The organism is Streptomyces uncialis, assembly GCF_036250755.1.
GTDB classification, from domain to species: domain Bacteria; phylum Actinomycetota; class Actinomycetes; order Streptomycetales; family Streptomycetaceae; genus Streptomyces; species Streptomyces uncialis.
The window spans coordinates 3,621,347-3,735,316 of record NZ_CP109583.1; the positions used below are offsets into that span (position 1 = coordinate 3,621,347).

Genomic DNA, 113,970 nt, shown 5'->3' on the forward strand with positions numbered 1-113,970 from the left:
GAGGCACCGTGGATCGCGCTGTTGAACAGGCTCGTGCTCGTGTCGTCGTACGTGTCGTCCTCGGCGTCCTCGAAGTCGATGCCCGCCCCCGGCTGCGGCCTGGCGGCGTCGGTGGTCACCGAGAAGAGCCCCGCGCCCTTGCCCGCGAAGCCGAAGATGTTGTCGAACACCATGGTCGTCATCCCTTGTCGTCGTCGCGGCGGCGCCGCGTGTCCGCCCGCCCGGTCAGGGCTGCTTGTGCGGCGCTCGTGGGCTGTCCGTCAGGCTCTCGCCGTCGAACATCGTGTGGTGGACCTCCAGGGCGGACACGACCTCGGCCAGCCCCTTCATCCGGAAGCCGCCGCCCGCCAGTCCGACATCGCCGATGTCGCGGGCGACCAGCCGGTCGAGACCGGGATGGTGGCCGGGCTGCGGAGGGGACAGGACCGCCACCGGCACGTCGTACATCACCGCGAGCAACCCGGAGAAGCTCACCGGGATCTCGTACGAGTACTGCTTGCGGGTACGCCGCTGGGTGACGATGGTCTCCACCCGGGAGCCCGGCGGGACCTCGCCGGAGATCTGCGAGTTCGAGGCCCAGCTGGTGGTCAGGGTGCCGCCGACGGAGGCCGTGATGCCCAGCGCCAGCTGGGCGTTGACCTGTGCGGTGCCGGTGGCGCTGCCCTGGGTCGTGAACGCCACCGAGTTCGCGATCGAGTTCGCCACGGAGTTCGTCGCCGAGTTCTTCACGCCCGTCTCGGTGGCGTTCTCGTTGTTCACCCCCATGTTGTCCTTGCTGTTCAGGTTGGTCACCGTGGTCGTGTTCTTGTTCTCCATGTCGTTCTGGAGCTGCGCCCCGAGCTGCGTCTGGAGGGCCATCTGGAGCTGGCTCTGCAACTGGAGCTGGAGCTCCGCGCTGACGCTGCCGCCGAAGGTGAGCTGGGCCTGCCCCTGGAGCGACCAGGTGACCTCGTTCGACACGGTGAACTCGACCGAGTCGGTGAAGGTCATCGGGGACACCTGGCTGCGGTTGACGTAGGTGCGCGACGAGAAGGTGTCGGGCGGAGGCTGGCTGATGTTGCGCCGCTCCTCGATCAGCGGCTCCCCGAGGTTCATATAGGCGAGCCAGCCGAGTTTGGACGCGGTCCCGGGGAAAGCGCCGAAGCTCGACTTGTTCACAGAGAACCCGACGGGTTTGTGCCGCACACCGTAGTCGTCGACATAGACCAGGTCAGGGTGGTCCAGGACCGACTGCCAGGTCTGCTCGATGTTGAGTTCCCGCAGGTTCCTCTTCGTCAGCGGCTGACGCTTGGACCGTTCCAGGTTGTACGCGTTGGAAGGCATTTCCCCGTCCTCGACTAATTCCGGTCGAACCGCGCTCGGTGAAGCGGAAACAGAAATCTGCGCACGTTCCGAAATCCGAAGCTAGCACGGTGCGCATTGCCCGGACGAGCGCCTGCGGGCATGACGCTCAATCGGGTGACAGAGACCCGGAGGCACCCCAACTACCCTTGGTCACAGGTACTTTGAACCGTCGGCGATCACCCGGTCGAGGATCTTCCGACAGTCGCGTCCGCAAGTGTCGCGACCTCGGCCGTCGCCGTGGACGAAGGTATTCGATCCGGTCATCCATTCGCTTCCCGGCGCCTTTTCGAACGAGCGCGCTCGGGCTTGCGGTGACCCTTGAGGACAATGCAGCCCCGAGCGCCCGGCGCGTTGTTCTCCATATCAAGAATCAGGTGAGGTTTCCGCGATGTACACCCAGGAACGCACGGCGATGGCGAATTTGGTGGTCGGCGGACCGGTGGCGGTGAACAGCTACGACAACGCCATCGTGGCGGCGCTGGTCGAGAGCCGACCGGTCATGCTCGTCCATGCCTTCAACGGCGGCTATCTGCGGCCCGCCGAGCTGAAGGAGGAGAGCCACGACAAGGGGGTCAAGCTGGCCACCGCGCTCGACCCGGCCACCAAGGAGGCGCAGGGCCACCTCTGGTACATCACCCCCGGCGGCTTCTTCGGGCAGCGCCCGCTCTACTACATCGAGAGCGCCGCGGGCCAGGTGTCACCCAAGCCCGCCGTCGCGGGCGAGGCCGAGGCCGGGCGCGGCGACGACGGCGCCCCGAAGCCGCAGCGCCGGCGTGTCAGCGTCCACCAGGACGCGCCCAAGAGCACGGCCGACACCGTCCAGGTCGGCCTCCCCGGCAAGGTCGGCGAGAAGTGGCGCGGGAAGAACGGCGCACCCGAGGACACCCAGCTCTGGGTCGTCACGGTGACGCCGTGGGGCGGGATCACCTTCGTGCCGATCACCCACCCCGACGCCATCCTCGGGTTCAAGGACCACGCGGTGACGGCCGAGAGCGAGGCGCGTCTCACCTACAACTGGGGCGGGGACTTCACCGGGACGGTCATCAACACGTTCTACCCGAGGCTGCCCAGCGAGTGGAACGTCCCGTACCACCACGTCTTCACGTGATCCGCGGCCCCCGCGGCGCCGCACCCGTCCCGAGCCCACGCCCGTACCGCCTGGAAGAGGCACCACGATGCCCGTGCCCACGGAAGAACTGAAGCTGGAGATCGTCAACGCCGCCACGGGGAAGCCCCTCGGCGCCAGGGCCGCGCCGGGCGCGGACGGCGCGCTCGTCGTCCGCGACTTCCCCGACGACGGCCCGCGCCCGGATCAGTGGCGGCTCGCCCCCGCGCAGGACGACCAGGTGTACGTGATCCGCAACGCGGACAGCGGCAAGGTGCTCGACAACCCGGCCGCCGCCGACCGGGGCGTCCGCCAGTGGCAGGCCACCGCGGGCCGGAAGGGCCAGCAGTGGCACATCGTCCCCGTCGAGGGCGAAGCGGGCCTCTACTTCATCGAGGGCGCGGTCGACGGAGCCGTTCTCGACCTCGCCGAGCCCGGCGGGGACGACACCCGGATCGTCCTGCGCGAGCACGACGACAGCGCGGAGAGCCAGTGGTGGCGGTTCGTCCCGGCCGCGCCCGAACGCGTCAGCGACCCCGTGCTGCGCTGGGCTCAGCTGAGCCACTGGAACGGCCGCCGGTCCTGGCGGCTGGCGCGGTCGGCCGCGCTGCGCCCGGCCCCCGACGCGACGCCCTCCTTCAGCGACCTGCTGCTGGTCCTGGAGGGGTTCGGGAGCGACCAGGACGCCGGCGGCTGGAAGAGCGACGCGGCCGGCCACTCCCCCGGCGGGCAGCCGGGCTGGTGGGGCGGGGCCGACACACGGTTCCTCGCCGACACGGGAGCGGGCCGGGCGGACATCGTCGGACTCAAACCCGCGAAGGGGGCGGTGGTTTCGGGTGCCAGGGGCGACGGGACGTTCGACGACGAACGCGTCCTGCACCAGCCGCCGCCCGCCCGCGATCCCGCGGACCTGTGGACCCTCGTGGACACGACGGGCGACGGCAGCCCCGATGTCGTCGTGCTCGCCGCCGACGGTGTCCGGGTGTCCCCCCGGGACGAGGGCGGGGCGTTCGCGGCCCCGGGCGGCGCACCGGCCCTCAAGGCGTTCGGTCATGGTCAGCAGGCGGGCGGCTGGCTCGCGGAGAAGCATCCCCGGTTCCTCGCGGACACCACCGGTGACGGCAGGCTCGACCTCGTCGGCTGCCACGACGACGGCGTCTGGATCTCCCTCCAGGACGAGGAAGGAAAGTTCGCGCCGCTCCCCGAGGAACCCGTTCTGCGGGCGTTCGGCCACCACGAGAAGGCAGGTGGCTGGCTCGCCGACAAGCACCCCCGGTTCCTCGCGGACACCACCGGCGACGGCAGGCTCGACCTCGTCGGCTGCCACGACGACGGCGTCTGGATCTCCCTCCAGGACGAGGAAGGGACGTTCGCGGAACCGCTGTACACCCTCGACGACTTCGGCGTCGACCAGGGATGGAGCTCGGTCCGGGAGCACCCCCGGTTCCTGGTCGGGGCCACCACCGGCGGAGCGCCGGACCTCGTCGGGTTCGGACCGCAGGGCGTCGTCGTGTCACGCGGACTCGGCGACGGTACGTTCGGGCCCGCGCAGCTCGTCCTGAACGACTTCGGGACCGCCCAGGGGTGGAGCGGCGAAAAGCACCTGCGGCTCCTCGCCGACCTCACCGGCGACGGCGTCCCGGACATCGTCGGCTTCGGTGACGAGGGCGTCTGGGTGTCGCACGGCCTCGGCGGCGGCCTGTTCGACCAGGCCCGGCTGGTGTGCCGCGGATTCGGGTACGGCGAGGACGCGGGCAGCTGGCGGGTCGGCCGCCACCCGCGCTTCCTCGCCGACATCACCGGCGACGGACGCCTCGACCTCGTCGGCTTCGGCGGCCCCGGGGTGTACGTGGCCCGGAACCTCTTCCGCCGCTTCAGGACCCGGTGACCCCGGAGGTCCGCCGCGCCCTCTGACGGAGCGGCGGGCCTTCCGCCTGCCGGGGCCCGGCCTACGCGTGCGGGTCGTGGGCGATGCGCTGGCGCGACACCGCCAGCAGGCCGCCGTCCTGGCGGCGCAGCGTCACATCCACCACGTCCGTCCCGGCGGTGTCCCAGTGGGACGTGACCTCGATGTCGAGGACGTCGTCGGCGTTGGCGTTCGCGAGGAAGCACAGCTGTCTGTCCAGCACCCGGCGGCCCAGGAAGCTGCGGGCCGGCCGGCCGAGGCTGCGCCACAGGGAGAGCACGGCCCAGTCGACGATCGAGAAGTACGACGCGAAGTACAGCAGGCCGACCCCGTTCAGGTCGCGGCTCGCGCTCACCTGGTAGTTCAGCACGAGCCCCGCCTGCGGGGCCGGTTCGGCGGGGGTCCGGAAGCCGGACGCCTTGCGCGCGTCGGCCCATACCCGCCGGGGCGAGTGCGCGTCGGGGACCCGCTCCAGATGGTCGGAGCGGAAGTTTGCGGGGGTCGCCCGTCGCAGCCCGTGGTTGGTGTCATGGCCGGAGCGCTGAATCCAGCGGTTGAAGTTCTCCACATGGATGCAGCCGGGGGTGTCGTAGCGGAAGAAGCCGTCCACGCCGGGGGCGGGACCGCGCGCGGCCCCGTCGCCGTCCCGGGTGACCTGATGCATCGTCAGCAGTGAGTCGCCGCCGGAGGAGACCACCTTCGAGCGGACCCGCAGCCGGTCGCCGAAGGTCAGTTCCTCGGCGCTCAGCCCGCTGTCGGCCCGGACGCGGAAGTAGGCGAAGGACAGGTAGACGGGATTGCCCTCGGGGTCGGCCGCCGTGTACGGGTTGATTCCGCAGGAGGCGCCCACCGCGTCCCAGGTCCAGTCCCCGAGCTGACCGATGAACAGCGAGTTCGGTCCGCACATCGCGGGGGTGATCAGCTCGACGCGCTCGAACCAGTCGTCCCGGCTCCTGACGTACGGCGGACGTCCGGCCTGGGCGGGCGGAGCGGCATAGGTGGTCATGACCGCCCCCGGGAGGCCGTCCGGCTCCGCGAGCGCCGGGAACCGCCCGGCATCGGATACATCCGCGCAACGTGCCGTCCCTTGTCCGCCATTCTGCATGCTCCTTTATGGAAACGGTTCTCCCGCAGGGTGACGGGGCCGCCAGCAGGTCCGGTCGAGCACCGGTGGACCTTCAGGGCTGCTTTGCCCGAGTCATGACAGCCGGTCAGGAACGGAGAAGCCAAGTACGGCACTTCGCCCGTAGCGTGAAAGTCCTGGGCAGCGAAGTCCGGCAGCGGCGGGCGCGATGGGCGGCCGTGCGCATCTTCCCCTCGACCTCTAGGGGCACCAGCCAGGATGAAACAGATGATTGAAGCCAAGAACCTGACCAAACGGTACGGCGGGAAGACCGCCGTGGCCGAACTTTCCTTCTCGGTCGAGCCGGGCAGGGTGACCGGGTTCCTGGGCCCCAACGGCGCCGGGAAGTCGACCACCATGCGCCTGCTGCTGGGGCTCGACCGCCCCGACGGCGGCGACGCCACCATCGGCGGCCGGCACTACCAGGACCTGCCGCAGCCGCTCCGGGTGGCCGGCGCGCTGCTGGAGGCCAAGGCCGTGCACACCGGCCGCAGCGCCTACAACCACCTGCTGTGCCTGGCCCAGACGCAGGGCATCGGCAGCAAGCGCGTCGAGCAGGTGCTCGAACTGGTCGGACTGAAGGATGTCGCGCGCAAGCGCGCCGGCGGCTTCTCCCTCGGTATGGGACAGCGGCTCGGTATCGCCGCCGCGCTGCTCGGCGACCCGCAGGTGCTGATCCTGGACGAGCCGGTCAACGGACTCGACCCGGAGGGCATCCTCTGGATCCGCAACCTCATGAAGGACCTGGCCGCCGAGGGCCGGACCGTCTTCGTGTCCAGCCATCTGATGAACGAGATGGCGGTGACCGCCGAACACCTCATCGTCATCGGCCGGGGCCGCCTGGTGGCCGACTGCTCCATGCAGGAGTTCATCGACCGCAACCAGGTCCAGCAGTCGGTGCTGGTGAGCAGCCCCGACGCCGAGCAGCTGCGGGCGGCGATCCTCCGCGAGGGCGGCAAGGTGACCCTGCTCGACTCCGGTGAGCTCAGCGTGGAGGACATGGAGCCGGGCCGGATCGGCGAGATCGCCGCCGCGGGCGGACATGTGCTGCACGAGGTCGTCCGCCAGCGCGGTTCGCTGGAGGAGGCGTTCATGGAACTGACCCGGGACAGCGTGGAGTACGAGGCCACCGGTGGCACCGGTGGCGCCGCCAAGAAGCAGGGAGGTGCCGAATGAGCGCCGTCACCGCCGGAACCGTCGCGGCGCCGGACACCCGGCGCGCCGGCTTCTTCCAGCTGATGCAGTCGGAGTGGACCAAGATCCGGTCGGTCCGGTCCACCATCTGGTCCCTCGCGCTGCTTCTCGTCCTCTTCCCCGGTTTCACCGCGCTGCTCGTCAGCCTGGTGGTCGCCGGATGGGACGACACCAGCGCCGCGGACCGGGCGCTGATCGTGGCCGACCCGGCCGCGGTCATCCTCACCAGCGGTTTCCTGGTGGGCCAGCTCGCGATCTGTGTGCTCGGTGTGCTGGTGATCGCGTCGGAGTACTCCACCGGCATGATCCGGGCCAGTCTGCTGGCCGTGCCGAAGCGGGTGCCGATGCTCACCGCGAAGGCCGCGGTGTTCTCCCTGCTGGTGCTGGGCGTCAGCCTCGTGGCCGCGTTCCTCTCGTTCTTCATCGGCGCCGCGATGCTGAACGGCAAGGTCCCGGTCTCGCTGGGCGACGAGGGCGTGTTCCGCGCCGTCGTGGGCAGTGGGCTCTATCTGTCGGTGCTCGGCCTGTTCGCGCTCACCATCGGCGCGATCTTCCGGCACCCGGCGGCCGGGATCACCGGGGTGATCGCGTTCGTGTTCGTGCTGGCACCGCTGGCGCAGCTGCTCCCCGGGAAGGTCGGCGAGTACGTCAACGCCTACCTCCCCACGGAGGCCGGCCCGCTGATCGGACAGGCCCAGCAGGGCGCGGACGACCTGCTCTCCCCCTGGCAGGGCTTCGGCGTCCTGTGCCTGTGGACAGCGGTCCTCTTCGCCCTCGCGGCCTACCTCCTCAAGCGCCGCGACGCCTGACCCCGCCACCCGCCGCGACCGCCGGTCCACAGCCCCCGCACCGGGGCGCTTGGACCGGCGGTCGCGTCGCGTACGGCACGTCCACCACACCCGTCGGGTACACGTACCTGAACGTTTCCCGTCCGTGCGGGTGGTTCATGGTGCGCAGTTCCCCGCGCCCCTCAGGGTTCCCCACCTGGACGTACTTGTTCCCGTGCGGGTACGGACGTGGGTGCGCAGTTCCCCGCGCCCCTGAGGTCGCGCCCCTTGCGGTTCCCCGTTCGGCTGCGCAACGCCCGTGGTTGCTCGCGCAGTTCCCCGCGCCCCTAGGGTTCCCCACCTGGACGTACCTGTTCCCGTGCGGGTACTCCGGGGGTGTGCAGTTCCCCGCGCCCCTGGCTGCGCCCCTTACGGTTCCCCTTCGGCTGCGCAATACCCCTGGTTGCTCGCGCAGTTCCCCGCGCCCCTAGGGTTCCCCACCTGGACGTACCTGTTCCCGTGCAGGTACGGACGTGGGTGCGCAGTTCCCCGCGCCCCTGAGGTCGCGCCCCTTACGGTTCCCCGTTCGGCTGCGCAATACCCTTGGCCGCTCGCGCAGTTCCCCGCGCCCCTAGGGTTCCCCACCTGGACGTACCTGTTCCCGTGCAGGTACGGACGTGGGTGCGCAGTTCCCCGCGCCCCTGGGGCATCGCCCCTGGCCGTGCCTGTTCCCGTGCGGGTGGTTGCGGGTAGCCGGCCGTGCGACGGTCGGCGGAGCGGGTCATACGGTCCGCCACGTCTTGCTGGGTGAGCCCCCTCGCCCGACGGAGCTCCGCCAGCCGCTCCCCGGTCACCTCCGCGAGCAACTCTTCCCTGCCCTCCCGGACGGCTTCCTCCCCACCGGCCCGTGCAACGTGCACGGCACGAATGTCCCGCCACCGCTTGTAGCCGCCCATGACCGTCCCTTCCTCTGCCAGACCATCACTTCCTCAACATCCAGCGCCCCCAACGCGACACGGCCGACCCGCACCGAAGCAGCCACAGCAACAGGCGCCCCAAAGGGGCGCGGGGAACCGCGCGAAGACGAGGGCGGACCGCACCCGGGGAGCGACCGCAAGGGGGCAGCATCCAGGGGCGCGGGGAACTGCGCACCCACGAAGTACCCGCACGGGAACAAGTACGTCCAGGTGTGGAACCCCAGGGGCGCGAGGAACTGCGCGAGCAACCAAGTGCAACCCGTAGCCGAAGGGGAACCGCAAGGGACGCGGCCCCAGGGGCGCGAGGAACCGCGCACCCCCGGACCACCCCCACCGGAACAAGTGGGCTCAGGTGGGCGAACCCGGCGGCGCGGGCGAAGGCGACCCGCGGCGCACCGAGGCCCCCGTCGGGCGTCCCGGGAGTCCGCGCCGGAGGCGGAAGGGGCGGGTGGGCGGGAGAATCCCCCGTCACCCCATGGCCCGGCGCAGCGTCCCGCAGGACACTTGATCCGCGACCACCACGCATGAGACATGAAGGGGGACATGACATGCGACCCACCCATCGGACCGAAGCCGAACACCTGTTGACCCGAGCCGTCGAGGAGGAGGTCCGCCGCACCGGCGGCCGCGTCGACGGCACGGTCCTGCTGACCCGGGCGAAGACCGCCCTGGACACCCTCGCGGCCACCGCCGACCAGGAGTACACCGCGTACACCCAGTCCCTGGACGAGGCGGGCGCCGGCACCCTCACCTTCGGCGGCCGCTTCCGCGCCGAGGGCGGCGCCACCGGCCTGCTCGTCACCGCCGTGGCCACCGCCGCGACGGTCGCGGCGGACCTCGCACTCGGCACCAGCGCCTCCGTGGCGACCGTCGCGGGGGCGACCGTCGCGGTGGCCTCCGCCACGGCCGTCGTCGCCAGGGTCACCGCCGCCCACCTCCCCGCCGCCAGCCGCCGCAAGGGCGCCCTGAGCCAGCCCGGCGGCCCGCAGCAGCTCCGCCTCCAGTGGCTGACCGCCCTGGAGGTCCGCGGCATCCGCCCGTTCCTCGACCAGCAGCGCGTCCTCGCGTCCGCGACCGGCGGCAGCGGTGACCGGGGGCAGCCCCCGCGGCTGCGCGGCACCGACAAGAGCGCCGCGGCCCGCCGCCGTACCGTGATGGAGCAGTCGTTCGCGCAACTCCCCGCGGTGGAGGGCCCGTTCACCGGCCGCCGTGCCGCGATGAGCCGGATCGCCCAGTGGGTGCACGCCGCCCGCGCGGGCACCGAGACCCGGCCGACGGTCGTCGTCCTGCACGGCGCCCCCGGCTCCGGCCGCACCACCCTCGCGATCCGCGCCGCGCATCACCTCAAGGACCAGTTCCGCGGCGCCTGCGTCGTGGACCTGCGCGGCGACAACCCCGAGGAGTCGCCGCTGCCCACCCGGGACGCCCTGCTGCATCTGCTCAACCGCCTCGGCGCACCCCGCGAACAGCTCCTGTTCCGCGAACGCGCCACCCAGGACAGCCAGTTGAAGCGGCTCGGCGAGCTGTACCACCAGCATCTGACGGGGCTGCCCGTCACCATCGTGCTGGACGACGCGAGCGACGCCGAGCAGGTCCGCACCCTGATACCGGAACGCTCCGACAGCCTCGTCCTGGTCACCTCCCGGGACCCGCTGCGCCTGCCCGACGACCTGCCCGCCCATGTGCACCACCTTCCCGTGGAGGCGCTGGACGAGGCCGCCGCCGAGGAACTGCTCGCCGCCGCCGCGCAGGACAGCTCGGGGCCGTACGACGCGGAGGCCACCGAGCGGATCACCCGGCTGTGCGGCGGGCTCCCGCTGGCGCTGCGGATCGCGGGCTCCGCGCTCGGCCCGCGCACCCGGCCCCGGCTCGCCGGGGACCTCGCCGCGTACGGGCCGGTCGGCCCCGTGGAGCGGGCCCTGTGGCTGCGCTACACCGACCAGTCCGACCAGGCCCGCAGGCTGCTGCGGCGGCTCACCCTGGCCGGCCGCGCCTCGCTCGGCACCGCCGCCGCGGCGGCCCTCCTCGCCACCGATGACACCGAGGCCGCCAAGCATCTGTCGGCGCTGAGCCGCGCCGGACTCATCGACCATGTGCGCGGCAGCCGCTACCGCCTCCACGACCTGGTCCGCGCCTTCGCGCAGGCCCGGCTGCACGACGAGGAGGAGCCCGGGGAGCGGGGCGCCGCGCAGGAACGTCTCATCGTCAACTACGCCGAGCTGGCGGACTCGGTGATCCGGCTGGTCGACGGGAAGATGTCGACCCGGGCCGACCGGTTCGGCCCGCACGGTTTCACCTCGCTGGACCACGCGCTGCGCTGGCTCGACGACGAGTCCAGCTTCATCACCGCGACCCTGCGGCACGCCGAGGGCGTCGACCAGGGCGCGGTGCTGAACCTGCTGGGCGCGCTGTGCGACTACTGCCTGCTGCGCGGCGACCTCTACCGGCTGGGCGAGATCAACGAGCTGACGCAGGCCATCGACCAGGGGCTGCTGATGCGGTCGGTGCAGTGGCGTACGGGTATCGCCGCGCGGCAGCTCGGCGAGCTGGACAAGGCCCGCACCACCCTGACCTCGGTGGTCGACCTGTACCGCGAGGCCCGGCACGAGGCGGGGGTGGCCCGCGCGCTGTGCTCGCTGGGGATCACCCTGCACCACCAGGGCAACCTCACCGAGGCCGCGGCGAAGCTGCGCGAGGCGCTGGCGCTCCAGGCGTCCGACGCGCTCGCCGCCGACCGGGCGTGGACCCTGCACGCGCTGGCCGCCGTCGAGCGCGACCGGGCCCGGCTCGCCGAGGCCCTCGAACTGCTCGGCACGGCACTGGAGCTGCACCGCGAGGGCGAGTCCGTGCACGGCGAGGCGTGGGCGCACTTCCAGCTCGGCCAGTGCGGGCTGCGGATGGGGGACGTACCGCGCGCGGAGACGGAGCTGAAGGCGGCGCTGGAGCTGTACCGGCGGACCCGGGACGCCCGCGGCGAGGCATGGGCACTGACCCAGCTGGCGCGCGCCCGGATCGTGGCCGGGGACGCCGCGCAGGCCGCCGAGGGGCTGCGGCAGGCCGGGGCCCGCCACCGGGACAACGAGGACGCCCGCGGCGAGGCGTGGACGCTGTACTACCTCGGGCAGGCGCTGGAGGAGACCGGCGACCTCGACCAGGCGGTACGGGAGCTGGAGCGCTCCCGCACGATGTTCTCGCGGATGCGGGACGTGTACGGGCTCGCGTGCGCGCGCCACCACAGCGCGCGGGTCACCCGCGACCAGCGGGCCGCGCAGACCGGTTCCCTGCGCAACAGCGGCTTCGCCCGGCAGCTGCTGGTCGACGCGCGGGCCGACTTCCAGCGGATCGGGGTCGCGCACGGCGAGGCGTGGACGTGTCTGGAGCTGGCGGTCGTCGACGCGGGCAACGCCCGCGCGGCGCAGGCGCTGGCCCTGTGCGACGAGGCGGCGGCCCTGTTCGCCGGGTACGGGGACCTCCGCGGGGAGGACTGGGCGCGGTTCCTGCGCTGCACGCTGCTGCCGTACGCGTCACCCGGCGGGGTGGAGATCGGGACGGCGGTCGCCCAGGAGGAACTGACACAGCTCGCGCGCGACGGACATCCGGCGCGGGACGGGAAGCTGGATCAGTACGTGGACACGTACGGGCTGCTGCTGGAGCGCGGGGTCACGCTGGAGCAGGGCTGGCAGGCATGGCGCCTCGGGATGGTCCCGGGCAGGCACGCCCGCGAGGTGATGGGCGTACCCCTGCCCTGACACCTGCGCGGATCGCCCCGGCTCGCGGCCCCAGGGCTTCCCCGGTGGGCGCACTTGTTCCCGCGCGGGTACCGAAGGGGGGCGCGGTTCCCCGCGCCCCCGAGGGGCGACCGCGCATCCCGCACCGGCACCGGCAGCCGCACCCGTACCGGACCCGGTGTCAGGCCTTCGGGTCGGACGCCCGGCCTGCCTCGTCCACCCCCGCCACGGGGGCCTCCTTGAAGTCCACCTTGCCCATGTGCCGGGTCATGGACTTCATCAGCCCCCACACGGCGACGGCCATCACCGCGAAGACGACGAACCCCAGCACCCCGGGGGTGACCTTGTTCTTGTCGAGATCCGCCGCCAGCGGCACGAGGTTCGAGACGGCCTGGGTCACACTCACGCTCACGCTCATGTCAAGCATTGTCCCGGATGCCCGCGAAGAGGTCGTCCTCGGGGAGGGAGGTGTCGACCAGCGACCGCGCGAGCTCGTACTCCTCGGTCGGCCAGACCTCCTTCTGGATGTCCATCGGGACCCGGAACCAGCCGCCGTCGGGGTCGATCTGTGTGGCGTGCGCGATCAGCGCCTTGTCACGGATCTCGTAGAACTCCGCGCACGGGACGTGCGTGGTCAGCGTCCGCTCGACCCGCTCGAACTCGTCCCACCGCTTGAGCCAGTCCCCGTAGGGCGACTCCAGCCCGCGGTCCAGCAGGGCCTGGTGCAGCGCCTCGGTCCGGGGCCGGTTGAAGCCCTGGTTGTAGTAGAGCTTGCGCGGCTGGTACACGGGCCCGAAGTCGTCCTCGGGGTACTTCTCCGGGTCCCCCGCGCCGTCGAAGGCGATCATCGAGATCTTGTGGGTCATGATGTGGTCGGGGTGCGGGTAGCCCCCGTTCTCGTCGTACGTGGTGATCACCTGCGGACGGAACGCGCGGATCTTGCGGACCAGCCGCCCGGCCGCCCCGTCCTCGTCCTCCAGCGCGAAGCAGCCCTCCGGCAGCGGCGGCAGCGGGTCGCCCTCGGGCAGCCCCGAGTCGATGTAGCCGAGCCACTCCTGATCGACGCCGAGGATCTCGCGCGCCTCGTCCATCTCCTTCTTGCGGACCTCGTGGATGTTCTCCTCGATGTAGGGGTCACCCTGGAGCTTGGGGTTGAGGACGGAGCCCCGCTCGCCGCCCGTGCAGGTCACCACCAGCACGTCGACCCCTTCGGACACGTACTTCGCCATGGTGGCCGCGCCCTTGGACGACTCGTCGTCCGGGTGGGCGTGCACGGCCATGAGTCGCAGCTGCTCAGTCAAGACTCGAAACCTCATCGAATTCGGCGCCCGGATGTGGGGGCGCGTTGGGCGGCTTCTATAGTGACCGAAACGGGGGACGAATAATTCCGGGACCCTGTCCCCGTCACCCCTCCCTGGAGGACGATCATGAGCGCGGTCCGTGAGCAACCGCCGGAGGGCCGCTACGGCCGTTCCGCGGAGGAGCGCACCGATCGGCGGCTCAGGGTCACCGGCGCCGTACTGGGTGCCGGTCTGCTCGGGCTGGTCACCTGGATCGGTTACGGATACATCTCCAGCCAGACGCTCAGCGGCGAGATGATCCGGTTCAAGGTGGTCTCGGACCGTGCGATCGAGACGCATCTGGAGGTCCGCAAGGACTCCGAGGCGCGCGGGTTCTGCACCGTCCGCGCCCAGTCCGAGGACGGCGCCGAGGTGGGCCGCGCGGACTTCCGGTTCGACCAGCGCAGCGACCGGGTGGACGAGGTGGTCACCTTGCGGACCACCGCGCGTGCCACCGCGGTCGAACTGGTGGGCTGCGAGTCGGACACGTAGGTGGGCGTACCGGCCCCGCGCTGATCGCGACCGGTCCGTCCACGAGCCCCCGGCTCCGTGGGTCCGTCCCACGTGCACATGTTTGTCATCGCTTCGGCATGCGCATGCTTTTCTCAGGGTCTTTGCGCTCGCATACCGGCGCCGGCCTGCGTTGACGTATGTCTGATGCGATATGTCCTCCCCCTTCCACGCCTGAATTGTTAGGCTCGTGGTTTCGCCCGACCGTGGACGCTCACTGTCCCCGGTAGGGCGATGCTTTGTATTCCCAGTACCGACGAGGAGCACCTTGTGACCCAGACCAGTGAGAGCGTCACCTGGCTTACGCAGGAGGCGTACAACCAGCTCAAGGCCGAGCTGGAGTACCTGTCTGGTCCCGCGCGCACCGAGATCGCCAAGAAGATCGAGGCGGCTCGTGAGGAGGGGGACCTGCGGGAGAACGGCGGGTACCACGCGGCCAAGGAGGAGCAGGGGAAGCAGGAGCTCCGGGTGCGCCAGCTCACCCAGCTCCTGGAGAACGCGAAGATCGGCGAGACCCCGCCGGACGACGGCATCGTCGAGCCCGGCATGGTCGTCACGATCGCCTTCGACGGCGACAAGGACGACACACTCACCTTCCTGATGGCCTCGCGTGAGTACGCCACGTCCGACATCGAGACGTACTCTCCGCAGTCCCCGCTGGGCAAGGGCGTCAACGGCAAGAAGGTCGGCGAGGTGGCGAGCTACGAACTGCCGAACGGCAACCTCGCGTCGGTGACGGTCCTGGCGGCGAAGCCGTACACAGGCTGACCCCACACACGGTACGAGGGCCCCGGGCGACGTTTCCCGGGGCCCTCGCGTTGCCCGGCCACCGCCTCACGCCTCGAAGTCGTACTCCAGGACGTACGCGGCGGAGTCGAGCGTCATCTCGTTCACCTCGACGGCCCGCCCGTCCGCGCCGAACGCGGTCCGGCAGATCAGCACCACGGGTGTGCCGGAGCCGAGCCCGAGCCGGGCGGCCTCGTCCTGGGTCGGCATCCGGGAACGGATCTCCTCCCGGAACCGGGCAGGCCCGTGCCCCAGCTCGGCGAGCCGGGCGTAGCTGCCACCGGGTCCGGTGTCGTCCCGGGTGATCGCGGAACCGGCCACGAGATCGGCCGGAAAGTACGAGGTGGCGAGGAGGACGGGTTTCCCGTCGAGGACGAACCGCCGCCCGCGCGCGAGCACGTCCGCCCCGGCCTCCAGCCCCAGTACCCGCGCCACATGCGCGGGAGCGTGTTCCTCCCGCACGACGAGCTGATCGACGACGAGCTCCCGCTCCCCGACATCCCCGTCCCACACGGACCGCCCGGCCCCCCACCCGTCCCGCGCGAGCCGGGTGATCCCGCGTCGTCGCACAGGTCGAAACTCTCGAACGAAGACACCTGAACCTTTACGTGACTCTGCCAGACCTTCGTTCTGGAGCACGCCGAGTGCCTGGCGCGCGGTCATCCGGGCCACCTGGTGTTCAGCCATGAGGTCGTTCTCGCCTGGCAGGCGATCGCCTGGACCGTATGCACCCGACCGGATGGCTTCCCGCAGCGCATCAGCGATGAGCTGGTACTTAGGTCGGCGACCGCTACCTGTGGACACCCGTTCTCCTCCCTGATCCTGTCTAGAGATCCTAAACGGCCAACAACACACCCACCTCCGGCAGGCCCTGCGACCCATGAGTGCCAATTGACATCTCTAGAGATCCGAGGTTCTCTAGAGATGTCGGACGGTCCTCATGAAAGAAGAGATCGCCATGTCGTCATTCACAAATAGGGTTCATCACCCCAACCTGGTCCCGTACATCACGGCCTGGAGTTCCGAGCGGACGCAGCGGCCGCCCGTGATCGTCCGGGGCGCGGGCATCGGCTACGCGGACGAGTCCCCCTACGACCGGGACGGTGACGGCGTCCTGTGGATGCGGGAGTCCGTCAGTCCCGGACGGGGCAGGCCGGAGTTCGGGCGGGTCCATCTGATGCGGCAGCGCCGGGCGATGCGCAGGCTGCTGTGCCAGGTCTGCGGCCGGGCCGCGGACCGCGACGGCGACGGTGTGCTGTGGCTGCTCGGGGAACACGACGCCGCCGAGCTCACGACCAGCCATCCACCGCTCTGCGTCCCGTGTGCCGCGCAGGCGGCGAGATCCTGCCCGTACCTGCGCGGCGGGTGCACCGCCGTGCGCGCCCGGAGCCGCACACCGATCGGCGTGCACGGCATGGTCTACCGGCCAGGGTTCCCCTTCCCGGTCGCGGAGACGGACGGCGGTGTGCTCTACGGCGACGAACGCATCCGCTGGACACGGGCCGCGCAGCTCATCGTCCGGCTGGCGGAGGTGACCGTGGTGGAGCTGCACACGGGTGTGCCCGCCGCGCGGCGATGAGCCGAGCGACGGGCACAGGGACGAGGAACCCTCCCGTCAGGAAGCCGCGTCGCGGTACTTGCGGACGGCCAGGGTGCGGAAGACGACGATGATCAGGACGGACCAGATCAGGGACGCCCAGACGGGGTGCTGCATGGGCCAGGCCGGGGAGTCGACCACGCCCGGGTTGCCGAAGAGTTCGCGGCAGGCCTGGACGGTCGCGCTGAACGGGTTCCAGTCCGCGACATGCTGGAGCCACGGGGTCATCTGGCTGGAGTCCACGAACGCGTTCGAGATGAACGTGACCGGGAAGAGCCAGATCAGCCCGCCCGAGGTCGCCGCCTCGGGGGTGCGGACGGAGAGGCCGATCAGGGCGCCGATCCAGGAGAAGGCGTAGCCGAGCAGAAGCAGCAGGGCGAACGCCGCCAGCGTCTTCAGGATGCCCTCGTGGGCGCGCCAGCCCACCAGGAGGGCGACGACCACCAGGACGACGACGGTGAGCGCCGTCTGGACCAGGTCCGCGAGGGTGCGGCCGGTGAGGACCGCGCCGCGTGACATGGGCAGCGAGCGGAAGCGGTCGACGAGGCCCTTGTGCATGTCGTCCGCGATCCCGGCGCCCGCGCCGGCCGTCGCGAAGGTCACGGTCTGCGCGAAGATGCCCGCCATCAGGAACTCGCGGTACACCTGCGGGCTGGTGTCGCCCGCGACGCTCACCGAGCCGCCGAAGACATAGCTGAACAGGACGACGAACATCACCGGCTGGATCAGGCCGAACAGCACGATCTCGGGGATCCGGGTCATCCGGATCAGGTTTCTTCGGGCGATCACCAGGGAGTCCCGGACGGACTGGACGACGCCCCCGGAGCCCTTCGGCGCGGCGGGCCGCACCGTTTCGGTCGCTGCGCTCATCGGCCCGTCTCCTCGTCGGTCGTGGCGGTCGGGGTCACCGGTTCCATGGGCAGCCGGGGCCGTTGCCCCTCGCCCGGCCTCGGCGGGGAGTCGGGGCCGCCGCTCTCACCGGCCTCGGCCGCGTGGCCGGTGAGGGAGAGGAACACGTCGTCCAGGGTGGGGCGGCGCAGTCCGATGTCGTCGATCTCGATGCCGCGGGAGTCGAGTTCGCGGATGACCTCGGCGAGCAGCTTGGCACCGCCGTCGACCGGGACGGTGAGCTTGCGGGTGTGCTGCTCGGTGCTCACCTCGCCCTTGCCGAGCGCGGCGAGCACCCCGGACGCGGTGGTCATGTGCTCGCGCTCGTGGACGACGACCTCGACGCGTTCCCCGCCGGTGCGGGCCTTGAGCTGGTCGGAGGTGCCGCGGGCGATGACCTTGCCGTGGTCGACCACGCAGATGTCGTGCGCGAGGTGGTCGGCCTCCTCCAGGTACTGGGTGGTGAGCAGCAGCGTCGTACCGCCCGCGACGAGTTCCTGGATGACCTCCCACAGGGCCAGCCGGTTACGGGGGTCGAGTCCGGTGGTCGGCTCGTCCATGAACATCACGGGCGGGGAGACGACGAGCGCGGCGGCGAGGTCGAGCCGGCGGCGCATACCGCCGGAGTACGTCTTGGCGGTGCGGTCGGCGGCGTCCGCGAGCCCGAAGCGCTCCAGGAGTTCATCGGCGCGGACCTTGGCGGCCTTCGACTTCAGCTGGTAGAGCTGGCCGACCATACGGAGGTTCTCGCGGCCGGTCAGATACTCGTCGACGGCGGCGAACTGGCCGGAGAGGCCGATCGAGCGCCGGACGTCGTTGGGGTTCTTGAGGACGTCGATGCCCGCGACGACCGCGCGGCCGCTGTCCGGGCGGAGCAGGGTGGTCAGACAGCGCACCGCGGTGGTCTTCCCCGCGCCGTTCGGGCCGAGCAGGCCGAGGACGGTGCCTTCGGGGACGTCGAGGTCGACCCCGTCCAGCGCTCTGACATCGCCGAAGGTCTTCACGAGACCTTCCGCGTGGATGGCGGCCGGCATGTGGTTTCTCCCAGTGGTCCGGTCGCCCCCGGGCAGGCGGGCGACTCGTTCAAGACAGTCAAATTTGCCGGATTTGTCGCTATATGTACAGCCGTGCGGAATCCGGGCAGCGACGGCTCGGGCCCGCGCCGGGCGGACCGAAGGCCACACCATAACGCGATGTATCGCGTCTCTCAACGGATTTCACCGAAGTCGGTACGGGGCCTCGGGGCGAGGAGAGGACGGGGTGCGGGCCGGGCGTCCGGGACCGGCGGGGGCGGGCGCGTGGGATGGGCTCGGGCGGGCGCGTGGGATGGGTGCGGGCGGGTGCGGGCGGGCTCCGGGGAGACGCCCGCGCCCGTACCCCCCGGGGTCACTCGATGATCGTGTAGGAGGCCGTCCGCAGGGCGTCACGGACCTCGTCGCAGTGGTCGGGGCCCTTGGTCTCCAGATGCAGCTCCACCTCCGCCTCCGTCAGCCCGAGCCGCGGATCGGTACGCACATGGCTCACGTCCAGGACATTGGCGTCGGCCTCCGAGAGAACGCCCAGCAGCGTGGCGAGCGCCCCCGGCCGGTCGGTGAGCCGCAGCCGGACCGCGAGATAACGGCCCGCCGCGGCCATCCCGTGCCGCAGGATGCGCTGCATCAGCACCGGATCGACGTTCCCCCCGGACAGCACCGCCACCACCGGCCCCGTGAACGCCCCGGGGTCACCGAGCAGCGCGGCCACCGGCGCCGCGCCCGCCGGTTCCACCACCATCTTGGCCCGCTCCAGACACAGCAGCAGCGCGCTCGACAGCTCGTCCTCGGAGACCGTCCGCACCTCGTCCACCAGCTCCGCGACGATCCGGAACGGGACACCGCCCGGCCGCCCCACCTTGATCCCGTCGGCCATCGTCGCCTGGTGCCGGATCGACACCGGCCGTCCCGCCGCCAGCGAGGGCGGATACGCCGCCGCGCCCGCGGCCTGCACCCCCACGATCCGCACATCCGGGCGCAGCGCCTTCACCGCCACCGCGATCCCCGCGGCGAGCCCGCCACCGCCCATCCCGACCACGATGGTCCGCACCTCGGGGCACTGCTCCAGGATCTCCAGCCCGACGGTGCCCTGACCCGCGACGATGTCCCGGTGGTCGAACGGGTGGATGAACACCGCGCCCGTCCGCTCCGCGTGCTCCTGCGCCGCGGCCAGCGCCTCGTCGACGACCTGACCATGGAGCCTCACCTCCGCGCCGTACTCCCGGGTCGCCGCGATCTTCGGGAGCGGTGCCCCCAACGGCATGAACACGGTAGAACGCACCCCGAGGAGCGCCGACGCGTGCGCGACCCCCTGCGCGTGGTTGCCCGCGCTGGCCGCGACGACCCCCGCCGCGCGCTCCTCCGGCAGCAGACCCGCGATCCGCACGTACGCGCCGCGCACCTTGAACGAACCCGTCCGCTGGAGGTTCTCGCACTTGAGCCGGACCGGGGCGCCCACCAGCGCCGACAGATGACGGCTTCCCTCTATCGGGGTCATCCGGGCGACCCCCGCGAGCATCTTCCGGGCACCGCTCACGTCGTCGAGCGTGACGGGCTGGTCGACGGGGAGAAAGGAGTCAGCGGCGGGGTAGCTCATGACGCAAGTCTCGCAGCTCACACCGTCCGCGCCCCGGGGCGCCGCCGGTTTCTCCAGCGCCCGTACGGGGGGCCGTTCTCCCGCGTACTCTGTCCCCCAATTCTTTCCCCACGCATGAAGTGAGCCTCCGGCCATGCCCACAACACCAGAAATGTCGATGGACATGATGACCTCCGGCGACACCGGTCTTCTCGACGCCCTCCAGCACGAAGTGGCGCTCTTCGCCCGCCGTGCCGAACAGACCCGCCTCGGCGGGGTGGGGCAGGTGCGCAACTCGATGGACCGCGCCGCCTATCTGCTGCTCAACCGCCTTGACAAGGAAGGACCGATGGGGGTCAAAGCGCTGGCCGCCAGTATGGGTATCGACTCCTCGACCGTGACCCGCCAGGTCGCGCCGCTCGTCGACACCGGACTGGTGAAACGCACGTCGCACCCCGAGGACGGCCGCGCGGTCGTCCTCCAGCTCTCCCCGCGCGGCCAGGGCCGGTTGGAGGAGGTGCGCTGCTCCCGCCGGGAGCTGATGGCCCAGTTGACCGACGAGTGGGAACCGGTCGAACGCGAACAGTTCTGCGCCCTCCTCACCCGTTTCAACACCGCCCTGTCCGCCCGGATGGCCGCGCCCGCACCCGGCACGGACCCCGTGACCGAATCCTGAACCGCCCCGCCCCCGGACCGGGCAGCGCCCACCGGCGCGCGTGACGCACCGCCGGACAACTCCCGTCCGTACGGGCTGAGTCACCCCCGTCCACCCATCCACCCGCCCCGGGTTCTCGCCGCCCGACCGTCCGGAGCCGACGCCGACTGGACCCGGACATCCGTCGAACAGAACCCGGGCCCCGAACCCCGGGGGCCACGCGGATCCCCGCCCCGCCCCCGGAGCCGTACGCACCCTTGACCCCGGCCCCGTCCCTGCCCCGATAGTGGGAGCGGGGCGCGTACCGGTGCCCCGTACGACATGGCCCCGCCGAGGGCCGCACGCGGGGTCGGGAGGCGCGATGCGCACACGGCACACGAGCCGTGACGCCCGCCGGGAAAGGGAGTTCGCGGCGTTCGTCGCGGGCGCCGCCCCCCGGCTGCTGCACACCGCGGCCCTGCTCACCGCCGAACCCCCCGACACCCCGGTCCCCCGCGCGCGGGCCCTGCTCACGCACGCCCTCGCGCTCACCTACGCCGACTGGGACGGGCTGCGCGGCGACGACCCGTACGACCACGCCCGCGGCCGTCTCGTCACCCGCTACGACCGTGACAGCTGGCATCCCCGCGCACCCCGCCACCACCCGCCGCCCGTCCCGGGCGGCGTCCTCGCCGCGCTCGGCCCGCGCGAGCGGCTCGTGCTCGTGCTGCGGCTGCACGAAGGGGTCGCCGAGGAGCAGATCGCGGCGCTGCTCGGGCTGTCCGCGGAGCGGGTCCGGGTGCTCTGCGCGCGGGCGGTGGCCACGGTGCTGGGCCCTCGGGCCGGGCGGGGCGTGCCGGGGGGTGCCGTCAGGACGGCGGGTGCGGGTTCCGGGGCCGGGGCCGGTGCGGGTGCCGGTGCGGGTGCCGGTGCGGGCGGCCCTCGGTGAGCGGCGACCGCAAGGAGGACGCCGTGCGGCGGCTCCTGGCGGGTGGGGCGCCGGTGGTGCCGGCCGGGCTGTGCGGGGACGCGGTGCGGCGCGGGGGGCGGGTGCGGGGGCGGCGGCGGGTCGTTCGGCGGGTGCTGTGGCTGTTGGTGCTCGGTGTCGCGGTGGCGTTCGTGGTGTGGGCGTCGCTGGTCCGCCCCTGGTCGGTCCCGCCCTCGGTGACGACCCCGCCGCTCACCGGTTGGTGACCCTGGTCGGGGGTCGCCTTCGCCTGCGGCGCCGAGGTCTGTCCGGCGTGGCGCACTTCGTTGCTGTGCCGTCGTTCGTGGGTTTCGCGCAGTTCCCCGCGGGTCGCCTTCGCTTGCGCTTCCCAGGTCTGTCCGGCTGGGCGCACTTCGTTCCTGTGCCGTCGCCCGGTGGTTTCGCGCAGTTCCCCGCGCCCCTTTGGGGCGCCATCTGCTTGTTCTTCGGGTCGGTGCCGGTCGGGATTCTCCGTCCTCGATCCGACACGCTCGGTACGACGTGTCCTTGCCGGACTGAAGAGCATCGGAGTCTGCGAGCAGAGATTCCCGCCCACCCCCTCCCGTAGTCCGGCGAGTCCGCGAGGAGGGTGGTTCCGCAAGCAAAGGCCCGCACCTGACCGACAGCCTGAAGAGGCGCCCCCAAAGGGGCGCGGGGAACTGCGCAAAAGACGAGGGCTGACCCGCACCCGGCGAACGACCGCAAGGGAGCAGCATCCAGGGGCGCGGGGAACTGCGCACCCACGGACGTACCCGCACGGGAACAGGTACGCCCAGGTGGGGAACCCCAGGGGCGCGGGGAACTGCGCGAGCAACCAAGGACCATCCGCACCCGAACGGGAACCGCAAGAGGCGCGATCCAAGGGGCGCGGGGAACTGCGCAAAAACGAGGACCGGCCCGCACCCGAAAAGCGACCGCAAGAGGGCAGCACCCAGGGGCGCGGGGAACTGCGCACCCACGGACGTACCCGCACGGGAACAGGTACGCCCAGGTGGGGAACCCCAGGGGCGCGGGGAACTGCGCGAGCGACCAAGGACCATCCGCACCCGAACGGGTACCGCAAGAGGCGCGATCCAAGGGGCGCGGGGAACTGCGCAAAGACGAGGACGGTCCCGCACCCGAAATGCGACCGTAAGAGGGCAGCACCCAGGGGCGCGAGGAACTGCGCACCCCCGGACGTACCCGCACCCGGACAAGTACGCCCAGCGCAGGAAACCCAGAAGCGCGAGCGAAGGCGACCCGTGGGGAACTGCGCACCCCCGGACGTACCCGTACGGGGACAGGTACGTCCGGCTGCGGGTACTCCGGGGGCGCCGGCGAAGACGGGGACGCCGTCAGCCCAGTGCGCGTTGGAGGTCGGCGAGAAGATCGTCCGCGTTCTCGATGCCGACCGAGAGCCGGACGAGATCCCCGGGCACCTCCAGCGCGGACCCCGCGACCGACGCGTGCGTCATCCGCCCCGGGTGCTCGATCAGCGACTCGACCCCGCCCAGCGACTCCCCGAGGGTGAACAGCTCGGCCCGGTCGCACACCGCGACCGCCGCCTCCTCGCCCCCGGCGACCTGGAAGGACACCATCCCCCCGAACCGCTTCATCTGCTTCGCGGCGATCTCGTGCCCCGGGTGCTCGGGCAGCCCCGGGTACAGCACCTTCGTCACCCGCGGATGCCGCGTCAGCATGTCCGCGACCCGGGTCGCGTTCTCGCTGTGCCGGTCCATCCGCACGGCCAGCGTCTTGATGCCGCGCAGCACGAGCCAGGAGTCGAAGGGCCCGGCGACCGCGCCCATCGCGTTCTGGTGGTACGCCAGCTCCTCCGCGAGCGCGGGATCGGAGGCGATCAGCGCGCCGCCGACGACGTCCGAGTGGCCGCCCATGTACTTGGTCAGCGAGTGGACGACGACATCGGCGCCGAGGGCGAGCGGCTGCTGGAGGTACGGCGTCGCGAACGTGTTGTCGACGACGAGCCGCACCCCGGTCTCCCGGGCGATCTGCGCCAGCACGGGGATGTCGGTGATGCCGAGCAGCGGGTTGGAGGGCGTCTCCACCCAGATCGCCTTGGTGCGCGGGGTGACGGCCGCGCGAACCGCGTCGGGCTCGGAGGTGTGCGCGACGGAGAACTCCACGCCCCAGCGCGCGGCGACCTTCGCGAAGAGCCGGAAGGTGCCGCCGTACGCGTCGTCGGGGATCACGACATGGTCGCCGGGCGCGAGCAGCGTCCGCAGCAGACAGTCCTCGGCGGCGAGCCCGGAGGCGAACGCCAGCCCCCGTACCCCGCCCTCCAGCGCGGCGAGGTTCTCCTCCAGGGCGGTCCGGGTCGGGTTCGCGCTGCGGCTGTACTCGTAGCCGCCGCGCAGCCCCCCGACGCCGTCCTGCTTGAACGTGGAGACCTGGTGGATCGGGGGGACCACCGCGCCGGTGAGGGGATCGGCGGTGTTCCCCGCGTGGATCGCGACGGTCTCGAAGGAATGCGTGGTGTGCGAGTCGCTCATGGACACCGAGCGTAATGCGGACGGGCACCGGGCCGTGCCCCGCCATGTGACAGGTTCGCCAATTGTCGGACCCGTCTGGTTCGCTTGTACTCATGGAGATTCTCTGGTTCCTGATGGCGTCGCTCATGCTCGCGGCGGTGCTCACCCCGTTCCTGCGGCGCCGACGCTCGGGAATACAACTGGTGAGCCCGGACGCGCCCGACGCCGCGGACCCGGCGGACTACGGATTCATGCGCGAGGAGCTGCTGGACATCCGGATGCCCGGCCCCGACGAGGACCTGATCGATGTGCTGGACGTCGTGCAGGGCACCCAGGAGTGGCGGGCCGCGTCCCAGCTCCTCGCGGGTACGGAGGCCGGGGGTGAGCGGCGGTGGCAGCGTGTGCAGGCGTTCGCGGGCGCCGCGTCGCTGGAGCTGAGCCGGCGTCCCGGCGGGACGGCCGGGGCCGGGGCGGGCGGCCAGTGGCTGCGCTCCTGGCGGGCGGAGGCGCCGAAGGACGCGGGCGGCGCGGCCGTGCAGGCCGAGTTCCTGGTGCAGCAGGCGTTCCGCACCGCGACGGCCGGGACGGACGAGTTCCGGATCATCCTGGAGGAGGCCCGCGAGGCGTGCGGCCAGGCCGCGCTGCTGGCCCCGGGGGACCCGGTCCCGTACATCATCGAGCTGTCCATCGCGCGGGGCCTCGGCTACCCGCAGGCGGACTTCGAGCAGGTCTGGCTGAAGATCCTCGACCGCGCGCCCGCGCACATGGGGGCGCATCTGTCCGCGCTGCACTACTGGTGCGAGAAGTGGCACGGTTCACGCGCGCAGGCGTACTCCTTCGCGGAGGCCGCCGCCGCCCGTGCCCCGCAGGGCTCCCTGCTGTCGTCGCTGCCGCTCTTCGCGGTGTACGAGCATCTGCCGGAGATCGCCCTGGTCAACGACTTCTACGGCACCGAGGTCGTCCGCAAGGCGATCGAGGGCGCCCTGTTCGCGGCCCACTCCGCCCGCCCCGGTGACCCGATGCTGGCGCACGTCCGGCATCTGCTGGTGTTCTTCCTGGTCCGCTCCGAGCGCTGGGGCGAGGCCATGAACCAGCTCGTCCGGGTGGACGGCCATGTGGGCGCCCTGCCGTGGACGCTGTCCCGGGAACCGGCGGCGGAGTACGCGGTGTACCGCGCGCTGGCCGTAGCGGGCTACGAGGCCAACGGAGGCACCCCGGCGACGCTCTCCCACTGAGCGTTGTCTTAGGCGCGGCGGACCTTCCAGAGCCATACGGCCGTGCCCGCTATCAGGGCGAGCGAGCCCAGGTTGGCCAGGAGGGCCGGGATCTCCGCCACCGCGTGGCCCGAGACCAGGTTCCAGGTCGTGGCGAGGGCGATCGGCACCACAAGGGTGAGCAGTATGCCGGTGGTCTTCTGGACGGCGGTCCAGTGCACCGAGGTGCAGAGCAGCACCGCGCCGGTGAGGCGGAACGCGAAGACGGGGACCACGCCGGGGGTGCCGGACAGGAGCATGGCGAGGGGCGGCGCGAGGGCGAGCATCAGCAGTGGGACCAGAGGATGCACCTTGCCGCGCCGGACGGGCGCGCCGGGCTCGGCACCGCCCCGGCCCGGCGCCCCGTTCCCCGCCTCGGCCAGCGCCGTCGCCGCGATCGTACGGGGGTCCCCCAGCTCCGCGAGGATCTGGCCGATCGCGGCGTCGGGACGCTCGGCACGTGTCACCTCGATGTGCTCGGCGAGGTCGGCGAGGAGCTCCTGGCGGCGGTCGGCGGGAAGCGCGGTGGCCTCGCGCCCGACGGCGGAGAGGTAGTCGCGTACGGGGTCGGCGGAAGTCTTCATGCGGGGTCTCCGGTGGGGGGGTGCGGGGTGGTCAGGAAGGTGTCGACGGCGTCGCGGAAGCCGGGCCAGACACGGGTGAACTCATCGAGCGCGGCCCGGCCGCTGTCGGTGAGCGCGTAGTAGCGGCGGGGCGGTCCGGAGGCGGACTCCTGCCAGGTGGTGGTGACCAGGTCGTCCCGGCGGAGCCGGGAGAGCAGCGGGTAGACCGTGCCCTGGCTGGTGGCCAGCGCGCCGGAGTCCTCCAGCGCGTGGAGGAGTTCCACGCCGTAGCGCGGACGTTCCCGCATCAGGGCGAGCACGCAGTACTCCAGGACCCCCTTGCGCAGCTGGGTGGCCGCACGGGCCTGCATGGTCGGATCACCTGGTTCCATGCGATGCAAGATACCTGGTCGGGCAAGGCCCGGGGAAGGGCACCCCCCTGGTCGTCACCGGGCCGTGACCGGGCGGGGTGACACGGCCGGACCCGCGCCCGGGGAATCACGCGCCGCGCCCGCACGTTGAGACGGGTACATCAGGTGGCCCTCCGGAGGAGAACCATGTTCCTGCACAGCCGTAACCCGAAGCTGCCGACCCCGGAGCAGGCCCTGAACGGCCGTCCGGAGCCGGTGTTCCAGGTGCCCGCGCGCCACACGGTCCTCGGCAACCCGCTGCTCGGCCCCTACCCCGACGGCCTGGCGACCGCCGATTTCGGGCTGGGCTGTTTCTGGGGCGCGGAGCGCAAGTTCTGGCAGACGGAGGGTGTCTGGACGACCCTCGTCGGCTACCAGGGCGGCTACACCGAGCACCCGACGTACGACGAGGTGTGCTCGGGCATGACCGGCCACACCGAGGCCGTCCGCGTGGTGTACGACCCCTCCGTGGTGTCGTACGAGTCCCTGCTCAAGCTCTTCTGGGAGTCCCACGACCCCACCCAGGGCTTCCGCCAGGGCAATGACGTGGGCACCCAGTACCGCTCCGCGATCTACCCCCACACGCCCGAGCAGGCCGCCGCGGCCGACCGCTCCCGCGACCGCTACCAGGAGGTCCTCACGGCCTCGGGGCTCGGCGGCATCACCACGGAGATCCTGCCCGCGGAGGGCCGGGTCTTCTATCCCGCCGAGGCACCCCACCAGCAGTACCTCGCGAAGAACCCGAACGGCTACTGCGGCATCGGCGGCACCGGCGTCTCCTGCCCGATCGGCGTGGCCTCCGCGGAGTAGCGGGTCGCCTTCGCTTGCGCTTCTGAGGTCTGTCCGGCTGGGCGTACTTGTCCCCGCACAGGTCGCTCGTCGGGTGCGCAGTTCCCCGCGCCCCTGAGGTGCTGCCCCATTGCGGTCGTTCCTCGGGTGCGGGTCCGCCCTCGTCTTTTGCGCAGTTCCCCGCGCCCCTGAAGGGGCGCCCAACTGGGGCTGTCCTCCCTCTGCGGGCTGTCAGCGACCGGGGCCGGGGTTCAAACCCCTCTCCTCGCGCAGTCGCAGGACTCACGTAAGGGGGTGGGCGGGAATCTCTGCCCGCAGACTCCGACGCCACCAGTACATCCACTGGACGTCCGTACCGAGCGCGTTGGAGCGAGGACGGAGAATCCCGACCGGCCCCGACCCGAAGAACAAACAGAACGCGCCCCAAAGGGGCGCGGGGAACTGCGCGAAACCACCGAGCGACGGCACAGGAAACAAGTTCGTCCAACCGGACAGACCTATGAGGCGCAAGCGAAGGCGACCCGCGAGGAACCGCGCACCCACCGAGCGACCCGCACAGGAACAAGTACGTCCCGCCGGACAGACCTCAAAAGCGCAAGCCGAACGCGGTCAACGGCCGTCCGGTGTAGGCCGGTGCTCCACGTACTCCACTATCAGGCCGTCCCGGTGGCGCGCGGTGAACCCCGACCCCGTAGGGACCGACTGCAACGGGCTGACGATCTCCGCCCCCTCCGCTTCGAGCCGCTCCAGAAACGCCCGCGCCGAATCGACCAGGAGGGTTCCCGAGGTGGACCGGAACCGCGCCACCAAATCGTCCGCGCCCTCGATGAGCAGGAAGCCGCCGACGGCCGCAAGCGCGAGCCCCTTCTCCGGGTAGGTGAACCACATGTCGCGGGCGACGCCGAGCAGCCGTTCGTAGGACGCGGTGACCTCCTCCAGCGTGCCCGGCGGGGTGAACACCCGCAGGAACACCCGGGGTTCGACGAGGTCGGAGGAGTCGTTCGAGCGGCGCCGCATGACGCCGCCGGCGGAGGGATGTTGTGTCATGGGCCCAGGTTCCCGGCCACCGCGCCGGACGACCAGTCGTCCGCTCGTACGGTGACCACAGGTCATAGGCAACGGCTCCGCGCGGCCTACCCTCGGCGTATGACGTCCCCCGCGCCAGTCCCCGCGCCGACCCCGGACCGGGATACCGCACCGACCCCGGACCGGGGCCCCGCCGGCACCCCCGCCCTGCGCCGCCGCGAACTGGGCGGCTTCCTGCGGGCCCACCGCGAACAGCTCGCACCCCAAGAGGTCGGACTGCCCAGCGGGCCCCGCCGCCGCACCCCGGGACTGCGCCGCGAGGAGGTCGCCGCGCTCTCGGGGGTCGGGGTCGCCTGGTACACCTGGCTGGAACAGGGGCGGGTGGAGACGTCCCGTGCCGTACTGGAGGCGGTGAGCCGGACGTTGCGGCTCGGCACCGAGGAACGCGGGCACGTCCTGCGGCTCGCCGGATACACCGCACCGCCGCCGGACGGCGAGGACGCCCCGGACCAGGTGCCCGGCGCACTGCGCCGCATGATCGGCGCCTGGCCCCGTTCACCCGCGCTGGTGCTGGACACCGTCCTCGGGATCGCCGCGTGGAACACCGCGTGGACGGAGGTCTGGCCCGATCCGGGGGCGGTCCCCGCGGCGGACCGGAATCTGCTGCTCCTGCTGATCGGGGACCCGGCGCATCAACGCGTGCTGCCCGACTGGGAGCCCGTGGTGATCGATCTGCACCGGCACTTCCGGGGCACCGCCGACACGGGACCCGCCGGACGCGGGGTGCGGGAGCTGGGGGAACGGCTGCGGACCGTCCGGCCCGATCTGGCGCACTGGTGGGGATGCCGGACCGTGGGCAGCTTCGCGCCCCGCACCGTACGGCTCACCGCGCCGGAGACCGGGGCGCCACCGGCGTCGTACGAACTCACCCTGCTGGCGCCCGGGGTGGGAGGCGGAACACACAGCGTCCTCGTCCAGACACCGGTGGAGCACTGAGCACCACCGCAGGAAACGCAGGACACGCACCGCACGGACGGGCGGCGGGGGATGCACCGCCGCCGCCCGTCCGGACACCGTCAGAGGGTGGCCGTGTCGATCACGAAGCGGTAGCGGACGTCCGAGCGGAGCACCCGCTCGTACGCGTCGTTGATCTGGTGCGCCTCGATCAGTTCGATCTCCGAGCCGATGCCGTGCTCCGCGCAGAAGTCCAGCATCTCCTGGGTCTCCCGGATACCGCCGATGTTGGAACCGGCGAGGGTCTTGCGGCCCATCAGCAGGGAGAACAGGTTGAGGCTGACCGGCTCCTCGGGGGCGCCCACGTTCACCAGCGCGCCGTCGGTGCGCAGCAGCGACAGGTACCGGTCGAAGTCCAGCGGCGCGGAGACCGTGGAGACGATCAGGTCGAAGCGGTCGCGCAGTTCCTCGAACGTCGCCGGGTCGCTGGTGGCGTGGTAGTGGGTGGCACCGAGCCGCAGCCCGTCCTCGCGCTTGCCGAGGGTCTGGCTGAGGACGGTGACCTCGGCGCCCAGGGCGTGCGCGATCCGCACGGCCATGTGCCCGAGACCGCCCATACCGACGACGGCGACCTTCTTGCCGGGCCCGGCGTTCCAGTGGCGCAGCGGGGAGTAGGTGGTGATGCCCGCGCACAGCAGCGGCGCGGCCACGTCGAGCGGAAGGGCGTCGGGGATACGGAGGGTGTAGTTCTCGTCCACGACGATCTGCTTGGCGTAGCCGCCGTAGGTGGGCTCGCCGTCCTTGTGGCGGCCGTTGTACGTGGGGACCGCGCCGCCGGAGCAGTGCTGCTCCAGTCCGGCGCGGCAGTTGTCGCACTCACGGCAGGAGTCGACGAGGCAGCCGACGCCGACCCGGTCCCCGACGGCGAAGCGGGTGACGCCCGGTCCGGTCGCGGCGACCGTCCCGGCTATCTCGTGGCCGGGCACCATCGGGTAGATGCCCTCGCCCCAGCCGTCACGGGCCTGATGGATGTCGGAGTGGCAGATTCCGGCGAAGTGGATGTCGATCAGGACGTCGGACTCGCCGATCGCGCGGCGCTCGACGGTGGTGCGCTCCAGCGGGGCCTTCGCGGAGGGTGCGGCGTAGACGGGGATGGTGGGCATGCCGGGGGTCTCCTCGGTGGTTCGGGTGCACCGGTCCTGCTGTGGTGGGGGTACGCGGTGCCGGTCGGCGGCGCACTCCGGTGCTTGCTGTGTGTGACGTCATGGCCAAGCCTGCCCCGTGTTCGGCCGCGCACCCAGACCACCGCTGTACCTACGTCCCGTGGTCCTACCACCGGCGGGGACAGGCAGCGGCCGGCCGGCCCGGCAGGTCCGTGATACTGGGAGCATGGAACACCTGCCCGAACGCGCGCCCGCGTACGCCACCGCCGAGCCCGCGCTGGACCGGCGGGCCGAGCTGAGCGAGTTCCTGCGCAACCGTCGCGCCCGGCTGAAGCCGGACGACGTGGGGCTGCCGGATTTCGGGCGGCACCGCCGGGTGCCGGGGCTGCGGCGGGAGGAGCTGGCGCAGCTCGCGGGGGTGTCGGTGGCGTACTACACCCGCCTCGAACAGGGCAACGGGCGCAATGTGTCGGTGGAGGTGCTGGACTCGATCGCGCGGGCGCTGCGGCTGAGCGACGCGGAGTACTCGCATCTGACGCGTCTCGCGAAGCCGAGGAGCCACAAGAAGCGGCGTGGTGGTACGTGCCCCGACCCGCAGATGCGGCCCGCGCTGCAACGGTTCCTCGACTCGATGGAGGGTGTGCCCGCGTATGTCGCCGGGCGGCGTTCCGATGTCCTCGGCTGGAACGCGCTGGCGGCGGCGCTGTTCACGGACTGGGGCGCGCTGGCTCCACGGGAGCGGAACTGGGCGCGGTGGGTGTTCCTGGAGCCGCGCTCGCGCGAGGTGTTCGTGGAGTGGGAGGGCAAGGCGACCGACGTGGTCAGCTCGCTGCGGATGGACTCGGGGTGCTATCCGGACGATCCGCTGATGGCGGCGCTGGTGGGTGAGCTGGCGCTGAAGAGCGCGGACTTCCGGCGGCTGTGGGCGGCCCACGACGTGAAGGAGAAGGGGCACGGGGTGAAGAGGTTCCGGCATCCGCGGGTGGGCGAGCTGTCGCTGGCGTACGAGGTGTTCCGCCCGGTGGACGATCCGCAGCTGCTGCTGATCACGTACCACCCGGAGCCGGGCTCCCCGTCGGAGGAGGCCCTGCGGGTGCTGGCGGGCATATGACGCCGCCGCGGTCCCGGGGCGGCACCTGAGCCCCCGCGCGCCCGCGCCGGGGCACGCGGAAGGGCCCGCCGTACGGTGTGCACGGCGGACCCCGGGTCACTGCACGGAACTACTTCCCGTAGTACGCGTTGTGGATCGACACCGTCGACCCGTTCCCCGCCCGGTCGGTGATCTTCGCGCGGAGCGAGATCCCCTTCCCCGCCGCCGGGTTCTTCACGGACACCTTGCCGCCGGAGACCGTCAGCTTCTTCCAGACGCGTCCCTGGTCGTACGACACATACACCAGGAGCGACTTGAGCTCCCGGCCCGCCGCGGCCCCCTGCACCTTCACGGGCACCACCTGCGTACGCCCGGCGGGCACCGTACCGTCGGGCCGTACGACCGCCCCGAACCGTGCCGTGGACACGGGAAGGTGGGTGAGCCGCGCCGTCCGCCTGGACCGGAACGTGAAGCTGGTGTCGATCCGGCTGGAGATCCTCGCGACCCCCGCCTCACGGGTGACGGACGACGTCAGCCGGTACGCCGCGTCCCCCGCCGGAAGCGTGAACTCCTCGCCGGTCAGCGGATCACGGTTCCCGGCGAGCTTCCTGCCCTCGCGGTACAGCGTCGTCCGGGCGGACGTGCGGTCGGAGGCCGGGAAGCCCGCGTGACCCTGCCCGTCGGTGAACAGCGGTATGTAGCCGAACAGGGTGTCACCGTCCCGGCCGACCCCGTACTCGCCGCCGACACGGGGTCCGAAGACACCGACGTTGAACGTCTTGGTGTACGTACGGCCCGCCTTGAACAGCTGCGGCTCGCCGAGCAGCGTCACGGTGTCGAGGACGGGTATGCCGCCCGGGCCGGCCCCCCCGAACTGCTGGACGTCGACGGTCCAGCGGACCTGGTTGGAGGTCGACAGATGCAGCGTCCGGGTGCCGGGCACCGGCTTCGGTATGACGACCTCCGACATACTCCACTGCGTGCCGGCCGCGAAACCCCGCACGACCGGTCCCGCGGTCACGCCGCGGGCGGACGCGCCGACGGCGACCTTCACCGTGGACAGCTCACCGGCCTTGTAGTGCTTGGTGAGCCCGGTCGAGAACTGCTGCGGCGACCCGAGCAGGAGGGTGCTGTACTGGCTGTTGCCCTTGCTCCAGTGACCGTCCCACTGCTGGCTGAGCGAGCCGTCGGTGACCTTCGGCCCGAGGTGCGCGGTGCGGACGTTGCGCAGACTCCTGAAGCCCGTGCCGATCGTCAGGTCCATCTCCGCGTTCGCCACGGTGAAGCTGCCGAGGAAGAGTTCGGACCGTGCGGACCGGTCCGGCACCGTGAGGGTCACCGGCTTCGCCTTGCGGGCGTCGACGGTGACCGTGGTGTCCCTGTCCACCCGCAGCTTCGGCTGGACGATCCAGTCGGTGCCCTTGGAGTGGTCGACCGGGTCGGCGGACACCGTGCTGTCGAGCACGTACCCCGACTTGGGCACCCGTACCGTCGCGGTGCCGGACGGATCGGACACGTCGTAGGACAGCCCGTTCGCCGCTCCGGAGATCCCCGTGAGATCGCTCTCGTAGGTCTTCGCGGGCCTGCCGTCCCGGCCGATGGTCCGCACCGTCAGGTCGTACGACTCGACCTCGCGCTCCACCGCCGCGCCGGTACGGACGCTCTGCCCGCCGCCCGTGGCGACCACGTACGCGCTGTACATGCCGTCGGCGGTGCCGCCGAGCCGGGTGTCGGCGGTCAGCGCGACGGACGCCGTGCCGCCCGCCGGGACGGTGACCTGGGGCTGGGCGAGGGTGAAGAACCCGGCGGGCGCCGGGCGCCCCGCGGGGTCGCGGGTGGTGAGCGCCAGATCGAGGGTGACGTCCTGCCCGCCGAGGTTGCGGTACGTCAGCTGCCGGGTGAGCGGGGTGTCGTCGGTGTGCGGCCAGCGGGCCGTCCCGAAGCCGAGGGACACCGGGTCCGCGACCACCGTCTGGTCGAGCGCCTTGTCGGCCCGCACCCGCCCGCTGCCCTGCTCGAACGGCGAGTACGCGCCGCCCTTCGCGGACGAGGTGAGCGCGGCCTTCAGCTCCGCGTACGACCAGCCCGGGTGCTTCTGCTTCAGCAGCGCGGCGGCGCCCGCCACATGCGGGGTGGCCATCGAGGTGCCGTCGATCGTCAGATAGCCCGCCGGGTCCTGCCCGACGCTCCCGTCGAGGAGGCTGTCGTCCGCCGCGGCGGCCGTGATGCCCACGCCCGGGGCGGTCAGATCCGGCTTGACGGCGCCGTCGCCGGTCCTCGGGCCGGTGCCGGAGAAGTCGGCGAGCGCGTCGCCGCCGTCGACCGCGCCGACGGTGAGGGCGTGGTCGGCGCTGCCCGGTGAATCGATGTTGCGCGGGCCCGCGTTGCCCGCGGCGACGGCGAAGAGGATGCCCTTCTCCGCCGACAGCTTGTTGATCTGCGCCTCCATCGGGTCGACACCCGGGCTGTCGGGGCCGCCGAGGCTGAGATTGACGATGTCGGCGCCCTGCTCGGCCGCCCACTCCATACCGGCGACGACCCCCGAGTCGTCACCGAATCCGTTGTCGCCGAGGACCTTGCCGTTCAGCAGCTTCGCGTCGGGGGCGACCCCCTTGTGCTTGCCGCCCGACTTGGCACCCGTACCGGCCGCGATGGACGCGACATGGGTGCCGTGGCCGTAGCGGTCCTTGGTGTCGGGGGACGGGGTGAAGTTCTTCTCGGCGACGACCTGGGTGCGCAGATCGTCGTGGGTGGTGTCGACGCCGGTGTCCAGCACCGCGATCCGCACGCCCTTGCCGGTCCAGCCCGCGGTCCAGGCCTTCGGTGCGCCGATCTGCGGCACGCTCTTGTCGAGGACGGCCTCACGGACCCCGTCGAGCCAGATCCGGCTCACCCCGGAGGCCGTGTCACGGCTGCCGTCCCGGCCGCTGGTGACGGCCTCCCACAACCGCGCGGTGTCCTGCTCCGGCGTGGTCAGCGCCTCGGCGTTCAGCGTCTTCAGCGAACGCCGCAGCCGGGTGTCACCGGCCGAACGGACCTCGGCGCGGGCCTGCGCGGCGGCGCCCCGGTAGCCGACGATCACCTTGAGAGCCTGTCCTTGGGCCCGGCGGGTGGCGACCCGGGTGAGTTCGGTGATGTCGAACAACCGGCGGTCCAGACGGCCCGATTCCACCAGCCGGACCGCGTCGAGCGGTATGACATGGGTCCGGCCCGCCATGGTCCGGCGCCGCACGGGTATCCCCTCGCGCCCCTCGGCCGCCTCGAACCGGACGACCCGGCCCTCGCCGTCGACGAACACCCGGTCACCGGTGATGAGGGTGACGCGCTGGTCGGGCGCGGACCCGGCGGCCCGCGAGTGGGCCGGGTCCGGGGCGGGCCGCGGGGACGCGGACCGGTCGGTGTCGCCCGGACCCGCCGACGCCGGGGTGGTCAGCCCCGCCGTCAGAACCACCGCCACCGCGGTGGCGAGCGTGGTCACGCGCGCTCTGTTCCATTTTCTGCGCAAGTCTCCCCCTGGAGATGAAGAGCAGCGGACGAACGTCGGTTCATCCGGACGGGGGTGGTCTCGCACACATGGACGTGCCCCCCGGTCGACGCAGTATGCCGAGGGGCCGTCAGCGGCTCAACCGTCCGGAAGAAACAGGAGGGAGGAAAGTGGCGGGGAAACACCTGTGCGCGGACGGCACACGGACGGACGGCCGCCCTCCCCATGGCGGGGAGGGCGGCCGTCCGATGACCGGGTGAGGGCCCGGGGCCGGTCAGACCTGCGAACCGGCCTTCCACTGGGCCCAGTTCATGTTCCAGCCGTTGAGACCGTTGTCCGGCTTGATGGTGGTGTCGCCGGTGTTCTTGACGACGACCACGTCACCGATCAGCGAGTTGGTGAAGAACCAGGAACCCGGGGTGCCGTCGTCGGCGGCGCCCTTGGTGTCGGGCAGCCCGATGCAGCCATGGCTCGTGTTGGCGCTGCCGAAGATGGACTTCGCGCCCCAGTAGTTGCCGTGGATGAACGTGCCCGAGGTGGACAGCCGCATGGCGTGCGGGACATCCGAGATGTCGTACTCGCCCTTGCCGTCGTCGTCGGTGAACCCGACCGTCGCGCCGTTCATCCGGGTCTCCTCGAACTTCTCGGAGATCACCATCTGGCCCTCGTACGTCTTGGTCTCGGGAGCCCCCGCCGAGATCGGGATGGTCTTGACGACCTTGCCGTTGCGGGTGATCTTCATCTGCTTCGTCTTGGCGTCGACGACGGAGACCTGGTTGCGGCCGACGGTGAAGGTGACCGTCTTCTGCTGGACACCGAAGACGCCCTCGGAACCCTCCACACCGTCGAGCGCGAGCTTCAGCGTGACCTTCGAGTTCTCCGCCCAGTACTGCTCGGGGCGGAAGTCGAGGCGCTTCGGGCTGAACCAGTGGCCGACGACCTCCTGCCCGCTGGACGTATCCACCGTCACGGCCTTCTGGACCTCGGCCTTGTTGACGATGTCCTTGTCGAAGTTCAGCGAGACCGGCATCCCCACGCCGACCGTCGAGCCGTCCTCCGGGGTGAAGTTGCCGATGAAGCTGTTGGACTTCGAGACCGTGGTGAACGAGGCGTTCTCGTGGGCCTTGCGGCCGTCCTTGTCCGTGGCGGCGGCGACGACCTTGTAGAGGGTGGCCCGCTCCAGCTGCGCGGCGGGCTTCCAGCTCTTCTTGTCGGCCGATATCGCACCGCTGACCGCGGTGCCCTCACCGGTCGTCATGGTGACCTTGGTCAGCGTGCCGTCGGTCACGGAGACCTTCGCGGCGTTGTTGATGCTCGCGTTGCCGGAGCCGTCCTTGGGGAGGATGCTGATCCGCGCCTCGGACGCCTTCTCGGCCGCGGCCTCGTCGACCTCGGCCTGCGGCTGCTTCGACTGCCCCCCGCCACCGCCGTCGGACTTCGCCCCGCCCCCGTCGCTGCACGCTGAGAGCACCAGCACCCCACCGAGCAGTACGGACGCGGCCCTGAGTCCCCTGCGCCGCACACTGTCCGTCATCACACGCCTCTCCCTCGCACCGATACCCCGCACACACGGCTGCCCTGCCGCCGTTACAACGCGCTGACCACACCGTCCGGTTCCATGTCGCGAACCTGTGTGGGACACACCACGTCCACTGGTACGAACCGTACGGTGCGCTCCTCCCCGGGTGCCCCCCGGGTACGGGACCACTCCCCCCGGAGCCGGTGGGGCCCCGGCGGCGGATGCCGTCCGGGGCCCGGTGCGCCGTGTGCCGACCGGTCGGCCGTGAGGCCCGGTCGTGGATGTCAGGTACCGGCGAGGTGCTACCGGAGAGCGCTGCCGACGCCCTCGGGCACATCATCCTCGTCGTCGTCCCAATCCGACGAATCGGGGTCGTACGCGACTTCCTCGCTGCTCCAGGACGCCTGGGTCAGGTCGATCCCCGGAACCTTCCTGACCAGGTCGAACGGGTCGACGAGATACGCGAGCGCCTCCGCTGTGTCCTGTTTCACAGCTTCTTCCGCTTGCGCCGCTTCGACGGGGGAGATCCGGGCGTCCTCGGCGATCTGCCGCAGAGCGCCGCCGGTCAGCGCGCCGCTGTCCCGGACTTCCAGTACGAGATCCACTCGGAGACGTACATAGCGGGATGTTTCTGGATTGGTCATGGGCTGGAGCGTACGGGTCCCGGGGACCGCGACTTTCCCGCGACCCGCGGCTTTCACTAGCATCGGTGCACACGGCCAATTCGTCAGCGTCACAAGGGGATCGATATTCCGTGTCCGCCGCACGCCGTTCGTTGTTGACCGCCACCGCCGCGGGGACCCTGCTGGGTGCGCTGTGGTTCGTTCCTTCCGCCAATGCGACGGGCGTGGAGCCGCCCGGCGCGGAGCGGCGGCCGCCGGCCGTCACGGAGCTCCGCACGGATGACGGGAGCCGGGTGGCTTCCGCCTCTTACGGAGGGGTTCGGGCCGAGGGGGGCACGCCGGCCCGGCTCGCCGACACCGGGAGCTTCAACACGGGGCCCTATGTGTTCGGGGGCACGGTGTTCCTCTGCGTCGGCGCGGGCTTCGTCGCCTTCTCGGTCCACCGAGCCCGCACCCTCACCTGACCGGCGGGTCGCCTTCGCTCACGCCCCCGGGTTTCCTGTGCTGGGCGCAATTGTCCCGGCACAGGTCGTCCGGGGGTGCGCAGTTCCCCGCGGGTCGCCTTCGCTTGCGCTTCCCAGGTCTGTCCGAGTGGACGCACTTGTCCCCGCACAGGTCGCTCGGTGGGTGCGCAGTTCCCCGCGCCCCTGGATGCTGCCCTCTTGCGGTCGCTCTTCGGGTGCGGGGCCGTCCTCGTCTTCGCGCAGTTCCCCGCGCCCCTGAAGGGGCGCCTACCTGGGGATGCCCCTCGGGTGCGGGTCCTTATGCTTGCGGAACCCCCCTCCGCGCGGACTCGCGCTGCTGCGGGAGGGGGTGGGCGGGAATCTCTGCCCGCAGACTCCGATGCTCTTCAGTCGGGCAAGGGAGACGTCGTGCCGAGCGCGTTGGAGCGAGGACGGAGAATCCCGACCGGCACCGACCCGAAGAACCGGCCGGATGCGCCCCGATAGGGGCGCGGGGAACTGCGCGAAAACGAGGGCCGACCCTCACCCGACGAACAAACCCGAAGGGGCAGCATCCAGGGGCGCGGGGAACTGCGCACCCCACGAACGACGGCACGGGGACGGAGTCCGCTCAGCCGGACGGACCTGGGAAGCGCAAGCGAAGGCGACCCGCGGGGAACTGCGCGAAACCACCGGGCGACGGCACGGGAACGGAGTACGCCCAGCACAAGCAACCGCAGGGGCCGCAGGGCGGACCGGGCCTCAGGACAGGGGGCCCGTGACTGATTCCGCCGCCGCGACCAGGCGGCCGTCCCGGACGAAGGACTCCGCCGCCGCGAGGTCGGGCGCGAGGTACCGGTCAGGACCGGGCCCCCCGACCCCCGCCCCCCGCACCGCCGAGATCACCGCACGGGAAGCCCCCGCCGGCACCAGCCCGTCCCGCAGCTCGACGCCCCGCGTCGCCGCGTACAGCTCGATGGCGAGCACCTGCGTCAGATGCCCGACGGCAGTCCTCAGCTTCCGCGCCGCCGACCACCCCATCGACACATGGTCCTCCTGCATCGCGGAGGACGGGATCGAGTCGGCCGACGCGGGCACCGCGAGCCGCTTCAGCTCGCTGACCAGCGCGGCCTGGGTGTACTGGGCGATCATCAGCCCGGAGTCCACCCCGGCGTCGTCCGCGAGGAACGGCGGCAGCCCGTGCGAACGGTTCTTGTCGAGGAGCCGGTCGGTACGGCGTTCCGCGATGGACGCCAGGTCGGCGACGGCGATCGCGAGGAAGTCGAGGACGTAACCGACCGGCGCACCGTGGAAGTTGCCGTTGGACTCGACCCGTCCGTCGGGCAGCACGACGGGGTTGTCCACGGCGGCGGCGAGTTCCCGCTCGGCGACGAGCCGCGCGTGCGCGAGGGTGTCCCGCCCCGCGCCCGCGACCTGCGGGGCGCACCGCACGGAGTACGCGTCCTGGACGCGCGGCGCGTCGTCCTGGTGGTGTCCCGTCAGCTCCGAGCCCTGGAGCACGGCGAGCATGTTGGCGGCGGAGGCGGCCTGCCCGGGATGCGGCCGGATGGCGTGGAGTTCGGGGGCGAGGACCTTGTCGGTGCCGAGCAGGGCCTCCAGGCTGAGCGCGGCGGTGATGTCGGCCGAGGTGTACAGCCGGTCGAGGTCGGCGAGGGCCATGACGAGCATGCCGAGCATCCCGTCGGTGCCGTTGAGAAGGGCGAGCCCTTCCTTCTCCCGGAGTTCGACGGGCTCGATGCCGTGCGCGGCGAGCAGTTCGGCGGCGGGCCTCAGCACCCCGTCGGGCCCTTCGGCGTCGCCCTCGCCGATCAGGGTCAGCGCGCAGTGGCTGAGCGGCGCGAGATCGCCGGAACAGCCGAGCGAACCGTGTTCGTGGACGACGGGGGTGATGCCCGCGTTGAGCACATCGGCCATGGTGCGGGCGACCTCGGGACGGACGCCGGTGCGGCCCGAGCACAGGGTCTTCAGCCGCAGGAACATCAGCGCGCGCACGACCTCGCGTTCGACCCGGGGGCCGATCCCGGCGGCGTGCGAGCGGACGATGTTGCGCTGCAACTGTGCGCGCAGGGCGGGACCGATGTGCCGGGTGGCGAGGGCGCCGAACCCGGTGGAGACGCCGTACACCGGCTCGGGTCTGGCCGCGAGGGCGTCCACGACCGCGCGGGCGGCGGCGAGCGCCGTCTCCGCTTCCCCGGACAGCTCGACCCGCGCGTTGTCCCGGGCCACGGCGATGACATCGGCCGCGGTGGTCCCGGAGGTCCCCACCACCACAGTGTGCATATCCATATTCAGGAGCGTACGCAGTGAATTCCGGCTTGTCACGACGCCGGCAGGACGGGACTCCTCACACCCGGAAGGGCCCCGCAAGGGGCCTCCCACGCGTCACTTGCCGCCCGCGCGGACGTGGGCGACCAGCGCGTTGGCGTGGCCGTGACCCAGTCCGTGCGCGGACTTGAGCCAGGCGACCAGTTCCATGTGCTTGGTGAGCGGCGAGGCATGGATGAGTTCCAGCCACTCCGCGATCGGGCGTCCGTGCTTCTTCTCGATCGCGGGGAAGTAACTCGCGGGGCCCTTCACGGCGGCCGTCATGGCAATGGCGTCCCTTCGCTGCACACCCGCCGACGACTGCCGACGGGCTCTTCACAGGGAAGACAGCACAGCACGGACGTTCTCATCCACCACGGCAAGTGATCCACGCCACATCCGACACGCTTCACACACCCCCGCCGCCGCTACCCCTGACGGTCCCGCCAGCGGCGGAAGCGGCGGCGTTCCCCGACAGGCGGGGCGGGCTCCCCGGCGGGCGGGGCGGTGGCGTCCGCGAGCCGGACGACCGGGTCGTCGGGCCCGGACCGGCCCGCGACCACCGGCAGCGGCGACCGCGCGGCCTTGGCCCGGTACTGGGCGGCGTCCGCGAGCCGGAACAGCCGCCGGGCGGACCGCACCGCGCCGATCGGGTCGCCCGTGGAGGCGACCCCGCACGCGACACCGTCCCCGAGCCCGAGCGCGGCGGCCCGGCGGCACAGCTCCTCCGCGACCCGCACCACCTCGTCCGCCGGGGGACCGACCGCGAGCAGGCAGAACTCGTCACCGCCGAGCCGCGCGGCGAGGGTGCCCGGCAGCATGGCCCCGCACAGCGACAGCACCGAGCCGAACCGTTCCAGCAGTTGATCGCCGACGGCGTGTCCCTGGGTGTCGTTGACCCGCTTGAGCCCGTTGAGGTCGCACACCACCAGACTCACGACGACTCCCTCGGAGCGGTGCCGGTCGACCGCGTCGTCCAGGTTCGCGTCGACCGCACGGCGGTTGGCGAGCCCGGTGAGCGAATCGGTGAACGCGAGCCTGCGGGCCTCCTCAAGCCGCTCGGTCTGCGCCAGCCCGGCGGCGACGACGGACGCGAGCACGGTGGCGAAGTCGGCGTCCACCTGGCCGAAGACCCGGGCCCCCGCGGCGCGCGCCACGTACAGCTCGCCCCACGCCCGGCCGTGCAGCACGATCGGCGCGACGACACAGCAGCCCCGGCCGCGGCGGCGCAGCGCGGCGACCCGCTGATGGCAGTAGCCGGGGGTGCCCCCGGCGGGGCCCTCGGCGGTCTCGACCCAGGCGTCGGGCTCGCCGCCGCCCACCCAGCGCTCGTGCAGGAACTCGGTGATCTCGGGGAACTCGTGCACGGGGTACACCTCGCGCTCCGGGAACTCCTCCTCGCCCGCGACCCGCTCACCCGCGTTGACGAGGACCCTCAGCAGGCCCAGTTCCCGCTCCCACACCGACAGCGCGGCGAAGTCCCCCGCGAGGGCGCGGCAGGCGCCTTCCGCGGCGGCACGCCAGGACTCCCGGGGGGTGCGGGCCGCCGCCATGCCCTGCGCCAGTTCCACGACACCCCGCAGCCGCACATCGTCACCCATCATGACAGGTTAGGGATGTTTGGCTGGTTTTGGCGCATTGATGGGGCAGGCGGTACGGACGGGTCCCGCCCGTACCGCCGCTCGTCACTCCCCGGGCCAGTCGGGCGTCCGCTTCTCGTTGAACGCGGCCACACCCTCGGCGCGGTCACCGGAGAAGGCGACCGACCGCCATGCCGCGTCCTCGACCTCCAGGCCGGCGCGCAGGTCGAGACCGTGGCCCAGCCGCAGCGCGCGCTTGGCGGCGCGCAGGCCGACCGGGGAGTTCGCGGCGATACGGGCGGCGAGGGCCAGGGCCTGCTCGCGGTCCTCGCCCTCCTCCGCCAGGACGTCCACGAGGCCCAGCGCGTGGGCCTCCACGGCGGGGACCCGGCGGGCGGTGAAGATCAGCTCGGCCGCGCGGGCGGCGCCGATCCTGCGGGGCAGCAGCTGGGTGCCGCCGCCGCCCGGGATCACCCCGACGGAGACCTCGGGCAGCCCCACCACCGCGGTGGGGTCCGCGACGATCAGGTCGCAGGAGAGCGCGATCTCGAAGCCGCCGCCGAGGGCGAAGCCGTGGACCGCGGCGAGGGTGGGGACGGGCAGGTCGAGCACCGCGGTGTACGCGGCGCGGGTCACGGGGCGCTGGCGCAGGAGGTCCTGGTCGGTGAAGCTGTTGCGTTCCTTGAGGTCCGCGCCCACGCAGAAGGCTTTCGGGTGGGTGGAGGTCAGGACCACCACGCGGGTCGCGGGGTCCGCGGTGAGGTCGGCGCAGGCCGCTGTCAGCGCGCGGGCCATGTCCGTCGAGACGGCGTTCATCGCTTTCGGGCGGTCCAGCACCAGCTCTGTGACGCTGCCGTGCCGCCGTACGACCACGAAGTCCCCGAACCGGAGTTCGTCCACACCCGCCTCCTCGTTAACGACCGTTACCCAATCATTCCACCGTCCGCCCCCGCCAGTGCCCCCGGGTTCCCTGTACTGATCGCACTTGCCCCTGTGCGGGCCGTTCATGGGGTGCGCAGTTCCCCGCGGGTCGCCTTCGCTTGCGCGTCCCAGGTCTGTCCGGCTGGACGTACTTGTCCCTGTGCGAGCCGTTCGGGGGTGCGCAGTTCCCCGCGCCCCTGGATGCTGCCCCGTTCGGTCGCTGTTCGGGTGCGGGCCGGTTCTCGTCTTTTGCGCAGTTCCCCGCGCCCCTGAAGGGGCACTCCTCTCCTCGTGCAGTCGCGCTGCTGCGGGAGGGGGTGGGCGGGAATCTCTGCTCGCAGACTCCGATGCTCTTCAGTAGGACCACAGGGACGTCGTACCGAGCGTGTCGGATCGAGGACGGAGAATCCCGACCGGCACCGACCCGAAGAACAAGCAGAACGCGCCCCAAAGGGGCGCGGGGAACTGCGCGAAACCACCGAACGACGGCACAGGAACGAAGTACGCAAGGCCGGACAGACCTGGGAAGCGCAAGCGAAGGCGACCCGCACGGGAAACCCACGGACCCCGTCTAGGTGTTGCGTGTCAGCAGCCAGGGCTCGACCACGCCCAGTCCCCGCACGGGGCGCTGCCACATCGGCTGGAGGGCGAAACGGTGGGCCGGGGCGCCCCCGTCGCCGGGGTCCTTCGGGTCGCCCTCCGACCCGGCCTTCGGCGCGTCCCCGGTACGCGTCAGCTCCTCGGCGAACGCCCCGTCCACCAGGACGGCGTCCCGCGGAGCTATCGACGTCAGCCTGCTGGCGAGGTTCACCGTCGTACCGAAGACATCGCCCATACGTGTGGTGACCGTGCCGAAGGCCATACCGACGCGCAGCTCGGGCATGGTCTCGTCACCGGCCATCGTCTCGATGAGCCGCAGCGCGATCTCCGCCGCGACCCCCGCGTCGTCCGCCGCGTACAGCACCTCGTCCCCGAGGGTCTTGACGAGGCGCCCGCCGTGCGCGGCGACGAGGTCCGCGGAGGTGGTCTCGAACGCCTCCACCAGCTCGCCCAGCTCCTCCTCCTCCATCCGGCGGGTCAGCCGGGTGAAGCCCACGAGGTCCGCGAAGCCGACGGCGAGCCGGCGGTCGACCATCTCCTCGTCGTCAGCGGCCTGCACGACCCGGCCGGTGGCCGCGGCGAGCTGGCGGCGCCAGACGTAGACGAGGAACTCCTCCAGCTCCGGCAGCAGCAGCTCCATCAGCGGATAGGTGACCTCGGTCCGGGTCATCCCCGGCTCCGGGGGTTCGGTGAGGCCCTCCAGGAACGAGTCGATCTGCCACTCCGCGAGCCGCGCCGTGGTCTGCCCGGTGGACCGGGCGACCTGCACGGCCATGGCCTCGCTGAGCAGCCCGGCCTCGACGAGTCCGGCGAGCCGCCGCAGCGCGAGGACGTCCGCCTCGGTGAGGGCGCGTGCCTGGCCGATGTCGGCGAAGCCCATCGCCCGCCAGAAGCGGGACGCCAGCTCCATGGAGACACCCGCGCTGCGGGCCGCCTGGAAGGGGGTGTAGCGGCGCTCGGCGCCGAGGATCAGCTGTTCGAGCCGGAGCGCGAGGGGGTCGTCCCCCTCCTCCTCGTCCGGTCCGCCCGCGCCGCCCGGCAGGTCCGGTCCGTCGGGACCACCCGGGCCGCCGGACGCGTCCGTGCCGCCGGGGTCGCCGTCGGGGACGCCGCCCCTCTCGGCTCCCGGGCCCGTGTCGTCGACGGTCACGCCTGCTGCCTTCCGATCTGCCACGCGGTCAGGGACGCCTCCGAAGAGGCCCCCGAAGAGACACAGTACGGCAGGTGTGCCGTGGCTCACTCCCGACCGGACGGTCCGGCGACGGGAACCACCTCGAACGACGGGGGGTCAGTCCGCCGCCGGACGCAGATGGACGATGTCGCCCGCGCCGACGGCCTGCCGGGTGCCGCCGGCGGTGGCGATGACCAGCCGCCCGTCCCCGTCCACGGCGACCGCCTCACCCACCAGCTCCCGGTCCCCGGGCAGCAGCGCCCGCACCGTGCGGCCGAGGGTGGAGCAGCCCGCGGCGTACGTGCTCTGGAGCCGGGAGACCATCGGGTCGCCGCCGCTCGCGCGCCAGTCGCCGTACCACTGCTCCAGGGAGCGCAGCACGGCCCGCAGCAGCGGGTCGCGGTCGGTGGTGACGGCGCCCGCGAGCGCGAGGGAGCCCGCGCCGGGTACGGGCAGCTCGTCGGCGCGCAGGGTGACGTTGAGGCCGATGCCGAGGACGACGGCGTCCGCGCCCGCGCGTTCGGCGAGGATGCCGCCCGCCTTGCGCTCCTCGCCGTCGACCGTGACCAGGAGGTCGTTGGGCCACTTGAGTGCCGTGTCGACCCCGGCCGCCCGGGACAGGGCGGTGGCGACGGCCACCCCGGCGAGCAGCGGCAGCCAGCCCCACCGTTCGGTGGGGACGGGGCCGCGGTCCGGGTCGCCGGGCTTCAGGAGGACGGAGACGAAGATCCCCGAGCGGGCCGGCGCGTTCCAGCGGCGGTCGAGACGGCCCCGGCCGGTGTCCTGGGCCTCCGCGACGAGCACCGCGCCCTCGGGCAGGGTGTCCGCGCGGGCGGCGAGGTCGGTGTTGGTGGAGCCGGTCGCGGCGACGACGTCCAGCGAGGTCCACAGGGACCCGGGCCGGACCAGGGCGCGCCGCAGCGCCGTCGCGTTCAGCGGCGGTCGGTCGAGGTCGGACCAGCGATTGTCAGCAGCATCCGGTGACGTCATGCAAGCCACCCTAGGTGTGGCAAACGCCGCACTGCCGAACGGTATCGCCGCCGATACGCTACGAAACGTAGCCCCCGGTCACCGCGCCGAGGCCGCCCGTAGCGGCTTCCCCGCCGGCCGGTTCCCCCCGTCCCCGTCCAGCCGTCCGCCACGTGATCCAGGGAGCCGCACGCCGATGTCCAAGCCGGAAGAGTCCCCTACCTCCGAGCCCGGGGCCGCCGTGGGCGGTCCGGCGATCGACGTCCGCACCACGGCGGGGAAGATCGCCGATCTGCGGCGGCGTGTCGACGAGGCGACCCACGCCGGTTCGGCGCGGGCGGTCGGGAAGCAGCACGCGAAGGGCAAGCTGACGGCCCGTGAGCGGATCGGTCTGCTGCTGGACGAGGACTCGTTCGTGGAGCTGGACGAGTTCGCGCGGCACCGTTCGACCGCCTTCGGGCTGGCGGACAACCGCCCCTACGGCGACGGGGTGGTGACCGGGTACGGCACGGTCGACGGGCGTCCGGTGGCGGTGTTCTCGCAGGACTTCACGGTCTTCGGCGGCGCGCTCGGCGAGGTCTACGGCCAGAAGATCGTCAAGGTGATGGACTTCGCGCTGCGCACGGGCTGTCCGGTGATCGGGATCAACGACTCCGGCGGCGCCCGTATCCAGGAGGGCGTGATGGCCCTCGGGATGTACGGGGAGATCTTCCGCCGCAACACCCACGCGTCCGGGGTGATCCCGCAGATCTCGCTGGTCGTCGGCCCGTGCGCGGGCGGCGCGGTGTACTCGCCCGCGATCACCGACTTCACGGTGATGGTCGACGAGACGTCGCACATGTTCATCACCGGCCCCGATGTCATCAAGACGGTGACCGGTGAGGACGTCGGCTTCGAGGAGCTGGGCGGGGCGCGCACCCACAACACGACGTCCGGTGTCGCGCATCACATGGCGGGTGACGAGAAGGACGCCGTCGAGTACGTCAAGTCGCTGCTGTCGTACCTGCCGTCGAACAATCTCAGCGAGCCGCCCGCGTTCACCGAGGAGGCGGAGCTGGAGCTCACGGACGAGGACCGTGAGCTGGACACCCTGATCCCGGACAGCGCCAACCAGCCGTACGACATGCACACGATCGTCGAGCATGTGCTGGACGACGGTGAGTTCCTGGAGACGCAGGCGATGTTCGCGCCGAACATCCTCACCGGCTTCGGCCGGGTCGAGGGGCGTCCGGTGGGGATCGTCGCGAACCAGCCGATGCGGTTCGCGGGCTGTCTGGACATCGACGCCTCCGAGAAGGCGGCCCGCTTCGTCCGTACCTGCGACGCGTTCAATGTCCCCGTCCTCACCTTCGTGGACGTCCCCGGGTTCCTGCCGGGTGTCGGCCAGGAGCACGAGGGCATCATCCGCCGGGGCGCCAAACTGATCTACGCGTACGCGGAGGCGACCGTCCCGCTGATCACCGTGATCACCCGCAAGGCGTTCGGCGGCGCGTACGACGTGATGGGCTCCAAGCATCTGGGCGCGGACCTCAACCTGGCCTGGCCGACGGCGCAGATCGCCGTGATGGGCGCACAGGGCGCCGTCAACATCCTGCACCGCAGGACCATCGCCGGGGTGCCCGAGGACGAGCGCGAGGAGCTCCGCGCCCGTCTCGTCCAGGAGTACGAGGACACCCTGCTGAACCCGTACACGGCCGCCGAGCGCGGCTATGTCGACGCGGTGGTCGTCCCCTCGGAGACCCGCCGCCATGTCGTGCGGGGGCTGCGCCAGCTCCGTACCAAGCGGGAGAACCTGCCGCCCAAGAAGCACGGGAACATCCCGCTGTAGGGACCTGTTCCCCGTACCCCCGTCCCGGCCGTCGCTGAGGAGTCGCCGCCATGATCAAGGTAGTGAGGGGCAACCCCACCCCGGAGGAGCTGGCCGCCGCCCTGGCGGTGGTCCGGGTGCGGGCCGCCGCCGCGCTCGCGGCCCGGGACGGGTCGTCCGGGCGGCTCCCGGACGCCTGGTCCCATCCGTCCCGGGTGGCCCGCCACCGCACGCCCACGCCGGGCCCGTCGTCCTGGACCCGCACGTACTGGCCGTCGTAGCCGGGACGCCCCGCACGTACCGGCCGTAGCGGCCCGGCCGTCGCAGCCGTGGGGCGGGTGCCGGGGCAAGTTAGGTACCCGTACTCAGGCGCCGCGCGGCGGTCCGTTCCACCATCGAAGACATGCTGTGGTCCGACCCCGAGAACAAGCCGCCCGAGGAACTGCGCGACATGCAGGGCATGCTGCGCAGAGCGGGCATCGTGCTGGCCCTCGCCATGATCCTGGCGATGGTCACCCTGGGTCTGCGCTGACCCGTCCCAGCCGGGCCCGTCCGCTGCCGGGCGCCCCGTCCGGCTGCCCTACGCTCTGTCCATGAGCGAAGCACGTCACCTCGTCCTGGCCTCCCAGTCCCCCGCCCGGCTCGGGCTCCTGCGTCAGGCGGGCCTCGACCCCGAGGTCATCGTCAGCGGGGTCGACGAGGACGCCGTGAGCGCCCCGACCCCCGCCGAACTGGCCCTCGCGCTCGCGGTGGCCAAGGCGTCGGTGGTCGCCGCCCGGCCGGAGGTCGTCCGCGCCGGGTCGCTGGTCGTCGGCTGCGACTCGGTCCTCGACCTCGACGGCGAGGCGCTCGGCAAGCCCGCCGACGCCGAGGAGGCCACCGCCCGCTGGAAGTCCATGCGGGGCCGCGCGGGCACCCTCCAGACCGGGCACTGCGTGTACGACGCCCGCACCGGACGACATGTCTCCGCGACCGCGTCGACCGTGGTGCGCTTCGGGGAGCCCACGGACGCCGAGATCGCCGCGTACGTCGCCTCCGGCGAGCCCCTGCACGTCGCGGGCGCCTTCACCCTGGACGGCCGCTCGGCCCCGTTCGTGGACGGCATCGACGGCGACCACGGCAACGTCATCGGGATCTCGCTGCCGCTGCTGCGCCGGCTGCTCGCGGAGCTCGGCGTGGGCATCACCGACCTGTGGACGCCGCGTCCTTGACCTGCCGCGCCGCCCCACCCGCGCCTACTCACGGGTAGGGCGGCCGGAGGCGGCCCGCGCGACGCAAAGAACCGTTGGGCCATTCGTAGGGATTCCACAAAGAAACCCGATCTCCGGCAGCGCTCTCTCATAGAGACCTTGGCCACACGGCGGGGCTAGGGTTCTCCACAGGATTCCTGCGCACCGGGTATGACGAGGGATTTCACCGCGCACGGGACCTGTTCTCACGCTCTGTGTGGGCAAGCTCACCAGGGGGAACAGGTCGTAAGGCCGTGTCGGCAGTCCCTAAACTCGGCGTGTTCCGGGGAAGTCTTTCGAAGTGAGCGGCACGGGGACCCGTGGACCGCGTCGGCCCGTGGGCCGCGGGCCGGAGTCCGGGGTTCGGCCCCCCGGTCGAAAACTGCAAGGAGGGAGCCATCGTGCGGAAGGTGCTCATCGCCAATCGCGGCGAGATCGCGGTTCGGGTGGCACGGGCGTGCCGGGACGCGGGGATCGCGAGTGTGGCGGTCTACGCGGAGCCGGACCGTGACGCGTTGCATGTCCGGGTGGCGGATGAGGCGTTCGCGCTGGGTGGGGACACCCCCGCCGCCAGCTATCTCGACATCACCAAGGTACTCAAGGCGGCGGCGGACTCGGGCGCGGACGCCGTGCACCCGGGCTACGGCTTCCTGTCGGAGAACGCGGAGTTCGCCCAGGCCGTGACCGACGCGGGCCTGACCTGGATCGGTCCGCCGCCCCAGGCCATCCGCGACCTCGGCGACAAGGTCGCCGCCCGGCACATCGCCCAGCGCGCGGGCGCGCCGCTGGTCGCCGGGACGCCGGACCCGGTGTCCGGCGCGGACGAGGTCGTGGCCTTCGCGAAGGAGCACGGACTGCCCATCGCGATCAAGGCCGCGTTCGGCGGTGGCGGGCGCGGGCTGAAGGTGGCCCGCACCCTGGAGGAGGTCCCCGAGCTGTACGACTCGGCGGTCCGTGAGGCCGTCGCCGCGTTCGGCCGCGGCGAGTGCTTCGTCGAGCGCTATCTCGACAAGCCCCGGCATGTCGAGACCCAGTGCCTCGCCGACACCCACGGCAATGTCGTGGTCGTGTCCACCCGTGACTGCTCGCTCCAGCGGCGCCACCAGAAGCTGGTCGAGGAGGCCCCCGCGCCGTTCCTCTCCGACGAGCAGAACGCCCAGCTCTACGCGTCGTCCAAGGCGATCCTCAAGGAGGCCGGGTACGTCGGCGCGGGGACCGTCGAGTTCCTGGTCGGCGCCGACGGCACGATCTCCTTCCTGGAGGTCAACACCCGGCTCCAGGTCGAGCACCCCGTGACCGAGGAGGTCACCGGGATCGACCTCGTGCGCGAGATGTTCCGTATCGCCGACGGTGAGGCCCTCGGCTACGACGACCCGCCGGTGCGCGGCCACTCCTTCGAGTTCCGGATCAACGGCGAGGACCCGGGACGCGGCTTCCTGCCCGCGCCGGGCACCGTCACCGTGTTCGCCCCGCCGTCCGGGCCCGGTGTCCGGCTCGACGCGGGTGTCGAGTCCGGCAGCGTCATCGGTCCCGCGTGGGACTCGCTGCTCGCCAAGCTGATCGTGACCGGTGCGACGCGGGAGCAGGCCCTTCAGCGGGCCGCGCGGGCACTGGACGAGTTCCGGGTCGAGGGGATGGCCACGGCGATCCCCTTCCACCGCAAGGTCGTCGCCGACCCCGCGTTCACGTCCTCGCCGTTCCGGATCTTCACCCGGTGGATCGAGACCGAGTTCGTCAACGACATCCCCGCGTTCTCCGCTGTCGCGGACGCGGAGGCGGAGGACGAGACCGGCCGCGAGACGGTGGTCGTCGAGGTCGGCGGCAAGCGGCTGGAGGTGTCGCTGCCGTCCTCGCTCGGGATGTCGCTCGCGCGCACCGGTCTCGCGGCGGGCGCGCGGCCCAAGCGGCGGGCCGTGAAGAAGTCCGGGCCGGCCGCCTCGGGTGACGCGCTGGCCTCGCCGATGCAGGGCACGATCGTGAAGGTCGCCGTCGAGGAGGGCCAGGTCGTCGCGGAAGGGGACCTCGTGGTCGTGCTGGAGGCGATGAAGATGGAGCAGCCGCTCAACGCGCATCGTTCCGGGACGGTCAAGGGGTTGGGGGCGGAGGTCGGTGCCTCCGTCACCTCCGGCGCGGTGATCTGCGAGATCAAGGACTGACCCCCTCCGGGGGTGCGGGATTTCGTCTGCGGGGGGCGTTTTTGGTTGCGCCCCCCGCGGGTCGCCTTCGCTTGCGCTTCCTAGGTCTGTCCGGCTGGCCGTACTTCGTTCCTGTGCCGTCGTTCGTCGTTTTCGCGCAGTTCCCCGCGCCCCTTTGGGGCGCAACCGGCTTGTTCTTCGGGTCGGTGCCGGTCGGGATTCTCCGTCCTCGCTCCAACGCGCTCGGTACGACGTTTCCTTACCCGGCTGAAGAGCATCGGAGTCTGCGAGCAGAGATTCCCGCCCACCCCCTCCCGTAGCGGGGCGAGTCCGCGAGGAGGATGGTTCAACCCCGCCCCGGGCTGATGCCGGCCCGCAGGCAGACGGCAGCCCCAGGAGGGCGCCCCCAAAGGGGCGCGGGGAACTGCGCAAAAGACGAGAACCGGCCCGCACCCGAACAGCGACCGCAAGAAGGCAGCACCTCAGGGGCGCGGGGAACTGCGCAAAAGACGAGGGCGGACCCGCACCCGAGGAACGACCGCAATGGGGCAGCATCAGGGGCGCGGGGAACTGCGCACCCACGAACGGCCCGCACAGGAACAAGTACGCCGAGCCGGACAGACCTCAGAAGCGCAAGCGAAGGCGACCTGCGGGGGAACTGCGCACCCACGAACGGCCCGCACGGGAACAAGTACGTCCCGCCGGACGGACCTCGGAAGCGCGAACGAAGGTGACATGCTGGGGGGACCCTGGTAGACGTGAGGACGGAGGAACCGGGATGAGCGCCAGCACCTCGCAGCCCCCGGCCCGCCCCCGGCCGATGAGGTCGGACGCCCGCCGCAACCGCGAACGCCTGCTCGCGGCAGCCCGCGAGGTCTTCGCGGACCACGGCACGGACGCGTCCCTGGAGGACGTGGCCCGCCGCGCGGGCGTCGGGATCGGCACGCTGTACCGCCACTTCCCCACCCGCCACGCGGTGATGTGCGCGGTCTTCGAGGACGCCGTGAGCGACCTCCTGTCCCGCTCCCGCGCCCTCCTCGACGCCCCGCAGTCCTGCACCGCCCTGGTCGACTGGCTCCGCGCGATCATCACCCACGCGAGCGAGTACCGGGGTCTGTCGCACGCGCTCATGTCGGCGTGCCACGACGACAGTTCCGCACTGGCGCGGTGCAGCACCCCGATGCGCGAGGCGGGCACCGCCCTGCTGACCCGCGCCCAGCGCTCGGGCGCGGTCCGCGCCGATGTGTCCGTCTCGGACCTGATGCAGCTCACGAACGCGATCGCGCTGGCCGCCGAGGAGACCCCCGACGACCCCGGGCTGGCGGACCGGCTGCTGAACCTGACGCTCCGCGGCATCCGCGCGTAGCGCCGCGGCGGCTCAGCGGCGCCGCATGTCCGCGACCCGCGCCGCCGCGCTCCGCTCCCCCGCCGTGCTCTCCCCGAGCATCGAAGCGGCGGCACTGCGCAGTTGCGGGCCCCGGCGCGGCCCCGGCAGGGGCATGTCCCGGCGCTGCTGGCGCCCCGTCGGGACCGGGTCGGGGCCCACTGTGCCGCTCTGGCCACCGGCGACCGTGATCTGTACGCCCTGATCGGCGAGGGCCTGGAGTTCGGTGGCGGCGCGGTCGTCGTGGAGTGGCGGATCGTCGGTGACGAGCCGGGTGATCACATCGGTCGGCACCGTCTGGAACATCGTGTCGGTGCCGAGCTTGGTGTGGTCGGCGAGGACGACGACCTCGGCCGCGGCCTGCACCAGCGCCCGGTCGACACTGGCCGACAGCATGTTGGAGGTGGACAGCCCGCGTTCGGCGGTCAGGCCGCTGCCGGAGAGGAAGGCACGGGACACCCGCAGCCCCTGGAGGGACTGTTCGGCGCCGCTGCCCACGAGGGCGTAGTTGGAACCCCGCAGGGTGCCGCCGGTCATGACGACCTCGACACGGTTGGCGTGGGCCAGCGCCTGGGCCACGAGGAGGGAGTTGGTGACCACGGTGAGGCCGGGGACCCGTGCGAGACGGCGGGCGAGTTCCTGGGTGGTGGTACCGGCCCCCACCACGATGGCCTCGCCTTCTTCGACGAGTCCCGCCGCGAGATCGGCGATGGCCGTCTTCTCGGCGGTCGCGAGATGAGACTTCTGCGGAAAGCCGGATTCTCGCGTGAACCCGCCCGGCAATACCGCACCGCCGTGCCGGCGGTCGAGGAGTCCTTCTGCCTCCAGCGCCCGCACGTCCCGCCGTACGGTCACTTCGGAGGTCTGGACGACGCGGGCGAGCTCACGGAGCGACACGGCTCCGTTGGCACGCACCATTTCGAGGATCAACTGACGACGTTCTGCAGCGAACACGAAACTGACAGTAACCCCAACGACCGACTGCTTTCAGCAGTTTCCGCCGAATAGCAGAAGTTGTTCGCACCGGACCGCACCGAGTGGTATAGCCCCCCGAAGGGGGCACGGGAGGGTCGTACCGTACCGGGTCCGGGGCGCCGCGGCTACGCCTCGTCCGCGGCCTTCCGCGTCTGCAACTGCCGTGCCACCTCCGCGATGGACCCGGACAGCGACGGGTACACGGTGAACGCGTTGGCGATCTGCTCGACCGTGAGGTTGTTGTCGACCGCGAGCGAGATGGGGTGGATCAGCTCGGAGGCCCGCGGCGCGACCACGACGCCCCCGACCACGATGCCCGTGCCCGGACGGCAGAAGATCTTCACGAAGCCGTCCCGGATGCCCTGCATCTTCGCGCGGGCGTTGCGCAGCAGCGGCAGCTTGACGACGCGGGCGTCGATCTTGCCGGAGTCGACATCGGCCTGGCTGTAGCCGACGGTCGCGATCTCCGGGTCGGTGAACACGTTCGACGACACGGTCTTCAGGTTGAGCGGGGCGACCGCGTCACCGAGGAAGTGGTACATCGCGATGCGTCCCTGCATCGCCGCGACGGACGCCAGCGCGAAGACGCCGGTCACGTCACCGGCGGCGTACACCCCGGGGGCCGTCGTACGGGAGACCCTGTCGGTCCAGATGTGGCCGGAGTCGCGGACGCGGACGCCCGCCTCCTCCAGGCCCATCCCGCTGGAGTTCGGGATCGCGCCGACCGCCATCAGGCAGTGCGTACCGCTGATGACCCGGCCGTCGGACAGGACGACCTCCACCCGGTCCCCCACCCGCTTCGCGGACTCCGCGCGGCAGCGGGACATGACGTTCATGCCGCGGCGCCGGAACACGTCCTCCAGGACGGCCGCGGCGTCCGGGTCCTCACCGGGCAGCACCCGGTCCCGGCTGGAGACGAGGGTGACCCGGGAACCGAGGGCCTGGTAGGCGCCCGCGAACTCGGCTCCGGTGACACCGGAGCCGACGACGATGAGTTCCTCGGGGAGCTCGGTGAGGTCGTAGACCTGGGTCCAGTTGAGGATGCGCTCGCCGTCGGGCAGCGCGTCGCCCAGCTCACGCGGGTGGCCGCCGGTGGCGATCAGCACGGCGTCGGCGGTCAGCCGCTCCTCCGTGCCGTCGGCCGCCCGGACCACCACGGTCCTGCTGCCGTCCGCCGCCTGCTGCCCCTCCAGGCTGCCCCGGCCGCGCACCACGCGGGCGCCCGAGCGGGTGACGGAGGCGGTGATGTCGTGCGACTGGGCGAGCGCCAGCCGTTTCACCCGCCGGTTGACCTTCCCGAGGTCCACACCGACGACGCGGGCGGGCGCGTCGATGTGGGGGGTGTCGTCGGCGACGATGATCCCCAGTTCCTCGTACGACGAGTCGAAGGTGGTCATCACCTCGGCCGTCGCGATCAACGTCTTCGACGGCACGCAGTCGGTGAGTACCGACGCTCCGCCCAGACCGTCGCAGTCCACGACGGTCACCTCCGCGCCTAGCTGGGCGGCCACCAACGCCGCCTCGTAGCCGCCGGGCCCTCCACCGATGATCACGATCCGAGTCACGTACCCCATTGTCCCGCACGCTTCAAGCCGCGCGCCTCCGGGGTGGCCACCGCGTGTCCCGGGGCATGACCTCCCTCTTCAGAGGGGTACTTCCGGTACGGGAGGGGCACACGGCGCCGCTGCCGTACCCTCGACTCCATGTCGCTCTACGCCGCGTACGCCGGCAATCTCGACGCGCGGCTCATGTCACGCCGCGCTCCGCACTCGCCGCTGCGTGCCACCGGCTGGCTGAACGGCTGGCGGCTGACCTTCGGTGGGGAGCACATGGGCTGGGAGGGTGCGCTCTCGACGATCGTCGAGGCGCCCAGGTCACAGGTGTTCGTGGCCCTCTATGACATCGCGCCCATGGACGAGGACTCCATGGACCGGTGGGAGGGGGTCGGGCTGGACATCTACCGCCGGATGCGGGTGCGGGTCCATACGCTGGACGCGGAGGAGCCCGCCTGGGTGTACGTGCTCAACGGGTACGAGGGCGGGCTGCCGTCCGCGCGGTACCTCGGGGAGCTGGCCGACGCGGCCGAGTCCGCGGGGGCGCCCCACGACTACGTCATGGAGCTGCGCAAACGCCCCTGCTGACCGCCTTCGCTTGCGCTTCCCAGGTCTGTCCGGCCTTGCGCACTTGTTTCTGTGCGGTCGCTCGGTGGTTTCGCGGTTCCCCGCGGGTCGCCTTCGCTTGCGCTTCCCAGGTCCGTCCGGGGTGGGCGCACTCGTTCCTGTGCCGTCGCTCGGTGGCTTCGCGCAGTTCCCCGCGCCCCTGGGTGCTGCCCCTGTCCGTCGTTCTTCGGGTGCGGCCCGGTCCTCGTCCTGCGCAGTTCCCCGCGCCCCTTTGGGGCGCATCCGGTCGGTTCTTCGGGTCGGTGCCGGTCGGGATTCTCCGTCCTCGCTCCAACGCGCTCGGTCGGACGTTCCTGTGGTCGGACTGAAGAGCATCGGAGTCTGCGGGCAGAGATTCCCGCCCACCCCCTCCCGCAGCAGCGCGAGTCCGCGAGGAGGATGGTTCAACCCCGCCCCGGGCTGACGCCAGCGCGCAGCCTGACCCCACCCGCAGCCTGAGAACAGCCCCAGGTGGGCGCCCCCAAAGGGGCGCGGGGAACTGCGCAAAGACGAGGGCAGGCCCGCACCCGAAGAGCGACCGCCAGAGGGCAGCACCCAGGGGCGCGAGGAACTGCGCACCCACGAACGACCTGTGCGGGAACAGGTACGCCCAGGTGGGGAACCCTAGGGGCGCGGGGAACTGCGCGAAGACGAGGACCGGCCCGCACCCGAAGAGCGACCGCCAGAGGGCAGCATCCAGGGGCGCGGGGAACTGCGCACCCACGAACGACCTGTGCGGGAACAAGTACGCCCAGCCGGACAGACCTCAGAAGCGCGAGCCACCGAACGACCTGTGCGGGGACAAGTACGTCCAGCACAGGAAACCTCGGAAGCGCGAGCGAAGGCGACCCGCTGGTCCGGGATCTGAGACCCAGGGAAACGACCAGGCAACGATCCTCGTAACCGTTCCCTCTCTATCTACGCGCGTAGGCGAATTAGGGCTACGCTCATCCGCGTGAACGAATCTCTTCTTCCGGACGACATCCAGGGCGACCCCCACGCCGCGGCCGACGCCGCCGCGTCCCGCCTCCGTGAGCTGACGGGCGCCGGGACCCACGACGTCGCCCTCGTGATGGGCTCCGGCTGGGCCCCCGCCGCCCGCGCGCTCGGCGAGCCCGAGCACGAGTTCTCCGTGACGGAACTGCCCGGCTTCCCGCCGCCCGCCGTCGAGGGCCACGGCGGCACCGTCCGCTCGTACCGGATCGGCGACAAGCGGGCGCTGGTGTTCCTGGGCCGTACGCACTACTACGAGGGCCGGGGCGTCGCACCCGTCGCGCACGGCGTGCGCACGGCCGTCGCGGCCGGCTGCAAGACCATCGTCCTGACGAACGGCTGCGGCGGTCTGCGCGACGGCATGCGCCCCGGTCAGCCGGTCCTCATCAGCGACCACCTGAACCTCACCGCGACCTCGCCGATCGTGGGCGCGAACTTCGTGGACCTCACCGATCTGTACTCGCCCCGGCTGCGCGCCCTGTGCAAGGAGATCGACCCCACCCTTGAGGAGGGCGTCTACGCGCAGTTCCCCGGCCCGCACTACGAGACGCCCGCCGAGATCCGGATGGCCCGGACGATCGGCGCCGACCTGGTCGGGATGTCCACCGTGCTGGAGGCCATCGCCGCCCGTGAGGCGGGCGCCGAGGTGCTCGGGATCTCGCTGGTCACCAATCTCGCCGCCGGCATGACCGGGGAACCCCTCAACCACGAGGAGGTCCTCCAGGCGGGCCGCGACTCCGCCACGCACATGGGCGACCTGCTCACCCAGGTGCTGGGCCGCATCTGACGGCACCCGCGCGCCCGTGGCGGGTCCACACCCCGGCCACGGGCGGCCGTACGCGTCCGCGTTCCCGGTGGGCGCGCCCCGTCACCGGGTAGAGCGAGGGAAGACCGCGCCCACCCGGACACCACCCGAGAGGCAGAACCGTGCAGGACGACGAGCTGATCACCCGCGCCCGTGCCTGGCTGGCCGAGGACCCCGACCCCGGGACCAGGGACGAGCTGGCCCGCCTGCTGGAGCGGCTGCACCCGGGCACCGCCGACAAGGAGGCCGCCGCCGAGCTGGCCGACCGGTTCGCGGGCACCCTCCAGTTCGGCACCGCCGGGCTCCGCGGTGAGCTGGGCGCGGGCCCGATGCGGATGAACCGCGTGGTGGTCGTACGGGCCGCCGCGGGACTCGCCGCGTACCTCAAGGACGAGGGCCACACGGGTGGCCTGGTGGTGATCGGTTACGACGCCCGGCACATGTCGGCCCGGTTCGCACAGGACACGGCGGCCGTGCTGACCGGCGCGGGCCTGCGGGCCGCGCTGCTGCCGCGCCCGCTGCCCACCCCCGTCCTCGCGTTCGCGATCCGCCATCTGGGCGCGGTCGCGGGCGTCGAGGTCACCGCGAGCCACAACCCGCCCCGGGACAACGGCTACAAGGTGTACCTGGGTGACGGCTCGCAGATCGTGCCCCCGGCCGACAGCGGGATCGCCGAGCGGATCGCCGCGGTCGGCGCGCTGGCGGACGTACCCCGTCCGGACGGCGGCTGGGACACCCTCGGCGAGGAGGTCACCGAGGCGTATCTGGCGCGGACCGACGCCGTCCTCTCGACGGGCTCCCCGCGCACCGCGCGCACCGTCTACACAGCGATGCACGGGGTCGGCAAGGACGTGCTGCTCGCCGCGTTCGCCCGCGCGGGCTTCCCCGCCCCGGTGCTGGTGACCGAGCAGGCCGAGCCGGACCCCGACTTCCCGACGGTCGCGTTCCCGAACCCGGAGGAGCCCGGGGCGATGGACCTCGCGTTCGCGACGGCCCGCGCCGCCCGCCCCGACCTGATCGTCGCCAACGACCCCGACGCCGACCGCTGCGCGGTGGTCGTACCGGTCGTGGACGCCGTCGACCCGGACGGCGGGTGGCGGATGCTGCGCGGGGACGAGGTCGGCGCCCTGCTCGCCGCGCATCTGGTCCGCCGGGGCGTCAGCGGCACGTTCGCGGAGTCGATCGTGTCGTCGTCGCTGCTGGGCCGGATCGCCGCGAAGGCCGGGCTCGGGTACGAGGAGACCCTGACCGGTTTCAAGTGGATCGCCCGGGTGGACGGTCTGCGGTACGGCTACGAGGAGGCGCTGGGTTACTGCGTCGACCCGGAGGGCGTCCGCGACAAGGACGGCATCACGGCCGCGCTGCTGATCACCGAGCTGGCGTCGGAGCTGAAGGAGGAGGGCCGTACCCTCCTGGACCTGCTGGACGACCTCGCGGTCGAGCACGGGCTGCACGCCACCGACCAGCTCTCGGTACGGGTGGAGGACCTGTCGGTGATCGCCGACGCCATGCGCGCGCTGCGTGAGCGCCCGCCCGCCGCGCTCGCGGGCCGTCCCGTGACCCGGGCCGAGGACCTGACCCTGGGGAGCGGTGAGCTGCCCCCCACGGACGGTCTGCGGTACTTCCTGGACGGCGCCCGGGTCATCGTCCGCCCGAGCGGCACCGAGCCCAAGCTGAAGTGCTATCTGGAGGCCGTCGTGCCCGTCGGGGCCCGCGAGGAGCTGCCCCGGGCCCGTACCGAGGCCCTGGACCTGCTGGCGGCCCTGAAGCGGGATCTGGCCGCCGCCGCGGGCATCTGACGTCCCGGCCGTTCCCGGAGGGCGTGCGTCCTTCCGGGAACGGTCAGCTCTCCCGGACGGCCGCCCTGAGCTGCCGGACACCCAGCGGCGCGCTCCAGGTGTCGTGGCCCCCGGCGGACAGCGCCCGCAGCCGGGCCGGCGACAGATCGAGCCACTCGGTGTCGACTCCCGCGTCCCGGGCCGTCGCCACCATGTTCAGCATCCCGGCGGTCTGCACGTCGAGGCCCTGGGTGAGCCGCGGCGGGGTGCCGTCGGCGGCCTCGGCGTCGATCTCCGCCGCGAAGGCCGGCATCAGCGCCCCCATGCTGCCCAGCCAGGGCACGAGCAGTTCCGTCACCCCGGCCGCGCTGCCGCCGGGACGGGAGGTCGCCATGGCGACGGCCAGGTTGAAGCCGTGGAACATCAGGTCCATCGCGCTCAGCAGGGCGATGTCGTGGAGCGACGCGAGCCCGGTGTCCTCGCCGAGCCAGTGCGCGGTGCCGAGCACCTCCAGGTCCGTCCGCCAGCGGGCGAACGCCTCCTGGGGCCCGCTGTACAGCACGAACGCCCCGGGTGAGGCGATGGTCCCCGGGACGGCCATGATCCCTCCGTCCAGACAGGTGATGCCCGCCCCGGCGGCCCACCCGGCCAGTTCGGCGGCCTGGGCGGGCGAGCCGTTCGTCAGATCGACGACCGTCCGGCCGCGCAGCTCCCGCGCGAGGGGTTCCAGCACCTCGCGGACCGCGGCGGGGTCGAGCAGACAGACCACCACGAGCCGGGCGTCCCGTACGGCTTCCCCGGCGTCGGCGGCCCGTTCCGCTCCCCGCTCGACCAGGGCGTCGACGCGGGACGCTGTCCGGTTCCACACCACGGTCCGCCGCCCGGCGTCCAGGAACGCTCCCGCCAGCGCCCGCCCCATGTCGCCCAGCCCGAGCACACTCACATCACCGCGCACCGCGGCCCCGCCTCTTCCCTCACCCCGGCAACGGGCCCGGCCGGACCCGCCCTTCCACCCTGGAGGCGGCCGGACCCGCGGACAAGAAGGCACATGAGAGTGCCGAACTCACCAAAAGGTGCGCACCAAATGGTTCGGGGTCGGCCGAGAAGGAACTCCTGACGGCTTTCGGACGTCATCGGGTGCATGGAGGCGGACGAGCAGAACGGGCAGAACACCGGTATCAAGACACGGCCCGGCCAGGCCGGGGAGGAGCCCGGCCCACCGGCGGACGGACCCTCGGGGGCGCTCGCCGGATGCCTGGTCGCGATCCTGGCGGGCGCGGTCGGGCTCACGGTGTGGCTGCACGGGGCGCGGCCCGGGATACGCGGCGGCTTCGAGGGCGAGCGGGACCTGAGCCTCGTCTACGGCGAGCTGCCCCTGATGCTGTTCGGCGTGCCCGCCCTGACGCTGACCGTCTGGTCGGTGAGCCGCGCCGCGCTGCGCGACCGGCTGGCCCCGTTCCCCCGGGCGGCCGTCCTCGTCGCGGTGGTCGGCGCGACCCTGGCCCTGCTGGGCTGGCTGTGCCTGCTCTGGCTGGAGTCCCGCGTGTCCTTCTTCGTCCATCCCTCCTGGTGAGCCGGCCCGCCCGCACCCCTGGCCCCGGCGGCCCGTCCCTGTTCCTCGACGGCTGAGGGCGGCTGGGGGCGGCCGGGAAGGGGCGTCGGGCGAGGGCTCCGGGGACCCGTTCCGGCCAGGTGGGGCAGAATCGTTCGTATGACGAGTTCCGATCGCCGCACGCCGTCCCCGCCCCCTTCGGGGAACCCGGAGGAGCCCGTGTACCAGGACCGGGTCTTCCGGTCCTCCGCCGCGATCGCGGGCGGTGTACTGCTGCTCGCGCTGGGCGGCTGGCTCGGGGTGGACGCGCTGGTCCGCGGTGAGGGCACCGCGCCATGGCTGGCGCTCGCCACGCTGCTGTTCCTGGTGCCGCTCGTCGTGGCGTACACGCTCCGTCCGGCCGTCTTCGTCAACGAGGACCGCCTGCGGATCCGCAACCCGTTCCGGACGATCACCCTGCCCTGGAGCTGTGTGGGCAATCTCCGCGCGGGCTACTCCAACGAGGTCTTCGACGACACCGGGGTGAAGTACCAACTCTGGGCGGTGCCGGTGTCGCTGCGGGCCCGCAAGAAGGCGGCCCGTCAGCAGAGCCGGGCCGCCGTGGACGATCTGTCCGGCCGCACCACCCTGACGGCGGCATCCGTCCGCTCGCCCTCCGACCAGACCGTGGAGGACCTGCGGGAGCTCGCGGAGCGCCGCGGCGGCGCGGAGTCCGCGCAGGGCCGCCCGCAGATCCGCTGGGCGTACGAGATCCTCGGCCCGTCGGCCGCGGGCGCGGTGCTGCTCGCGGTGGTCCTCGCGCTCACCTGAGTTCTCTGGCGGGGCCCGGCGGGGCCCCGTCCGGTCCGGGCCGCCGGGACAGCGCGCGGATCAGCGGGCGCAGCGCCGGGCCGGGCACCCCGGGCGGTACGGCCAGCGAGGTGGGCGCCCCGGGGGCGGCCAGCGGGCGGACGGCGACCCCGGTCAGGGTCGGCAGGGTCCCGGTGACGTCGTAGAAGACGGTCCAGGACGGCGGGTCGGCGGCGATCGCGCCCAGGGTGTCCTGGAGGTCGGTGAACGGCGGTCCGGGCACCGGTTCGGCCCCGGTGGCGCGTACGAGGTCCGTGACCAGGTCGTGGAACGGCGGGTTCCGTGCCCGTGGGGCGAGCCGCAGCGGGAGTCCCGCCAGCTGCTCCGGGCGTGGTTCGGGGCAGTCCGCCAGGGGGTGCGCGGCGGGAAGTGCCACGTACAGCGGTTCGGTCCACAGGGGCAGGAGTTCCAGTCCGGGCGCGGCGGGCATGGCCCGGACGAGCGCGGCGTCCAGCTCACCGGCGCGGACGGCCGCCAGCCGCTCGGTGACGGGCATCCTCGATGTGCGGACCCGCAGCCCGGGGGCCTGGGCCGCGAGCTCGTCGAGCAGCCGGTACACCCGGTCCCCCGGGCCCCTGATCACCCCCAGCCGCAGCAGCCCGCCGGTGCCGGAGGCGATGTCGGCGGCCACCCGGCGGACGCGGTCGGCGGCGGCGAGTGCCGTGCGCGCCTCCGGGAGCAGCCGTTCCCCGGCCCCGGTCAGCCGCACCCGGCGTGCGGAACGGTCGAACAGGGTGACGCCCAGTGCGCGTTCCAGTCGCCGTATCTGCTGGCTGACCGCCGACTGGACGATGCCGAGGTGTTCGGCGGCCCGCCCGAAGCCGCCGGTCTCGGCGACCGCCACGAAGTACTGGAGCTGCCGCAGTTCCATGGTCCCGCCCCGTCCGCCCTCGCATCACGATCGGTGATCCCCACGATCGGCAACCGCTGCTGGTTCAGGTTCTGTTCCCGGGGTCGAATGGTCACGCGGGCAGGCACCCGGCAGGACCGCCGGGGCCGCCCGGACGGACAGGAGCCGAGCCGATGGACCGAGACCTCTCCCCGACCGGGACGGGCGCCCCGCGCGCGCTGGTCGTACGCGCCGAGGACGCCGAGCGGGTGCCGCTGCCGTCCGGCGGGGGCTTCGGCCTGCTGGTCGACGGCGGGTCGACGGGCGGTGCGCTGGGCGCCAACCGGCTCGACCTCGCCGAGGGCGCGGACGGCGGTCTGCCGCATCTGCACACCCGGTCGACCGAGCTGTTCCACGTCCTCACCGGCACGGTCGAGTTCCTGCTGGACGGGACGCTGACCCCGGTGGCGGCGGGCGGAACGGTGGTCGTCCCGCCGGGGCTGCCGCACGCCTTCGGCGCGGCGCCCGGGTCCGCCGCGCGGCTGTTCGTGGTGCTGACCCCGGGGCTCGACCGGTTCGGCTACTTCCGCGCGCTGGGCCGGGTCCAGCACGGGCTGGAGCCGTTCACGAGCCTGCTGCCCGAACAGGACCGTTACGACGTGCATTTCCTCGACCCGGAGCCTTGGCGGGCCGCCCGGAACCGGTCCTGACGGGACGGGTTCCGGGGCCGGGAGGTCACTTCCACTCCGGGAACATCACCTAAAGTGATGAACCAACCGCACAAAGTCGCCTTCGTGCGCATATGCGGGCTACCCCCGGGCAGAACTCCCCGGACACCCCGTCCCGGGGAGGAGTGACATGCTCACCGAAGGACTGGCCCGGCTCCGCGGGCGGCTCCGGCGCCTCGTCGGCAGACCGCGGCCCCCTATCGACACCACCGCCGGCACACCCGTGTTCACGGCCGACTTCACCTCCACCTCGCAGTGGGTGGCGGGCCGCACCTGGGCGTATCCCGGGGGCGGTCCGACGAACCTCGGCGACAACAAGCTGGACCATCTGGTCGCGGACCCCGGCTACAGCCGTTCCGGGGTCTTCCGCGCGACGCGCCGCCCGGACGGCAAGTGGGACGCGGGGCTGCTGACCACCGAGGGCAGCGACGAGGGCTTCATGGTGCGCGCGGGGGACACCCTGGAGGCCCGGGTGCGGCTGCCGGAGGAGATGGGCGCCTGGCCCGCGATCTGGACCTGGCTCGACGGGGACCAGGAGATCGACGCGTTCGAGTACCACCCCGACAACCCGGACCTGCTGGAGCTGTCCAACCGGGTCCGCGGCGGTCAGTCCTACTACCGGGACCCGGCGATCGCCCCCGGCGGATGGCTCGACCTGAAGGTCGAGTTCGGGGTGCGTTCGGTGGTGTGGTGGGTGAACGGCACGCGGGTGTACGCGGACCGGCGCGGGGTGGGACGCAGATGGCAGGCGTACCTCATCGTCAACCTCTCCGTCTGCGCGGGCCGCTACCACCCGCGCCCCGACCCGTCCGTCTCGGAGATGTCCTTCGAGGTGGCCCGCCTCCTCATCCACCGACCTTGAGCCCCGCTACACGGGTCGCCTTCGCTTGCGCGTCTGAGGTCTGTCCGGGTGGGCGCACTCCGTTCCGGTGCCGTCGCTCGGTGGGTTCGCGCAGTTCCCCGCGGGTCGCCTTCGCTTGCGCGTCTGAGGTCTGTCCGGCTGGACGCACTCCGTTCCGGTGCCGTCGCTCGGTGGGTGCGCAGTTCCCCGCGCCCCTTTGGGGCGCGTTCTGCTTGTTCTTCGGGTCGGTGCCGGTCGGGATTCTCCGTCCTCGATCCGACACGCTCGGTACGACGTACGTGTGGTCCTACTGAAGAGCATCGGAGTCTGCGAGCAGAGATTCCCGCCCACCCCCTCCCGTAGCCATGCGCCTGCGGGAGGAAGGGGGTTTGAACCCCGGCCGGGCTGACGCCAGCCCGCTGTCTGACCCCACCCGCAGACTCAGAGCAGCCCCAGGTGGGCGCCCCAAAGCGGCGCGGGGAACTGCGCAAAAACGAGGGCAGACCCGCCCCCGAAGAGCGACCGCAAGAGGGCAGCACCTCAGGGGCGCGGGGAACTGCGCAAAGACGAGGACCGGCCCGCACCCGAAGAACAAACCCGAAGGGGCAGCATCCAGGGGCGCGGGGAACTGCGCACCCACCGAGCGACGGCACAGGAACGAAGTGCGCCACGCCGGACAGACCTCGGAAGCGCAAGCGAAGGCGACCTGCGGGGAACTGCGCACCCACGAACGGCCCGCACAGGGACAAGTACGCCCAGCACAGGAAACCCAGGGGCGCGGGGAACTGCGCACCCCACGAGCGACGGCACAGGGACAAGTGCGCCCACCCGGACAGACCTGACAAGCGCGAGCGAAGGCGACCCGCACGGGGAACAGGTACGCCCAGCACAGGAAACCCAGGGGCGCGGGCGACGGCGAGGTCCGGACCTGGGTACGGTCGACGTGTGGCTGCGGGGCGCGAGCGAAGGCGACCTGTACAGCTGCTACGCGCGTAGATATGCTCAGCTCGTGACCATGTCCAGTACCTCGCCCCCAGAGCAGGAACCCACCCTCATGGACCCCACCACCACCGGGGCCCCGGCCCCGGGCCCCCGCGCGGCGGACGATCACGGCCTCGCCGACGTGACCTCGTCGGAGACGACCCTGCGCCGGTTCCTGCACGGACTGCCCGGCGTGGACACGGTCGGCCTCGAAGCCCGTGCGTCGGCGCTCGGTACCCGTTCGATCAAGACGACGGCGAAGGCGTACGCCATCGACCTGGCGATCTCGATGATCGACCTGACGACCCTGGAAGGCGCCGACACCCCCGGCAAGGTCCGCTCCCTCGGTGCCAAGGCCGTGTACCCGGACCCCACCGACCGGTCCACCCCCCGGGTGGCCGCGGTGTGCGTGTACCCGGACATGGTGGCCACGGCGAAGGCCGCGGTCACCGGCAGCGGCGTCAAGGTCGCGTCCGTGGCGACCGCCTTCCCGGCGGGCCGCGCCGCGCTCGACGTGAAGCTCGCCGATGTGCGGGACGCGGTCGCCGCCGGGGCCGACGAGATCGACATGGTCATCGACCGGGGCGCGTTCCTCTCCGGCCGGTACATGAAGGTGTACGAGGAGATCCGCGCCGTGAAGGAGGCGTCCGGCGCGGCCCGGCTCAAGGTCATCTTCGAGACGGGCGAGCTGTCGACGTACGACAACATCCGCCGCGCGTCCTGGCTCGGGATGCTCGGCGGCGCCGACTTCATCAAGACCTCGACCGGCAAGGTCGCCGTGAACGCCACCCCGCCGAACACCCTGCTGATGCTGGAGGCGGTCCGGGACTTCCGCGCCCAGACCGGCGTCCAGGTCGGGGTGAAGCCGGCCGGGGGCATCCGTACCACCAAGGACGCGGTCAAGTTCCTGGTGCTGGTGAACGAGACGGCGGGCGAGGACTGGCTGGACAACCACTGGTTCCGGTTCGGCGCCTCGTCCCTGCTGAACGATCTGCTGATGCAGCGCCAGAAGCTGGCGACCGGCCGCTACTCCGGCCCCGACTACGTGACGGTGGACTGATCACCATGGCAAGCATCTTCGAGTACGCGCCCGCGCCCGAGTCGCGCGCGGTCGTCGACATCGCGCCCTCGTACGGGCTGTTCATCGACGGCGAGTTCACCGAGGCCGCCGACGGCCAGGTCTTCAAGACGGTGTCGCCCGCCACGGAGGAAGTGCTCTCCGAGGTCGCGCGGGCCGGTGAGGCCGATGTGGAGCGGGCGGTGAAGGCGGCCCGCAAGGCGTTCGTGGGCTGGTCGGCGCTGCCGGGCGCCGAACGCGCGAAGTACCTGTTCCGGATCGCCCGGATCATCCAGGAGCGCAGCCGTGAGCTCGCGGTCCTGGAGACGCTCGACAACGGCAAGCCGATCCGGGAGACCCGGGACGCGGACCTGCCGCTGGTCGCCGCGCACTTCTTCTACTACGCGGGCTGGGCCGACAAGCTCTCCCACGCGGGCTACGGCACCGACCCGAGGCCGCTGGGTGTGGCCGGCCAGGTCATCCCGTGGAACTTCCCGCTGCTGATGCTGGCGTGGAAGATCGCCCCGGCGCTCGCGACCGGCAACACGGTCGTGCTGAAGCCCGCCGAGACGACTCCGCTGTCGGCCCTGTTCTTCGCGGACATCTGCCGTCAGGCCGGTCTGCCGAAGGGTGTCGTCAACATCCTGCCCGGTTACGGTGACGCGGGTGCCGCGCTGGTCGCGCACCCGGACGTGAACAAGGTCGCGTTCACCGGTTCCACGGCCGTCGGCAAGCAGATCGCCCGGACCGTCGCGGGCACGGACAAGAAGCTGACCCTGGAGCTGGGCGGCAAGGGCGCCAACATCGTCTTCGACGACGCGCCCGTCGACCAGGCCGTCGAGGGCATCGTCACGGGCATCTTCTTCAACCAGGGCCAGGTCTGCTGCGCGGGCTCCCGGCTGCTGGTGCAGGAGTCGGTGGCGGACGAGCTGATCGCGTCGCTGAAGCGTCGCCTCGCCACCCTGCGCCTCGGGGACCCGCTCGACAAGAACACCGACATCGGCGCGATCAACTCCGCCGAGCAGCTGGCCCGGATCACGGCGCTGACCGAGCAGGGTGAGCAGGAGGGCGCCGAACGCTGGTCCGCCCCCTGCGAGCTGCCGTCGTCGGGGTACTGGTTCGCGCCGACGCTGTTCACCGGTGTCACCCAGGCGCACACGGTCGCCCGGGACGAGATCTTCGGCCCGGTCCTGTCGGTGCTGACGTTCCGCACCCCCGACGAGGCCGTCGCCAAGGCGAACAACACCCAGTACGGCCTGTCCGCGGGCATCTGGACCGAGAAGGGCTCCCGCATCCTCGCCGTGGCGAACAAGCTGCGCGCGGGAGTCGTCTGGTCCAACACGTTCAACAAGTTCGACCCTGCCTCGCCGTTCGGCGGGTACAAGGAGTCGGGCTTCGGCCGCGAGGGCGGCCGACACGGCCTGGAGGCGTACCTCGATGTCTGACAACAGCCGGCTGAGCGTCTTCAAGACCTACAAGCTGTTCGTGGGGGGCAAGTTCCCCCGCAGCGAGAGCGGACGGGTGTACGAGGTGACGTCGAAGGCATCAGGCGCTGCCGCGCCGGGCAAGGGCGGCTGGCTGGCCAACGCGCCGCTGTCGTCGCGCAAGGACGCCCGGGACGCGGTGGTCGCCGCCCGCAAGGCGTTCGGTCCGTGGTCGGGGGCGACCGCGTACAACCGCGGCCAGGTCCTGTACCGGGTCGCGGAGATGCTGGAGGGCCGCCGGGAGCAGTTCGTCCGCGAGGTCGCGGACGCGGAGGGCCTGTCGAAGTCGAAGGCGGGCGCCCGGGTGGACGCGGCGGTCGACCGCTGGGTCTGGTACGCGGGCTGGACCGACAAGGTCGCCCAGGTCGTCGGCGGGGGCAACCCGGTCGCGGGCCCGTTCTTCAATCTGTCGACCCCGGAGCCGACGGGTGTGGTGGCCGTACTGGCACCCCAGGAGTCGTCGTTCCTCGGTCTGGTCTCGGTGCTCGCCCCGGTGCTCGCGACCGGCAACACGGCCGTGGTCGTGGCGAGCGAGCGGGCGCCGCTGCCCGCGCTGTCCCTCGGCGAGGTCCTGGCGACCTCCGACGTCCCCGGCGGGACGGTCAACATCCTGTCCGGCCGGACGAAGGAGATCGCGGCCCCGCTCGCCGCGCACAGCGACGTCAACGCGATCGACCTCACCGGCGCGGACGAGGCGCTGGCCACGGAGCTGGAGATCGCGGCGGCGGACAACCTCAAGCGGGTGCTGCGGCCGGGCGCGGAGGACTGGTCGGCCGACCCGGGGATGCGGCGGCTGACCGCGTTCCTGGAGACCAAGACGGTGTGGCACCCGACCGGTTCACTGGGCGCCTCGGGCTCCTCGTACTGAACCGGGCCGAACCGGCCTGAACAGACCTGAACCGGGCCTCGCGCCCGTAGCAGGGTGGACGTTCCACCGAGCGCGCCGTGCGGACCCCGACCGGGGTCCCGTACGGCGCGCTCGGCCGTTCCCCGGGCGAGCGGCCCCGGCGCGGGCCGTTACGGCAGGCCCAGGCGGGCGGCCAGGCCGTCGAGGACGCAGTCGAGTCCCGTCGCGAACTCCCACGCGGGGTCGTCGCGGCGCCGCAGTGCCCGCAGGGTTTGGCCGTAGACGGGGTAGCGGTCCGTCCCCATCAACCACTTCATGGTCGGGGCGAGCCCGAGCCGGATGTCGTCGCCGCTGGCCCAGCCCTGCTCGTCCATGTATGCGCGCAACGCCACCTCGGCCTGCACCGCGCCCTGGACGTACGCGTTGACGGTCCGGAAGGCGACCATCAGCGTGTCGGCGTCCAGCCCGTGGCCGTCGAGGGCGGCGATCTGGCGTTCGGCCGCCGCGATCCGGTGCGGGGTGAGCAGCGAGAGCGGCGCGGGCACGGTGGTGAGCCAGGGGTGGGCGAGGGTCGTCCCGCGGGTCCGCAGGGCCATCTCCCGCAGCACCTCGCGCCAGCCGGTGACCTCGTCGGGCACGACCAGCTCGACGGCGACCCGGTCGACCATCAGCGCCCAGAGGTCGTCCTTGCCGGAGACATGGCGGTACGCGGCCATGGGCGCGACCCGGAGTTCGGTGGCGAGGCGGCGCATGGTGACCGCCTGCATCCCCTCGGCGTCGGCGATCCGGACGGCGGCCTCGGCGAGGGTGGCGGGGGTGAGGGTGTTCCGGGGAGTGGGGGCGGGCCGCTCCAGCCGCTCCCACAGGGAGGCCTCGGGCTGCCGCCCGCCGGGGCCGCCCGGGTCGGCCCTCTTGTTCTGCGCGGCCATCGCCACACGCTCCTCTCCGGCGGTCCGCGGTGACCTCCGATCATGTACAGCGTATGCCCTGTGGACGGCGTACACATTGAGGGATACCTTGTACACACCAGATACGCCGTACACATCGGCCTGATCCTCCGGGGGAAACCCATGCCCGACGACCTGTCCCCGCGCACCTCCGCGCCCACCGACCGCGCCCCCCTGCATGTCGCGGTCATCACCGGCAGCACCCGCGACGGCCGCTTCGGCCCCCTGGTCAGCGACTGGATCGCGGACCGTGTCAGGGCCCGCGCCGATATGAGCCTCGATGTGATCGACCTCGTCGCGACCCCGCTGCCCACGGTGATGCCCGCCTTCGGCACCCCGCCACCGGCGGAGACCATCGCCCTGCTGGCCGATGTCTCCCCCCGGCTCACCGTCGCCGACGCCTTCGTGATCGTGACGCCGGAGTACAACCACAGCTATCCCGCGTCCCTGAAGAACGCCGTGGACTGGCACGGACCGGAATGGCAGGCCAAGCCGGTCGGATTCGTGTCCTACGGCGGACTGTCCGGCGGACTGCGGGCCGTCGAGCATCTGCGGCCCGTCCTCGCCGAACTGCACGCCGTGACCATCCGCGACACGGTCAGCTTCCACAACGCGTGGGGCTCCTTCGGTGAGGGCGCCTCCGTCGACCCGGCCGCCGAAGCCGCCGCGAAGGGGTTCCTCGACCAGCTCACCTGGTGGGGCCGCGCCCTGCGCAGCGCCAAGTCCGTCCACCCGTACGTGGCCTGAGGACGGCGACCGTGTCCGACCCCTCCCCCACCGCCGGGCGCACCGGCACCTCACCCTCCCGGCTCACCCTGCTGGGACTGCTGCTGGGTGTGGTGCTCGCGACCCTGGACGGGACGATCACCGCGACCGCGCTGCCCGTGATCGTCGGCGACCTCGGCGGTGTCGACCAGCTCTCCTGGGTGGTCACCGCCTATCTGCTCGCCTCCTCGGTCGCCACCCCCCTGTGGGGCAAGGCCGGGGACCTGTACGGGCGCAAGGGCGCCTATCTGGTGTCCATCGGCGTGTTCCTCGCCGGTTCCGTGCTCTGCGGACTCGCGCGGGACATGGGCCAGCTGATCGCGTTCCGCACCCTCCAGGGCCTCGGCGCCGGCGGGATGTTCGTCGGCTCGCTGGCCCTGATCGGGACACTGCTGCCGCCACGCGAGAGCGGACGTGCCCAGGCCATGATCGGCGCGGTGCTGCCCGCCGCGTTCCTGGGCGGCCCGCTGGTCGGCGGCTTCCTCACCGACCAGCTGAGCTGGCGCTGGACGTTCTACGTCAATGTGCCGCTCGGCGCGCTCGCCGTGCTGATCGTCGTCACCCGGGTCCGGCTGCGCCAGCCCCGGATCAAGGCGCCGGTGGACCTCCTCGGGGCGGCGCTGCTCACCACCGGCATCCTCGCCGTGACCCTGCTCGCGACCTGGGCCGGGACGGCGTACCCCTGGTGGTCGGCGCCCGTCGCCGGACTCGCGCTGCTCTCGGCGGGCTCGCTGTACTGGTTCCTGCGGGTGGAGCGCCGCGTCCCCGAACCGGTGCTGCCCGTGCGGCTGTTCCGCGACCGGGGGTTCGCCACCGCCCAGGCCATCAGTCTGCTGGTCGGCGCCGCGATGCTCGCGCTCAGCAGCTATCTGCCGCAGTACCTCCAGTACGCGCGGGGCGCCTCGTCCACCGGGAGCGGGCTGCTGCTGCTCCCGCTGTCGATGGGCATGATCGTGGTGCAGCTCGTGACCGGACGGCTCATCAGCGCCACCGGCCGCTACCGGATCTACCCGATCCTCGGCGGTGCCGTCGTCGCGGCGGGGGCGCTCGGGCTGTTCGTCCTGGTCGGCACGGGGACCTCGACCTGGGTGGTCACGGCCCTGTCCCTGGTGATCGGCGCGGGCCTGGGGCTGCTCCTCCAGTCCACGATGGTCATCACCATGAACAGCACCGGGCCGCGCGACCTGGGCGCCGCCAGCGGGACGGTGACACTGCTGCGCGGCATCGGCGGCTCGCTGGGCGTCGCCGTCCTCGGCTCCGCTTACGCGGCGCGGGTGGACGGCACCCTGGAGGAGCGGCTGGGCGCGGCGGGCGGCCGGCTCACCGACAGCTCCGGACAGCTCGCACCGGACGCCCTGGCCGAGCTGCCCGCGGCGCAGGCCGACGCGCTGCGCGAGGCGGTCACGGGCGGGCTGCACGCCGTCGCCCTCGGGGCGCTGCTGCTGGGCGCCCTGTCGTTCGCGCTGGCCTGGCTCATCCGCGAGGTACCGCTGCGGACCCGCTCGGCCGAGGAGGAACTGGCCGGGGACGCTACGGGGGGCGGCCCCGACGGGGCGGGTGACGGAGCCGGGGACGACGACGGGGACGGTACGGGGGTGAGCCCGGGGGTCAGCCCGTCACCAGCTGGGTCACGGGACCGACCAGCGGGAGTTCCGCCAGCGAGTCGCCCCGGGCCAGCGGCGCCGTAGCGGCGGTGGTCGACAGCGGCTTGAAGTCGGCGATCTGGGTACCGAGGCCGTTGGCCAGCGGGTCCACGCCGGTGTTGGCGAGCGGGTTGATCTGGAGGGCGGTGACGGGGGCGATCGCGTACCCCACGATGCCGGGCACGGAACCGGCGGCGGCCTGCGCGTCGAGCTCGCCCGCGGTGGCGGGGGCGTCGACCCCGGCCGCCGATGCCGGGGTGGCGCCGAACGCCATCCCTGCGGCGGTCAGCGCGAGTCCGGCGCGCAGCAGGACGCGGTGTGCGGTGGTGGTCGGACGGGCCTGGTGACGTGCCATGGGTGCCGCCTGGGGTGAGTGGAGGGTAATCATGGACTCACGAAGAGTAGTTGAGCGGGGCGGTGGCCGCCAATGCCGACCCGCGGGGTCGGCAACCGCGCGGACATGCCCCACACTGGTCTCTCGTGACTTCTCATCCCGCCATACCGGTGTCACCGGCCCGTGTCGTGCTGCTCACCGGACCCTCCGGTTCCGGCAAGTCCTCGTTCGCGGCGCGCAGCGGACTGCCCGTGCTGTGTCTCGACGACTTCTACAAGGAGTGGGACGACCCCTCGCTGCCCCGGGTCGCGGGCTCGTCCGACATCGACTGGGACTCACCGCTGTCCTGGGACGCGGACACGGCGGTGGCCGCGCTGGCACGTCTGTGCGGGGAGGGACGGACCGAGGTCCCCGTGTACGACATCTCCACGAGTTCCCGTACGGGGGCGGGGGTGCTGGACCTCCGGGGGGCGCCGCTGTTCGTGGCGGAGGGGATCTTCGCGGCGGATGTCGTGGCGCGGTGCCGGGAGCTGGGGATACTCGCGGACGCGATCTGCCTGCGCGGGCGGCCGGTGACGACGTTCCGGCGGCGGCTGCTGCGGGATCTTCGCGAGGCGCGTAAGCCGGTGGGGTTCCTGCTGCGCAGGGGGTGGCGGCTGATGCGGGCCGAGCGGGGGATCGTGGGGCGGCAGGTGGCGCTCGGGGCGGTGGCCTGTGACGGGGACGAGGCCGTGGCCCGTCTGTCACGGGCCACAGCGGCGCAACGCCTTCGCTCGCGCTTCTCAGGCCTGTCCGGCTGAGCGCACTTGTCCCTGCGCGGGCCGTCCGTGGGTGCGCAGTTCCCCGCGGGTCGCCTTCGCTCGCGCTTCCCAGGTCTCTCCGGCGGGACGTACTTGCCCCTGTGCGGGCCGTTCGTGGGTGCGCAGTTCCCCGCGGGTCGCCTTCGCTTGCGCTTGTGAGGTCTGTCCGGCTGGACGTACTTCGTTCCTGTACGGGCCGAACGGGGGTGCGCAGTTCCCCGCGCCCCTGGATGCTGCCCCCTTGCGGTCGCTGCTCGGGTGCGGGGCCGCCCTCGTCTTCGCGCAGTTCCCCGCGCCCCCGGATGCTGCCCCTTCGGGATTGTTCGTCGGGTGCGGGGCCGTCCTCGTTCTTGCGCAGTTCCCCGCGCCCCTTCGGGGGCGCCCCCTGAGGTTGTTCTTCACCCTCCTCCTCGCGCAGTCGCATGGCTGCGGGAGGGGGTGGGCGGGAATCTCTGCCCGCAGACTCCGACGCCACCAGTACGACCACTGAACGTCCGTACCGAGCGCGTTGGAGCGAGGACGGAGAATCCCGACCGGCACCGACCCGAAGAACCGGCCGGGAGCGCCCCAAAGGGGCGCGGGGAACTGCGCGAAGACGAGAACCGGCCCGCACCCGAAGAGCGACGAACAGGGGCAGCATCCAGGGGCGCGGGGAACTGCGCAAACCCACGGGCGACGGCACAGGGACAAGTGCGTCCACCCGGACGGACCTGGGAAGCGCAAGCGAAGGCGACCCGCGGACTGTCAGGACTTCTGGGGTTCCGGGTCGAGAGGGGCCGACGGGACCGGAGGGCGGGGTGGGGCGGGGCGGCGGGAGACCGCTACGCCCAGCAGGCACAGGGCACCGCCCGCGAGCGCGACCGCACCGGGGATCTCCCCGAGGAAGATCCACGACAGCGCGACGACGAGCGCGGGCACCACGTACGTCGTGGCCCCCAGCTTCCCCGCCGTGGTCCGCGACAACGCGTACGCCCAGGTCCAGAACGCCAGCGCCGTGGGCAGCAGCCCGAGGTAGACGACCGAGAGGGTGACCCCCGTCGGCGCGGTCCGCACATCGGACACCAGCTGCCCCGCGAACGGCAGGCACGCCACCGCGGCGACCAGGCAGGCGAACGTCGTGACCTGGAGCGCCGAGGCATGCCCCAGGGACGACTTCTGCGCGACGACCCCGATCGCGTACCCGACCGCCGCGACCAGCAGGAGCAGCACACCCCAGACGGAGCTGCTGCCCTCCCCGCCGAGGACCCCGGCGATCACCGTGCCGACGAAGGAGATCCCGAGGCCCAGCAGCAGCGGCCGGGGATAGCCCTCGCCCAGCACCCGTCCGCCGAGCAGCGCGACGAGGATCGGGCCGATGCCGATGATCAGCGCGGCGGTGCCCGCGTCGGTGTGCTGCTCGCCCCAGTTGAGGGCGACCATGTAGACCCCGAACCAGAAGACACCCGCCCCGAGGATGCCGGGCCACGCCTCCCGTTTCGGCAGCCCCTCGCCACGGGCGAGGAGGAGCGCGCCGAGCGCGAGGCCCCCGACGAGCAGCCGTCCCAGCGCCATCGACCCGGGATGGAAGTCCTCGACGGCGTACCGGATGGCGACGAACGCCGAGGCCCACAGCAGCATGGTGACGCTGATCGCGAGGAGCGCCTTGGTGTCCGGGGAGCGGGGTGGTGTGGTCATGAGTGAGGATCACCTTCCCGCGCCAGCGCGCGTACCGCGCGGCGCAGTAGTTTTCCGGTGGGATTGCGAGGCAGTTCGGGGACGATCAGTACGTCGTCGGGGACCTTGTACCAGGTGAGCCGGGAGCGGGCGGTGGCGAGGAGTTCGGCGGTCACGGCCCCCGGCCGCGCCCCGTCGTGGAGTGCGGCGTAGGCGCGCAGGGACGTGGCGCCCCCGGCGCGGCGCACCGAGACGACGGCGGCCTCCCGTACCGCGGGGTGCGCGGTCAGCAGGTCCTCGATCTCGGTGGGGTGGACGTTCTGGCCGCCGACGATCTCGATGTCGTCGAGCCGTCCGTGGACACTGACGTAGCCGTCGGCGTCGACGGTGGCGGCGTCACCGGTGGTGTACCACTCGTCGGGGGTGAGCCGCGCGGGTTCGGCGCCGCCGCGGGCGACCCCGGGGCCGATGGTGGGTCCGGCGACCTGGAGGCGGCCCTCGGTGCCGGCGGGCACCTCGTCGCCGTGGTCGTCGACGATCCGCAGCCGGTAGGGGGGAAGGACCCGGCCGAGGGTGTACTCGCGTATGCCGTGGGGGCCGTTGGCGAGCAGGGCGTGCCCGATCTCCGTGGTGCCGAAGATGTTGAGGAGCTTCTCGCCGAGGATCGCGCGCAGCCGTCGTTCCAGTACGGGCGGCAGCACCTCACCGGCCACGACGGCGGCCCGCAGGGTGGCGAGCACCCCGTGCGCGGGGTGGTCGAGCAGCCGGGCGTAGAAGCTGGGCTGTCCGTACAGGACGGTGACGCCGTGCTCCCCGACGGCCTTCAGGGTGTCGTCCTCGGTGGCCCGGCGGGGGCTCAGCACGGTGGTCGCGCCGCGCAGCAGCGGGAAGAACAGCGAGTTGCCGAGTCCGTAGGAGAAGTAGAGCCGGGAGACGGAGAAGCCGGTGTCGTCGGGTCCGATGCCGATGGCCTCCCCGGCGGCCCGGCTGAAGACCTCCGGGTCGCCGTGGGTGTGGAAGCACAGCCGCGGGTCGCTGGTGGTGCCGGAGGTGAACGCGGCGAACGCGAGGCTGTCCGCGCCGACGCGGGCGTACGGGGGCGCGCCGGGCGAGGGGGTGCGCAGCTCACCGGGGGTGAGGACCAGCGGCGCGGGGAAGTGCCGGGCGAGTTCGGGGGCGGAGACGATCGCCGCGGGTTCCGCGAGCGCGGCGGCCCGGGTCAGTTCGGCGGCGTGCAGGGCCGAATTGACGGGAACGGCGACGGCGCCGATGTGCAGGGCGCCGAGGAAGGCGCGGACGAAGTCGATGCCGTCGGGCACGGCGATCAGGATGCGGGAGCCGGGCCCGAGGCCGCGGGCGATGAACGCGGCGGCGGCCCGTCCGGCGCCCTCGTGGACCTCGGAGAAGAGGTACGAGCGGCCTTCGACGACATAGGCGCGGCGGCCCAGCCACCCGTGGGCGCGGGCGGTGGCGGCGAGGAGTTCGGCGAGATTGCCGCTGGGGACCGGGACGGGCACGGCGGGCGCGGGACGGACGGGTGCGATGCTCATCCGGCTATCCCTTCTATCTCCACCAGCAGATCGGGGCGGCAGACGTCGACGTTGAGGTAGGCGATGTCGGCGTGGTCGGGGAAGACCTCCGCGCACCTGGCGCGCACCAGCGGCAGATCGTGCTCGTCGCGTACGTAGACCTTGATGGAGTCGAGGTCCTTGAGGCCGTAGCCGCCCTCCACACCGTGCTCGCGCAGGTTGCCGGGGCTGATGAGGGCCTCGATGTTGGCGAGGGTCGCGTCGACCTGGGCGGCGATGTCGTCGTGGTGGACGGTGTCGTCGCCGACGATGCTGGCCGTCCCGGAGACATAGACGGTGCCCGTGGACCCGTCGGCGGCCGGCAGATGGGTGGCGCGGGCGAAGCTCGGGGACTTCGGGCCGTACTGCTTGGGGTACTTGTACGCGGGGGTCTGGTTCGGGTTCTCCAGATGGCGGGGCACCCCGGCGCGGGTGGCGAGGAAGTACAGGTCGATCCCGGGGCTGAGGCTGCCGATGCCGGTGGCGGCGGGGATCCGGCCGGGCCACTTGTCGAAGGCGCGGGCGCGGCCCACGCAGAAGTCCCGGTAGTTCTCCATGCCTTCGGCGTTGTCGCCGGTGATGGCGCCGACGAGGTTCCACATCCGGAACAGTTCGGTGTACCCGAGCCGGGACAGCAGGGCGAACGCCTGCTCGTAGGCGGACTGCACGGCGTTCTGGTAGACGCCCCGCTCGTCGATCCGGACCGCGCAGAAGATGTGGTCGCCGTCCTCCGCGTAGACGAGGCTGCCCTCGACCCCGGCGCGCACCGGCCGGTCGGTCACCCATATCTCGGTGAACGGTTCGGTGTTGTCCCCCGCCATATGCACCGTGAGGCGGGGCGCCCCCTCGTGCAGGGTGGGCGGCTGGCCGCCCCGGGCGTAGGCGACCCGGCCCAGCACACCGCGACCGACGACATCCGCGCGGCCGTGGCACGCGGACTTCACGAAAAGGCACTCCAGACCACGGCGGACGGGGGAGCGATGTGTATCGGTCATGGTTTCCGTCAGCCCCAGCCCTGATCGTCACGGTTCATTTGTAACCCCCGCATGTCGAGTTCTTGAAATTTCTATGGCGATGTGCTCGGTGCGAATGGTGCTACGTCTTCAACATCACCACAGAAACCTTCTGTTCGCCTTTCTCGCATAGGCTCCAAGTAATGCCAGGCGCAAACTGGAGGGGTGACAGGGCATGGGAAACAGCGACATAAGGGATCTCCCGGAGGTCCCTCAGGCGGGGACGCTCGCCAACCGTGTGTACGAACTCGCGCTGCACAGCGACTTCGTCGACGCCGAGGTATGCGTCCGCGAGCTGGGCATCACCCGCGAGGAGGCCGAGCGCACCGTGCGCGACCTGGTCGACCTGCGGCTGCTGCTGTCCGCCCATGGCTGCCGCGCCACCTATGTCGCGGTCAACCCGCTGTCCGCGTCCCTTCAGCTCCTCGCCCCGTACGACGAGCAACTTCGATCAAGACAGAACGAGTTGGAGCAGATCCGGCAGCAGATGCACAGTCTGCTGCCGTTGTACCGGGCGAACCTCCCCGAGGAACAGTCCGGGCCCGAGATCCAGCGCATCGACGACCTCGACACCGTGCGCGGGGTCCTCGGCCAGCTCGCCGAGCAGTGCCGGACCGAGGTCATCACCTCGCAGCCGGGCGGCGCCCGGGATGTCGGGGTGCTGCGCGAGGCCGCCCGCCGCGACCGTGAGGTGCTCGACCGCGGGGTGCGGATGCGGACGCTCTACCAGCACACCGCGCGATTCGATCAGCCCACCCGGGAATACGTGGAGCGCATTTCCGAGGGCGGCGCCGAAGTACGGACCACGACCGGCGGATTCCAGCGGGCGATAGTTTACGACCGCAGCGCCGCCGTCATACCCCTCGCCGACAATTCCCGGGGTGCGCTGCTGGTCCGCGATCCGGATCTCGTGCATTTCGTGGCGGAGGCTTTCGAGGGGTCCTGGGACACCGCCGATCCGTTCCGTCCGACCTATGACCGCGACGAGATCCGGCTGGTGTCGGACACCCTCAACCGGTCGCTGCTGCGGATGCTCGCCAACGGCCATGACGACAAGGCCATCGCGCGGCGGCTCGGTATCTCACCGCGGACCTGCCAGCGGCGGATCTCGGAACTGATGCATGAACTCGGCGCCCGTACCCGGCTGCACGCCGGGGTCCTGATCCATCAGCGCGGTCTGCTGGACGAGCCGGTGCCCGTCACCGCCGGATAGCGCACCACCGCAGGACGGACCGGTCCGGCGGCGCACACCGGTGACGGACCCGGCAGGCAAGGCCACCGGGAACGCGAAGAAGCAGGACCGGGAAGACCCCCCGGCCTCCGGTCCTGCTTCTCCTGTCACGGCCCCCGCGACTCCCACCCCCCGGTGGTCACCGCTCTCCCGTCGGGCCGATCTCCCCCGTGTTCCCACCCCCCGGTGGGTCCACGTCCCCCGTGCGGTCCGTCCCCCGACGGACCCGCTCCCCCGGCATCCCCCGCCGTGGGGCGCGTCCTCCCCCCGTACCCCCGATCGTGCTCCCACCCCCGTGGGGTACTTCTTCCCCCCGTCCGGTGCCGTGCCTCCCCCGATGGCCCGGTACCGGGCCCTTCGACGGTCCGCCGCTACGCGACGAGTTCGCCGAAGGACTCCTCCTCGTCACGGCCGAAGCTGAGGACCTGGTCCTCACGCAGCCGGCGCAGGGAGCGCCAGATGCTGGACTTCACCGTGCCGACACTGATGCCGAGGATCTCCGCGATCTCCGGGTCGGTGCGGCCCTCGTAGTAGCGCAGGACCAGCATCGTCCGCTGGAGTTCGGGCAGCCGGGCCAGCGCCTGCCACAGGACCGCGCGCAGCTCCGTGCCGCGCATCGCGTCCGTGTCGCCGGCCGTCTCCGGCAGCTCCTCGGTCGGGTACTCGTTGAGCTTGCGCCGCCGCCAGGCGCTGATGTGCAGATTCGTCATCGTGCGGCGCAGATAACCGCCGACGGCGGCCTTGTCGCTGATCCGGTCCCAGGCCCGGTACGTCGAGAAGAGGGCGCTCTGGAGCAGGTCCTCCGCCTCGAAGCGGTCCCCGGTCAGGTGGTACGCCGTGGCGTACAGGGAGGCCCGGCGCTCCTGGACGTACGCCGTGAACGCCTGCTCGGCGCTCGGCTCGGTCCTGCGCTCCCCCGTGGCCTCCCCGTGCGCACTGCCCCCGTTCGGCGCGTCGACCACCGTCATATAGGCGGTGTGCTGACGCCCGGTGCCGCGAGCGCACCCCCGCCCGCTCACGGCACCGGCCTTCTCGATGGAACCGTTCCCCCGTCCGCCGTCGTGAAGACGCGTGACGACCGCGCTCGCGGTGATGCCGTGCGGCTTGTTCATCTCGCGCCCCCCGTCGGTGGTGTTCCCCCGTGTTCCCTGCGATGACCAGAATCCTGCCGGGGGCACTTCATGGCGGTGTCCGCCGACTGTCACAGGCCTGTCACAGGGGTCCGGGGCGCTCAGGCGGACCGGGCGGCGGGGCGTGCGCGCGGGGCGCCGGGGAGCGGACGGGCCCCGGCAGTCGAAACCCCACCGTGCTATGGGACAGAATGAGGCCCGTGCCTTCCCTGTTGCTGATCGAGGACGACGACGCCATCCGTACGGCCCTGGAGCTGTCTCTGACACGCCAGGGTCACCGGGTGGCCACCGCTGCCACCGGCGAGGACGGCTTGCAGCTCCTGCGTGAGCAGCGGCCGGACCTGATCGTGCTGGACGTGATGCTGCCGGGCATCGACGGATTCGAGGTGTGCCGCCGTATCCGGCGCACCGACCAGTTGCCGATCATCCTGCTGACCGCGCGGAGCGACGACATCGACGTCGTCGTCGGACTGGAGTCCGGCGCCGACGACTATGTCGTCAAACCCGTGCAGGGCCGGGTGCTCGACGCCCGGATCCGCGCGGTGCTGCGCCGGGGGGAACGCGAGTCGACGGACTCCGCGACCTTCGGCAGCCTGGTCATCGACCGGGCCGCGATGACGGTGACCAAGAACGGCGAGGACCTGCAACTCACCCCGACCGAACTGCGGCTGCTCCTGGAGCTGAGCCGCAGGCCCGGTCAGGCGCTGTCACGGCAGCAGTTGCTGCGGCTGGTGTGGGAGCACGACTACCTCGGTGACTCCCGGCTCGTGGACGCGTGTGTGCAGCGGCTGCGGGCCAAGGTCGAGGACGTCCCGTCGTCCCCGACGCTCATCCGTACGGTGCGAGGGGTCGGCTACCGGCTGGACAGTCCTCAGTGACCGCAGAGCGTGACCAGGCCGGGCGACCCGGCGACCGGAAGGGTGCCGGCACCGGCACACCGCGCGGCTGGGCCCGTACGCGCCGGGCGGTGTCCCTGGGGATGCGGTTCACCAGTCTGCGGCTGCGGCTCGTCCTCGTGTTCGCCCTGGTGGCGCTGACGGCGGCGGTGTCGGCGTCGGGGATCGCGTACTGGCTGAACCGGGAAGCGGTGCTCACCCGCGCCCAGGACGCGGCGCTGAACGACTTCCAGCAGGAGATGCAGAACCGGGCGGGCGCCCTGCCGGGCCGTCCCACCCAGACCGAGCTGGAGAACACCGCCGGGCAGATGGCGACGAGCAACCAGCACTTCAGTGTGCTGCTGATAGCGCGCGACGCGGTCGGGGACACCGTTGTCGGCAACTCCGACCTGGACACCTTCTCCCTCTCCGACGTACCGGAGTCGCTGCGCGAGGCCGTGGACCAGCGCCAGCGGCTGTCGTCCACCAACAAGTCGCCGTACCACCTGTACTGGCAGCGGATCTCCGACGACGACACCCCGTACCTGGTGGCCGGGACCCGGCTGATCGGCGGCGGGCCGACCGGCTACATGCTGAAGTCGCTGGAGCCGGAGGCCAAGGACCTCAACTCGCTGGCCTGGTCACTGGGGATCGCGACGGGTCTGGCGCTGATCGGGGCCGCGCTGCTGGCGCAGGCCGCCGCGACGACCGTCCTCAGACCGGTGCACCGGCTGGGCGCCGCCGCCAGACGGCTCGGCGAGGGCAAGCTGGACACCCGGCTGCGGGTCTCCGGCACCGACGAACTCGCCGAACTGTCACGGACGTTCAACCAGGCCGCGGCGGCCCTGGAGAAGCGGGTCGCGGACATGAGCGCCCGGGACGAGGCGTCCCGCCGGTTCGTCGCGGACATGTCCCATGAACTGCGGACCCCGCTGACCGCGATCACCGCGGTCACCGAGGTGCTGGAGGAGGAACTGGACGCGGAGACCGGCAGCGTCGACCCGATGATCGAACCGGCGGTACGGCTCGTGGTGAGCGAGACCCGGCGGCTGGGCGACCTGGTGGAGAACCTGATGGAGGTGACCCGCTTCGACGCGGGCACCGCCCGGCTGGTCCTCGACGACGTGGACCTGGCCGACCAGATCACCGCCTGCATCGACGCCCGCGCCTGGCTGGACGCCGTCGAACTGGACGCGGCGCGCGGGATCATGGCACGGCTCGACCCGCGGCGCCTCGACGTGATCCTCGCGAACCTGATCGGCAACGCGCTCAAGCACGGCGGTTCGCCGGTACGGATCGCGGTGCGCACCGATGTCACCGACGGCGCCGACGACGTACTGATCGAGGTCAGCGACCACGGTCCCGGAATCCCGCTGGAGGTGCTGCCGCATGTCTTCGACCGCTTCTACAAGGCCAGCGCGTCCAGGCCGCGTTCGGAGGGCAGCGGGCTCGGGCTGTCGATCGCGCTGGAGAACGCCCATATCCACGGCGGGGAGCTGACCGCCGCCAACGCACCCGAGGGGGGAGCGGTGTTCACCCTGCGGCTGCCCCGTGACGTCTCCGACACGAGCGGACCCTCCGGGGTGCCCGACCCGCAGGGCGGTGCCCGGTGACGGCGTGGGGGCGGCGCAGGGCCGCCGTGGGAGCGGTGTCGCTGGTGGCCCTGCTGGTCACCGGATGCGGTATCCGTACGACGGGCGTGCCGACGGACTTCGGACCGGCGCCGTCCCGGGCGCCGTGCGCGCTGTCGGAGCCGGGCGCGGCGGCGCATCCGGTACGGGGCATCCCCGTGCAGGTGTTCCTGCTGTGCTCGACGCAGTTGGTGACCGTCGACCGGACCGTGGAACTGCCGACGGGCCAGACCTCCGAGAAGGACCGGGGCCGGGTGGCCCAGGCCCTCCTCACCCAGCTGGAACGGGCGCCCTCAGCGGCGGAGCGGCAGGCCGGGTACACGACGGACGTCCGGGGCGGGCTCACCGTGTCGGGGCCCCGGGGCAGCGATCCCGACGACGCGCTGCGGATCAGCGCGCCGGTGGACGATCTGTCGCAGTTCGCGCTGGCGCAGTTGGTGTGCACGCTGGCGAACTCGGCGGCGGCGTCGCGGGACGGGCGGGTCATCCTCGGGGGGCCCGGGGACGATCCGCTGCGCACCTACGAGTGCACCCCGGAGGTCCGGTCCCGCCCCGGCACCCACGAGCCCCCGCACACGGTCCTCACCCCCACGTAACGCCTTCGCTCGCGCTTCTGAGGTCTTCCCGGCCGGGCCCACTTGTCCCCGTGCGGGTCGCCTGCGCTCGCGCTTCCTCGGTCTGTCCGGCTGAGCGCACTTGTTCCTGTGCCGTCGCTCGGTGGGTGCGCAGTTCCCCGCGGGTCGCCTTCGCTTGCGCCCCGGAGGTTCCACACCTGGGCCCACCGGTTCCCGTGCAGGTCGGACGGGGGTGCGCAGTTCCCCGCGCCCCTGGATGCTGCCCCCTTGCGGTCGCTTCTCGGGTGCGGGTTCGCCCTCGTTCTCGCGCAGTTCCCCGCGCCCCTTTGGGGCGCGTTCTGCCGGTCCTTTGGGGCGGGGCCGGTCGGGATTCTCCGTCCTCGATCCGACACGCTCGGTAACACGTCCAGTGACCCGACTGAAGAGCATCGGAGTCTGCGAGCAGAGATTCCCGCCCACCCCCTTCGGCAGCCGAGCGAGTCCGCGAGGAGGGTGGTTGAACCCCAGCCCCGGGCTGATGACAGCCCGCAGCCTGACCGCAGCCCCAGACGGGCGCCCCCAAAGGGGCGCGGGGAACTGCGCAAGAACGAGGACGGCCCCGCACCCGACGAACAACCGCAAGGGGGCAGCATCCAGGGGCGCGAGGAACCGCGCGAGCAACCAAGGGCCATCCGCACGCGAACGGGAACCGCAAGGGGCGCAGCCCAAGGGGCGCGGGGAACTGCGCACCCCACGAGCGACGGCACAGGGACAAGTGCGGTCAGCCGGACGGACCTCGGGAGCGCGAGCGAAGGCGACCCGCACAGGGACAAGTGGGCTCAGCCGGACGGACCTGGAAAGCGCGAGCGAAGGCGTTGCGTGACGGGGGACACGCTGGGCGGGACGGAACCGATGGGCGGGAAGGTGTCGTCCTTCCCTGCGTGCAGCGCAAAGGCTTCCGCATCCGCGCGGCAGGAGGGGTCCTCCTGCTGGCCCACCTCCTCCTCGTGGGGTGGGTAACACTGCGCCCCCTGGACGTCCCCTGGGTCAGCGCACCGAACCTCCACCCCTTCGCCGGGATCAGGGCGGACCTCGCGCTGGGCCCCCGGACGGCGGCCCGCCAGATCGGCGGAGCGCTGACCCTGCTGGCCCCGCTGGGATTCCTGCTGCCGGCCGTGGGAGGCCGGCTCCATGTCTCCCCGTGGGGGTCACTGCTGCGCACGGTGACGGTCGCGGCCCTGCTGTCGCTCGGCATCGAGCTGTTCCAGACCGGGGTGCCCGGACAGGTCGTGGACGTCGACTCGCTGCTGCTGAACACCCTGGGTGTCGCGCTCACGCATCTCGTCGTGGTGCCGGCCGTCCGGGCCCGGCTCCGCCGCGGGGTGGAGCGGCCACGGCCGGCCCCCCTCCGCCGGGAGGAGCGCGCTCAGGGTCCGACCCCGACGATTTCCAGGGTCGGGATCGCCCCGCAGAGCGACGCTTTGCCCGCTTCCCGTCCGTAGCGTTGGGGTCATCGGTTCGGCCCGGTCCATCGGGGGAACCCGATGACGAGCCGGTGCACCCGTACCGCGGACAGTCAACGAAGGAGCAGCCCATGACCGCCCTGGCCCGCCCCACCAACGGACGGATGATCGGCGGCGTGTGCGCGGCGCTGGGCAGGCGCTTCGGCCTCTCCGCGACGACCGTGCGCATCGCCACCGTGGTCTCGTGCCTGCTGCCCGGCCCGCAGATCCTGCTGTACCTGGCGCTGTGGTTCTTCCTGCCGAACGAGAAGACCGCGACGCAGCACGCCTGGTAGCCGCCGGACACGCACAGGCAAGGGGACGGGCCCGCCGACACCTTCGTCGGCGGGCCCGTCCCACGCGCGCGGGATCAGCCGAGGGGGATGCCGTTGATCGGCAGACCCTTCAGGGGCAGACCGCCGAGGAGGCCCAGCGCGGGCACGGCGCCGGTCGCGGCCTGGGTGACGGTGGGCTGGGCGGTGGCGGCCGTGGTGCCGAGGGCGGTCTTCGCGGCCTCCACCGAGCGGGTGTCGGGCACCAGCTGGGTCAGCTGGCCGAGGGGGAGGATCTTCGTGGCGTCGCCCAGCGGAAGGGCCTTCGTGGCGTCGCCGAGGGGCAGGGTGCTGGTGACACCGTCGAGAGCCGTGGCGGTGGGCGCGGCGGCGTTCGCGGCACCGGCGCCGGTGGCGGCGATGGCCGCGCCGAGGGCGGCGGCACCAAGGGTCCTGGCGGCAGTCTGCTTCATCGTGAAATCGCGTCCTTGAGTGTGTGCGTGCGCGAGCGTGCGCGGTACAGCGGTCTGCGTTGCCGATGACCGCCGGAAATGACGGGACGAGCGGTCAAGAAACGTAACCAGGGCACACGGTCGCCGCAAACACGCGCGGGCGGCCGGAGTGTTGATTCACCCGGCCGCCCGCGCTAAGCGTCTTTTCCGCTAGGAGGAGGAAGAACCCCTGGTGGAAGCGGTCTGCTGGAACAGCCATGCGGACTTCAGCTCGGCGTATCCGGGCTTGATCACGTCGTTGATCATGGCCAGACGTTCATCGAAAGGAATGAACGCCGACTTCATCGCATTGACGGTGAACCACTGCATGTCGTCGAGCGTGTATCCGAACGTGCCGACCAGGTGCTCGAATTCGCGGCTCATGCTGGTGCCGGACATCAGACGGTTGTCGGTGTTCACCGTGGCCCGGAAGTGCAGCTTGCGCAGCAGCCCGATGGGGTGGTCCGCGTACGAGGACGCGGCGGCCGTCTGGAGGTTGGAGGTCGGGCACAGCTCCAGCGGGATGCGCTTGTCGCGGACGTAGGACGCGAGCCGGCCGAGCTTGACGGTGCCGTCCTCGGCGACCTGGATGTCGTCGATGATCCGGACGCCGTGCCCGAGGCGGTCCGCGCCGCACCACTGGAGGGCCTGCCAGATGGACGGCAGCCCGAACGCCTCACCGGCGTGGATGGTGAAGTGGTTGTTCTCGCGCTTCAGGTACTCGAAGGCGTCGAGGTGGCGGGTGGGAGGGAAGCCCGCCTCGGCGCCCGCGATGTCGAAGCCGACGACCCCGAGGTCGCGGTAGCGGTTGGCCAGCTCCGCGATCTCCAGCGCGCGGGCCGCGTGCCGCATCGCGGTGAGCAGGGCGCCGACCCGGATGCGGTGGCCGTTCTCCCTGGCCCGGCGCTCGCCCTCGCGGAATCCGTCGTTGACGGCCTCCACGACCTCTTCGAGGGTGAGGCCCTTCTCCAGGTGCTGCTCGGGGGCGTAGCGCACCTCGGCGTAGACGACGCCGTCCTCGGCGAGGTCCTCCGCGCACTCGGCGGCGACCCGGAACAGGGCCTCCTTGGTCTGCATGACGGCACAGGTGTGCGCGAAGGTCTCCAGGTACCGCTCCAGCGAGCCGGAGTCGGCGGCCTCGCGGAACCAGACGCCGAGCTTGTCGGGGTCGGTCTCGGGGAGTCCGTCGTACCCGGTCGCGAGGGCGAGATCGACGACGGTCCCGGGGCGCAGGCCGCCGTCGAGGTGGTCGTGCAGGAGGACCTTGGGAGCCCGGCGGATCTGGTCCGCGCTGGGGGTCTCGGGGTGCTGACTGGTCTGGCTCGTCATCTTGTCACTCTACGTCCTACGCGCGTAGATGCCGAGTGGGCCGCGGTCGCCGATACGTAAAGGTGACCCCAAGGACGTGTGGTGCGCACCACCACTTCTGACACTGTTCTGTCATGGGACTGGGAGCGGGGGCGGAGCACACCGCGCGGCTGGGCAAGGTACGCGGGCCCCGGGGCGAAGCCGTGAGCGGGGTCGTCCTGCTGCTGCCGGGCGGCGAGGAGGTCTCCGAGCGGCGCCCCTCCCCGCTGGCCGCGGGGACGGTCCGGGCGCTGAGCGGGCACCTGGCCCGGCGCGGCGGCCCGGAGGGGCTGGCCACCCATGTCGTGCGCTACCGGGTACGCGGCTGGAACGGTGAGCGGGCGGGGCTCGCCGGGGACGCGGAGTGGGCCGCCGACGAGGTCGTACGGCGGTACGGGGACGTGCCCGTCTGTCTGGCGGGGGTCGGGATGGGGGGCCGCGCGGCGCTGCGCGCCGCGGGGCATCCGGCGGTCGGCTCCGTGCTGTCGATCGCGCCGTGGCTGCCGGCGGAGGACATGGCGGGGGCGCCCGAGCCGGTGAAGCAGCTCGCGGGGCGGCGGGTGATGATCGTGCACGGTACGCATGACGGGCGGACCGATCCCGAACGGTCGTTCCGGCTGGCGGCCCGGGTGAAGAAGGTGAACCGGGACATCTGCCGGTTCGAGGTGCACGCGGACGGGCACGGGCTGCGGCAGTACCGGGCGGAGGTGCTGGCGCTGTCCGCGGATTTCGTGCTGGGGACGTTGTTCGGGGCGGCGTTCTCCCGGCCGGTGGCCGACGCGTTCGCGGCTCCGCCGCCGTTGGGGTTGCGGATGCCCCTCGCCTCCGGTTTCGGCCGCACCCTCCGAAAACCCTGACAGGTCGCCTTCGCTCGCGCTTCCGGGGTCCGTCCGGCTGGACGTACTTGTCCCCGTGCGGGCCGTCCGTGGGTGCGCAGTTCCCCGCAGGTCGCCTTCGCTTGCGCTTCTGAGGTTCCCCACCTGGGCGTACTTGTTCCCGTGCGGGTACGTCCGTGGGTGCGCAGTTCCCCGCGCCCCTGGATGCTGCCCCCTTGCGGCCGCTTCTCGGGTGCGGGCCGCCCTCGTCTTTTGCGCAGTTCCCCGCGGGCCGCCTTCGCTTGCGCTTCTGAGGTTCCCCACCTGGGCGTACTTTGTTGCCGTGCGGGTCGTCCGTGGGTGCGCAGTTCCCCGCGCCCCTGGGTGCTGCCCCGCTCGGTCGCTCTTCGGGTGCGGGTGCGCCCTCGTCTTTTGCGCAGTTCCCCGCAGGTCGCCTTCGCTTGCGCTTCTGAGGTTCCCCGCCTGGGCGTACTTGTTCCCGTGCGGGCCGTCCGTGGGTGCGCAGTTCCCCGCGCCCCTGGGTGCTGCCCCGTTCGGTCGCTCTTCGGGTGCGGGCCTGCCCTCGCTTTTGCGCAGTTCCCCGCGCCCCTTAAGGGGCACCCCCTTCCTCTCGCAGGCGCTCGGCTGCGGGAGGGGGTGGGCGGGAATCTCTGCTCGCAGACTCCGATGCTCTTCAGTAGCTCCGCTGGACGTCGTACCGAGCGTGTCGGATCGAGGACGGAGAATCCCGACCGGCACCGACCCGAAGAACAAGCCGGATGCGCCCCAAAGGGGCGCGGGGAACTGCGCGAAACCCACGAACGACGGCACAGGAACAAGCGCGCCCACCCGGACAGACCTGGGAAGCGCAAGCGAATGCGGCCCCCGGACATGAAAAAAGGGCCCGCCCTGGCGTGGGTGTGGTGGGCGGGCCCCGGGATCGGGTGGTTCTGTCAGGGGGGCGTCAGAACTTGACGTCCGAGCAGGAGTAGAACGCGTTCTCCGTGTCGTGGACCGTCCACACCCCGAGGATCAGGTGCTTGCCGGTCTTCTGCGGCAGCACACCCGAGTGGGTGACCGTCGCGCCGGGCTGACGGCCGTTGAAGGGCACCGTCAGGAAGGGCTGGGGGTCCAGGTCCGCCCGGGTGAGCGGCTTGGCCGGGTTGTAGCCGTTCTTGGTGATGTAGTAGCGGAAGTCGGTCGTGGCGTGGCGTGCGACGATCCGCCAGTTGAAGGTGTAGCTCTGCCCGCCGGACACGTTCGTGGCGGGCCAGTTGCCCCCACGGGGATCGTCCAGCTCGGAGAAGCGGCCGTTGCCGCCCGCGCAGAGCTGGCCGTCGGCGGGACCGCGCCCGGGGAAGCCCTTGTACCCCTCGACGCTCCACGCCTCCCATTCGATCTGCCCGCAGTCCTGCACGGAACCGTTGCCGCACACTCCCGAGCGGCTGATGGGCGAGTCGACGTAGCCATGACCCTGCGCGCTGCCGGTGGCGGCGAAGAGCGCCGCCGTGGCCAGGCCTATCCCGAGCAGGGACGTACTCAATTTCCTACGCATGTTCACTCCAGGGGTGGGGGTGCCTCGGTCTGTCGTGGGGAGAGGCGGAGTCATCAACATGGTCTAGACCAAGCACCAGCATATTTCGGCCGGTTGACGGTGTCGCCGCTGGTTTCGGACACTCAGGAACACGGAGGAACCCACCCGATTCACCTCACCCGATGGTTGAGCGCGAAACGGTTGAGGGGTGTGTGGTCCCGGTGGGCGACGGACGTCCCAGCAGTCGGGGGGTCGTACGGCGGTGCGTGGTACGCCGGACGCGGGGTGCCGTGACGGACCGGTGGAACGGACGCGTCCGGTGGCTCAACTGCGGTCCACACGGACGGCTCATCCCCAGCGGGTGACCGCCACCGCGGCCTTGAGGTCAGCCCAGAACTCCGGGCGCGGGGCGATCCGGGGACCCAGCCGGTAGACGGTCGTCCGGGTCCGGCCCGTCACCCGCAGCTGGACCTCGGCGGGACCGGGGTGGGACCGCAGGATCTCCTTCAGCCGCCGCACCGAGGGACCCGTGACCCGGGACTCCTCGATCGCCAGCCGGACCGGCGCGTCCGCGCCGAGGGCCGTCGCCTCCGGGACCGTGAGCTCCATGGCGACGAGCCGGGGCACGTCCTCCCGTTTGTCCAGCCGTCCCTTGACGAAGACGACGGCGTCCTCCACGAGCCGGGTCCCCACCAACTGGTAGGTGGCGGGGAAGAACAGACAGTCGACGGACCCTCCGAGGTCCTCCACGGTCGCGATCGCCCACGCGTTGCCCTGCTTGGTCATCTTGCGTTGCAGACCGGAGACGATGCCGCCGAGGGTGACCACCGCCCCGTCCGGGTGCTCGCCGCCGGTGAGCCGCGCGATCGGGGCGTCCGACCGTTCCGCGAGGACGTGTTCGATCCCGAACAGCGGGTGGTCGGAGACATAGAGGCCGAGCATCTCGCGCTCCTGGGCGAGCAGATACGGTTTCTCCCACTCCTGCGCGGGGAAGTCCGGGTCCAGCGCGGGAAGCGTCCCGGGGGCGGTGTCCGGTCCGTCCGCGCTGAAGAGGTCGAACTGGCCTTCCGCCTCGCGGCGTTTGACGGAGACGGCCGCGTCGACCAGCGGTTCGTAGCGGGCGGTGAGTCCCTTCCTGGTGTGGCCGAGGGCGTCGAACGCGCCCGCCTTGATCAGGGACTCGGTGGCGCGTTTGGCGCACATGACCGCCTCGGACTTGTCGAGGTAGTCGGGAAAGGACATGTACTTCCCCCTGGACTCGCGGGCGCGGACGATCGCCTCGACGACAGGGGCGCCCACGTTCCGTACGGCGGACAGCCCGAACAGGACGGTGTCGTCGCCGTGCGCGGTGAAGTCGGACAGCGACGCGTTGACGTCCGGCGGCAGCACCTTGATGCCCATCCGGCGGCATTCGTTGAGGTAGACCGCGGACTTGTCCTTGTCGTCCTTCACCGAGGTGAGCACCGCCGCCATGTACTCGGCCGGATGGTTCGCCTTGAGGTACGCCGTCCAGTAGGACACGAGCGCGTACGTGGCCGCGTGGGCCTTGTTGAACGCGTATCCGGCGAACGGCACCAGGACGTCCCAGACCGCCTGGACCGCCTCGTCGGAGTAGCCGCGCGCCCGGCAGCCGTCACGGAAGGGGCCGAACTCCCGGTCCAGGACCTCCTTCTTCTTCTTTCCCATCGCCCGGCGCAGCAGATCCGCCTGGCCCAGCGAGTATCCGGCGAGGATCTGCGCGGCCCGCTGGACCTGTTCCTGGTAGACGACCAGGCCGTAGGTGAGGTCGAGGATCTCCTTGAGGGGTTCTTCGAGTTCCGGATGGATGGGGGTGATGTCCTGCCGGCCGTTCTTGCGCAGGGCGTAGTTGGTGTGCGAGTTCATGCCCATCGGGCCCGGCCGGTAGAGCGCGGTCACGGCCGTGATGTCCTCGAACTGGTCGGGGCGCATCAGCCGGAACAGCGAGCGCATCGCGCTTCCGTCGAACTGGAAGACGCCGAGGGTGTCGCCCCGGCCGAGGAGTTCGAAGGTCCTGGGGTCGTCGAGCGCGAGCCCCAGGAGATCGATGTCGATGCCCTTGTTGGACTTCACCATCTTGACGGCGTCGTCCATGATCGTGAGGTTGCGCAGCCCGAGGAAGTCCATCTTCAGCAGGCCGAGCGACTCACAGCTCGGATAGTCCCACTGGGTGATCGTGACGCCGTCGGAATGCCGTACCCAGACGGGGACATGGTCGGTCAGCGGTTCGCTGGACATGATGACGCCGGCGGCGTGGACGCCCATCTGCCGGACCAGGCCCTCCACCCCGCGCGCGGTGTCGACGACCTTCTTCACGTCCGGCTCGTTCTCGTACATCCCCCGGACCTCGCCCGCCTCCGCGTAGCGGGGATGCGCGGGATCGGTGATCCCGGCGAGCTCGATGCTTCTGCCGCCCGCGTCCGGCGGCATGGCCTTGGTGATGCGGTCGCCCATGGCGTACGGGTAGCCGAGGACGCGGGCGGAGTCCTTGATGGCGTTCTTCGCCTTGATCGTGCCGTACGTACCGATCATGGCGACCTTGTCGGCGCCGTACTTCTCGGTGACGTACCGGATCACCTCGACACGCCTGCGCTCGTCGAAGTCGATGTCGACATCGGGCATCGACACGCGCTCGGGGTTCAGGAACCGCTCGAAGATCAGCCCGTGTTCCAGCGGGTCGAGGTCGGTGATGCCCATCGCGTACGACACCAGGGAACCCGCCGCGGAACCGCGTCCCGGGCCCACCGCGATACCGTTCCGTTTGGCCCACATGATGAAATCGGCGACCACCAGGAAATAGCCGGGGAATCCCATCCGGATGATGATGTCCATCTCGTACGCGGCCTGGCGTTCATAGCGTTCCGCGATTCCGCCGGGAAAGCGGCGGGCGAGTCCTCGGCGTACCTCTTCCTTGAACCAGGTGATCTCCGTCCAGCCTTCGGGGATGTCGAATTTCGGCATGAGGTTCCGCTGCTGGAACATGCCCTCGGTGTTGATCTGCTCGGCGACGAGGAGGGTGTTGGCGCAGCCTTCCTGCCAGGCGTCCGAGGAGTCGATGGCGTACATCTCGTCGGTGGACTTGAGGTAGTAGCCGGTGCCGTCGAAGCGGAAGCGGTCGGGGTCGGAGAGGTTCTTGCCGGTCTGGATGCAGAGCAGCGCGTCGTGGGCGACCGCTTCGGAGGCGTGGGTGTAGTGGGAGTCGTTGGTGACGATCGGGGGGATGCCGAGCTTCTTCCCGATCTCCAGCAGCCCCTCGCGGACCCGGCGCTCGATCTCGATGCCGTGGTCCATCAGCTCCAGGAAGTAGCGGTCCTTGCCGAAGATGTCCTGGTAGTCGGACGCCGCCTTCAGCGCCTCGTCGAACTGCCCCAGCCGCAGCCTCGTCTGGAGTTCGCCCGAGGGGCAGCCGGTCGAGGCGATGAGGCCCTGGGACCATTTCGAGATCGTCTCGCGGTCCATCCGGGGCCACTTCGTCAGCCAGCCCTCCGCGTACGCGTCCGAGGAGAGGCGGAACAGATTGTGCAGCCCCGTCGCGTCCGCCGCCCAGATCGTCTTATGGGTATAGCCACCCGAACCGGAGACGTCGTCCCGCTTCTGGTGCGGCTGGCCCCACTGGATCTTCCGCTTGTCGCGCCGCGACTCCGGCGCCACATACGCCTCGATCCCGATGATCGGCGTGATGCCCGCCTTCGTCGCCTGATGGAAGAAGTCGTACGCCCCGTGCAGGTTCCCGTGGTCCGTCATCGCGATATGCGACATCCCCATGTCGTCGCACGCGTGGAACATGTCCTTCAACCGCGCCGCACCGTCCAGCAGCGAATACTGGGTATGGACGTGCAAATGCGTGAAATGACGGGGCATACGCGCTCCTGGCGGAACAGGATTCGGCGGAATCGCGGCGGAAGGGGACGAGTGCGCGCCCCAGGGAACCCGTACCGGAGCCGGTGATCAAACAACGGAAGGCGTCCGGCCGACAACCAGCGGTTGTCGGGCGGCGCGGCTGGTAGTTTCGGCCGGATGAATCCGGAGTTCCTGCGGGCCTTTGTCGCGGTCGTCGAGGAAGGGCAGTTCCGGCACGCCGGGGACCGGCTCGGGATCTCCCAGCAGGCCGTGTCCAAGCGGATCGCCGCCTTGGAGGACGAACTCGGCGTGGTGCTGTTCCACCGGCTGCCGACCGGGGCCGAACCGACCGCCGACGGAAGGACGTTCCTGCCGCACGCCCGCGCGGTGCTCACCGCGATCCGGCACGCCGTCGCGTCGGTCCGCCACCCCGCCCGGCCGCTGCGGGTCGACGTCCTGGACAACCGGGTCGCCTCCGCGGCGCTGCTGCGCGCCTTCCACGAGGCACACCGCGAACTGCCCCTGGAGATCGCCGCCCTGCGCGGCGCGGACCACGCGGTACGGGCCCTGCTGGACGGGGACGTCGACGCGGCGTTCGGGTATCCCCGGCGGCCGGTGCGGGAGACCGACGCCCGGCTGACCGCCGTCCCGGTGCTGCTGGAGGCCCTGGAGGTGGTCGTCGGGGAACGGCATCCCCTGGCGGAAGCGGCCTGCGTCACCCCGGCGGACCTGGTGCCGTACACCTGCTGGGTGCCGGGGATCGTGGACGGCAGCGAATGGGGCGCCTTCTACGCCGAGCTCGCCGGGGCGTTCGGGCTGACCATCGACCCCACCGGGCCCGACTTCGGTATCGAGGCGCTGCTGGACGCCCTCGCCGGGTCGCCGGCGCTGCTGACCTTCGTCGGGCGCGGGACCCGGCTGGTGGGGCTCACCGGACGGCGGCTGCGGCGCGTACCGGTGGTGTCACCCACCCCCGTCTACCCGTGGTCGCTGCTCTGGCACACCGGCAACCGGCATCCGGGGCTGCGGCGGCTCGTCGCGTACGTCACCCGGCACGCGGCGGACCGTCCGGCCGATGTCTGGCTGCCGACCGGGGCGCCGGGCCGCCGGCCGCTCACTCGGGCAGCAGATGGCCCCGGCGGGACAGCAGGAACCGCTTGAACGCGGCGACCGGCGGGGTGTCCGGGCCGCCGCCCGCGAGCCAGGCCACCCCGATCTCGCGGACCGCGCGCGGCGCCGTCACCGTCAGCTCCACCACCCCGGGCCGCGCCACCGTCGGCGGGGGCAGCAGCGCGACGCCGAGGCCCGCCTGCACCAGACCGCGCAGGGTCTCGGCCTCCTCGCCCTCGAAGGCGATCCGGGGGCGGAACCCGGCCGCCGCGCACAGATCGTCGGTGATCCGGCGCAGCCCGTAGCCGGGCTCCAGCGTCACGAACGTCTCGTCGGCGGCCTCGGCGAGCCTGATCCGGCGGCGGCCCGCCAGCCGGTGGTCACCGGGGACGACGAGGCGCAGCCGCTGCTCGTCGAGGCGGCGGGCCTCCAGATCGGGGGCGTCGGGCACCGGCGAGGTCAGACAGAGGTCCAGTTCACCGGCGCGCAGCCGTTCCAGCATGGCCTCGCCGTAGTTCTGCACCAGGCTGAAGCGGACCCGGGGGTGGTCGGCGCGGAAGCCGCGGATCAGTCCGGGGACGGTCTCGGTGCCCAGGGTGTGCAGAAAGCCGAAGGCGACCTTCCCGCCCGTCGGGTCGGCGTCGGCGCGGACCTCCTCGGCGGCGCGCTCGATGTCGGCGAGGGCGCGTTCGACGGAGGCGAGGAACGTACGGCCCGCCGGGGTGAGGGCGACGGTCCGGCCCCGGCGGGCGAAGAGGTCCACCCCGAGGTCCGCTTCGAGCCGGACCATCGCGCGTGACAGCGTCGACTGGGGGACCTGCATCTCCTGTGCGGCGCGGGTCACATGCTCGGTGCGGGCGACCCCGGCGAAGTACGCGAGCCGGGGCGCGAGCAGCGTGACGATGTCTTCTGTGTCACTGGACGGTGACAGGCGCGCCCGTGAGCTGTTCTTATGCTCCATGGGATCGATTATGGACGTTCCATGCATTGGACGCATGAAGCGGGCGGCCGTACGTTCGGCATATGCCTGCTGCCAGTACCGGGGCGGTCGCACGGTTCGCCGGGTCAACCCCGGCGACCGCCGGAGCGGCCGCCTCCTCCGTCCCCGCCGTCGACTCCCCCGCCCCCGCCTCCACCGTGCCCGCCGCTCCCGTCCCGCCCGCCGGCGAGGACCGCCGGCGCGCGCCGGGCGCGCCCGGCTTCCGCCGGATGAGCTTCGCGCTGTTCCTCGCCGGGGTCGCCACCTTCGCCCTGCTCTACTCGACGCAGGCCCTGCTCCCGCTGATCTCCGCCGACTTCGCGGTCGGCGCCGGGGACGCGAGCTGGACGGTGTCGGCGGCGACCGGCGCGCTGGCGCTGTTCGTCCTGCCGCTGAGCGCGCTGTCCGAGCGGTTCGGGCGGCGGACCCTGATGACGGTGTCCCTCGCGGTCGCCGTGGCGGTCTCGCTGCTGATCCCGTTCGCGCCCTCGCTCGAAGCGCTGATCGCGCTGCGGGCCGTGCAGGGCGCCGCGCTGGCCGGTGTGCCCGCCTCCGCGATGGCGTACCTCGCGGAGGAGGTACGGCCCAGGGCGCTGGTCGCCGCGATCGGACTGTTCGTCGCGGGCAACAGCATCGGCGGGATGAGCGGCCGGGTCGTGACCGGCTGGGTCGCCCAGGAATGGGGCTGGCGGGTCGCGCTCGGGGTGCTCGGACTGCTCGCGGTGGTCTCCGCGCTGGCCTTCCGCGCCCTGGTGCCCGCGCCACGCCACTTCACCCCGGCGCCGCTGAGCCCCCGGGCCCTCGGCCGTACGGTCCGCGACCATCTCTCGGACCCGCTGCTGCGGCGGCTGTACGCGATCGGCGCGCTGTTCATGACGGTGTTCGGCGCGGTGTACACGGTCATCGGCTACCGGCTGACGGAGGCGCCGTTCTCGCTGCCGCAGGGCGTCGTCGGCTCGATCTTCCTGGTCTATCTGGTCGGTACGGTCTCCTCGGCCGCCGCCGGACGGCTCGTCGCCCGGCTCGGCCGGCGCGGCACGCTGTACCTGGCCGGGGGCACCACCTCGGCGGGGCTGCTGCTGTCGCTCGCCGGGTCGCTGATCCCGGTCCTCGCCGGACTGGTGCTGATCACGGCCGGGTTCTTCGCGGGCCACGCGGTCGCGTCGGCGGCGGTGAGCCGGACCGCCACCCATGGCCGGGCCCAGGCATCGGCGCTCTACCAGTCCGCCTACTACCTGGGCTCCAGCGCGGGCAGCACGCTCGGCGCGCTGGCGTTCCACGCCGGGGGCTGGGCCGCGGCCGTCGCCCTCGGACTGCTCGCCGTGACGGGCGTCGTGGCGATCACCCTGCTGGGCACCCGGGCCGCCCGCGTCGAACAGCGGGTACGCCGGGACGCGGCGGTGGCCCGGGGCGGCGCGGTCCGGAGCGGTTCGGGCCAGGGTGGTTCGGGCCAGGGCTCTGCGGGACGCGACGGATCGGGCCGGAGCGGGTCGGGCCTGGGCGGGTCGGTGCGGGCCGGGCGGGCGGCGCCCGTGATGGCGGCCCGGCACTGAGACGGGCACCGGGACCGGCACCGGAACGGGTGTCCGGGGTGCTGCGCGGGTGCGGTGGCCGACCGGTCAGGCTACGGGCAACCGGGCCCGCGCGCAGCCGGAACCGCAGGTCAGCCCGGACTGTCAGTGCGGTCCTGTACGTTCCCCCTTGCTGGCGCCGCACACGGGCGACGGACACACCACAGGGGTGGGCTGGACCATGACTGACAGTACGGCGACGATCGAGCTGGACGCCCGGCTGGAGAAGCACCGGGTGGAGCTGACCGGCTACTGCTACCGCATGCTGGGCTCGTCGTTCGAGGCCGAGGACGCGGTGCAGGACACGATGGTCCGCGCCTGGCGCAGCTTCGACAAGTTCGAGGGCCGCTCGTCGCTGCGCTCCTGGCTGTACCGCATCGCCACGAACGTCTGCCTCGACATGCTGAGCGCGGGCAACCGCCGCGCCCGCCCCATGGACCTCAGCGAGCCGCAGCACCACGCGACCGCCGTCCTGAAGGAGCGCGCCGAGCCGACCTGGCTGGAGCCCGCGCCCGACGGCCGGGTGCTGCCGGACACGGCCGATCCGGAACGCGCCGTGGTGGCCCGGGAGTCGGTGCGGCTCGCGTTCATGGCCGCGCTCCAGCATCTGCCGCCCAAGCAGCGGGCCGTGCTGATCCTGCGCGAGGTGCTGGCCTGGCGGGCGCAGGAGGTCGCCGATCTGCTCGGCACCTCGGTCGCCTCCGTCAACAGCGCGCTCCAGCGGGCGCGTTCCACCCTCTCCGCCGCGGACATCCGCGAGTCGGACCAGGCGCAGCCCGCCGACGAGGAGCAGCAGAAGCTCCTCAAGCAGTATGTCGAGGCGTTCGAGGGCTACGACATGGTGAAGCTGACCGCGCTGCTCCATGACGACGCGGTGCTGTCCATGCCGCCCTACGACCTGTGGCTCCAGGGGCACGACGAGATCAGTGGCTGGATGCTCGGCCACGGCTCGGTCTGCCGGGGCTCGCTGCTGGTCCCCACCGTGGCGAACGGCACGCCCGCGTTCGCGCAGTACCACCCGACGCAGACGCCGGGCCGGTTCGAGCCGTGGGCGCTCCAGGTGGTGGAGATCTCAGCGGGCAGGATCGTGGAGATCACGACCTTCCTCGACACGGCCCGGTGGTTCCCGCTGTTCGACCTGCCCCTCCATCTGGAGCGGTAGGCCGACGAGTTCGAGCAGGTTCCGCAGCAGGGGGTCCGGGTCGCGTACGACGATCCGGGCGCCCGCGCGGCGGGCCGTGAGCTCCAGCCGGGCCAGGGCGTTGACGGCGGCGAGGTCCGGGGGCAGGGCCGACGCGTCACAGACGAGTTCCGTCGCGCCCGTGGCCGCGAGGAGCGAGCGCGCGGAGTCGCACAGCCGTGACAGGTCCTCCTCGCCGGCGGGGGCGACCGGGAGTATCGGGGCAGGGGGTTCGGGTTCGTCCACGCACGGTAGACCCGGGGTGCGCCGGTAACTCATCGGCGGCCCGGGGCCGGTGCGGGTCCGGGTGGGCACCGGTATGCCCGTAGGTGCCCCCAGGTGGTTCCGCGTGCCGCGCCCCGGTCGTGGTTCCGGGTGCCGCCGCGCGGGTCAGCGGTGGACGGTCCTGCGGTGTTCGGTGGGGCGGATGCCCATGGTGCGTTTGAAGGCGACGCTGAGCGCGTACGCGTTGGCGTAGCCGACCTGGCGGGACACCGCCTCGACGGTGTCGTCGGTGTGCGCCAGCAGATCCGCGGCCTGGCAGATACGCCACTCCGTGAGGTACGTCATCGGGGGCTGTCCCATCAGTTCGGTGAACCGCTGGGCGAAGCGGGCCCGGGACGCCCCGGCGGCGGTGGCGAGCGACGCCACCGTCCAGGGGCGGGCCGGTTCCCCGTGCATGAGTTTCAGCGCGCGGCCGACGACGGGGTCGGCGTGGCCCCGGTACCACGACGGCGCCCGCGCCTCGGGCAGTTCGAACCACTCGCGCAGCCCGGACACCAGCAGCAGATCCAGCAGCCGGTCGAGGACGACCTGCTGACCGGGGGCGTCCCTGCGTATCTCCCGGGAGATCATCTCCAGGGCCGGGCGGCCCTCCGGGACCGCCGGGATCCGGGCGATCCTCGGCAGCGCGTCCAGCACCCGCGCCGACACACTGCCCGCCACCTGGTACGTCCCCTTGAGCAGCACACCGTGCGGGCGGCCGGCCGGCGCCCCGGCGAGGTCGGCCGGGTCCGTGTCCCCGGCGCACATCGGGAGGTCGTCCAGCGCGTCCGGGTCACCGCCGCACATCGGCAGATCGTCCAGCAGGAGGGCCCCGTCGGGGGTGGTGCAGCGGTTCCCCTCGTGGACGACGGCGAGGGGGGCGGTGGCGGGGTGGTCGGCGACGACGTACGGGTCGGAGCCGACGACGATCACCACGTCCCCCGGGTCCAGCGGGACGGGCTCCGCGCCGCCGGGGCCGTCCGCCGGGCCCACGGAGGTGACCCACGCCCGGCCGCTGAGCATGGTGAGCAGCGCGAGCGGGGTGCCTTCCTCGAAGCGCAGCGACCAGGGCGGCCGGAGCAGCGACCGGTCGAAGAGGGCACCGCGGGGCCGGACGTCGTGCAGCAGGGTGGTCAGCGCGTCATCCATACGGGTGAGTCTAGGGGCGGTGGGACGATCGGACATCGAATCGAGCGCAACAGCCATCGTGCCGCCCGCCCGTCGGGGGTTCACTGATCCGTATGACCAACACAACGAGCTCATCCGCCTCCTCCACCGCTCCGGTCCTCGTCCTCGGCGGGACCGGCAAGACCGGCCGCCGGGTCGCCGCCGAACTGACCCGGCGCGGCCACACCGCGCGCCCGGCCTCCCGCCGCGGCGACACCCGCTTCGACTGGTCCGACCCGGACACCTGGGAGGCGGCGATCGACGGAGCGCGGGCCGTCTATCTCGTGGACTCCGAGAGCCCCGAGGCACCCGACCAGGTCCGCGCGTTCGTCCGGCTCGCCGCGGATCAGGGCGTGGAGCGGCTGGTGCTGCTGTCGGCGCGGGTGTGGGAGGAGCTGGACAACGGCAGCCGCGAGGGGCTGGCCGTCGAGGACGCGGTGACCGGGTCGGGGCTCGCGTGGACGATCCTGCGGCCCGCGTGGTTCGCGCAGAACTTCACCGAGGCGCCGTTCGTCAACACGCTCCTCACCGCCGGTGAGCTGCGGCTCCCGACCGGGGAGGGCCGGGAGGCGTTCGTCGACCTGGACGACCTCGCGGAGGTCGCGGCCGTGGCGCTGACCGAGGACGGGCACGCGGGCCAGAAGTACGTGCTGTCGGGGCCGCGCGCGCTGACGTTCGGGGAGGCCGTCGCCGAGATCTCCGCGGCGGCGGGCCGTCCGCTGGCCTTCGTCGCGCTGACCGACGAGGAGTACCTGGCGGAGCAGAAGGCGGCGGGGGTGCCGCAGGAGATGGCGGATCTGCTGCTGTATCTCTTCCAGCACATCCGCGCGGACGGCAGCGCCGCGATCGGGGACGGGGTGCGGCGGGCACTGGGCCGTGAGCCCCGGGACTTCTCCGTGTACACCGGCGGCACCGACTTCAGCGCCCCGCGCGCCTGACCCGTACGGCGGCGGCCCGGGGCGTCCGTACCTCGGGCCGGGGCGTCCGTACCGCGAGCTGGGATGCCCGTACCGCAGGCCGGGGTGCCCGTACCGCGTGCTGGGACAGCCGTACCCCGAGCCGGGGTGCCCGTACCTCGGGCCGGGACAGCCGTACCGCGAGCCGGGGTCCCCGTACCGGTGTCCGGCCCGGCGCCCCGTGCCGACCCGATGGGTTACCGCGGTCCGGTGGGCTGCCGCGGTCCGGGGCGGCCGGGCGGGGCCGTGAAGGTGACGGCGGCGGCCGGGGCGGTGATCTCCGCCCGGCCGCCTAGGGCCCACGCGGCGACCCGGGAGACGGTCGCGGCCGGGATCTCGTCGCTGATACCGGGGGCCGCCGGGACATTCTGCGTGGCGTGGGCGTCGTACGGCAGGACCACCCGGTGGCCGCGTGCCAGGGCGGTCCGGGCCGTCGCCTGGACACACATCTCGGACATCGCCCCGCACACCGCGACGGCCCGCACACCGGCGCCGGACAGCAGACCGGCCAGCGGGGTCCCGGCGAAGGCGTCGGCCTCGGACTTGCGGACCACCGTCTCCCCCGGGCCGTCGCCCACGGGGTGGTGCAGTTCCCAGCCGGGCGTCCCGGTGGCGTCGGGCGATCCGGCGGGCCCGTCGTTCTGGACATGGACGACGAGCGCCCCGGCCGCGCGGGCCCGCGCGAGGAGATCGGCCGTCCGGTCCAGCAGCCGGGCCGCGCCGGGCACGGCCCTCGGGCCGGAGACGGTGGACACCTGGACATCCACCACGAGCAGCGCCTCGACGGGCTTCGTACGTTCGGTCATCCCGTCATCATCGCCGCCCCGGGCGGCCCGCCTCCACCGGATTCCGGCGGCCGACCACCGGTCAGGGCCGCTGTGTCACATGGAGCATCCGGACCAGCGAGACGGCCATCACCGGTCCGCGTCCTCCCCCTGGTCCCCCGTACGCGGCGATGCCGCCCTTCGGGGAAGGACGGCATCGAGGCGGGGGCCGGTTCTCCCGGCGCGGGGTCAGGAGACGCGTTCGAGGACGATCGGGGACGGGGCGAAGCCTTCGCCGGTGCCGATGTCGTACGCGCCCGTGAGCGATTCGAGGGCGTACTCGAAGCGCTCGGGGGTGTCGGTGTGCAGGGTCATCAGCGGGGCGCCCTCGGCGACCCGGTCACCGGGCTTGGCGTGCAGCTCGACCCCGGCGCCCGCCTGCACCGGGTCCTCCTTGCGGGCCCGGCCGGCGCCGAGCCGCCAGGCGGCCACGCCGACGCCGTAGGCGTCGAGCCGGGTGAGGACACCGGACGCGGGCGCGGTGACGACATGCCGTTCCCGGGCGACCGGGAGGGCCGCGTCCGGGTCGCCGCCCTGGGCGGCGATCATGCGGCGCCAGGCGTCCATCGCGGAGCCGTCGGCGAGCGCCTTCTCGGGGTCGGCGTCGCGCAGCCCGGCCGCGTCCAGCATCTCGCGGGCCAGGGCGATGGTCAGTTCCACGACATCGGCGGGGCCGCCGCCCGCGAGGACCTCGACGGACTCGCGGACCTCCAGGGCGTTGCCCGCGGTCAGCCCGAGCGGGGTGGACATGTCGGTGAGCAGGGCGACCGTGCGGACGCCGCTGTCGGTGCCGAGGCCGACCATGGTGGCGGCCAGCTCACGGGCGTCGTCCAGGGTCTTCATGAACGCGCCGGTGCCGACCTTGACGTCGAGGACCAGGGAGCCGGTGCCCTCGGCGATCTTCTTGGACATGATCGACGAGGCGATCAGCGGGATGGCCTCGACGGTGCCGGTGACATCGCGCAGGGCGTACAGCTTCTTGTCGGCGGGGGCGAGACCGTCGCCCGCCGCGCAGATCACGGAGCCGACGCCGTCGAGGACGGACAGCATCTCCTCGTTGGACAGCAGGGCGCGCCAGCCGGGGATGGACTCCAGCTTGTCGAGGGTGCCGCCGGTGTGGCCGAGGCCCCGGCCGGAGAGCTGCGGGACGGCGGCGCCGCAGGCGGCGACCAGCGGGGCGAGCGGCAGGGTGATCTTGTCGCCGACACCGCCGGTGGAGTGCTTGTCCGCGGTGGGGCGGGACAGGGAGGAGAAGTCCATGCGCTCGCCGGAGGCGATCATCGCGGCGGTCCAGCGGGCGATCTCGCGGCGGTTCATGCCGTTGAGCAGGATCGCCATGGCCAGCGCGGACATCTGCTCGTCGGCGACCGTGCCCCGGGTGTAGGCGTCGATGACCCAGTCGATCTGCGCGTCGCTCAGCTCCTCGCGGTCGCGCTTCGCGCGGATGACGGAGATGACGTCCATGGCATGTCCTTCCAGCGGTTCCGAACACCCGTGCCGCCCGCCCGGGGGCACGGGAATCGACTCTACGCGCATAGAGGGAGGTTGGGTACGCCCGGGGACGTCCCGGGCGGGCCGCGCGCCCGCGCGCTGCGTGACGAGTGGGGACGACCGCAGGACGGACGCCGGTTCCTGGTCCGCCGCGAGGAAAATCGGAATTCCGCTGATCACCGGGCGGGATTTCTATGGAATGGCACCCGGTGATCGTTGCAAACCTTCCTGGCGTAAAGACGTCAACCCCCTTCGGGGGAGCATAGAAGCAGGCACGCAAAGGCATCATGAGGGAGTTGAGTCGAACCATCAGAACCCGACGGGGGAATATCCATTTCCTCGCCACGACTAAAGGAGAGACCATTGAAGGCGAAGCGTTTTACGCGGGTAGCAATTCCCCTGGCGGGTTCCGCGGCGCTGATCTTCGGTATGCAGGGGACCGCCCTGGCCGCGCAGACCGTGAATGTGCCGGACGGCGGGGGCTACGGCCAGTGGCAGGCGGACCCGAGCGGCTCGATCCCGGGCGACTCGATCAGGGCGTGCGACACCGGCTCGGACGGCGATTACGTCAGGGTCGACCTGGACGTCAACCGCAACGGCTCGATCGACCGGACGGCGTGGACCAAGGGTCACCCCGCACCGTCCTGCAGTGCGTGGATCTCCGGCAACCTCACGGAAGGCACCCCGGTCACCATCTGGGTGATGAGGGTCGACAGTGGAGGAACCATCCTCCTCCCCGAAGGAAAAGGCAACTTCACCGCCTGATCCACCTGACACCCTTCCGAACCGGAGATCGAATTCTCTCGCCGGGAATCACCCGCGCGACCGCCCGGCCCTTTCCGGAGAGCTCTTACCGTAACGATCTCGCGGAATGGGCCGGGCGCGTGTTTCGTGCGCCCACACCAGAAAGGCGAGAACGCTGATCCCGGCACCCAGTACACATACGGCGCCCCACCCGGCCGCCGCGTACAGAGAAGTGGCGGCGAGGGCGCCGGTGGCGCTGCCGATCGCGTAGAAGATCATGTATCCGCCGATCAGCCGGCCGCCCGCCTCGGGATGCAGCGCGTAGATCAGGGTCTGATTGGTGACGTGCACCGCCTGCACGGCGAGGTCCAGGACGACCACCCCGACGACCAGTGCCCACAGCGAGCTGCCGGTGAACGCCAGCGGCACCCAGGAGACGGCGAGCAGCGCCAGGCCGGCGCCCGTGGTCCAGCGGGAGAGTCCGCGGTCGTTCAGCCGTCCCGCCGCCCCGGCGGCGAGCGCGCCCACGGCTCCGATCAGTCCGAACGCCCCGATCGCGGTGTGGGACAGGGAGTGCGGGGCCTCGCTGAGCGGCAGCGCGACACTGCTCCACAGGGTGCTGAAGGCCGCGAAGATCAGCAGGCCGAGCAGGGCGCGGACCCTGAGGAGCCGTTCCCGCGCGAACAGGTCGACCGTGGAGCGCAGGAGCCGTCCGTAGCCCAGGGCGGGCGGCGCGGCCCCGCCGGGGCTCCGCGGCAGCGAGCGGCTCAGGACGAGGGCGAGCAGGGCGGTGAGCCCCGCCGAGGCGAGGTAGACGGACCGCCAGCCCGCGAGGTCGGCCAGCAGTCCGGACACCGCGCGGGCGAGCAGGATGCCGATGACCACCCCGCCGGTCACCTGCCCGACGACCCGCCCGCGCCGGGCGGGTGGTGCCAGCGACGCGGCGTGGACGACCAGCGTCTGCGTCACCACGGCGAGCAGCCCCACGGCCGCCATGCCGACGAGCAGCAGCGCCGCCGTGGGGGCGACGGATACCACGGCCAACGCGCCTGCCAGCAGGACCAGTTGCGTCACGATGAGGCGTCGGCGGTCCTTCATGTCCCCCAGCGGCACGAGCAGGAAGAGCCCCAGCCCGTATCCGACGTGGGTGAGGGTCACGACGGCGCCGACGAGCGCCGGGGCCATCCCCAGGTCGCGCCCGATCGTCACCAGGAGCGGTTGCGCGAAGTAGACATTGGCCACCGAGGCCCCGCCCGCGACGGCGAGCAGCGGGATCACCCCGCGGGGCGTCGGCGCGGGCGCGCAAGCGCCTTCTCCCCCGCCGGTCCCGCGCCGTGGCGCCGCCGCCTCACCGCCGCCGACCTCGTGGTTCCCCGCCATGGCATCCTCCGTCCGCTCCGCGCGGCCGGGGTCCGTACGGCGACCCCGCCCCTGCTGGTTGCATCTTGCTACCAGATGGACGGTAGCCGGACTTGGTAGCATGTTGCAACCAGACGGGAAAGCGGGAACGGCATGGTGAAACGGACGCGGTTCGACGACAGCGACTGCCCCGTCGCGCGGTCCGTCGACACGATCGGCGACTGGTGGTCCCTGCTGATCGTGCGGGACGCCTTCGACGGGAGCCGGCGCTTCGGGGAGTTCCAGCGCGGCCTCGGCGTCGCGAAGAACATCCTCACCGCGCGGCTGCGCGCCCTGGTCGACGGCGGGGTCCTCGCCTCCGTCCCCGCGTCCGACGGCAGCGCCTACCGCGAGTACGTCCTGACCCCGAAGGGCGAGGCGCTGTTCCCCGTCGTCGTGGCGCTCCGGCAGTGGGGCGAACAGAACCTCTTCGAACCCGGCGAACCGCACTCGGAGCTGGTCGACCGGCGGCAGGACCTCCCGCTGCGCGCGCTGGAGGTGCGGGCCGCGGACGGACGCCGTCTGGGCCCCGGGGACACCACCGTCCACAAGCTGCCCGAGGCTCCCTGAACCGGACGGAGGGCCGCAGGCGCAGGTCACCAGGCCGACCGGCCTGGCGGGCTGGCGGGCTGGCGGGCTGGCGGGCTGGCGCTCGCCGCAGGACCCCGAGCGGGCGGAGCTGTCGCGGGGCCGGGCGGACCGGCACCCGCGCCGGTCCGGGGACGCCGACGGCCCCCGGCCTCCGCTCGTGGCGGGGGACGGGGGCCGTCGGGCGAACCGGGGTTACGCGAGGTGGTCCGGGCCGAACGCCTGCGGCAGCATCGCGGACAGCGGCAGCAGTCCGGCCGGTGTCTCCAGGACGAGTTCGGGGCCCCCGAACTCGTACAGGAGCTGGCGGCAGCGGCCGCAGGGGACGAGGACCTCGCCCCGGCCGTCCACACAGGTGAAGTGGGTCAGCCGCCCGCCGCCTGTGTCGAGCAGCCGCGAGACCAGCCCGCACTCGGCGCACAGCCCGATCCCGTACGACGCGTTCTCGACGTTGCACCCGGTGACCGTGCGGCCGTCGTCGACCAGGGCCGCCGCGCCGACCGGGTACCGGGAGTAGGGGGCGTACGCCCGGGACATGGCGTCCCGGGCGGCCTCGCGCAGCGCGTCCCAGTCGATCTCGGGGGCGTCCGGCGCCGTGGTGGGCGTCATTTCCCTTGGCCCTTGCGGTACCTCATACCGTCAGCCTTCGGCATCCGCAGCCGTTGTGCCGCGAGGGAGAGGACCAACAGGGTCACGATGTACGGCGTGGCGCCGACGAACTCGCCGGGGACCTCGTCCGTCAGCAGGTACCAGACGAGGACCAGCGCGGCGATCGCGGCGCTGATGGACGCCTGGAGCATCGCCTTGCGGTACACCTTCCAGCCCGCGAGGACCACCAGCAGCACCACCAGGAGCAGCAGCATCGCGTGGACGACCTCGCCGCCGTTGCGCAGCTGGAGGGCGTCGGAGAAGCCGAAGAGGCCCGCGCCCATGGCGACCCCGCCGGGCCGCCAGTTGCCGAAGATCATCGCCGCGAGGCCGATGTAGCCGCGCCCGCCGGTCTGGCCCTCCAGGTAGATATGGGCGGTGACCAGGGCGAGGAAGGCGCCGCCGAGTCCGGCGAGGCCGCCGGAGATGGCGACGGCGAGGTACTTGTGCGAGTAGACGTTGACGCCGAGGGACTCCGCGGCGACCGGGTTCTCGCCGCAGGACCGCAGCCGCAGTCCGAACGGGGTCCGCCACAGCACCCACCAGCTGCCGACGAAGAGCAGCACGGCGATCAGGGTGACGACGGAGACGTTGGTGACCAGGCCGCCGAGGATGCCCGCGACGTCGGAGACCAGGAACCAGCCCTGGTCCTGGACGCTGTTCAGCCCGCTGGACAGACCCGGGACCGTGAACTCGGGCAGGGACTCGGCGGGCGGGGACTGCTTGGGGTTGCCGCCCGCGGTGAGGGCGTCGCCCCCGGCGAAGAAGATCTTCGCGAGGTACTGGGTGATACCGAGCGCCAGCAGGTTGATCGCGACACCGGAGACGATGTGGTCGACGCCGAAGGTGACGGTGGCGACGGCGTGGATGAGTCCGCCGATCACGCCGAAGCCGATACCGCACGCCAGCCCGAGCCAGGGGCTGGTCTGCCAGCCGATCCAGCCGGCGCCGAAGGTGCCGAGGATCATCATGCCTTCGAGGCCGATGTTCACGACTCCCGCGCGTTCGGCCCACAGTCCGGCGAGTCCGGCGAGCGCGATCGGCACGGCGAGCCGCAGGGCCGCGCTGATCTGGCCCTCGGAGGTGATCTGGTCGGCGCCGGTGACGACACGGACGGCGGAGATGAGGACGAGCGCGCCCGCGATGGCGAACAGGACACGGGAGAGGGTCCAGCGCTTGCGGCGCTGGCCGCGATCCGCCTTGGGCGCCGCGGGCGGCGGCGTTTCGGTCAACGTGGCAGTCATCCCGCCACCTCCTGCTTCTCGGTACGGGCGGCGGCCTGGGCGGCGAGTTCGGCGCCGACACGCTGCTGCTGACGCTTGAGGCCGTAGCGACGCACGACTTCGTAGGCGATGACCACGCACAGGACGATGACGCCCTGGATCACGCCGAGGATCTCCTTGTCGTAGCCCTGGAGCTCCAGATGGCTGGTGGTGCGCTCCAGGAAGCCCCACAGCAGGGCGCCGAGCGCGATACCGATGGGGTGGTTGCGGCCGAGCAGGGCGATGGCGATACCCGTGAAGCCGATGCCCAGCGGGAAGTCGTTGGCGAACTGGTGGCTGTCGTTGAGCAGGGTCGGCATCCCGACGAGCCCGGCGACCGCGCCCGACAGGACCATGCTGGTGACGATCATCCGCTTGACGTTGACACCGCTCGCGGCGGCGGCGGACTCGGACTGGCCGACCGCCCGCAGGTCGAAGCCGAAGCGGGTGCGGCCCAGGGTGAACCAGTAGAGGACGCCGACGAGGATCGCGATCAGCACGAAGCCCCAGACCTCACCGGCCGCGCCCGTGTCGAAGGCGAAGAACCACGAGCCCTCGGGCAGCGGCTTGGTGGAGACGAGGGTGCCCGCCTTGTCCAGCTGGCCGAGCTGCTCGGGCTGGATGAGGTAGCCGATCACGGCGGTGGCGATGGCGTTCAGCATGATGGTCGAGATGACCTCGCTGACGCCCCGGGTCACCTTGAGGATGCCCGCGATCGACGCCCACAGGGCACCGACGGCCATCGCGCAGAGGATGATCAGCGGGATCGCGAGCCAGCCGGGCGCGGTGAGCGCGCCGCCGAGCAGGGCCGCGACGAACGCGGCGAGCCGGTACTGGCCGTCGACGCCGATGTTGAACAGGTTCATCCGGAAGCCGATGGCCACGGCGATACCGGCGAGGTAGTACGTGGTCGCCTTGTTCAGGATGTAGACCTGGCTGTCGCTGGCGGAGCCGTACGTCAGCATGTCGCCGAACGCGGCGAACGGGTCCTTGCCGGTGGCGAGCAGCACCAGCGCGGTGATCACCACGGCGGCGACCAGCGCGAGGGCGGGGGCCGCGACCGCGAGGAGCACCCGCTCCTTGTCGATGCGGGAGGTCAGTTTGTTCATCGGGTGTCGTCCTCCGACTGCGTACCGTCCGCCCCGGGGGCCGCGGGGGCGGCGCCGGGGGCGGGGTCCTCGGTGTGTTCCAGATGGCCGGTGGCCGCGCCCGTCATGGCGGAGCCCAGCTCCTCGGGGGTGACCGTCGCGGGGTCGGCGTCGGCGACCAGCTTCCCCCGGTACATGACCCGCAGGGTGTCGGAGAGGCCGATGAGCTCGTCCAGGTCGGCGGAGATCAGCAGCACCGCGAGGCCCTCGCGTCGGGCGCGGCGGATCTGGTCCCAGATCTGGGCCTGCGCGCCGACGTCGACGCCCCGGGTGGGGTGCGCGGCGATGAGCAGCTTGGGCGCGTGGCTCATCTCGCGGCCGACGATCAGCTTCTGCTGGTTGCCGCCGGACAGGGAGGCCGCGGTGACGTCGATCCCGGGGGTGCGGACGTCGTACACCTCGACGATCCGCTCGGTGTCGGCGCGGGCGGCCTTGATGTCGAGGAGTCCGCCGCGGGAGTTGGGGCGCTCGGTGATGTGGCCGAGCATCCGGTTCTCCCAGAGCGGCGCTTCGAGGAGCAGTCCGTGGCGGTGGCGGTCCTCGGGGATGTAGCCGATGCCTTCCTCGCGGCGGTGCCGGGTGGGGGCGTGGGAGATGTCGGCGTCCCCGAGGGTGATCGTGCCGCTGTCGGGACGGCGGATGCCCATGATCGCCTCGACCAGCTCGGACTGGCCGTTGCCCTCGACTCCGGCGATACCGAGCACCTCACCCTGGTGGATGGTGAGGGTGATGTCGTCGAGGATGATCCGCTCGATGCCGTCGAGGTCGGTCTGGGTGAGCCGGACGGCCGCGAGGTCGAGGGTCGCGATGTCGGTGACCGTGGACTCCTCGGTCTCCGGCGAGGGCAGCTCGCTGCCCACCATCAGCTCCGCGAGCTGCTTGGATGTGGTGGTGCGGGGGTCGGCGGTGCCGACGGTGGTGCCGCGCCGGATGACGGTGATGTCGTCGGCGACCGACAGGACCTCACCGAGCTTGTGCGAGATGAAGATGACCGTGAGGCCCTCGGACTTCAGCTCCCGCAGGTTGTCGAACAGCGCGCCGACCTCCTGCGGGACGAGGACCGCGGTGGGCTCGTCCAGGATGAGGGTGCGCGCGCCGCGGTAGAGGACCTTGAGGATCTCCACCCGCTGGCGGTCCGCGACGCCGAGCTCCTCCACCAGTACGTCGGGCCGTACCCCGAGGCTGTAGGCGTCGGACAGTTCCTTGATCCGCCTGCGGGCCTTCGCGCCGATGCCGTGCAGCTTCTCGGCGCCGAGGACGATGTTCTCCAGGACCGTCAGGTTGTCGGCCAGCATGAAGTGCTGGTGGACCATCCCGATACCGCGCGCGATGGCGTCGGCCGGGGTGCTGAACGAGACCTGGTCGCCGTCGACCGTGATGGTGCCCTCGTCCGGCTTCTGCATGCCGTAGAGGATCTTCATCAGGGTGGACTTGCCGGCACCGTTCTCGCCGCAGAGGGCATGGACGGTGCCCTTGCGGACGGTGATGTCGATGTCACGATTGGCGACGACGCCGGGGAACCGCTTGGTGATTCCGCGCAGTTCGACGGCGGCGGCCTGCGGCGGTGACGGGGTGGACGCGTTGATGGCGCACTCCTCGGGGGAAGGGGCAGGCGAGGCGTGGGAGGGCGGGCGTCTGCGACGCGAGATCCCTGGATCGTCGGCGGTACGGCGACTTCAGGGAACTGTCGTCACGGCGCCGGGAGAACGTAGCGCTTCAACTCCACGCTACACGCGTAGAGTTGACACATCGTTATGGCCCGGCCGGGAGGTGATGACGCTTCCCTCCCGTGCCGAGCCGGTGGGACGGTACGGACCCGGGGGCCGGGATGCCCCGGTGGGTCCGTCCGCCGCCTGCCGGGCCCCGGGGGCCCGGCGTGGTGCTACGGGGTGGTCTTGACCTTGATGGAGCCGTCGACGATCTTCTTCTTGGCCTCGTCCAGCTTGGGCTGGATGTCCTTGAGGAAGCCACCGCTCACGGAGAGCGAGACGCCGTCGTCCTTCAGCGGGTACGTGTTGACGCCGGTCAGCGGCTTGCCGTCCTTGATCGACTTGATCAGGTCGTAGACGCCGATGTCGACGTTCTTGACGACCGAGGTCAGCACGGACTCCTTGTACTTGGCGAGACCCGGGACGTTGTACTGGTCCGAGTCGACGCCGATGCCCCAGGCGCCCTTGACGCCCGCGACGGCCTCGATCGCGCCGGTGCCGGAGGAGCCGGCCGCCGTGTAGATCACGTCGGCGCCCTTGTCGAGCTGGCCCTGCGCGGCTTCCTTGCCCTTGTCGGGGCTGGCGAAGCCGGAGGTGTCCGAGCCGCGGCTCAGGTACTGGCTCTCGACCTTGATCTTCGGGTTCGTCTCCTTGGCGCCCTGGATGAAGCCCGCCTCGAACTTCTTGATCAGCGGGATGTCCGCGCCGCCGATGAAGCCGACGTGGTCCTTCTTCGTCTTCAGCGCGGCGGCGACACCGGCCAGGTAGGAGCCCTGCTCCTCGGTGAACGTGATGCTGGAGACGTTCTTGGCGTCCACCACCGAGTCCACGATGCCGAAGGTGGTGTCCGGGTACTTCGCGGAGACCTTCGTCATCGACGCGGCGTAGGCGAAGCCGACCCCGACGATCGGGTTGTAGCCCGCGTCCGCGAGGGAGGACAGGCGCTGCTCACGGTCGGCCTCGGTGTCGGTGACCTTGGCGGTCAGCTCCTTGAGCTCCCCGCCGAACTCCTTGGTCGCCTTGTCGGCGCCACGGGCGGCCGAATCGTTGAAGGAGAAGTCGCCGCGGCCGCCGACGTCGTAGGCGAGGCCGATCTTGACGCCCTTGCCTCCACCGGAGGACGAGGAGTCGGAACCGGAGTCCTTCTTCTCGGAGGACGTGCTGCCACAGGCCGTGGCGGTGAACGTGAGCGCTGCGGACGCGAGGACCGCAGCGGAGATCTTGGCTACCCGGCGCAAGGGAGGCTCCTTCAACCTGACCGAAGCGCCACTTCCGGCGCTGGTTTCGCCGCGATCGTAACGCGCGTAGATGTCAGATAAAGGGGTCTTGGTGAGCTGTTATCGGATCGACGCGAACGCGGGGTTACCTCACGGGGTGCGGGGGGTGACGTGTGCGGGTCCTGACCTGCTTCGTCCCAGGTCAGGATGGGTTTCCTGGGGCCACTGGGGTTACGGGGTCACCCCGGGTCCCCCGCTCCCCGGCGGCTCCGGGTCCGGCGTTGCCGGGCGCGCCTTCGCTTGCGCTTCTGAGGTCTGTCCGGGTGGGCGCGCTTGTTCCTGTGCCGTCGCTCGGTGGTTTCGCGCAGTTCCCCGCAGGTCGCCTTCGCTTGCGCTTCTGAGGTCTGTCCGGGTGGGCGCGCTTGTCCCTGTGCCGTCGCTCGTGGGGTGCGCGGTTCCTCGCGCCCCTGGGTTGCTTGTGCTGGGCGCGCTTGTCCTGTGCCGTCGCTCGGTGGTTGTGCGCAGTTCCCCGCGCCCCTTTGGGGCGCCTTCTGTCGGTTCTTCGGGGCGGGGCCGGTCGGGATTCTCCGTCCTCGCTCCAACGCGCTCGGTCGGACGTTCACTGGTCCTACTGAAGAGCATCGGAGTCTGCGGGCAGAGATTCCCGCCCACCCCCTCCCGTAGCAGGGCGACTGCGCGGGGAGGGGGGTGACTCATGGCTTCCGGACCATTACCGAACTTGTCGGGGAGTCGTCGCAGGTGGTTGTCTCGCCCGCCTTGTCGTAGCCCCAGCTCTCGTACAGGGCTTGGACCCTTGGCTTCCCGGTCTCCACCAGGAGGGTGACGACTCTTGCCGGCACCGGGGCGAGCAGCGCTTCGTGGAGCTGGCGAGCACCCCCCGTACCGCGCCATTCGGGGACGACCATCAGCTCCGAGAGGGCGAACACAGGCCCGCGGAGCCCGAGTGGCCGCGCGTGCCCTTTCCACCATCCGCCGGGCTTCAGCATGGAGCCGTACGCGTAGCCGACCGGACCGCTCGCTTCCCACCCTGAAACGCACTGCCAGTTCTCACGGGACGACCACAGGTCGAGGAAGCAGGAGAAGCGCTCACGCGAGTGGAACGGGTCAGGGTTGTCGACGTACGCCGCATCGTGGAGGTCCAGCAACAGGGACCGGACGTGTTGTGCGTCGGCGTGTGTATGGCGCCTCAAATCCATCGACCGGACTCTTCAATCCATTCGGTACGCAGCCAGCTTGCGGAACCATCCTCCTCGCGCACCCGCCCGGCTGCGGGAGGGGGTGGGCGGGAATCTCTGCCCGCAGACTCCGACGCCACCAGTGGGGTCACCTTCCCGTCCCTACCGAGCGCGTTGGAGCGAGGACGGAGAATCCCGACCGGCACCGACCCGAAGAACCGGCCGGACGCGCCCCAAAGGGGCGCGGGGAACTGCGCGAAAACGAGGGCAGACCCGCACCCGGCCGACAACACCAGACAGGCAGCGCCCCGACAGGGGCGCGGGGAACTGCGCGAAACCACCGAGCGACGGCACAGGGACAAGTACGCCCAGCACACGAAACCCAGGGGCGCGAGGAACCGCGCAAAAACGACGAGCGACGGCACAGGAACAAGCGCGTCCACCCGGACGGACCTGGAACGGCGACCGGGACTACGTGTCGAGGAGGGCCGCCGCCGTGAAGAGTTCGACGCCGACGGCGATCGACGACTCGTCGACGTCGAAATCCCCCTGGTGGAGGTCCCGCACGGTCCGCTCCCCCGGCCTGCGCACGCCGAGGCGCGCCATCGCCCCCGGCACATGCTCCAGGTACCAGGAGAAGTCCTCGCCCCCGAGACTCTGCTCGGTATCCTGCACCGACGCCGCGCCGCGCCGCGCGGTCATCGCGTCCCGGAGCAGCTTGGTGACCTGGGGGTCGTTGACCACCGGCGGCACCCCGCGGACGTAGGTGATCTCCGTCTTCGCCCGGTACAGGCCCGCCACCTCGTCGATGGCCGCGTGCACCAGGTCCGGTGCCAGCCGCCACGACTGGAGGTCGAGGCACCGCACGGTCCCGGACAGCTCCGCGTGCTGCGGGATGACGTTGCACGCGTGCCCGGACTCGATCCGCCCCCAGGTCAGGGCCAGCCCGGACCGCGCGTCGACCCGCCGGGCGACCAGCGCGGGGACCTCGGTCGCCACCTTGGCCGCGGCGATGACGAGGTCGGTCGTCAGATGGGGCCGCGCGGTGTGCCCGCCGGGCCCGTCGAGGGAGATGTCCAGCCGGTCGCACGCGGAGGTGATCGGTCCGTGCCGCAGCCCGATTCGGCCCGCGTCGACCCGGGGGTCGCAGTGCACCCCGATGATCCGCCCCACCCCGTCCAGCACACCGGCGGCGATCGCGTCGGTCGCGCCGCCCGGCAGCACCTCCTCGGCGGGCTGGAAGATCAGCCGCACCGGATGCGGAAGCGTGCCCGCACGGTCCATCCCGGCCAGCACCAGCCCCGCGCCGAGCACCACGGACGTGTGCACGTCGTGCCCGCAGGCGTGGGCCCGGTCGGGCACCGTGGACCGGTAGGCGCAGCCGGTCTTCATGTCGGGGATGGGCAGCCCGTCGATGTCGGCGCGCAGCGCCAGCCTGGGCCGTACGCCGTCCCAGGTGCCGATGTCACAGATCAGTCCGGTGCCGAGCTTCAGGACCTGCGGACGCAGTCCCGCCTTCTCCAGGCGGGTCTTGATCGCGGCGGTGGTCCGGAACTCCTGGTTGCCCAGCTCGGGGTGCATATGCATGTCGCGGCGGAACGCGATGAGCTCGGCACGGAGCGCGTCGGGCAGGGTACCGGGCAGCAGCGGCATCCCGGGCCGGTCGGCGTCGGACGTGGAGTCTGTGTCAGCGGACATCAGTTGGTTCACCCTTTGAAGGGTAAAGCGACAGGGGGGTCAACTGCGCGGTGATCTATGAAAGTTCAGCCTGATTGGTGTAACGATTCCAGGATGTGGACGCATGATCTTCACTCGGGATGGGTAGGGAACGAAGTCACCCCGCACCCACCGAGCGCAGTCGGTGCACGTCACGCGCGGTGCCCGTGACCCCGCTGAGGAAGCCGTGTGCCCGGGGCGAGGCATGGTCGGTGAGCCAGGTGGGATCGATGTCACAGACGGCTATCCGTACCTCCGTACCCGCGAGGGCGAGCGGCAGCGTGTGCACGACGGTGGACGGGAAGCTGAGGATCGTCCGCCCGACGGGCCCCCGCCGGGCGATCAGCTCCAGCGGCAGATCCGGGCGGCAGACCTCCAGTCCCGTGGCCGTGGCGAGCCGGTGCAGCTTCTCGGGGCTCTCCCGCCGGTGTGCGAAGTACCGGGTGGCGCCATGGTCGCGGGCCAGCGAGCGGACCGCCGTCAGATAGCGGTCGGGGTTGACCACGCCCGTCTCCACCAGCGAGGTGCCGACGAGGTCGGCGCCCCTGGTGAGCCGGGGCGGCCCGAAGCGGGACCGGGTCCACGCGAAGTCGTTGACGGTGACCCGTACACCGTCCGGCACCGTCCCGATCGGCATCGCGGAGAACACCTCGACGGTGCTCCCGTCCGCCGGGGCCAGCCGCCGCCGGGCCAGCGCGGAGACCGGCGCGAACACCAGGTCACGGGGGCCGGGCCGGCCCCCGCGCCGGTGCCAGCGCACCAGCCGTTCCCCGCCCGCGAGCTGGGCGACGAACTCCATGGTCGCCGTGCCGTCGTCCACCACGACCAGTCCCGCCTCCCGGACCAGGGTGAGCAGCAGCTGGACGTAACGGGAGAACGGGTCGCCGATGACGATCCGCGCCGCCCCCCGGAGCAGGGGCGCCAGCGCGCCGACCGTCCGGAAGGGCGCCGTCGGTCCCCCGCGCGCCTCCTCCCAGCGCACCCGGTGGCCCTCGCCCCGCGCCAGTTCCGCCATCCGCCGCAGCTGGCCCCGGGTCATCGGGTCGCCCGGTGAGAGGACGACCAGGGTCAGCCAGGACGGGTCGTCCGCGGCACGCGGGTGCGCCCCGGCCGGGCCGGACGGGGCGGCGGGGGGCCGCCCGTCGCTGTGGTGCGCCCACTCCAGCACGTTGAGGAGCTGGACGGGGCTCTCGACGAACGCGAGGGTCTGGGTGGGGCCCACCGGCCCGACTCGGGGACTCAATTGTCGCTCCGGGCGCTGGTCGGGGGCCGTCAGACCGTGACCGGCTCGCCCGCGGCGGTGGCGATCTCCGCCTGGGCGACGACACCGGGGACCCGGCGCAGCTTGCGCATCGGGCCGAGCTCGGAGTCGTACACCTTCTTGACGCCGTCGCCGAGCGAGGACTCTATGGTGCGGATGTCGCGGACGAGCCGCGCGAGGCCCTGGGGCTCGACGGACGCGGCCTGGTCGGAGCCCCACATCGCCCGGTCGAGGGTGATGTGCCGTTCCACGAAGACGGCGCCGAGCGCGACGGCCGCGAGGGTGGTCTGGAGGCCCGTCTCATGGCCGGAGTAGCCGATG

At 71.9% G+C, this 113,970-nt stretch carries 100 protein-coding genes (2 of these 100 only partly in view); 48 read left to right on the forward strand and 52 right to left on the reverse strand.

The features are described from left to right. Both OG711_RS14760 and OG711_RS14765 read right to left on the reverse strand, forming a co-directional pair. A protein-coding gene (locus OG711_RS14760; RefSeq protein ID WP_073785505.1) for a hypothetical protein crosses the window boundary here: on the reverse strand, window positions 1-173 show its start. The gene continues 316 nt to the left of window position 1, outside the view; 173 of the gene's 489 nt are visible here — the first part of the coding sequence; its start codon is at window positions 171-173; its stop codon lies off the left edge, out of view. A 52-nt stretch (window positions 174-225) separates the two neighbouring features. Next, the gene (locus tag OG711_RS14765) at window positions 226-1,323 is read right to left on the reverse strand and encodes a hypothetical protein (RefSeq protein WP_073784271.1); all 1,098 of its coding nucleotides are present in this window, start codon (window positions 1,321-1,323) and stop codon (window positions 226-228) included. Between the two features lie 409 nt (window positions 1,324-1,732). Here OG711_RS14765 and OG711_RS14770 point away from each other — a divergent pair, with 409 nt between their 5' ends. Together OG711_RS14770 and OG711_RS14775 are read left to right on the forward strand one after the other, a co-directional pair. After that, on the forward strand, window positions 1,733-2,452 hold the full coding sequence (locus OG711_RS14770; RefSeq protein ID WP_073784268.1) for a hypothetical protein: 720 nt from the start codon (window positions 1,733-1,735) through the stop codon (window positions 2,450-2,452). Window positions 2,453-2,519: 67 nt separating this feature from the next. Further along, window positions 2,520-4,337, forward strand: a complete 1,818-nt coding sequence (locus tag OG711_RS14775; protein WP_329559460.1) for an RICIN domain-containing protein — start codon at window positions 2,520-2,522, stop codon at window positions 4,335-4,337. Window positions 4,338-4,398: 61 nt separating this feature from the next. Here OG711_RS14775 and OG711_RS14780 read toward each other — a convergent pair whose 3' ends face one another. Beyond that, on the reverse strand, window positions 4,399-5,361 hold the full coding sequence (locus OG711_RS14780; protein WP_266508527.1) for an LnmK family bifunctional acyltransferase/decarboxylase: 963 nt from the start codon (window positions 5,359-5,361) through the stop codon (window positions 4,399-4,401). A 345-nt stretch (window positions 5,362-5,706) separates the two neighbouring features. On the opposite strand from OG711_RS14780, the gene OG711_RS14785 reads away from it, so the two are divergent. The 3 genes from OG711_RS14785 (at window position 5,707) to OG711_RS14795 (ending at window position 12,165) form a co-directional block, all read left to right on the forward strand. Next, window positions 5,707-6,654, forward strand: a complete 948-nt coding sequence (locus OG711_RS14785; RefSeq protein WP_073784261.1) for an ABC transporter ATP-binding protein — start codon at window positions 5,707-5,709, stop codon at window positions 6,652-6,654. After that, complete coding sequence (locus OG711_RS14790) at window positions 6,651-7,481, forward strand: ABC transporter permease subunit (RefSeq protein WP_073784259.1); 831 nt, start codon at window positions 6,651-6,653, stop codon at window positions 7,479-7,481. The genes OG711_RS14785 and OG711_RS14790 overlap by 4 nt, the downstream gene beginning before the upstream one ends. Before the next feature lie 1,483 nt (window positions 7,482-8,964). Beyond that, window positions 8,965-12,165: a tetratricopeptide repeat protein gene (locus tag OG711_RS14795; RefSeq protein WP_329559461.1), complete on the forward strand. Its 3,201-nt coding sequence runs from the start codon at window positions 8,965-8,967 to the stop codon at window positions 12,163-12,165. Window positions 12,166-12,325: 160 nt separating this feature from the next. Here the strand turns inward: OG711_RS14795 and OG711_RS14800 are convergent, their stop codons facing one another. Beyond that, window positions 12,326-12,562: a hypothetical protein gene (locus tag OG711_RS14800; RefSeq protein ID WP_073784255.1), complete on the reverse strand. Its 237-nt coding sequence runs from the start codon at window positions 12,560-12,562 to the stop codon at window positions 12,326-12,328. 1 nt (window position 12,563) lies between these two features. Beyond that, a complete protein-coding gene (mca, locus tag OG711_RS14805) occupies window positions 12,564-13,445 on the reverse strand; it encodes a mycothiol conjugate amidase Mca (protein ID WP_266508541.1) in 882 nt (293 codons plus the stop codon). Window positions 13,446-13,571: 126 nt separating this feature from the next. Here mca and OG711_RS14810 point away from each other — a divergent pair, with 126 nt between their 5' ends. Together OG711_RS14810 and greA are read left to right on the forward strand one after the other, a co-directional pair. Beyond that, on the forward strand, window positions 13,572-13,976 hold the full coding sequence (locus tag OG711_RS14810; protein WP_329559462.1) for a DUF4307 domain-containing protein: 405 nt from the start codon (window positions 13,572-13,574) through the stop codon (window positions 13,974-13,976). A 288-nt stretch (window positions 13,977-14,264) separates the two neighbouring features. After that, window positions 14,265-14,762, forward strand: a complete 498-nt coding sequence (gene greA, locus OG711_RS14815) for a transcription elongation factor GreA (protein ID WP_073784249.1) — start codon at window positions 14,265-14,267, stop codon at window positions 14,760-14,762. Window positions 14,763-14,828: 66 nt separating this feature from the next. Here greA and OG711_RS14820 read toward each other — a convergent pair whose 3' ends face one another. Next, a complete protein-coding gene (locus tag OG711_RS14820) occupies window positions 14,829-15,584 on the reverse strand; it encodes a GntR family transcriptional regulator (RefSeq protein WP_329559463.1) in 756 nt (251 codons plus the stop codon). A 154-nt stretch (window positions 15,585-15,738) separates the two neighbouring features. Here OG711_RS14820 and OG711_RS14825 point away from each other — a divergent pair, with 154 nt between their 5' ends. Then, on the forward strand, window positions 15,739-16,359 hold the full coding sequence (locus OG711_RS14825; protein ID WP_329559465.1) for a hypothetical protein: 621 nt from the start codon (window positions 15,739-15,741) through the stop codon (window positions 16,357-16,359). Between the two features lie 36 nt (window positions 16,360-16,395). On the opposite strand, the gene OG711_RS14830 is transcribed toward OG711_RS14825, so the two are convergent. The 3 genes from OG711_RS14830 to ilvA form a co-directional block, all read right to left on the reverse strand. Then, window positions 16,396-17,247 carry an ABC transporter permease gene (locus tag OG711_RS14830; RefSeq protein WP_073784241.1) on the reverse strand — a complete coding sequence of 284 codons (852 nt, stop codon included), beginning with the start codon at window positions 17,245-17,247 and terminating at the stop codon, window positions 16,396-16,398. Continuing rightward, window positions 17,244-18,299 (reverse strand): ATP-binding cassette domain-containing protein, encoded by a 1,056-nt coding sequence (locus OG711_RS14835; protein ID WP_073784239.1) that lies wholly within the window; start codon window positions 18,297-18,299, stop codon window positions 17,244-17,246. Before OG711_RS14835 ends, OG711_RS14830 begins: the two co-directional genes overlap by 4 nt. 352 nt (window positions 18,300-18,651) lie before the next feature. Then, a complete protein-coding gene (gene ilvA / locus OG711_RS14840; RefSeq protein WP_073784237.1) occupies window positions 18,652-19,893 on the reverse strand; it encodes a threonine ammonia-lyase in 1,242 nt (413 codons plus the stop codon). A 151-nt stretch (window positions 19,894-20,044) separates the two neighbouring features. Here ilvA and OG711_RS14845 point away from each other — a divergent pair, with 151 nt between their 5' ends. The 3 genes from OG711_RS14845 (at window position 20,045) to OG711_RS14855 (ending at window position 21,700) form a co-directional block, all read left to right on the forward strand. Next, a complete protein-coding gene (locus OG711_RS14845) occupies window positions 20,045-20,548 on the forward strand; it encodes a MarR family winged helix-turn-helix transcriptional regulator (protein WP_178390958.1) in 504 nt (167 codons plus the stop codon). A 340-nt stretch (window positions 20,549-20,888) separates the two neighbouring features. Further along, the gene (locus OG711_RS14850) at window positions 20,889-21,455 is read left to right on the forward strand and encodes a sigma factor-like helix-turn-helix DNA-binding protein (protein ID WP_266508558.1); all 567 of its coding nucleotides are present in this window, start codon (window positions 20,889-20,891) and stop codon (window positions 21,453-21,455) included. A gap of 23 nt (window positions 21,456-21,478) precedes the next feature. Next, window positions 21,479-21,700 (forward strand): hypothetical protein, encoded by a 222-nt coding sequence (locus OG711_RS14855; RefSeq protein ID WP_329559466.1) that lies wholly within the window; start codon window positions 21,479-21,481, stop codon window positions 21,698-21,700. Window positions 21,701-22,807: 1,107 nt separating this feature from the next. Here OG711_RS14855 and OG711_RS14860 read toward each other — a convergent pair. Further along, window positions 22,808-23,962 (reverse strand): cystathionine gamma-synthase, encoded by a 1,155-nt coding sequence (locus OG711_RS14860; protein ID WP_073784218.1) that lies wholly within the window; start codon window positions 23,960-23,962, stop codon window positions 22,808-22,810. A 92-nt stretch (window positions 23,963-24,054) separates the two neighbouring features. On the opposite strand from OG711_RS14860, the gene OG711_RS14865 reads away from it, so the two are divergent. Beyond that, entirely contained in the window at window positions 24,055-25,176 is a 1,122-nt protein-coding gene (locus OG711_RS14865) for a hypothetical protein (protein WP_073784216.1), read from the forward strand. Between the two features lie 8 nt (window positions 25,177-25,184). On the opposite strand, the gene OG711_RS14870 is transcribed toward OG711_RS14865, so the two are convergent. Beyond that, a complete protein-coding gene (locus tag OG711_RS14870) occupies window positions 25,185-25,778 on the reverse strand; it encodes an HAAS signaling domain-containing protein (RefSeq protein WP_266508568.1) in 594 nt (197 codons plus the stop codon). After that, the gene (locus tag OG711_RS14875) at window positions 25,775-26,149 is read right to left on the reverse strand and encodes a PadR family transcriptional regulator (protein WP_073784211.1); all 375 of its coding nucleotides are present in this window, start codon (window positions 26,147-26,149) and stop codon (window positions 25,775-25,777) included. Before OG711_RS14875 ends, OG711_RS14870 begins: the two co-directional genes overlap by 4 nt. Window positions 26,150-26,314: 165 nt before the next feature. Here OG711_RS14875 and msrA point away from each other — a divergent pair, with 165 nt between their 5' ends. Beyond that, window positions 26,315-26,977, forward strand: coding sequence for a peptide-methionine (S)-S-oxide reductase MsrA (gene msrA, locus OG711_RS14880; protein ID WP_073784209.1), 663 nt, complete (start codon window positions 26,315-26,317; stop codon window positions 26,975-26,977). A 588-nt stretch (window positions 26,978-27,565) separates the two neighbouring features. On the opposite strand, the gene OG711_RS14885 is transcribed toward msrA, so the two are convergent. Next, window positions 27,566-28,003, reverse strand: coding sequence for a hypothetical protein (locus OG711_RS14885; RefSeq protein WP_329559467.1), 438 nt, complete (start codon window positions 28,001-28,003; stop codon window positions 27,566-27,568). Window positions 28,004-28,102: 99 nt separating this feature from the next. On the opposite strand from OG711_RS14885, the gene OG711_RS14890 reads away from it, so the two are divergent. Then, complete coding sequence (locus OG711_RS14890; protein WP_329559468.1) at window positions 28,103-28,978, forward strand: helix-turn-helix transcriptional regulator; 876 nt, start codon at window positions 28,103-28,105, stop codon at window positions 28,976-28,978. Between the two features lie 80 nt (window positions 28,979-29,058). Here OG711_RS14890 and OG711_RS14895 read toward each other — a convergent pair whose 3' ends face one another. Next, complete coding sequence (locus tag OG711_RS14895; protein WP_073784207.1) at window positions 29,059-30,099, reverse strand: NAD(P)-dependent alcohol dehydrogenase; 1,041 nt, start codon at window positions 30,097-30,099, stop codon at window positions 29,059-29,061. A gap of 226 nt (window positions 30,100-30,325) precedes the next feature. Here OG711_RS14895 and OG711_RS14900 point away from each other — a divergent pair, with 226 nt between their 5' ends. Beyond that, entirely contained in the window at window positions 30,326-31,210 is an 885-nt protein-coding gene (locus tag OG711_RS14900) for a helix-turn-helix domain-containing protein (protein WP_073784205.1), read from the forward strand. A gap of 109 nt (window positions 31,211-31,319) precedes the next feature. Here OG711_RS14900 and OG711_RS14905 read toward each other — a convergent pair whose 3' ends face one another. The 3 genes from OG711_RS14905 to OG711_RS14915 all read right to left on the reverse strand — a co-directional run bounded on the left by OG711_RS14905 (window position 31,320) and on the right by OG711_RS14915 (window position 36,836). Next, window positions 31,320-34,667, reverse strand: coding sequence for a S8 family peptidase (locus OG711_RS14905; protein ID WP_329559469.1), 3,348 nt, complete (start codon window positions 34,665-34,667; stop codon window positions 31,320-31,322). A 280-nt stretch (window positions 34,668-34,947) separates the two neighbouring features. Further along, window positions 34,948-36,207, reverse strand: coding sequence for a L,D-transpeptidase (locus OG711_RS14910; RefSeq protein WP_073784201.1), 1,260 nt, complete (start codon window positions 36,205-36,207; stop codon window positions 34,948-34,950). Window positions 36,208-36,494: 287 nt separating this feature from the next. Further along, entirely contained in the window at window positions 36,495-36,836 is a 342-nt protein-coding gene (locus OG711_RS14915) for a hypothetical protein (RefSeq protein ID WP_073784199.1), read from the reverse strand. 110 nt (window positions 36,837-36,946) lie between these two features. On the opposite strand from OG711_RS14915, the gene OG711_RS14920 reads away from it, so the two are divergent. After that, window positions 36,947-37,279 carry a hypothetical protein gene (locus OG711_RS14920; protein WP_266508587.1) on the forward strand — a complete coding sequence of 111 codons (333 nt, stop codon included), beginning with the start codon at window positions 36,947-36,949 and terminating at the stop codon, window positions 37,277-37,279. A 741-nt stretch (window positions 37,280-38,020) separates the two neighbouring features. Here OG711_RS14920 and hutH read toward each other — a convergent pair. The 6 genes from hutH to OG711_RS14950 form a co-directional block, all read right to left on the reverse strand. Further along, window positions 38,021-39,559, reverse strand: coding sequence for a histidine ammonia-lyase (hutH, locus tag OG711_RS14925; RefSeq protein WP_266510429.1), 1,539 nt, complete (start codon window positions 39,557-39,559; stop codon window positions 38,021-38,023). 102 nt (window positions 39,560-39,661) lie between these two features. After that, window positions 39,662-39,868: a DUF4287 domain-containing protein gene (locus OG711_RS14930; RefSeq protein WP_329559470.1), complete on the reverse strand. Its 207-nt coding sequence runs from the start codon at window positions 39,866-39,868 to the stop codon at window positions 39,662-39,664. A 143-nt stretch (window positions 39,869-40,011) separates the two neighbouring features. Next, entirely contained in the window at window positions 40,012-41,184 is a 1,173-nt protein-coding gene (locus OG711_RS14935) for a GGDEF domain-containing protein (RefSeq protein ID WP_073785496.1), read from the reverse strand. Between the two features lie 84 nt (window positions 41,185-41,268). Further along, the gene (locus tag OG711_RS14940; protein ID WP_073784191.1) at window positions 41,269-42,063 is read right to left on the reverse strand and encodes an enoyl-CoA hydratase/isomerase family protein; all 795 of its coding nucleotides are present in this window, start codon (window positions 42,061-42,063) and stop codon (window positions 41,269-41,271) included. A 592-nt stretch (window positions 42,064-42,655) separates the two neighbouring features. Continuing rightward, complete coding sequence (locus OG711_RS14945) at window positions 42,656-43,834, reverse strand: adenylate/guanylate cyclase domain-containing protein (protein ID WP_073784189.1); 1,179 nt, start codon at window positions 43,832-43,834, stop codon at window positions 42,656-42,658. Window positions 43,835-43,972: 138 nt separating this feature from the next. Continuing rightward, window positions 43,973-44,845 (reverse strand): biotin--[acetyl-CoA-carboxylase] ligase, encoded by an 873-nt coding sequence (locus tag OG711_RS14950; protein ID WP_073784187.1) that lies wholly within the window; start codon window positions 44,843-44,845, stop codon window positions 43,973-43,975. 175 nt (window positions 44,846-45,020) lie between these two features. Between OG711_RS14950 and OG711_RS14955 the strand changes: the two genes are divergently transcribed. The 6 genes from OG711_RS14955 to OG711_RS14980 all read left to right on the forward strand — a co-directional run bounded on the left by OG711_RS14955 (window position 45,021) and on the right by OG711_RS14980 (window position 51,361). Further along, window positions 45,021-46,652, forward strand: a complete 1,632-nt coding sequence (locus tag OG711_RS14955) for an acyl-CoA carboxylase subunit beta (protein ID WP_329559471.1) — start codon at window positions 45,021-45,023, stop codon at window positions 46,650-46,652. A gap of 50 nt (window positions 46,653-46,702) precedes the next feature. Then, window positions 46,703-46,912 (forward strand): acyl-CoA carboxylase epsilon subunit, encoded by a 210-nt coding sequence (locus OG711_RS14960; RefSeq protein ID WP_073784183.1) that lies wholly within the window; start codon window positions 46,703-46,705, stop codon window positions 46,910-46,912. 122 nt (window positions 46,913-47,034) lie between these two features. Further along, complete coding sequence (gene mmpB, locus OG711_RS14965) at window positions 47,035-47,163, forward strand: morphogenic membrane protein MmpB (protein WP_099279435.1); 129 nt, start codon at window positions 47,035-47,037, stop codon at window positions 47,161-47,163. Window positions 47,164-47,224: 61 nt separating this feature from the next. Continuing rightward, entirely contained in the window at window positions 47,225-47,842 is a 618-nt protein-coding gene (locus tag OG711_RS14970) for a Maf family protein (RefSeq protein WP_073784181.1), read from the forward strand. Window positions 47,843-48,261: 419 nt separating this feature from the next. Then, window positions 48,262-50,016 (forward strand): acetyl/propionyl/methylcrotonyl-CoA carboxylase subunit alpha, encoded by a 1,755-nt coding sequence (locus tag OG711_RS14975; RefSeq protein WP_073785494.1) that lies wholly within the window; start codon window positions 48,262-48,264, stop codon window positions 50,014-50,016. Between the two features lie 757 nt (window positions 50,017-50,773). Beyond that, the gene (locus OG711_RS14980) at window positions 50,774-51,361 is read left to right on the forward strand and encodes a TetR/AcrR family transcriptional regulator (RefSeq protein ID WP_329559472.1); all 588 of its coding nucleotides are present in this window, start codon (window positions 50,774-50,776) and stop codon (window positions 51,359-51,361) included. Window positions 51,362-51,373: 12 nt separating this feature from the next. Here the strand turns inward: OG711_RS14980 and OG711_RS14985 are convergent, their stop codons facing one another. Together OG711_RS14985 and OG711_RS14990 are read right to left on the reverse strand one after the other, a co-directional pair. Next, window positions 51,374-52,333 (reverse strand): DeoR/GlpR family DNA-binding transcription regulator, encoded by a 960-nt coding sequence (locus OG711_RS14985; protein ID WP_329559473.1) that lies wholly within the window; start codon window positions 52,331-52,333, stop codon window positions 51,374-51,376. Between the two features lie 146 nt (window positions 52,334-52,479). Beyond that, entirely contained in the window at window positions 52,480-53,928 is a 1,449-nt protein-coding gene (locus OG711_RS14990) for an NAD(P)H-quinone dehydrogenase (RefSeq protein WP_073784175.1), read from the reverse strand. A 129-nt stretch (window positions 53,929-54,057) separates the two neighbouring features. Between OG711_RS14990 and OG711_RS14995 the strand changes: the two genes are divergently transcribed. From OG711_RS14995 to OG711_RS15005, 3 genes are all read left to right on the forward strand, one after another. Continuing rightward, window positions 54,058-54,495, forward strand: coding sequence for a gamma-glutamylcyclotransferase (locus tag OG711_RS14995; RefSeq protein WP_073784173.1), 438 nt, complete (start codon window positions 54,058-54,060; stop codon window positions 54,493-54,495). 973 nt (window positions 54,496-55,468) lie between these two features. After that, window positions 55,469-56,293 carry a purine-nucleoside phosphorylase gene (locus OG711_RS15000; protein WP_266508602.1) on the forward strand — a complete coding sequence of 275 codons (825 nt, stop codon included), beginning with the start codon at window positions 55,469-55,471 and terminating at the stop codon, window positions 56,291-56,293. 140 nt (window positions 56,294-56,433) lie between these two features. Then, window positions 56,434-58,110, forward strand: a complete 1,677-nt coding sequence (locus OG711_RS15005) for a phospho-sugar mutase (RefSeq protein WP_329559475.1) — start codon at window positions 56,434-56,436, stop codon at window positions 58,108-58,110. A 43-nt stretch (window positions 58,111-58,153) separates the two neighbouring features. On the opposite strand, the gene OG711_RS15010 is transcribed toward OG711_RS15005, so the two are convergent. Further along, the gene (locus tag OG711_RS15010) at window positions 58,154-59,044 is read right to left on the reverse strand and encodes an NAD(P)-dependent oxidoreductase (RefSeq protein WP_329559476.1); all 891 of its coding nucleotides are present in this window, start codon (window positions 59,042-59,044) and stop codon (window positions 58,154-58,156) included. A gap of 186 nt (window positions 59,045-59,230) precedes the next feature. Between OG711_RS15010 and OG711_RS15015 the strand changes: the two genes are divergently transcribed. Together OG711_RS15015 and OG711_RS15020 are read left to right on the forward strand one after the other, a co-directional pair. Continuing rightward, window positions 59,231-59,662, forward strand: coding sequence for a hypothetical protein (locus OG711_RS15015; RefSeq protein WP_266508608.1), 432 nt, complete (start codon window positions 59,231-59,233; stop codon window positions 59,660-59,662). Window positions 59,663-59,800: 138 nt separating this feature from the next. Continuing rightward, on the forward strand, window positions 59,801-60,451 hold the full coding sequence (locus tag OG711_RS15020; protein ID WP_329559477.1) for a PH domain-containing protein: 651 nt from the start codon (window positions 59,801-59,803) through the stop codon (window positions 60,449-60,451). Here OG711_RS15020 and OG711_RS15025 read toward each other — a convergent pair. Continuing rightward, a complete protein-coding gene (locus OG711_RS15025; protein ID WP_329559478.1) occupies window positions 60,444-61,361 on the reverse strand; it encodes a LysR family transcriptional regulator in 918 nt (305 codons plus the stop codon). The genes OG711_RS15020 and OG711_RS15025 overlap by 8 nt on opposite strands. A gap of 152 nt (window positions 61,362-61,513) precedes the next feature. Here OG711_RS15025 and OG711_RS15030 point away from each other — a divergent pair, with 152 nt between their 5' ends. From OG711_RS15030 to OG711_RS15050, 5 genes are all read left to right on the forward strand, one after another. Next, entirely contained in the window at window positions 61,514-62,029 is a 516-nt protein-coding gene (locus OG711_RS15030) for a cupin domain-containing protein (RefSeq protein WP_266508613.1), read from the forward strand. Between the two features lie 148 nt (window positions 62,030-62,177). Then, window positions 62,178-62,909 (forward strand): beta-glucanase, encoded by a 732-nt coding sequence (locus OG711_RS15035; protein WP_329559479.1) that lies wholly within the window; start codon window positions 62,178-62,180, stop codon window positions 62,907-62,909. Between the two features lie 1,033 nt (window positions 62,910-63,942). Then, a complete protein-coding gene (gene deoC, locus OG711_RS15040) occupies window positions 63,943-64,929 on the forward strand; it encodes a deoxyribose-phosphate aldolase (protein WP_329563817.1) in 987 nt (328 codons plus the stop codon). A gap of 5 nt (window positions 64,930-64,934) precedes the next feature. Then, window positions 64,935-66,371: an aldehyde dehydrogenase family protein gene (locus tag OG711_RS15045; protein ID WP_073784157.1), complete on the forward strand. Its 1,437-nt coding sequence runs from the start codon at window positions 64,935-64,937 to the stop codon at window positions 66,369-66,371. After that, window positions 66,364-67,278, forward strand: coding sequence for an aldehyde dehydrogenase family protein (locus tag OG711_RS15050; protein ID WP_329559480.1), 915 nt, complete (start codon window positions 66,364-66,366; stop codon window positions 67,276-67,278). The genes OG711_RS15045 and OG711_RS15050 overlap by 8 nt, the downstream gene beginning before the upstream one ends. Before the next feature lie 149 nt (window positions 67,279-67,427). On the opposite strand, the gene OG711_RS15055 is transcribed toward OG711_RS15050, so the two are convergent. Continuing rightward, on the reverse strand, window positions 67,428-68,186 hold the full coding sequence (locus tag OG711_RS15055; protein WP_329559481.1) for a TetR/AcrR family transcriptional regulator: 759 nt from the start codon (window positions 68,184-68,186) through the stop codon (window positions 67,428-67,430). A gap of 141 nt (window positions 68,187-68,327) precedes the next feature. Between OG711_RS15055 and OG711_RS15060 the strand changes: the two genes are divergently transcribed. Next, window positions 68,328-68,951, forward strand: coding sequence for an NADPH-dependent FMN reductase (locus OG711_RS15060; protein WP_329559482.1), 624 nt, complete (start codon window positions 68,328-68,330; stop codon window positions 68,949-68,951). 11 nt (window positions 68,952-68,962) lie between these two features. After that, a complete protein-coding gene (locus OG711_RS15065; RefSeq protein ID WP_329559483.1) occupies window positions 68,963-70,657 on the forward strand; it encodes an MDR family MFS transporter in 1,695 nt (564 codons plus the stop codon). Here the strand turns inward: OG711_RS15065 and OG711_RS15070 are convergent. Beyond that, window positions 70,578-70,967: a hypothetical protein gene (locus OG711_RS15070; protein ID WP_329559484.1), complete on the reverse strand. Its 390-nt coding sequence runs from the start codon at window positions 70,965-70,967 to the stop codon at window positions 70,578-70,580. The genes OG711_RS15065 and OG711_RS15070 overlap by 80 nt on opposite strands. Before the next feature lie 125 nt (window positions 70,968-71,092). Between OG711_RS15070 and OG711_RS15075 the strand changes: the two genes are divergently transcribed. Further along, window positions 71,093-71,746 carry a uridine kinase family protein gene (locus OG711_RS15075; protein ID WP_245876612.1) on the forward strand — a complete coding sequence of 218 codons (654 nt, stop codon included), beginning with the start codon at window positions 71,093-71,095 and terminating at the stop codon, window positions 71,744-71,746. 744 nt (window positions 71,747-72,490) lie between these two features. Here the strand turns inward: OG711_RS15075 and OG711_RS15080 are convergent. The 3 genes from OG711_RS15080 to OG711_RS15090 are packed head-to-tail and all read right to left on the reverse strand — an operon-like array spanning window position 72,491 to window position 75,962. Then, on the reverse strand, window positions 72,491-73,420 hold the full coding sequence (locus OG711_RS15080) for a DMT family transporter (RefSeq protein ID WP_099279420.1): 930 nt from the start codon (window positions 73,418-73,420) through the stop codon (window positions 72,491-72,493). Further along, complete coding sequence (locus OG711_RS15085; RefSeq protein ID WP_329559485.1) at window positions 73,417-74,949, reverse strand: class I adenylate-forming enzyme family protein; 1,533 nt, start codon at window positions 74,947-74,949, stop codon at window positions 73,417-73,419. The genes OG711_RS15080 and OG711_RS15085 overlap by 4 nt, the downstream gene beginning before the upstream one ends. After that, complete coding sequence (locus OG711_RS15090; protein WP_073784137.1) at window positions 74,946-75,962, reverse strand: FkbO/Hyg5 family chorismatase; 1,017 nt, start codon at window positions 75,960-75,962, stop codon at window positions 74,946-74,948. Before OG711_RS15090 ends, OG711_RS15085 begins: the two co-directional genes overlap by 4 nt. A gap of 193 nt (window positions 75,963-76,155) precedes the next feature. Here OG711_RS15090 and OG711_RS15095 point away from each other — a divergent pair, with 193 nt between their 5' ends. Beyond that, window positions 76,156-77,193, forward strand: a complete 1,038-nt coding sequence (locus tag OG711_RS15095) for a helix-turn-helix domain-containing protein (RefSeq protein WP_266508632.1) — start codon at window positions 76,156-76,158, stop codon at window positions 77,191-77,193. Window positions 77,194-77,582: 389 nt separating this feature from the next. On the opposite strand, the gene OG711_RS15100 is transcribed toward OG711_RS15095, so the two are convergent. Then, window positions 77,583-78,323: a SigE family RNA polymerase sigma factor gene (locus tag OG711_RS15100; RefSeq protein ID WP_329559486.1), complete on the reverse strand. Its 741-nt coding sequence runs from the start codon at window positions 78,321-78,323 to the stop codon at window positions 77,583-77,585. Between the two features lie 218 nt (window positions 78,324-78,541). On the opposite strand from OG711_RS15100, the gene afsQ1 reads away from it, so the two are divergent. The 5 genes from afsQ1 to OG711_RS15125 all read left to right on the forward strand — a co-directional run bounded on the left by afsQ1 (window position 78,542) and on the right by OG711_RS15125 (window position 83,199). Then, the gene (afsQ1, locus tag OG711_RS15105) at window positions 78,542-79,219 is read left to right on the forward strand and encodes a two-component system response regulator AfsQ1 (protein ID WP_178390938.1); all 678 of its coding nucleotides are present in this window, start codon (window positions 78,542-78,544) and stop codon (window positions 79,217-79,219) included. Beyond that, window positions 79,216-80,829 (forward strand): ATP-binding protein, encoded by a 1,614-nt coding sequence (locus OG711_RS15110; protein ID WP_385926458.1) that lies wholly within the window; start codon window positions 79,216-79,218, stop codon window positions 80,827-80,829. The genes afsQ1 and OG711_RS15110 overlap by 4 nt, the downstream gene beginning before the upstream one ends. Beyond that, window positions 80,826-81,443 carry a hypothetical protein gene (locus OG711_RS15115; RefSeq protein WP_073784128.1) on the forward strand — a complete coding sequence of 206 codons (618 nt, stop codon included), beginning with the start codon at window positions 80,826-80,828 and terminating at the stop codon, window positions 81,441-81,443. The genes OG711_RS15110 and OG711_RS15115 overlap by 4 nt, the downstream gene beginning before the upstream one ends. Window positions 81,444-82,342: 899 nt before the next feature. Continuing rightward, window positions 82,343-82,903 carry a VanZ family protein gene (locus OG711_RS15120; protein WP_329559487.1) on the forward strand — a complete coding sequence of 187 codons (561 nt, stop codon included), beginning with the start codon at window positions 82,343-82,345 and terminating at the stop codon, window positions 82,901-82,903. A gap of 92 nt (window positions 82,904-82,995) precedes the next feature. Next, window positions 82,996-83,199 carry a PspC domain-containing protein gene (locus OG711_RS15125; protein WP_073784124.1) on the forward strand — a complete coding sequence of 68 codons (204 nt, stop codon included), beginning with the start codon at window positions 82,996-82,998 and terminating at the stop codon, window positions 83,197-83,199. A 74-nt stretch (window positions 83,200-83,273) separates the two neighbouring features. On the opposite strand, the gene OG711_RS15130 is transcribed toward OG711_RS15125, so the two are convergent. Together OG711_RS15130 and OG711_RS15135 are read right to left on the reverse strand one after the other, a co-directional pair. Further along, on the reverse strand, window positions 83,274-83,648 hold the full coding sequence (locus tag OG711_RS15130; protein ID WP_073784122.1) for a hypothetical protein: 375 nt from the start codon (window positions 83,646-83,648) through the stop codon (window positions 83,274-83,276). A 189-nt stretch (window positions 83,649-83,837) separates the two neighbouring features. Next, a complete protein-coding gene (locus tag OG711_RS15135) occupies window positions 83,838-84,995 on the reverse strand; it encodes an adenosine deaminase (protein WP_073784119.1) in 1,158 nt (385 codons plus the stop codon). A gap of 113 nt (window positions 84,996-85,108) precedes the next feature. On the opposite strand from OG711_RS15135, the gene OG711_RS15140 reads away from it, so the two are divergent. Beyond that, a complete protein-coding gene (locus tag OG711_RS15140; RefSeq protein WP_266508641.1) occupies window positions 85,109-85,870 on the forward strand; it encodes a prolyl oligopeptidase family serine peptidase in 762 nt (253 codons plus the stop codon). A gap of 922 nt (window positions 85,871-86,792) precedes the next feature. Here OG711_RS15140 and OG711_RS15145 read toward each other — a convergent pair. After that, window positions 86,793-87,383 (reverse strand): lytic polysaccharide monooxygenase auxiliary activity family 9 protein, encoded by a 591-nt coding sequence (locus OG711_RS15145; RefSeq protein WP_329559488.1) that lies wholly within the window; start codon window positions 87,381-87,383, stop codon window positions 86,793-86,795. 327 nt (window positions 87,384-87,710) lie between these two features. After that, the gene (dnaE, locus tag OG711_RS15150; RefSeq protein ID WP_329559489.1) at window positions 87,711-91,241 is read right to left on the reverse strand and encodes a DNA polymerase III subunit alpha; all 3,531 of its coding nucleotides are present in this window, start codon (window positions 91,239-91,241) and stop codon (window positions 87,711-87,713) included. Window positions 91,242-91,397: 156 nt separating this feature from the next. Between dnaE and OG711_RS15155 the strand changes: the two genes are divergently transcribed. Continuing rightward, window positions 91,398-92,381, forward strand: coding sequence for a LysR family transcriptional regulator (locus OG711_RS15155; RefSeq protein ID WP_329559490.1), 984 nt, complete (start codon window positions 91,398-91,400; stop codon window positions 92,379-92,381). On the opposite strand, the gene OG711_RS15160 is transcribed toward OG711_RS15155, so the two are convergent. Beyond that, complete coding sequence (locus OG711_RS15160) at window positions 92,335-93,291, reverse strand: LysR family transcriptional regulator (RefSeq protein ID WP_329559491.1); 957 nt, start codon at window positions 93,289-93,291, stop codon at window positions 92,335-92,337. The genes OG711_RS15155 and OG711_RS15160 overlap by 47 nt on opposite strands. 62 nt (window positions 93,292-93,353) lie before the next feature. Here OG711_RS15160 and OG711_RS15165 point away from each other — a divergent pair, with 62 nt between their 5' ends. Next, window positions 93,354-94,862, forward strand: a complete 1,509-nt coding sequence (locus OG711_RS15165; RefSeq protein ID WP_329559492.1) for an MFS transporter — start codon at window positions 93,354-93,356, stop codon at window positions 94,860-94,862. 199 nt (window positions 94,863-95,061) lie between these two features. After that, complete coding sequence (locus OG711_RS15170; protein ID WP_329559493.1) at window positions 95,062-96,042, forward strand: sigma-70 family RNA polymerase sigma factor; 981 nt, start codon at window positions 95,062-95,064, stop codon at window positions 96,040-96,042. On the opposite strand, the gene OG711_RS15175 is transcribed toward OG711_RS15170, so the two are convergent. Then, window positions 95,953-96,306 (reverse strand): STAS domain-containing protein, encoded by a 354-nt coding sequence (locus tag OG711_RS15175; RefSeq protein ID WP_329559494.1) that lies wholly within the window; start codon window positions 96,304-96,306, stop codon window positions 95,953-95,955. The two genes, OG711_RS15170 and OG711_RS15175, sit on opposite strands and share 90 nt — an antisense overlap. Window positions 96,307-96,450: 144 nt before the next feature. Beyond that, a complete protein-coding gene (locus OG711_RS15180) occupies window positions 96,451-97,473 on the reverse strand; it encodes an AraC family transcriptional regulator (protein ID WP_329559495.1) in 1,023 nt (340 codons plus the stop codon). Window positions 97,474-97,565: 92 nt separating this feature from the next. Between OG711_RS15180 and OG711_RS15185 the strand changes: the two genes are divergently transcribed. Then, the gene (locus tag OG711_RS15185) at window positions 97,566-98,429 is read left to right on the forward strand and encodes an NAD(P)H-binding protein (RefSeq protein WP_329559496.1); all 864 of its coding nucleotides are present in this window, start codon (window positions 97,566-97,568) and stop codon (window positions 98,427-98,429) included. Between the two features lie 215 nt (window positions 98,430-98,644). On the opposite strand, the gene OG711_RS15190 is transcribed toward OG711_RS15185, so the two are convergent. Next, complete coding sequence (locus tag OG711_RS15190; RefSeq protein WP_329559497.1) at window positions 98,645-99,253, reverse strand: isochorismatase family protein; 609 nt, start codon at window positions 99,251-99,253, stop codon at window positions 98,645-98,647. A 207-nt stretch (window positions 99,254-99,460) separates the two neighbouring features. Beyond that, window positions 99,461-100,735 (reverse strand): thymidine phosphorylase, encoded by a 1,275-nt coding sequence (locus OG711_RS15195; RefSeq protein ID WP_073784097.1) that lies wholly within the window; start codon window positions 100,733-100,735, stop codon window positions 99,461-99,463. A gap of 390 nt (window positions 100,736-101,125) precedes the next feature. Between OG711_RS15195 and OG711_RS15200 the strand changes: the two genes are divergently transcribed. Beyond that, window positions 101,126-101,527 carry a hypothetical protein gene (locus tag OG711_RS15200; protein WP_073784095.1) on the forward strand — a complete coding sequence of 134 codons (402 nt, stop codon included), beginning with the start codon at window positions 101,126-101,128 and terminating at the stop codon, window positions 101,525-101,527. Window positions 101,528-101,575: 48 nt separating this feature from the next. Here OG711_RS15200 and OG711_RS15205 read toward each other — a convergent pair whose 3' ends face one another. Next, complete coding sequence (locus tag OG711_RS15205) at window positions 101,576-102,886, reverse strand: MFS transporter (protein ID WP_329559498.1); 1,311 nt, start codon at window positions 102,884-102,886, stop codon at window positions 101,576-101,578. 132 nt (window positions 102,887-103,018) lie between these two features. Here OG711_RS15205 and OG711_RS15210 point away from each other — a divergent pair, with 132 nt between their 5' ends. Further along, window positions 103,019-103,474, forward strand: coding sequence for a winged helix-turn-helix transcriptional regulator (locus tag OG711_RS15210; protein WP_329559499.1), 456 nt, complete (start codon window positions 103,019-103,021; stop codon window positions 103,472-103,474). A gap of 213 nt (window positions 103,475-103,687) precedes the next feature. Here the strand turns inward: OG711_RS15210 and OG711_RS15215 are convergent, their stop codons facing one another. The 9 genes from OG711_RS15215 to OG711_RS15255 all read right to left on the reverse strand — a co-directional run. Beyond that, window positions 103,688-104,101, reverse strand: coding sequence for a cytidine deaminase (locus OG711_RS15215; protein ID WP_073784089.1), 414 nt, complete (start codon window positions 104,099-104,101; stop codon window positions 103,688-103,690). After that, a complete protein-coding gene (locus OG711_RS15220; RefSeq protein ID WP_073784087.1) occupies window positions 104,098-105,384 on the reverse strand; it encodes an ABC transporter permease in 1,287 nt (428 codons plus the stop codon). The genes OG711_RS15215 and OG711_RS15220 overlap by 4 nt, the downstream gene beginning before the upstream one ends. Beyond that, entirely contained in the window at window positions 105,381-106,511 is a 1,131-nt protein-coding gene (locus tag OG711_RS15225; protein ID WP_329559500.1) for an ABC transporter permease, read from the reverse strand. The genes OG711_RS15220 and OG711_RS15225 overlap by 4 nt, the downstream gene beginning before the upstream one ends. Next, window positions 106,508-108,136: an ABC transporter ATP-binding protein gene (locus tag OG711_RS15230; protein ID WP_245876676.1), complete on the reverse strand. Its 1,629-nt coding sequence runs from the start codon at window positions 108,134-108,136 to the stop codon at window positions 106,508-106,510. The genes OG711_RS15225 and OG711_RS15230 overlap by 4 nt, the downstream gene beginning before the upstream one ends. A 296-nt stretch (window positions 108,137-108,432) precedes the next feature. After that, window positions 108,433-109,497: a BMP family lipoprotein gene (locus OG711_RS15235; RefSeq protein ID WP_329559501.1), complete on the reverse strand. Its 1,065-nt coding sequence runs from the start codon at window positions 109,495-109,497 to the stop codon at window positions 108,433-108,435. A gap of 692 nt (window positions 109,498-110,189) precedes the next feature. Then, window positions 110,190-110,693: a GNAT family N-acetyltransferase gene (locus tag OG711_RS15240; protein ID WP_329559502.1), complete on the reverse strand. Its 504-nt coding sequence runs from the start codon at window positions 110,691-110,693 to the stop codon at window positions 110,190-110,192. 450 nt (window positions 110,694-111,143) lie between these two features. Beyond that, complete coding sequence (locus OG711_RS15245; RefSeq protein WP_099285203.1) at window positions 111,144-112,370, reverse strand: amidohydrolase; 1,227 nt, start codon at window positions 112,368-112,370, stop codon at window positions 111,144-111,146. Between the two features lie 136 nt (window positions 112,371-112,506). Further along, window positions 112,507-113,631 carry a hypothetical protein gene (locus OG711_RS15250; protein ID WP_329559503.1) on the reverse strand — a complete coding sequence of 375 codons (1,125 nt, stop codon included), beginning with the start codon at window positions 113,629-113,631 and terminating at the stop codon, window positions 112,507-112,509. A 29-nt stretch (window positions 113,632-113,660) separates the two neighbouring features. Continuing rightward, a protein-coding gene (locus OG711_RS15255) for an N-acetylneuraminate synthase family protein (protein WP_266508677.1) crosses the window boundary here: on the reverse strand, window positions 113,661-113,970 show its end. The gene runs 632 nt beyond the window's last position; the window shows 310 of its 942 coding nt (coding positions 633-942); the start codon falls outside the window, past its right edge — the gene reads right to left on this strand; its stop codon occupies window positions 113,661-113,663.

Bases quoted from the DNA above. Each gene is read 5' to 3' on its own strand.
- OG711_RS14765 (WP_073784271.1), bottom strand. From the start codon at position 1,323: ATGCCTTCCAACGCGTACAACCTGGAACGGTCCAAGCGTCAGCCGCTG.
- OG711_RS14770 (WP_073784268.1), top strand. From the start codon at position 1,733: ATGTACACCCAGGAACGCACGGCGATGGCGAATTTGGTGGTCGGCGGA.
- OG711_RS14775 (WP_329559460.1), top strand. From the start codon at position 2,520: ATGCCCGTGCCCACGGAAGAACTGAAGCTGGAGATCGTCAACGCCGCC.
- OG711_RS14780 (WP_266508527.1), bottom strand. From the start codon at position 5,361: ATGACCACCTATGCCGCTCCGCCCGCCCAGGCCGGACGTCCGCCGTAC.
- OG711_RS14785 (WP_073784261.1), top strand. From the start codon at position 5,707: ATGATTGAAGCCAAGAACCTGACCAAACGGTACGGCGGGAAGACCGCC.
- OG711_RS14790 (WP_073784259.1), top strand. From the start codon at position 6,651: ATGAGCGCCGTCACCGCCGGAACCGTCGCGGCGCCGGACACCCGGCGC.
- OG711_RS14795 (WP_329559461.1), top strand. From the start codon at position 8,965: ATGCGACCCACCCATCGGACCGAAGCCGAACACCTGTTGACCCGAGCC.
- OG711_RS14800 (WP_073784255.1), bottom strand. From the start codon at position 12,562: ATGAGCGTGAGCGTGAGTGTGACCCAGGCCGTCTCGAACCTCGTGCCG.
- OG711_RS14810 (WP_329559462.1), top strand. From the start codon at position 13,572: ATGAGCGCGGTCCGTGAGCAACCGCCGGAGGGCCGCTACGGCCGTTCC.
- OG711_RS14825 (WP_329559465.1), top strand. From the start codon at position 15,739: ATGTCGTCATTCACAAATAGGGTTCATCACCCCAACCTGGTCCCGTAC.
- OG711_RS14830 (WP_073784241.1), bottom strand. From the start codon at position 17,247: ATGAGCGCAGCGACCGAAACGGTGCGGCCCGCCGCGCCGAAGGGCTCC.
- OG711_RS14835 (WP_073784239.1), bottom strand. From the start codon at position 18,299: ATGCCGGCCGCCATCCACGCGGAAGGTCTCGTGAAGACCTTCGGCGAT.
- ilvA (WP_073784237.1), bottom strand. From the start codon at position 19,893: ATGAGCTACCCCGCCGCTGACTCCTTTCTCCCCGTCGACCAGCCCGTC.
- OG711_RS14845 (WP_178390958.1), top strand. From the start codon at position 20,045: ATGTCGATGGACATGATGACCTCCGGCGACACCGGTCTTCTCGACGCC.
- OG711_RS14850 (WP_266508558.1), top strand. From the start codon at position 20,889: ATGCGCACACGGCACACGAGCCGTGACGCCCGCCGGGAAAGGGAGTTC.
- OG711_RS14860 (WP_073784218.1), bottom strand. From the start codon at position 23,962: ATGAGCGACTCGCACACCACGCATTCCTTCGAGACCGTCGCGATCCAC.
- OG711_RS14865 (WP_073784216.1), top strand. From the start codon at position 24,055: ATGGAGATTCTCTGGTTCCTGATGGCGTCGCTCATGCTCGCGGCGGTG.
- OG711_RS14870 (WP_266508568.1), bottom strand. From the start codon at position 25,778: ATGAAGACTTCCGCCGACCCCGTACGCGACTACCTCTCCGCCGTCGGG.
- OG711_RS14875 (WP_073784211.1), bottom strand. From the start codon at position 26,149: ATGGAACCAGGTGATCCGACCATGCAGGCCCGTGCGGCCACCCAGCTG.
- msrA (WP_073784209.1), top strand. From the start codon at position 26,315: ATGTTCCTGCACAGCCGTAACCCGAAGCTGCCGACCCCGGAGCAGGCC.
- OG711_RS14885 (WP_329559467.1), bottom strand. From the start codon at position 28,003: ATGACACAACATCCCTCCGCCGGCGGCGTCATGCGGCGCCGCTCGAAC.
- OG711_RS14890 (WP_329559468.1), top strand. From the start codon at position 28,103: ATGACGTCCCCCGCGCCAGTCCCCGCGCCGACCCCGGACCGGGATACC.
- OG711_RS14895 (WP_073784207.1), bottom strand. From the start codon at position 30,099: ATGCCCACCATCCCCGTCTACGCCGCACCCTCCGCGAAGGCCCCGCTG.
- OG711_RS14900 (WP_073784205.1), top strand. From the start codon at position 30,326: ATGGAACACCTGCCCGAACGCGCGCCCGCGTACGCCACCGCCGAGCCC.
- OG711_RS14910 (WP_073784201.1), bottom strand. From the start codon at position 36,207: ATGACGGACAGTGTGCGGCGCAGGGGACTCAGGGCCGCGTCCGTACTG.
- OG711_RS14915 (WP_073784199.1), bottom strand. From the start codon at position 36,836: ATGACCAATCCAGAAACATCCCGCTATGTACGTCTCCGAGTGGATCTC.
- hutH (WP_266510429.1), bottom strand. From the start codon at position 39,559: ATGCACACTGTGGTGGTGGGGACCTCCGGGACCACCGCGGCCGATGTC.
- OG711_RS14930 (WP_329559470.1), bottom strand. From the start codon at position 39,868: ATGACGGCCGCCGTGAAGGGCCCCGCGAGTTACTTCCCCGCGATCGAG.
- OG711_RS14935 (WP_073785496.1), bottom strand. From the start codon at position 41,184: ATGGGTGACGATGTGCGGCTGCGGGGTGTCGTGGAACTGGCGCAGGGC.
- OG711_RS14950 (WP_073784187.1), bottom strand. From the start codon at position 44,845: ATGACGTCACCGGATGCTGCTGACAATCGCTGGTCCGACCTCGACCGA.
- OG711_RS14955 (WP_329559471.1), top strand. From the start codon at position 45,021: ATGTCCAAGCCGGAAGAGTCCCCTACCTCCGAGCCCGGGGCCGCCGTG.
- OG711_RS14960 (WP_073784183.1), top strand. From the start codon at position 46,703: ATGATCAAGGTAGTGAGGGGCAACCCCACCCCGGAGGAGCTGGCCGCC.
- mmpB (WP_099279435.1), top strand. From the start codon at position 47,035: ATGCTGTGGTCCGACCCCGAGAACAAGCCGCCCGAGGAACTGCGCGAC.
- OG711_RS14970 (WP_073784181.1), top strand. From the start codon at position 47,225: ATGAGCGAAGCACGTCACCTCGTCCTGGCCTCCCAGTCCCCCGCCCGG.
- OG711_RS14980 (WP_329559472.1), top strand. From the start codon at position 50,774: ATGAGCGCCAGCACCTCGCAGCCCCCGGCCCGCCCCCGGCCGATGAGG.
- OG711_RS14990 (WP_073784175.1), bottom strand. From the start codon at position 53,928: ATGGGGTACGTGACTCGGATCGTGATCATCGGTGGAGGGCCCGGCGGC.
- OG711_RS14995 (WP_073784173.1), top strand. From the start codon at position 54,058: ATGTCGCTCTACGCCGCGTACGCCGGCAATCTCGACGCGCGGCTCATG.
- OG711_RS15015 (WP_266508608.1), top strand. From the start codon at position 59,231: ATGGAGGCGGACGAGCAGAACGGGCAGAACACCGGTATCAAGACACGG.
- OG711_RS15020 (WP_329559477.1), top strand. From the start codon at position 59,801: ATGACGAGTTCCGATCGCCGCACGCCGTCCCCGCCCCCTTCGGGGAAC.
- OG711_RS15025 (WP_329559478.1), bottom strand. From the start codon at position 61,361: ATGGAACTGCGGCAGCTCCAGTACTTCGTGGCGGTCGCCGAGACCGGC.
- OG711_RS15030 (WP_266508613.1), top strand. From the start codon at position 61,514: ATGGACCGAGACCTCTCCCCGACCGGGACGGGCGCCCCGCGCGCGCTG.
- OG711_RS15035 (WP_329559479.1), top strand. From the start codon at position 62,178: ATGCTCACCGAAGGACTGGCCCGGCTCCGCGGGCGGCTCCGGCGCCTC.
- deoC (WP_329563817.1), top strand. From the start codon at position 63,943: ATGGACCCCACCACCACCGGGGCCCCGGCCCCGGGCCCCCGCGCGGCG.
- OG711_RS15045 (WP_073784157.1), top strand. From the start codon at position 64,935: ATGGCAAGCATCTTCGAGTACGCGCCCGCGCCCGAGTCGCGCGCGGTC.
- OG711_RS15050 (WP_329559480.1), top strand. From the start codon at position 66,364: ATGTCTGACAACAGCCGGCTGAGCGTCTTCAAGACCTACAAGCTGTTC.
- OG711_RS15055 (WP_329559481.1), bottom strand. From the start codon at position 68,186: ATGGCCGCGCAGAACAAGAGGGCCGACCCGGGCGGCCCCGGCGGGCGG.
- OG711_RS15060 (WP_329559482.1), top strand. From the start codon at position 68,328: ATGCCCGACGACCTGTCCCCGCGCACCTCCGCGCCCACCGACCGCGCC.
- OG711_RS15070 (WP_329559484.1), bottom strand. From the start codon at position 70,967: ATGGCACGTCACCAGGCCCGTCCGACCACCACCGCACACCGCGTCCTG.
- OG711_RS15080 (WP_099279420.1), bottom strand. From the start codon at position 73,420: ATGACCACACCACCCCGCTCCCCGGACACCAAGGCGCTCCTCGCGATC.
- OG711_RS15085 (WP_329559485.1), bottom strand. From the start codon at position 74,949: ATGAGCATCGCACCCGTCCGTCCCGCGCCCGCCGTGCCCGTCCCGGTC.
- OG711_RS15090 (WP_073784137.1), bottom strand. From the start codon at position 75,962: ATGACCGATACACATCGCTCCCCCGTCCGCCGTGGTCTGGAGTGCCTT.
- OG711_RS15095 (WP_266508632.1), top strand. From the start codon at position 76,156: ATGGGAAACAGCGACATAAGGGATCTCCCGGAGGTCCCTCAGGCGGGG.
- OG711_RS15100 (WP_329559486.1), bottom strand. From the start codon at position 78,323: ATGAACAAGCCGCACGGCATCACCGCGAGCGCGGTCGTCACGCGTCTT.
- OG711_RS15125 (WP_073784124.1), top strand. From the start codon at position 82,996: ATGACCGCCCTGGCCCGCCCCACCAACGGACGGATGATCGGCGGCGTG.
- OG711_RS15130 (WP_073784122.1), bottom strand. From the start codon at position 83,648: ATGAAGCAGACTGCCGCCAGGACCCTTGGTGCCGCCGCCCTCGGCGCG.
- OG711_RS15135 (WP_073784119.1), bottom strand. From the start codon at position 84,995: ATGACGAGCCAGACCAGTCAGCACCCCGAGACCCCCAGCGCGGACCAG.
- OG711_RS15140 (WP_266508641.1), top strand. From the start codon at position 85,109: ATGGGACTGGGAGCGGGGGCGGAGCACACCGCGCGGCTGGGCAAGGTA.
- OG711_RS15145 (WP_329559488.1), bottom strand. From the start codon at position 87,383: ATGCGTAGGAAATTGAGTACGTCCCTGCTCGGGATAGGCCTGGCCACG.
- dnaE (WP_329559489.1), bottom strand. From the start codon at position 91,241: ATGCCCCGTCATTTCACGCATTTGCACGTCCATACCCAGTATTCGCTG.
- OG711_RS15155 (WP_329559490.1), top strand. From the start codon at position 91,398: ATGAATCCGGAGTTCCTGCGGGCCTTTGTCGCGGTCGTCGAGGAAGGG.
- OG711_RS15160 (WP_329559491.1), bottom strand. From the start codon at position 93,291: ATGGAGCATAAGAACAGCTCACGGGCGCGCCTGTCACCGTCCAGTGAC.
- OG711_RS15165 (WP_329559492.1), top strand. From the start codon at position 93,354: ATGCCTGCTGCCAGTACCGGGGCGGTCGCACGGTTCGCCGGGTCAACC.
- OG711_RS15170 (WP_329559493.1), top strand. From the start codon at position 95,062: ATGACTGACAGTACGGCGACGATCGAGCTGGACGCCCGGCTGGAGAAG.
- OG711_RS15180 (WP_329559495.1), bottom strand. From the start codon at position 97,473: ATGGATGACGCGCTGACCACCCTGCTGCACGACGTCCGGCCCCGCGGT.
- OG711_RS15185 (WP_329559496.1), top strand. From the start codon at position 97,566: ATGACCAACACAACGAGCTCATCCGCCTCCTCCACCGCTCCGGTCCTC.
- OG711_RS15190 (WP_329559497.1), bottom strand. From the start codon at position 99,253: ATGACCGAACGTACGAAGCCCGTCGAGGCGCTGCTCGTGGTGGATGTC.
- OG711_RS15195 (WP_073784097.1), bottom strand. From the start codon at position 100,735: ATGGACGTCATCTCCGTCATCCGCGCGAAGCGCGACCGCGAGGAGCTG.
- OG711_RS15205 (WP_329559498.1), bottom strand. From the start codon at position 102,886: ATGGCGGGGAACCACGAGGTCGGCGGCGGTGAGGCGGCGGCGCCACGG.
- OG711_RS15210 (WP_329559499.1), top strand. From the start codon at position 103,019: ATGGTGAAACGGACGCGGTTCGACGACAGCGACTGCCCCGTCGCGCGG.
- OG711_RS15215 (WP_073784089.1), bottom strand. From the start codon at position 104,101: ATGACGCCCACCACGGCGCCGGACGCCCCCGAGATCGACTGGGACGCG.
- OG711_RS15220 (WP_073784087.1), bottom strand. From the start codon at position 105,384: ATGACTGCCACGTTGACCGAAACGCCGCCGCCCGCGGCGCCCAAGGCG.
- OG711_RS15225 (WP_329559500.1), bottom strand. From the start codon at position 106,511: ATGAACAAACTGACCTCCCGCATCGACAAGGAGCGGGTGCTCCTCGCG.
- OG711_RS15240 (WP_329559502.1), bottom strand. From the start codon at position 110,693: ATGGATTTGAGGCGCCATACACACGCCGACGCACAACACGTCCGGTCC.
- OG711_RS15245 (WP_099285203.1), bottom strand. From the start codon at position 112,370: ATGTCCGCTGACACAGACTCCACGTCCGACGCCGACCGGCCCGGGATG.